111 protein-coding genes and 2 tRNA genes (2 of these 113 running past the window's edge) are annotated in these 112170 nt (G+C 59.5%); 61 read left to right on the top strand and 52 right to left on the bottom strand.

The genetic code is table 11. The features are described 5' to 3' along the window. Positions 1-501 carry the 5' portion of an ABC transporter substrate-binding protein gene (locus tag ACP15U_RS17510; protein ID WP_425046447.1) on the bottom strand. Its footprint begins 693 nt before the window's first position, so 501 of the gene's 1194 nt are visible here — the first part of the coding sequence; its start codon is at positions 499-501; its stop codon lies beyond the left edge, outside the window. Positions 502-660: 159 nt separating this feature from the next. Between ACP15U_RS17510 and ACP15U_RS17505 the strand changes: the two genes are divergently transcribed. Continuing rightward, the gene (locus tag ACP15U_RS17505) at positions 661-1758 is read left to right on the top strand and encodes a PQQ-dependent sugar dehydrogenase (protein ID WP_425046446.1); all 1098 of its coding nucleotides are present in this window, start codon (positions 661-663) and stop codon (positions 1756-1758) included. On the opposite strand, the gene ACP15U_RS17500 is transcribed toward ACP15U_RS17505, so the two are convergent. Then, the gene (locus tag ACP15U_RS17500; protein ID WP_425046445.1) at positions 1734-2258 is read right to left on the bottom strand and encodes a GNAT family N-acetyltransferase; all 525 of its coding nucleotides are present in this window, start codon (positions 2256-2258) and stop codon (positions 1734-1736) included. The genes ACP15U_RS17505 and ACP15U_RS17500 overlap by 25 nt on opposite strands. Next, on the bottom strand, positions 2255-3259 hold the full coding sequence (locus ACP15U_RS17495; RefSeq protein WP_425046444.1) for a GlxA family transcriptional regulator: 1005 nt from the start codon (positions 3257-3259) through the stop codon (positions 2255-2257). Before ACP15U_RS17495 ends, ACP15U_RS17500 begins: the two co-directional genes overlap by 4 nt. 170 nt (positions 3260-3429) lie before the next feature. On the opposite strand from ACP15U_RS17495, the gene ACP15U_RS17490 reads away from it, so the two are divergent. Next, on the top strand, positions 3430-4800 hold the full coding sequence (locus ACP15U_RS17490) for a class II 3-deoxy-7-phosphoheptulonate synthase (RefSeq protein WP_425046443.1): 1371 nt from the start codon (positions 3430-3432) through the stop codon (positions 4798-4800). Positions 4801-4897: 97 nt separating this feature from the next. Here the strand turns inward: ACP15U_RS17490 and ACP15U_RS17485 are convergent, their stop codons facing one another. Further along, positions 4898-5566 carry a PAS domain-containing protein gene (locus ACP15U_RS17485; RefSeq protein WP_425046442.1) on the bottom strand — a complete coding sequence of 223 codons (669 nt, stop codon included), beginning with the start codon at positions 5564-5566 and terminating at the stop codon, positions 4898-4900. A gap of 390 nt (positions 5567-5956) precedes the next feature. Here ACP15U_RS17485 and ACP15U_RS17480 point away from each other — a divergent pair, with 390 nt between their 5' ends. From ACP15U_RS17480 to ACP15U_RS17460, 5 genes are read left to right on the top strand one after another with little or no spacing between them, the layout of a single operon-like run. Then, positions 5957-6847: a YicC/YloC family endoribonuclease gene (locus ACP15U_RS17480; RefSeq protein ID WP_425046441.1), complete on the top strand. Its 891-nt coding sequence runs from the start codon at positions 5957-5959 to the stop codon at positions 6845-6847. A 20-nt stretch (positions 6848-6867) separates the two neighbouring features. After that, positions 6868-7509, top strand: coding sequence for a guanylate kinase (gene gmk / locus ACP15U_RS17475; protein ID WP_425046440.1), 642 nt, complete (start codon positions 6868-6870; stop codon positions 7507-7509). Further along, positions 7506-8027 (top strand): gamma carbonic anhydrase family protein, encoded by a 522-nt coding sequence (locus ACP15U_RS17470; RefSeq protein WP_425046439.1) that lies wholly within the window; start codon positions 7506-7508, stop codon positions 8025-8027. The genes gmk and ACP15U_RS17470 overlap by 4 nt, the downstream gene beginning before the upstream one ends. Positions 8028-8054: 27 nt before the next feature. Next, on the top strand, positions 8055-9242 hold the full coding sequence (locus ACP15U_RS17465) for a trans-sulfuration enzyme family protein (RefSeq protein ID WP_425046438.1): 1188 nt from the start codon (positions 8055-8057) through the stop codon (positions 9240-9242). Between the two features lies 1 nt (position 9243). Further along, positions 9244-10290, top strand: a complete 1047-nt coding sequence (locus ACP15U_RS17460) for an ATP-binding protein (RefSeq protein WP_425046437.1) — start codon at positions 9244-9246, stop codon at positions 10288-10290. A gap of 70 nt (positions 10291-10360) precedes the next feature. On the opposite strand, the gene ACP15U_RS17455 is transcribed toward ACP15U_RS17460, so the two are convergent. Next, the gene (locus ACP15U_RS17455) at positions 10361-11050 is read right to left on the bottom strand and encodes a c-type cytochrome (protein WP_425046436.1); all 690 of its coding nucleotides are present in this window, start codon (positions 11048-11050) and stop codon (positions 10361-10363) included. 345 nt (positions 11051-11395) lie between these two features. Between ACP15U_RS17455 and ACP15U_RS17450 the strand changes: the two genes are divergently transcribed. The 7 genes from ACP15U_RS17450 (at position 11396) to phoB (ending at position 18186) form a co-directional block, all read left to right on the top strand. Next, positions 11396-11722 (top strand): hypothetical protein, encoded by a 327-nt coding sequence (locus tag ACP15U_RS17450; protein WP_425046435.1) that lies wholly within the window; start codon positions 11396-11398, stop codon positions 11720-11722. Between the two features lie 274 nt (positions 11723-11996). Then, positions 11997-13052 (top strand): substrate-binding domain-containing protein, encoded by a 1056-nt coding sequence (locus tag ACP15U_RS17445; RefSeq protein WP_425046434.1) that lies wholly within the window; start codon positions 11997-11999, stop codon positions 13050-13052. An 86-nt stretch (positions 13053-13138) separates the two neighbouring features. Then, a complete protein-coding gene (gene pstC, locus ACP15U_RS17440; protein WP_425046433.1) occupies positions 13139-14611 on the top strand; it encodes a phosphate ABC transporter permease subunit PstC in 1473 nt (490 codons plus the stop codon). Beyond that, entirely contained in the window at positions 14608-15957 is a 1350-nt protein-coding gene (gene pstA, locus ACP15U_RS17435) for a phosphate ABC transporter permease PstA (protein WP_425046432.1), read from the top strand. Before pstC ends, pstA begins: the two co-directional genes overlap by 4 nt. A 13-nt stretch (positions 15958-15970) precedes the next feature. Next, positions 15971-16768: a phosphate ABC transporter ATP-binding protein PstB gene (gene pstB / locus ACP15U_RS17430; protein WP_425046431.1), complete on the top strand. Its 798-nt coding sequence runs from the start codon at positions 15971-15973 to the stop codon at positions 16766-16768. A gap of 2 nt (positions 16769-16770) precedes the next feature. Continuing rightward, on the top strand, positions 16771-17484 hold the full coding sequence (gene phoU, locus ACP15U_RS17425) for a phosphate signaling complex protein PhoU (RefSeq protein WP_425046430.1): 714 nt from the start codon (positions 16771-16773) through the stop codon (positions 17482-17484). A gap of 12 nt (positions 17485-17496) precedes the next feature. Next, a complete protein-coding gene (gene phoB, locus ACP15U_RS17420) occupies positions 17497-18186 on the top strand; it encodes a phosphate regulon transcriptional regulator PhoB (RefSeq protein ID WP_425046429.1) in 690 nt (229 codons plus the stop codon). A 34-nt stretch (positions 18187-18220) separates the two neighbouring features. Here the strand turns inward: phoB and ACP15U_RS17415 are convergent, their stop codons facing one another. Next, the gene (locus ACP15U_RS17415; protein ID WP_425046428.1) at positions 18221-19132 is read right to left on the bottom strand and encodes a LysR family transcriptional regulator; all 912 of its coding nucleotides are present in this window, start codon (positions 19130-19132) and stop codon (positions 18221-18223) included. Between the two features lie 104 nt (positions 19133-19236). Between ACP15U_RS17415 and ACP15U_RS17410 the strand changes: the two genes are divergently transcribed. After that, complete coding sequence (locus tag ACP15U_RS17410) at positions 19237-20466, top strand: acyl-CoA dehydrogenase (protein WP_425046427.1); 1230 nt, start codon at positions 19237-19239, stop codon at positions 20464-20466. Between the two features lie 112 nt (positions 20467-20578). Here the strand turns inward: ACP15U_RS17410 and ACP15U_RS17405 are convergent, their stop codons facing one another. From ACP15U_RS17405 to ACP15U_RS17385, 5 genes are read right to left on the bottom strand one after another with little or no spacing between them, the layout of a single operon-like run. Beyond that, positions 20579-21544, bottom strand: coding sequence for an ABC transporter ATP-binding protein (locus ACP15U_RS17405; protein WP_425046426.1), 966 nt, complete (start codon positions 21542-21544; stop codon positions 20579-20581). After that, positions 21541-22503: an ABC transporter ATP-binding protein gene (locus tag ACP15U_RS17400; protein ID WP_425046425.1), complete on the bottom strand. Its 963-nt coding sequence runs from the start codon at positions 22501-22503 to the stop codon at positions 21541-21543. The genes ACP15U_RS17405 and ACP15U_RS17400 overlap by 4 nt, the downstream gene beginning before the upstream one ends. A 5-nt stretch (positions 22504-22508) precedes the next feature. Continuing rightward, entirely contained in the window at positions 22509-23459 is a 951-nt protein-coding gene (locus ACP15U_RS17395; RefSeq protein WP_425046424.1) for an ABC transporter permease, read from the bottom strand. Beyond that, positions 23456-23911 carry a GFA family protein gene (locus ACP15U_RS17390; protein WP_425046423.1) on the bottom strand — a complete coding sequence of 152 codons (456 nt, stop codon included), beginning with the start codon at positions 23909-23911 and terminating at the stop codon, positions 23456-23458. The genes ACP15U_RS17395 and ACP15U_RS17390 overlap by 4 nt, the downstream gene beginning before the upstream one ends. Next, entirely contained in the window at positions 23908-24885 is a 978-nt protein-coding gene (locus ACP15U_RS17385) for an ABC transporter permease (protein ID WP_425046422.1), read from the bottom strand. Before ACP15U_RS17385 ends, ACP15U_RS17390 begins: the two co-directional genes overlap by 4 nt. 157 nt (positions 24886-25042) lie before the next feature. Here ACP15U_RS17385 and ACP15U_RS17380 point away from each other — a divergent pair, with 157 nt between their 5' ends. Beyond that, complete coding sequence (locus tag ACP15U_RS17380; RefSeq protein WP_425046421.1) at positions 25043-26323, top strand: tetratricopeptide repeat protein; 1281 nt, start codon at positions 25043-25045, stop codon at positions 26321-26323. 107 nt (positions 26324-26430) lie between these two features. On the opposite strand, the gene ACP15U_RS17375 is transcribed toward ACP15U_RS17380, so the two are convergent. The 4 genes from ACP15U_RS17375 to ACP15U_RS17360 form a co-directional block, all read right to left on the bottom strand. Beyond that, positions 26431-28011 (bottom strand): ABC transporter substrate-binding protein, encoded by a 1581-nt coding sequence (locus ACP15U_RS17375; RefSeq protein ID WP_425046420.1) that lies wholly within the window; start codon positions 28009-28011, stop codon positions 26431-26433. 164 nt (positions 28012-28175) lie between these two features. Continuing rightward, positions 28176-29246 carry a lipocalin-like domain-containing protein gene (locus tag ACP15U_RS17370; RefSeq protein ID WP_425046419.1) on the bottom strand — a complete coding sequence of 357 codons (1071 nt, stop codon included), beginning with the start codon at positions 29244-29246 and terminating at the stop codon, positions 28176-28178. After that, on the bottom strand, positions 29239-31650 hold the full coding sequence (locus ACP15U_RS17365; RefSeq protein WP_425046418.1) for an FtsX-like permease family protein: 2412 nt from the start codon (positions 31648-31650) through the stop codon (positions 29239-29241). The genes ACP15U_RS17370 and ACP15U_RS17365 overlap by 8 nt, the downstream gene beginning before the upstream one ends. Continuing rightward, positions 31647-32300, bottom strand: coding sequence for an ABC transporter ATP-binding protein (locus ACP15U_RS17360; RefSeq protein ID WP_425046417.1), 654 nt, complete (start codon positions 32298-32300; stop codon positions 31647-31649). The genes ACP15U_RS17365 and ACP15U_RS17360 overlap by 4 nt, the downstream gene beginning before the upstream one ends. Before the next feature lie 179 nt (positions 32301-32479). Here ACP15U_RS17360 and ACP15U_RS17355 point away from each other — a divergent pair, with 179 nt between their 5' ends. Beyond that, complete coding sequence (locus ACP15U_RS17355; protein WP_425046416.1) at positions 32480-32944, top strand: potassium channel family protein; 465 nt, start codon at positions 32480-32482, stop codon at positions 32942-32944. On the opposite strand, the gene cls is transcribed toward ACP15U_RS17355, so the two are convergent. The 3 genes from cls to ACP15U_RS17340 all read right to left on the bottom strand — a co-directional run bounded on the left by cls (position 32909) and on the right by ACP15U_RS17340 (position 36999). Continuing rightward, positions 32909-34327 (bottom strand): cardiolipin synthase, encoded by a 1419-nt coding sequence (cls, locus tag ACP15U_RS17350; RefSeq protein WP_425046415.1) that lies wholly within the window; start codon positions 34325-34327, stop codon positions 32909-32911. The genes ACP15U_RS17355 and cls overlap by 36 nt on opposite strands. A 51-nt stretch (positions 34328-34378) precedes the next feature. Further along, on the bottom strand, positions 34379-35350 hold the full coding sequence (locus ACP15U_RS17345) for an HAD family hydrolase (RefSeq protein ID WP_425046414.1): 972 nt from the start codon (positions 35348-35350) through the stop codon (positions 34379-34381). Between the two features lie 89 nt (positions 35351-35439). Beyond that, positions 35440-36999, bottom strand: coding sequence for an arylsulfatase (locus ACP15U_RS17340; protein ID WP_425046462.1), 1560 nt, complete (start codon positions 36997-36999; stop codon positions 35440-35442). A gap of 245 nt (positions 37000-37244) precedes the next feature. Between ACP15U_RS17340 and ACP15U_RS17335 the strand changes: the two genes are divergently transcribed. Continuing rightward, the gene (locus ACP15U_RS17335; RefSeq protein ID WP_425046413.1) at positions 37245-37913 is read left to right on the top strand and encodes a Crp/Fnr family transcriptional regulator; all 669 of its coding nucleotides are present in this window, start codon (positions 37245-37247) and stop codon (positions 37911-37913) included. A 35-nt stretch (positions 37914-37948) separates the two neighbouring features. Here ACP15U_RS17335 and ACP15U_RS17330 read toward each other — a convergent pair whose 3' ends face one another. The 9 genes from ACP15U_RS17330 to ACP15U_RS17290 form a co-directional block, all read right to left on the bottom strand. Continuing rightward, entirely contained in the window at positions 37949-39094 is a 1146-nt protein-coding gene (locus ACP15U_RS17330) for a hypothetical protein (RefSeq protein WP_425046412.1), read from the bottom strand. A 95-nt stretch (positions 39095-39189) separates the two neighbouring features. Then, positions 39190-40698, bottom strand: a complete 1509-nt coding sequence (locus tag ACP15U_RS17325; RefSeq protein WP_425046411.1) for a VWA domain-containing protein — start codon at positions 40696-40698, stop codon at positions 39190-39192. Position 40699: 1 nt separating this feature from the next. Continuing rightward, positions 40700-41680 (bottom strand): VWA domain-containing protein, encoded by a 981-nt coding sequence (locus ACP15U_RS17320; RefSeq protein ID WP_425046410.1) that lies wholly within the window; start codon positions 41678-41680, stop codon positions 40700-40702. Further along, positions 41677-42177 carry a DUF4381 domain-containing protein gene (locus ACP15U_RS17315; RefSeq protein WP_425046409.1) on the bottom strand — a complete coding sequence of 167 codons (501 nt, stop codon included), beginning with the start codon at positions 42175-42177 and terminating at the stop codon, positions 41677-41679. Before ACP15U_RS17315 ends, ACP15U_RS17320 begins: the two co-directional genes overlap by 4 nt. Then, the gene (locus ACP15U_RS17310) at positions 42174-43124 is read right to left on the bottom strand and encodes a DUF58 domain-containing protein (RefSeq protein ID WP_425046408.1); all 951 of its coding nucleotides are present in this window, start codon (positions 43122-43124) and stop codon (positions 42174-42176) included. The genes ACP15U_RS17315 and ACP15U_RS17310 overlap by 4 nt, the downstream gene beginning before the upstream one ends. Before the next feature lie 22 nt (positions 43125-43146). Then, positions 43147-44124: an AAA family ATPase gene (locus ACP15U_RS17305; RefSeq protein WP_425046407.1), complete on the bottom strand. Its 978-nt coding sequence runs from the start codon at positions 44122-44124 to the stop codon at positions 43147-43149. Between the two features lie 179 nt (positions 44125-44303). Next, a complete protein-coding gene (locus tag ACP15U_RS17300) occupies positions 44304-44765 on the bottom strand; it encodes a phage holin family protein (RefSeq protein ID WP_425046406.1) in 462 nt (153 codons plus the stop codon). A 30-nt stretch (positions 44766-44795) separates the two neighbouring features. Beyond that, positions 44796-45104: a hypothetical protein gene (locus ACP15U_RS17295; RefSeq protein ID WP_425046405.1), complete on the bottom strand. Its 309-nt coding sequence runs from the start codon at positions 45102-45104 to the stop codon at positions 44796-44798. A 32-nt stretch (positions 45105-45136) separates the two neighbouring features. Next, positions 45137-46252 (bottom strand): AI-2E family transporter, encoded by a 1116-nt coding sequence (locus ACP15U_RS17290; protein WP_425046404.1) that lies wholly within the window; start codon positions 46250-46252, stop codon positions 45137-45139. A 263-nt stretch (positions 46253-46515) separates the two neighbouring features. Between ACP15U_RS17290 and ACP15U_RS17285 the strand changes: the two genes are divergently transcribed. The 4 genes from ACP15U_RS17285 (at position 46516) to ACP15U_RS17270 (ending at position 49876) form a co-directional block, all read left to right on the top strand. Beyond that, positions 46516-46644, top strand: a complete 129-nt coding sequence (locus ACP15U_RS17285; protein WP_425046403.1) for a hypothetical protein — start codon at positions 46516-46518, stop codon at positions 46642-46644. Continuing rightward, positions 46637-47542, top strand: coding sequence for a YihY/virulence factor BrkB family protein (locus tag ACP15U_RS17280; RefSeq protein WP_425046402.1), 906 nt, complete (start codon positions 46637-46639; stop codon positions 47540-47542). Before ACP15U_RS17285 ends, ACP15U_RS17280 begins: the two co-directional genes overlap by 8 nt. Positions 47543-47648: 106 nt before the next feature. Beyond that, positions 47649-49571 carry a multiheme c-type cytochrome gene (locus tag ACP15U_RS17275; protein ID WP_425046401.1) on the top strand — a complete coding sequence of 641 codons (1923 nt, stop codon included), beginning with the start codon at positions 47649-47651 and terminating at the stop codon, positions 49569-49571. 113 nt (positions 49572-49684) lie between these two features. Next, the gene (locus ACP15U_RS17270; protein ID WP_425046400.1) at positions 49685-49876 is read left to right on the top strand and encodes a hypothetical protein; all 192 of its coding nucleotides are present in this window, start codon (positions 49685-49687) and stop codon (positions 49874-49876) included. A gap of 15 nt (positions 49877-49891) precedes the next feature. On the opposite strand, the gene ACP15U_RS17265 is transcribed toward ACP15U_RS17270, so the two are convergent. The 3 genes from ACP15U_RS17265 to ACP15U_RS17255 all read right to left on the bottom strand — a co-directional run bounded on the left by ACP15U_RS17265 (position 49892) and on the right by ACP15U_RS17255 (position 52454). After that, complete coding sequence (locus tag ACP15U_RS17265; RefSeq protein WP_425046399.1) at positions 49892-50593, bottom strand: RlmE family RNA methyltransferase; 702 nt, start codon at positions 50591-50593, stop codon at positions 49892-49894. Positions 50594-50967: 374 nt separating this feature from the next. Then, positions 50968-52080 carry a Ppx/GppA phosphatase family protein gene (locus ACP15U_RS17260; RefSeq protein WP_425046398.1) on the bottom strand — a complete coding sequence of 371 codons (1113 nt, stop codon included), beginning with the start codon at positions 52078-52080 and terminating at the stop codon, positions 50968-50970. Positions 52081-52274: 194 nt separating this feature from the next. Beyond that, positions 52275-52454, bottom strand: a complete 180-nt coding sequence (locus ACP15U_RS17255) for a hypothetical protein (RefSeq protein ID WP_425046397.1) — start codon at positions 52452-52454, stop codon at positions 52275-52277. 236 nt (positions 52455-52690) lie between these two features. Here ACP15U_RS17255 and ACP15U_RS17250 point away from each other — a divergent pair, with 236 nt between their 5' ends. The 3 genes from ACP15U_RS17250 to ACP15U_RS17240 are packed head-to-tail and all read left to right on the top strand — an operon-like array spanning position 52691 to position 55043. Further along, positions 52691-52987 carry a virulence factor gene (locus tag ACP15U_RS17250; protein ID WP_425046396.1) on the top strand — a complete coding sequence of 99 codons (297 nt, stop codon included), beginning with the start codon at positions 52691-52693 and terminating at the stop codon, positions 52985-52987. 26 nt (positions 52988-53013) lie between these two features. After that, positions 53014-53943 carry a methylenetetrahydrofolate reductase gene (locus tag ACP15U_RS17245; RefSeq protein ID WP_425046395.1) on the top strand — a complete coding sequence of 310 codons (930 nt, stop codon included), beginning with the start codon at positions 53014-53016 and terminating at the stop codon, positions 53941-53943. 35 nt (positions 53944-53978) lie between these two features. Next, entirely contained in the window at positions 53979-55043 is a 1065-nt protein-coding gene (locus tag ACP15U_RS17240; protein ID WP_425046394.1) for a methyltetrahydrofolate cobalamin methyltransferase, read from the top strand. 131 nt (positions 55044-55174) lie between these two features. Here ACP15U_RS17240 and ACP15U_RS17235 read toward each other — a convergent pair whose 3' ends face one another. Both ACP15U_RS17235 and ACP15U_RS17230 read right to left on the bottom strand, forming a co-directional pair. Further along, positions 55175-56149: a cation transporter gene (locus ACP15U_RS17235; protein ID WP_425046393.1), complete on the bottom strand. Its 975-nt coding sequence runs from the start codon at positions 56147-56149 to the stop codon at positions 55175-55177. Between the two features lie 21 nt (positions 56150-56170). Further along, on the bottom strand, positions 56171-56995 hold the full coding sequence (locus ACP15U_RS17230; RefSeq protein ID WP_425046392.1) for a VOC family protein: 825 nt from the start codon (positions 56993-56995) through the stop codon (positions 56171-56173). A gap of 171 nt (positions 56996-57166) precedes the next feature. On the opposite strand from ACP15U_RS17230, the gene ACP15U_RS17225 reads away from it, so the two are divergent. Both ACP15U_RS17225 and ACP15U_RS17220 read left to right on the top strand, forming a co-directional pair. Next, positions 57167-58207: a Rieske 2Fe-2S domain-containing protein gene (locus tag ACP15U_RS17225; protein WP_425046391.1), complete on the top strand. Its 1041-nt coding sequence runs from the start codon at positions 57167-57169 to the stop codon at positions 58205-58207. Between the two features lie 50 nt (positions 58208-58257). After that, complete coding sequence (locus tag ACP15U_RS17220) at positions 58258-58947, top strand: GntR family transcriptional regulator (RefSeq protein ID WP_425046390.1); 690 nt, start codon at positions 58258-58260, stop codon at positions 58945-58947. A 62-nt stretch (positions 58948-59009) separates the two neighbouring features. On the opposite strand, the gene ACP15U_RS17215 is transcribed toward ACP15U_RS17220, so the two are convergent. Then, complete coding sequence (locus ACP15U_RS17215) at positions 59010-60383, bottom strand: formimidoylglutamate deiminase (protein ID WP_425046389.1); 1374 nt, start codon at positions 60381-60383, stop codon at positions 59010-59012. 77 nt (positions 60384-60460) lie between these two features. Between ACP15U_RS17215 and hutI the strand changes: the two genes are divergently transcribed. From hutI to hutU, 6 genes are read left to right on the top strand one after another with little or no spacing between them, the layout of a single operon-like run. Continuing rightward, positions 60461-61654: an imidazolonepropionase gene (gene hutI / locus ACP15U_RS17210; protein ID WP_425046388.1), complete on the top strand. Its 1194-nt coding sequence runs from the start codon at positions 60461-60463 to the stop codon at positions 61652-61654. Continuing rightward, positions 61651-63189, top strand: a complete 1539-nt coding sequence (gene hutH / locus ACP15U_RS17205) for a histidine ammonia-lyase (RefSeq protein ID WP_425046387.1) — start codon at positions 61651-61653, stop codon at positions 63187-63189. Before hutI ends, hutH begins: the two co-directional genes overlap by 4 nt. Further along, the gene (gene hutG, locus ACP15U_RS17200; protein WP_425046386.1) at positions 63186-63989 is read left to right on the top strand and encodes an N-formylglutamate deformylase; all 804 of its coding nucleotides are present in this window, start codon (positions 63186-63188) and stop codon (positions 63987-63989) included. Before hutH ends, hutG begins: the two co-directional genes overlap by 4 nt. Then, positions 63986-65185: a CaiB/BaiF CoA transferase family protein gene (locus tag ACP15U_RS17195; protein WP_425046385.1), complete on the top strand. Its 1200-nt coding sequence runs from the start codon at positions 63986-63988 to the stop codon at positions 65183-65185. The genes hutG and ACP15U_RS17195 overlap by 4 nt, the downstream gene beginning before the upstream one ends. Next, the gene (locus ACP15U_RS17190; RefSeq protein WP_425046384.1) at positions 65182-66342 is read left to right on the top strand and encodes an acyl-CoA dehydrogenase family protein; all 1161 of its coding nucleotides are present in this window, start codon (positions 65182-65184) and stop codon (positions 66340-66342) included. Before ACP15U_RS17195 ends, ACP15U_RS17190 begins: the two co-directional genes overlap by 4 nt. Before the next feature lie 23 nt (positions 66343-66365). Beyond that, positions 66366-68039 (top strand): urocanate hydratase, encoded by a 1674-nt coding sequence (hutU, locus tag ACP15U_RS17185; protein ID WP_425046383.1) that lies wholly within the window; start codon positions 66366-66368, stop codon positions 68037-68039. A 182-nt stretch (positions 68040-68221) separates the two neighbouring features. Here the strand turns inward: hutU and ACP15U_RS17180 are convergent. Beyond that, positions 68222-68311: transfer RNA gene (locus ACP15U_RS17180), tRNA-Ser, on the bottom strand. Positions 68312-68436: 125 nt separating this feature from the next. Between ACP15U_RS17180 and ACP15U_RS17175 the strand changes: the two genes are divergently transcribed. The 9 genes from ACP15U_RS17175 to ACP15U_RS17135 all read left to right on the top strand — a co-directional run bounded on the left by ACP15U_RS17175 (position 68437) and on the right by ACP15U_RS17135 (position 76079). Continuing rightward, entirely contained in the window at positions 68437-69294 is an 858-nt protein-coding gene (locus ACP15U_RS17175; protein ID WP_425046382.1) for a DUF2059 domain-containing protein, read from the top strand. Beyond that, positions 69291-70103 carry a DUF2059 domain-containing protein gene (locus ACP15U_RS17170; RefSeq protein WP_425046381.1) on the top strand — a complete coding sequence of 271 codons (813 nt, stop codon included), beginning with the start codon at positions 69291-69293 and terminating at the stop codon, positions 70101-70103. Before ACP15U_RS17175 ends, ACP15U_RS17170 begins: the two co-directional genes overlap by 4 nt. Positions 70104-70422: 319 nt before the next feature. Then, positions 70423-71037 carry a 50S ribosomal protein L21 gene (locus tag ACP15U_RS17165; RefSeq protein WP_425046380.1) on the top strand — a complete coding sequence of 205 codons (615 nt, stop codon included), beginning with the start codon at positions 70423-70425 and terminating at the stop codon, positions 71035-71037. Between the two features lie 11 nt (positions 71038-71048). Further along, positions 71049-71318 carry a 50S ribosomal protein L27 gene (rpmA, locus tag ACP15U_RS17160; RefSeq protein ID WP_010440093.1) on the top strand — a complete coding sequence of 90 codons (270 nt, stop codon included), beginning with the start codon at positions 71049-71051 and terminating at the stop codon, positions 71316-71318. A gap of 122 nt (positions 71319-71440) precedes the next feature. After that, a complete protein-coding gene (locus ACP15U_RS17155) occupies positions 71441-72046 on the top strand; it encodes a LysE family translocator (protein WP_425046379.1) in 606 nt (201 codons plus the stop codon). Further along, positions 72046-72582: a GNAT family N-acetyltransferase gene (locus ACP15U_RS17150; protein ID WP_425046378.1), complete on the top strand. Its 537-nt coding sequence runs from the start codon at positions 72046-72048 to the stop codon at positions 72580-72582. The genes ACP15U_RS17155 and ACP15U_RS17150 overlap by 1 nt, the downstream gene beginning before the upstream one ends. A 38-nt stretch (positions 72583-72620) precedes the next feature. Continuing rightward, a complete protein-coding gene (gene obgE, locus ACP15U_RS17145) occupies positions 72621-73655 on the top strand; it encodes a GTPase ObgE (protein WP_425046377.1) in 1035 nt (344 codons plus the stop codon). After that, positions 73643-74749: a glutamate 5-kinase gene (gene proB, locus ACP15U_RS17140; RefSeq protein ID WP_425046376.1), complete on the top strand. Its 1107-nt coding sequence runs from the start codon at positions 73643-73645 to the stop codon at positions 74747-74749. The genes obgE and proB overlap by 13 nt, the downstream gene beginning before the upstream one ends. Before the next feature lie 34 nt (positions 74750-74783). Further along, complete coding sequence (locus ACP15U_RS17135; RefSeq protein ID WP_425046461.1) at positions 74784-76079, top strand: glutamate-5-semialdehyde dehydrogenase; 1296 nt, start codon at positions 74784-74786, stop codon at positions 76077-76079. Positions 76080-76143: 64 nt separating this feature from the next. On the opposite strand, the gene ACP15U_RS17130 is transcribed toward ACP15U_RS17135, so the two are convergent. Continuing rightward, the gene (locus tag ACP15U_RS17130; protein ID WP_425046375.1) at positions 76144-76740 is read right to left on the bottom strand and encodes a histidine phosphotransferase family protein; all 597 of its coding nucleotides are present in this window, start codon (positions 76738-76740) and stop codon (positions 76144-76146) included. A 53-nt stretch (positions 76741-76793) separates the two neighbouring features. Here ACP15U_RS17130 and ACP15U_RS17125 point away from each other — a divergent pair, with 53 nt between their 5' ends. From ACP15U_RS17125 to ACP15U_RS17115, 3 genes are all read left to right on the top strand, one after another. Beyond that, positions 76794-76976 carry a DUF3553 domain-containing protein gene (locus tag ACP15U_RS17125; protein ID WP_425046374.1) on the top strand — a complete coding sequence of 61 codons (183 nt, stop codon included), beginning with the start codon at positions 76794-76796 and terminating at the stop codon, positions 76974-76976. A 119-nt stretch (positions 76977-77095) separates the two neighbouring features. Further along, positions 77096-77848, top strand: a complete 753-nt coding sequence (locus ACP15U_RS17120) for a GNAT family N-acetyltransferase (RefSeq protein WP_425046373.1) — start codon at positions 77096-77098, stop codon at positions 77846-77848. 10 nt (positions 77849-77858) lie between these two features. Further along, positions 77859-78701 carry a lysophospholipid acyltransferase family protein gene (locus ACP15U_RS17115; RefSeq protein WP_425046372.1) on the top strand — a complete coding sequence of 281 codons (843 nt, stop codon included), beginning with the start codon at positions 77859-77861 and terminating at the stop codon, positions 78699-78701. Between the two features lie 3 nt (positions 78702-78704). Here the strand turns inward: ACP15U_RS17115 and ACP15U_RS17110 are convergent, their stop codons facing one another. Beyond that, positions 78705-79808 (bottom strand): porin, encoded by a 1104-nt coding sequence (locus ACP15U_RS17110; RefSeq protein ID WP_425046371.1) that lies wholly within the window; start codon positions 79806-79808, stop codon positions 78705-78707. Between the two features lie 220 nt (positions 79809-80028). On the opposite strand from ACP15U_RS17110, the gene rpsB reads away from it, so the two are divergent. Together rpsB and tsf are read left to right on the top strand one after the other, a co-directional pair. Then, entirely contained in the window at positions 80029-80820 is a 792-nt protein-coding gene (gene rpsB, locus ACP15U_RS17105; RefSeq protein WP_425046370.1) for a 30S ribosomal protein S2, read from the top strand. 77 nt (positions 80821-80897) lie between these two features. Then, positions 80898-81773: a translation elongation factor Ts gene (gene tsf / locus ACP15U_RS17100; protein WP_425046369.1), complete on the top strand. Its 876-nt coding sequence runs from the start codon at positions 80898-80900 to the stop codon at positions 81771-81773. A gap of 538 nt (positions 81774-82311) precedes the next feature. On the opposite strand, the gene ACP15U_RS17095 is transcribed toward tsf, so the two are convergent. The 3 genes from ACP15U_RS17095 to ACP15U_RS17085 form a co-directional block, all read right to left on the bottom strand. Further along, complete coding sequence (locus tag ACP15U_RS17095) at positions 82312-83067, bottom strand: helix-turn-helix transcriptional regulator (protein ID WP_425046368.1); 756 nt, start codon at positions 83065-83067, stop codon at positions 82312-82314. Further along, positions 83064-83513 (bottom strand): type II 3-dehydroquinate dehydratase, encoded by a 450-nt coding sequence (aroQ, locus tag ACP15U_RS17090; RefSeq protein ID WP_425046367.1) that lies wholly within the window; start codon positions 83511-83513, stop codon positions 83064-83066. Before aroQ ends, ACP15U_RS17095 begins: the two co-directional genes overlap by 4 nt. A gap of 133 nt (positions 83514-83646) precedes the next feature. Then, complete coding sequence (locus ACP15U_RS17085) at positions 83647-84123, bottom strand: MaoC family dehydratase (protein WP_425046366.1); 477 nt, start codon at positions 84121-84123, stop codon at positions 83647-83649. Positions 84124-84348: 225 nt separating this feature from the next. On the opposite strand from ACP15U_RS17085, the gene ACP15U_RS17080 reads away from it, so the two are divergent. After that, on the top strand, positions 84349-85002 hold the full coding sequence (locus ACP15U_RS17080) for a histidine phosphatase family protein (RefSeq protein ID WP_425046365.1): 654 nt from the start codon (positions 84349-84351) through the stop codon (positions 85000-85002). A 49-nt stretch (positions 85003-85051) separates the two neighbouring features. Here ACP15U_RS17080 and ACP15U_RS17075 read toward each other — a convergent pair whose 3' ends face one another. After that, positions 85052-86047: an NADPH:quinone oxidoreductase family protein gene (locus ACP15U_RS17075; RefSeq protein ID WP_425046364.1), complete on the bottom strand. Its 996-nt coding sequence runs from the start codon at positions 86045-86047 to the stop codon at positions 85052-85054. Positions 86048-86182: 135 nt separating this feature from the next. Here ACP15U_RS17075 and ACP15U_RS17070 point away from each other — a divergent pair, with 135 nt between their 5' ends. Genes ACP15U_RS17070 through ACP15U_RS17050 form a run of 5 tightly spaced genes read left to right on the top strand, consistent with a single transcriptional unit; the run spans position 86183 to position 91404 of the window. Then, on the top strand, positions 86183-87349 hold the full coding sequence (locus ACP15U_RS17070) for an acyl-CoA dehydrogenase family protein (protein WP_425046363.1): 1167 nt from the start codon (positions 86183-86185) through the stop codon (positions 87347-87349). 5 nt (positions 87350-87354) lie between these two features. Continuing rightward, positions 87355-88473: an acyl-CoA dehydrogenase family protein gene (locus tag ACP15U_RS17065; protein WP_425046362.1), complete on the top strand. Its 1119-nt coding sequence runs from the start codon at positions 87355-87357 to the stop codon at positions 88471-88473. A gap of 12 nt (positions 88474-88485) precedes the next feature. Next, positions 88486-89307: an SDR family NAD(P)-dependent oxidoreductase gene (locus tag ACP15U_RS17060; protein ID WP_425046361.1), complete on the top strand. Its 822-nt coding sequence runs from the start codon at positions 88486-88488 to the stop codon at positions 89305-89307. A gap of 49 nt (positions 89308-89356) precedes the next feature. Further along, positions 89357-90358 (top strand): NAD(P)H-dependent flavin oxidoreductase, encoded by a 1002-nt coding sequence (locus ACP15U_RS17055; RefSeq protein WP_425046460.1) that lies wholly within the window; start codon positions 89357-89359, stop codon positions 90356-90358. Between the two features lie 17 nt (positions 90359-90375). Beyond that, complete coding sequence (locus ACP15U_RS17050; protein ID WP_425046360.1) at positions 90376-91404, top strand: phosphotransferase family protein; 1029 nt, start codon at positions 90376-90378, stop codon at positions 91402-91404. Between the two features lie 22 nt (positions 91405-91426). Here the strand turns inward: ACP15U_RS17050 and ACP15U_RS17045 are convergent, their stop codons facing one another. Next, positions 91427-92032: a glutathione S-transferase family protein gene (locus tag ACP15U_RS17045; RefSeq protein ID WP_425046359.1), complete on the bottom strand. Its 606-nt coding sequence runs from the start codon at positions 92030-92032 to the stop codon at positions 91427-91429. A 312-nt stretch (positions 92033-92344) separates the two neighbouring features. Here ACP15U_RS17045 and ACP15U_RS17040 point away from each other — a divergent pair, with 312 nt between their 5' ends. Further along, positions 92345-93586: a serine hydrolase domain-containing protein gene (locus ACP15U_RS17040; protein WP_425046358.1), complete on the top strand. Its 1242-nt coding sequence runs from the start codon at positions 92345-92347 to the stop codon at positions 93584-93586. Between the two features lie 27 nt (positions 93587-93613). Here the strand turns inward: ACP15U_RS17040 and ACP15U_RS17035 are convergent, their stop codons facing one another. Next, a complete protein-coding gene (locus ACP15U_RS17035; protein WP_425046357.1) occupies positions 93614-94420 on the bottom strand; it encodes an SDR family oxidoreductase in 807 nt (268 codons plus the stop codon). Positions 94421-94632: 212 nt separating this feature from the next. On the opposite strand from ACP15U_RS17035, the gene ACP15U_RS17030 reads away from it, so the two are divergent. Continuing rightward, positions 94633-95658 carry an IS30 family transposase gene (locus tag ACP15U_RS17030; protein ID WP_425046356.1) on the top strand — a complete coding sequence of 342 codons (1026 nt, stop codon included), beginning with the start codon at positions 94633-94635 and terminating at the stop codon, positions 95656-95658. A gap of 161 nt (positions 95659-95819) precedes the next feature. On the opposite strand, the gene ACP15U_RS17025 is transcribed toward ACP15U_RS17030, so the two are convergent. Further along, positions 95820-97568, bottom strand: a complete 1749-nt coding sequence (locus ACP15U_RS17025; RefSeq protein WP_425046355.1) for a SulP family inorganic anion transporter — start codon at positions 97566-97568, stop codon at positions 95820-95822. 255 nt (positions 97569-97823) lie between these two features. Here ACP15U_RS17025 and ACP15U_RS17020 point away from each other — a divergent pair, with 255 nt between their 5' ends. From ACP15U_RS17020 to ACP15U_RS17010, 3 genes are all read left to right on the top strand, one after another. Further along, positions 97824-99233, top strand: a complete 1410-nt coding sequence (locus ACP15U_RS17020) for a Do family serine endopeptidase (protein WP_425046354.1) — start codon at positions 97824-97826, stop codon at positions 99231-99233. 273 nt (positions 99234-99506) lie between these two features. Next, positions 99507-100187, top strand: a complete 681-nt coding sequence (locus tag ACP15U_RS17015) for a response regulator transcription factor (protein ID WP_425046353.1) — start codon at positions 99507-99509, stop codon at positions 100185-100187. Beyond that, complete coding sequence (locus tag ACP15U_RS17010; RefSeq protein WP_425046352.1) at positions 100180-101553, top strand: ATP-binding protein; 1374 nt, start codon at positions 100180-100182, stop codon at positions 101551-101553. Before ACP15U_RS17015 ends, ACP15U_RS17010 begins: the two co-directional genes overlap by 8 nt. Before the next feature lie 72 nt (positions 101554-101625). Here the strand turns inward: ACP15U_RS17010 and ACP15U_RS17005 are convergent. The 4 genes from ACP15U_RS17005 to ACP15U_RS16990 form a co-directional block, all read right to left on the bottom strand. Next, positions 101626-101711 (bottom strand) — tRNA-Leu (locus tag ACP15U_RS17005). An 84-nt stretch (positions 101712-101795) separates the two neighbouring features. Further along, complete coding sequence (locus tag ACP15U_RS17000; protein WP_425046351.1) at positions 101796-102923, bottom strand: HlyD family secretion protein; 1128 nt, start codon at positions 102921-102923, stop codon at positions 101796-101798. Continuing rightward, positions 102920-103162, bottom strand: coding sequence for a DUF3302 domain-containing protein (locus tag ACP15U_RS16995; protein ID WP_425046350.1), 243 nt, complete (start codon positions 103160-103162; stop codon positions 102920-102922). Before ACP15U_RS16995 ends, ACP15U_RS17000 begins: the two co-directional genes overlap by 4 nt. Before the next feature lie 83 nt (positions 103163-103245). Beyond that, complete coding sequence (locus ACP15U_RS16990) at positions 103246-104865, bottom strand: long-chain-fatty-acid--CoA ligase (protein ID WP_425046349.1); 1620 nt, start codon at positions 104863-104865, stop codon at positions 103246-103248. Positions 104866-105052: 187 nt separating this feature from the next. On the opposite strand from ACP15U_RS16990, the gene ACP15U_RS16985 reads away from it, so the two are divergent. Continuing rightward, positions 105053-105526 carry an acyl-CoA thioesterase gene (locus ACP15U_RS16985; RefSeq protein WP_425046348.1) on the top strand — a complete coding sequence of 158 codons (474 nt, stop codon included), beginning with the start codon at positions 105053-105055 and terminating at the stop codon, positions 105524-105526. Positions 105527-105546: 20 nt separating this feature from the next. Here the strand turns inward: ACP15U_RS16985 and pgi are convergent, their stop codons facing one another. From pgi to zwf, 3 genes are read right to left on the bottom strand one after another with little or no spacing between them, the layout of a single operon-like run. Next, positions 105547-107157 (bottom strand): glucose-6-phosphate isomerase, encoded by a 1611-nt coding sequence (gene pgi, locus ACP15U_RS16980; RefSeq protein WP_425046347.1) that lies wholly within the window; start codon positions 107155-107157, stop codon positions 105547-105549. A 21-nt stretch (positions 107158-107178) separates the two neighbouring features. Beyond that, entirely contained in the window at positions 107179-107850 is a 672-nt protein-coding gene (gene pgl, locus ACP15U_RS16975; RefSeq protein ID WP_425046346.1) for a 6-phosphogluconolactonase, read from the bottom strand. Beyond that, entirely contained in the window at positions 107847-109307 is a 1461-nt protein-coding gene (gene zwf, locus ACP15U_RS16970; RefSeq protein ID WP_425046345.1) for a glucose-6-phosphate dehydrogenase, read from the bottom strand. Before zwf ends, pgl begins: the two co-directional genes overlap by 4 nt. A 221-nt stretch (positions 109308-109528) precedes the next feature. Between zwf and ACP15U_RS16965 the strand changes: the two genes are divergently transcribed. Next, positions 109529-110494, top strand: a complete 966-nt coding sequence (locus ACP15U_RS16965; protein ID WP_425046344.1) for a radical SAM protein — start codon at positions 109529-109531, stop codon at positions 110492-110494. On the opposite strand, the gene ACP15U_RS16960 is transcribed toward ACP15U_RS16965, so the two are convergent. Both ACP15U_RS16960 and ACP15U_RS16955 read right to left on the bottom strand, forming a co-directional pair. Beyond that, entirely contained in the window at positions 110495-111241 is a 747-nt protein-coding gene (locus tag ACP15U_RS16960) for a hypothetical protein (RefSeq protein WP_425046343.1), read from the bottom strand. A gap of 80 nt (positions 111242-111321) precedes the next feature. After that, complete coding sequence (locus tag ACP15U_RS16955) at positions 111322-111591, bottom strand: usg protein (protein WP_425046342.1); 270 nt, start codon at positions 111589-111591, stop codon at positions 111322-111324. Between the two features lie 221 nt (positions 111592-111812). Here ACP15U_RS16955 and gyrA point away from each other — a divergent pair, with 221 nt between their 5' ends. Further along, positions 111813-112170, top strand: partial view of a DNA gyrase subunit A gene (gyrA, locus tag ACP15U_RS16950; RefSeq protein WP_425046459.1) — the 5' portion only. It continues 2378 nt past the right edge of the window; the window shows 358 of its 2736 coding nt (coding positions 1-358); its start codon is at positions 111813-111815; its stop codon lies beyond the right edge, outside the window.

The raw sequence follows: 112170 nt of genomic DNA, 5'->3' as shown, positions 1-112170 counted from the left end.
CTTGATGCCTTCTTCCATCAGCACTTCGGTCATCACGACACCCTGACGGGCATCCGACGGCGCGGTGCGGAAGAACAGGCCGTTGTCTTCGGCGCTCGACAGGCCCGGCGATGTGGCCGAGGGCGAGATCATCACGACGCCATTCGGAACAGCGACGTTTGACAGGATCGCACCGGTCACACCCGAGCAGTCGGCGCCCATGATGCCATCGACCTTGTCCGATGTGACAAGGCGTTCTGCGGCCGCCGTGGCCGCACCGGCGTCAACGCAGGTCGAGTCGGCGCGCACTGGCATCACCTTGGCACCGTCCAGCAGCATACCGCTTTCGGTCACTTCGGCCATTGCCAGTTCGGCGCCAGCGGCCATCGAGGGCGTCAGCGATTCAATCGGGCCAGTGAAGCCCAGAATCACACCGATTTTCACTTCTTTTCCGTGACCGTCCGCAAAGGCGGTTCCCGCCATCAAAGCAGTGGCCGCAGTAGCTGTGAGCAGCTTTTTCATGATTTACTCCCGTGTTGGAACAATTTGTTCGATCCCGACCCTAGGCAAGCTTCTGGAAAAAGAAAAGGCCCATCGATAGGGGTAATTCGGCTTCCGTTCGGGAAAGCTCTCGCCTTGGCCGTTCTCTGCTCTAGAGTGATAAAAAACAGGGGAATTGCCATGCGGAATTTGATGTTCGGCTTGTTTCTGACGCTGTCCGGCGCCGTGGTGTCCGCACAGACCCTCTCCAGCTCGACTGGTCAGGTGCAGGTTCAGGCCATGGTCTCGGGGCTGGATACACCGTGGGCCGTGGACTTCCTGCCGGGTGGAGAATTTCTGGTGACCGAGCGGGAAGGCCGCCTGTTGCTGGTCAGGGGCGGGCAGGCTCAAACCGTAAAGGGGACGCCAAAAGTCCATGCCAAGGGTCAGGGGGGATTGCTTGACGTCATGGTGCCGCGGGATTTCGCCCAAAGCCGTGAGGTGTTCCTGAGCTTTGCAAAGCGCCAGAAAGGGGGCGCCGGCACAGCTTTGGCAGTTGGTCGGCTGTCTCAGGATGGGCAGCGCCTGACAGATGTGCGGATCCTGTTCGAAGCCGTTGCGCCCGGTTCGGGGGGGCGGCATTTCGGGTCTCGTATCGTCGAGGCGCGCGACGGCTCGTTGTTTCTGACTCTGGGCGAGCGGGGGAACCGACCCAGTGCACAGGAGCTGTCCAACCACAATGGCACGATCGTCAGGATCAACCGGGATGGGACGGTGCCGGACGACAATCCCTTTGTCGGGCAATCCGGCATCCGACCAGAGATCTGGTCCTATGGCCACCGAAACCCGCAAGGCGCGGCCTTGGACCGTCAGGGGCGGCTGTGGGCAGTGGAACATGGCGCGAAGGGCGGTGACGAAGTCAACCGGATCAAGAAAGGGGCCAATTACGGCTGGCCGGTAATCTCGTATGGCACGCATTATTCGGGGGCAAAGATTGGTGAGGGCACCGCAAAACCCGGCATGGAACAACCCGCGCATTACTGGGATCCCTCAATCGCGCCGTCAGGGCTGATGATCTATTCCGGCAAGCTGTTTTCTGCGTGGCGAGGAGATCTTTTCATTGGGTCGCTCAAGTTCGACTACATCTCGCGGCTGGATGGAAAAAACCTGCGGGAGGTCGAACAGCTGAAGGGTGGCGAAACCGAGCGGGTGCGCGATGTGGTCGAAGCTCCGGACGGATCGATCTGGTTCATCTCTGTCGGGAAGGGGACGATTTACCGGATATCTCCCGCAAGCTGATCTGGCGCACGTGGCAGCAGGTAATAGGCCGTGTCGCACCATTCGACGCCGCCATAGCAGAAATCCTTTTTGCCAATCCGGTCGAGCCGAAACCCAAGGTTCTCCAGCAACCTGCAAGAGCGTTGGTTGCGCGGATCAGCCTGCGCGGTCAACGCAGCGCATTCCGGGAAAGCGGCAAAAGCACTGGGCAGAATCGCCTCCAATGCCTCGCGCACCAAACCCTGGCCCCAATGCGCGCGGTTCAGGATGAAACCGACCTCGGGCTTGTCCCAGACCCCGGCCTTGCCAACGCATTGCCCGTCCAGATCGAGAATGAACTCATAGCGGGTGGCCGGATCCTCGCGCATGAATGCGGCCAGAAAGGCGCGGGTCCGTTCGATGTCGTCATCGGCGGGGCGGTCCCAGTAGCGCATCGTCTCGGGATCGGAAAAGATCTCGTGCAACGCCTCCAGATCGGCGGCCCGCGCCGGACGCAACAGCAACCGCCGGGTTCGGATCACACCGAAAGCCGCGCCGCCTGCGCACCACGTTCACGGTAAGGCGTGGTGTCATAATGCGCCCGATAGCATTTCGAGAAATGGGACGGTGAGGCAAAACCGCAGGCCAGAGCCACGTTGATCACGCTCATATCGGTCTGCAACAACAGGTTACGGGCCTTTTGCAGGCGCAGTTCCATGTAATAGCGTTTTGGCGAACGGTTCAGGTAGCGGCGGAAAAGCCGCTCCAGCTGACGCGTGGACATGCCGACATCTTTGGCCAGAACCGAGGGGCTGATCGGTTCCTCGATGTTGTTTTCCATCATCTGGATCACTTGGCTGAGTTTTGGGTGCCGCACACCGATCCGGGTCGGAACGCTGAGTCTCTGGCTGTCCTGATCAGTCCGGATCGAGGAATAGATCAACTGGTCCGCGACGGCGTTTGCCAGCGTTTCGCCATGATGCGTGGCGATCAGCTTGAGCATCAGGTCGATCGAAGATGTGCCGCCCGCGGTGGTAACGCGATTGCCATCCATAACAAAGACCGACTTGGTCAGTTCGACGTCTTCGAACTCTTCTGTGAAACTGTCGGAGTTTTCCCAGTGAATTGTCGCCTTCTTGCCATCAAGCAACCCGGCCTTGGCCAGTGTATAGGCGGCTGTGCACAGCCCGCCCAACATCATGCCACGGCGCGCTTCGCGCCGAAGCCAAGACAACATTTTCTTGGTCGTGGCCAGATGCACCTCGATGCCGCCGCAAACCAGCAGGATGTCGTCCCGGTTCAGGTCTCCCAGATCACCATCCAGCTGGAACCTCGTGCCGGCAGAGCAGCTGATGGTATCGCCGCCTTCGCCAACCAGAACCCAGGAATACAGCTCTTTGTCAGCCATCCTGTTGGCAATGCGCAAGCTCTCCATGGCCGAGGCGAAACACAACAGGGTGAAATTTTCCAACAGCGCGAACACGATGCGCCGGGGTCGGTCGGAAGCGTTCTCCACGGCGACAACTTGGCGTTGCTCTTTCATGGGCGGGGATCCTAGAATCAAGCGGTGTTTCCGGCGAAGATGCCGTCAACGATTTCTCACCTTGGCCAGAGCTTTGGCGCTCCGTCAAGAGCAAGGCGAATAGGGTGTGGCGTCGACCCGTGCGCTTTTGTATAGAGAGCCCCTGTAATACCTCAGCGGAGAAGAGAGCAATGAGTGAGTGGCAAAAATCGAACTGGCGCGAGAAACCGCGGGTTCAGATGCCCGACTATACCAACCCCGAGGCCCTGGCCGCGGTTGAGGCACAGCTTTCCAAGTATCCGCCACTTGTGTTTGCCGGCGAGGCGCGTCGTCTGAAACAGCATCTTGGGGCTGCGGGTCGCGGCGAAGCGTTCCTGTTGCAGGGCGGCGACTGCGCCGAGAGCTTTGAACAGTTCAGTGCCGACGGCATTCGGGATACCTTCAAGGTGATGCTGCAGATGGCAATGGTGCTGACCTATGGCGCCAAGGTGCCGGTGGTCAAAGTCGGCCGCATGGCTGGGCAGTTTGCCAAGCCGCGCAGTGCCCCGACCGAGGTGGTGGATGGCGTGGAACTACCAAGCTACCGCGGTGACATCATCAATGAACTGGATTTCACGCCCGAGGCCCGGAGCCCGGACCCGGCCAAGATGTTGCAGGCCTACACACAGGCGGCGGCCACGCTGAACCTGCTGCGGGCCTTCTCGACCGGTGGTTATGCCGACGTGAATCAGGTTCATGCCTGGACGCTTGGCTTCACCGAAAACGAAAAGGCCGAGAAGTATCGCGAACTGGCAACGCGGATTTCCGATACGCTGGACTTCATGAAAGCGGCCGGGGTCAATCAGGATACTGCCCACACCCTGCAATCGGTCGAATTCTACACCAGCCATGAAAGCCTGCTGCTGGAATACGAAGAGGCCCTGACGCGGCTTGATTCGACATCCGGAAACTGGCTGGCCGGCTCGGGGCACATGCTCTGGATCGGCGATCGCACGCGGCAGCCGGATGGCGCACATGTCGAATTCCTGTCCGGTGTGTTGAACCCGATCGGTTTGAAATGCGGCCCGACCACCACCGCCGAAGATCTGAAGGCGCTGATGGCCAAGCTGAACCCTGACAACGAAGAAGGGCGGCTGACACTGATCGCGCGCTTTGGTGCGGGCAAAGTCGGAGAAAACCTGCCGCGCCTGATTCAGACGGTGAAGGAAGAGGGTGCCAATGTGACCTGGGTGTGCGACCCGATGCACGGCAACACGATCAAGTCGGCCACCGGCTACAAGACCCGGCCATTTGATTCCGTGTTGCGCGAAGTGCGCGAGTTCTTTGCAGTGCATCAGGCCGAAGGCACCATTCCCGGCGGTGTGCACTTCGAAATGACCGGTCAGGATGTGACGGAATGCACCGGCGGCGTTCGTGCCGTGACCGAAGAAGATCTCTCGGACCGGTATCACACCGCATGCGATCCGCGCCTGAACGCCTCGCAGTCCTTGGAGCTTGCGTTCCTCGTGGCCGAAGAGTTGTCGGCCTTGCGCGAAGCCCGGGAGAACCGGCAAGCCGGTTGATACCTGATCGGTTCTGATAGACGAATTGTCCCGGCCCCAAGGGCCGGGATTTTTTGTTTATGATGGTAGTGTATCCGACTGACCAGAAAGAAAAACCTCAGTCGTTTGACGCAACAAGACGCAGGTTTGGGCGCCCCTGTTTGGGTGCCGTATCGAACGGTGCCGGTTCCTCGGCCATGCCTTCACTCAAGCTCAGCGATGCCGGTGCCACCGCTGGTTGGTCCGAACTCCGGTAAAGGGGGCGTTGCGGAGCAGCGGGTGAAAAAACCGGCCGCAGGGTAACTTCGTCCACGCGGAACCTCGGCAAAGGTCGGCGCGGTATGCGGTCGGCCGCCATTACCCCCAGCGCGCGGGATATCTCACCCCGTTCACCAGCCAGCGGCAACAGCACCATCCGGGCGTCCACCCCCGGCGTCAGCGCATTTCCAGCGCCATCCAATGAAAGTTCTGCGATCGTTGGCCCATCGAACAGGCTCTCAAGCACGGCGCTGATCTCCGAACGGCCCTCGGAAGAAAAAAGCGCGGAGATCGGCATGCCGCGCAAATCGGTTCCGGCAAGCTCGGTAAGATGTTGCCCGGCCAGACGGAAACGGGCAATCCCCGGTGCAATTCGCTCTAGAATGAAGGTATGGGGTAGGATGTTCTCAAGCCCGCGTGGATCGACCTGAGACCGCCTCGGAACCTCGGATCCTTCCCGAAGCGCGTTCCAATAGGCTTCGGCCTGCCGCAAAGGTGCCAGATTGTGACGGCTCCGGAACCGGTTCATGGCCACGACTTTTCCGGTCTCAGGCCTGTTTCGGAAGAAAAAGCGCATATCCGTTTGTCCCCACTCGTTACACCACCTGTATCGATGCTCCTTGTGCGGCGATGACATTCATGTGTCGCCAGCACCTCCGGCACGAAAGGCTCAAATCAGGTTACCTGTGAGTTAACGTGTCACGGATTAAATCAAAATTGGAGCAAATCGTTAAAGAGTGGTTAACGTCCCGAAACCTGCAAAGGCACCATAAGCGCCTCTGTCCATACCGCCACAGCCCCTTGCCCTGGGGCGTCTCTTGCCGTTAGGTGCCCGGCAAGCGCCCGAGCCATCGGCGCAACAGAGAAAATGGCCAACGACCCGACCGAAGGACCGGCCAAAGCCCAAGGAGCAGTGCACATGATCCGATCCATGACTGGTTTTGCCTCGGCCAAGGGCGGGCAGGGCCCGTTCACCTGGGGCTGGGAACTGCGCAGTGTGAATGGCAAAGGGCAGGATCTGCGTCTGCGCATACCGGACTGGCTCGAGGGGTTGGAAGCGTATCTGCGGACCGAACTCGGCAAGGCTGCGACCCGCGGAAACATCACCCTGAACTTGCGCCTGTCCCGCGGCGAGGAGCAGGCGGACATGGCGCTCAACCCTGCGGTTCTTGCTGCGGCATTGGACGCAGTCAAACAGGTCGAGGCCGAAGCGGCAACGCGCGGGGTTGCTCTGGAACCCACACGGGCAGCCGATTTGCTGGGCCTTCGGGGTGTCTGGGAAACAAGTGCGGCCGAAACTGACGTGGCGCCGCTGGTGGCGCAGTTGAAGCAAGAGTTCTCCGGGCTGGTTGCCGATTTCGTGCAGATGCGCGCCGACGAAGGGGCGGCACTGAACGAGATTCTGAGACGGCAGTTGGTGCAGGTTTCCGAACTTACAACAAAGGCAGCCGGGCTGGCCGAAGCACGCCGCGAAGCAATGGCGGCCACGTTGCAATCAAATCTCGACCGGGTTCTGAAGAATTCCGACGGGGCCGACCCGGACCGGGTGGCACAGGAGCTGGCACTGATCTCGGTCAAGGCAGACGTGACCGAAGAGCTTGATCGACTGGCGGCCCATGTAAACGCGGCCCGGGCGCTGCTGGAAAAGGGCGGTCCCATCGGCCGCAAGTTCGATTTTCTGATGCAGGAATTCAATCGTGAGGCCAACACGCTTTGTTCGAAATCCCAAAACAGCGACCTGACCGCGGTAGGGCTGGAGCTCAAGGCGGTCATTGACCAGATGCGCGAGCAGGTTCAGAACGTCGAATAACAAGAACAAGGAGAACCCAGATGGTGGACCGCCGTGGCCTGTTGATCATCCTTTCATCCCCCTCGGGGGCCGGAAAATCCACCTTGGCGCGCCGGCTGATGGCCTGGGACGAAGGGTTGCAATTCTCGGTGTCAGCCACGACCCGCGCGCCGCGCCCGGGCGAGGTCGACGGGCGAGAGTACTTTTTCTTGTCGGAAGAGGCGTTCAAACAGCAGGTGGCCGAGGGGCAAATGCTCGAACATGCTTTTGTTTTCGGCAATTTCTATGGCTCTCCTGCCGGTCCGGTTAGGGATACCATCAATGCCGGGCGCGATGTTCTTTTCGACGTGGACTGGCAGGGTGAGATCCAGATCAGGAACTCGGATCTGGGCAAGCATGCGCTGTCGATCTTCATTCTGCCGCCGTCGATCCGCGAACTGCGGAGACGGCTGGAAACGCGTGGTCAGGACAGCGAAGACGTCATCGGTAAACGTATGCTCAAGAGCTGGGACGAGATCAGCCATTGGGGCTATTACGACTACGTTCTGGTCAACGATGACCTTGACGAGACCGAGGCGCGGTTGAAAACCATCGTCAGCGCCGAACGCATGCGCCGGATCCAGCAGCCGGCACTTCAGGACCATGTCCGCAAACTGCAAACCGAATTCGAGGAACTGTCATGACACTTTATGCCCTTGGGGATCTCACACCCGACCTGCACGAAGACAGCTGGGCCGCCCCGGATGCAAATGTGATCGGAAAAGTTGTCATGGAAAAGGACAGCAGCGTCTGGTTCGGGTCCACACTGCGCGGCGACAATGAGGAGATCCGGGTCGGCGCCGGCAGCAACGTGCAGGAGAACTGCGTGCTGCACACCGATATGGGATACCCGCTGACAATCGGCACCAACTGCACGATCGGTCACAAGGTCATGCTGCATGGTTGCACCATCGGCGACAACTCTCTGATCGGTATGGGAGCGACCATCCTGAACGGGGCCAAGATCGGCAGGAACTGCCTGATTGGCGCTGGCGCTCTGATCACGGAAAACAAGGAAATACCCGACAACTCGCTGGTGATGGGATCGCCGGGTAAGGTGGTGCGTGAACTGGACGAGGCCGCAGTGAAGAAATTCGCGATCATCGCCTTTGGCTATCAGGAAAACCTGCGCCGTTTTCGGGCCGATCTGAAACCGCTCTGAGCGGGTATTCGTTTGAAAGGGCCCGCCATGAAAAACTCCGAAGGTTCCCTGATCCGGCCGCACCCGCTGCCGGATAGCGCCAGCTGCCCGGTCGTGACACCGCTGAGCCCGTCAGTGGTCTATGCCTCCGAAACCCCTGATGCGTTGGATGACCAATACGAAGGGCGGGTGCACGGGTATACGTATTCGCGGGAAGGGCATCCCAATGCTGACGTGGTCGCCAAACGGCTCGATGCCATGGAAGGCGCGCAGGGTGGTGTTGTTACCGGTTCCGGCATGGGTGCGGTCACCGCAGCGTTGCTGGGCCTTTTGCACAGCGGCGATCATGTGATCGGTGGCAACCAGCTATACGGGCGCAGTCTGCGTATGATGAAGGAGGATCTTCCGCGGCTGGGAATCGCGACATCGCTTGCAGACCCCGGTGATGTCGATGATGTTCGGGCGCAAATCCGCCCCGAAACCCGGATGGTTTTGGTCGAAGTGGTATCGAACCCGACCCTGCGCGTGGCAGACCTAGATGGGTTGGCGGCGCTGTGCCGGGATCGGGGTATCCTGCTTGCGGTGGACAACACCTTTACCACGCCGCGCGCGATCCGGCCCTTTGACCACGGGGCCGATATCGTTCTTCATTCAATCACCAAGCTGCTGGCGGGCCACTCGGACGTCATGCTCGGATATGCGGTGGCCCGTGATCCCGCGCTGACGGAAAAGATGCGGGTGTTTTCCGTGACCACCGGCATGACCCCGAGCCCGTTCGACTGCTGGTTGGCGGAACGCGGCATGCTGTCTTTCGACCTGCGGTTCGACCGCAGCCAGTCCACGGCGGTAGCGCTTGCGGATCATCTGGCCGGGCTGACCGGAGTAAAGCGCGTGATCTATCCCACTCGCGCGGATCATCCGGACCGTGAACTAGCGACACGTCTGTTGGGCGGGCAGGGTTGCAACATGGTCAGTTTCGAACTGGATGGCGGCCGCGCGGCAGCCAATGCCTTTACCCGAGCCGCACAGGGGCTCAGTTTTGCGCCGACACTTGGGGATGTGGGAACCACGCTCTCTCATCCCGCCTCGTCCTCGCATCGTGCGATGACGGCCGACGAACGCGCCGCTCGTGGCATGTCCGAGGGTCTTTTCCGGGTTTCGGTTGGTCTCGAAGATCCGTCGACGTTGAAGGCGGTGTTTTCCGAGGCAGTCGAGGCCGCATCCCGGGCCGAGTGACATGGCAAATGACCTGATCGATCATATGCTCGCCGCCATGCCGTTGCCGGCGGTGATGGTCGATCAGTCCGAACTCATCATTGCGGCCAATGCCGATGCGCTCACATTACTGGGGCCAAATCTGGTTGGGCGGAACTTTGTCACGATCCTGCGCCAACCCCAGATGATAGATACGATCGAACAGGGGCTGAAAGATCGCGCCAGTTGCAAAACCCGCTTCCTGTCCAGCGAAGGCGGTCAGGATACAACCTATGACGTGCACACCCGATATGTCCCTGCGGTCGGGTCCGGTTCGGGTGGCGCGCTGCTTGTCAGTTTCAACGACAGAACGCAATTGGAACAGGCCGGGCAGATGCGGCGCGATTTTGTCGCCAATGTCAGTCACGAGTTACGCACCCCTCTGACCGCGCTGATCGGTTTCATCGAAACCCTTCGGAGTGCTGCCCGCGATGACGAGGCCGCCCGTGACCGGTTTCTCGGCATCATGGGCGATGAAGCCAGTCGGATGAACCGGCTGGTGGGGGACCTGATGTCACTGAATCGGGTCGAAAGCCAGGAACGCGTACGCCCTGAAGAGCAGGTCGACCTGACCGCCTTGATCGGTTCCCTGCTCAACACGCTGGGACCTCTGGCAGAAGGGGCGGGCGTGGTTCTGCAGCCGTTGGTTCCCGAAACGCCCATTGTGGTGCCTGGCGACGCGGACCAGTTGAAACAGGTCTTTTCCAACCTGATCGAAAACGCCGTCAAATATGGCGGCAGCGGCGGACGCGTCCGGGTCGAGCTGTCGAAATCGGACCGTGACCCGGCCATGCGCGGACCGGCGGCGCGTGTGCGCGTGATCGACGAAGGGCCGGGGATCGACCCGATCCACCTGCCACGCCTCACCGAGAGGTTTTATCGGGCAGACAGCCACCGGTCGCGCGAGCTTGGCGGGACCGGTTTGGGGCTGGCTATCGTCAAACACATCGTCAACCGCCATCGCGGACGCCTCAAGGTAGAAAGCGAACTGGGGCAGGGGGCGGCCTTTACCGTCAGCCTGCCGATGTAACGTGGTTTGAGCGGCTCGGCCGGACCGGGTAGGTATCGACCGAGTTTCGGCACCGCCTTGCGGCTTGCGATCAGCTGGGATCAGGCAGCGGCGGCAATTGCCGCAGATACAGAATGACCGCGTCGAGATCGCCTTCGGTCATGGCTGCATAGTGATGATATCCCATCGGCGGCATCATCCGGGAGCCGTTGGGACGGACCCCTGTGGTGATCATCTTTTTCAGATCCGCGTCGGAATATCCGGCTAACCCATGCTCATGCGTCGTCAAGTTCGGCGAAACCGACGTGCCCCACGGGCCATGAAACTCAAAACCGCCCGCTCCGAGATGTGTATCGAACTTGGGTCCGGTTTCACCCATCGGCGTATGACATTCCATGCAATGTGCCACCGGACCAGCAAGGTAGGCCCCGTATTCGACACTGGCCGCGCGAGGAGGTGCAGTGACGCTGTCCACGGGCGGGCCATAGGCCGGCGGTAAGGGTATGTTGTAGGTGGAGGTCGGGGTCGTGTTGGCGCTTGCGGGAACCGTCCTCAGGAAGGCAACCATGGAATACAGGTCGTCGTCCGAAATCCCGCGATAGAGCCCGATCGGCATTGGCGGTCCGATCACCGAGCCATCCGGGCGTATGCCTTCGCGGATAGCACGGGCCAGCTCGTCATCGCTCCAGTTAGCGACACGGCTACCGGGTGTGATATTGACGGCCCACGCCTCGAACGCAGGGTTTTTTTCGACCATGAAACCGCCGAATTCATTCGCCATGTCAGGTCCGTTCGGTGTTTGCGGTGTGTGACAGTTTCCGCATCCAGCCGGCCCCCTGACCAAATATTCTCCACGTTTTACAGATACTTCTGCCGACGCGATGCCGGCAAAAAAAGACGCGACAATTGCTGTTACTAAGAACTTCATTTTCACCTCCCCTTTTTCTGAATCCGTCGAGAATACGCGAAAAACCTGCAAATCTCATAGAGGTTTTGGCCCAGGTGTCAGCTGGACCTTGGCCGGGTGCAGCGTTTGGATTTGCGGATTGCCATCGGGAATGTGACTGGAACGCCATTTTGCGCTGGTCTAGGTTTGAGCGGTATCGACAGGTCAACGGAGTTTTCCATGAAACGTTTTGTCTGCATCATCGCGGCTTGTGCCGGACTTTCCTCAGCCCCGGTTTACGCCCAGGACACCTGCCCGTGGGCAGATGGTATTTATCACTTCAGCAGTCATGGAATTAACGGGGATTTCGGCGTGAACGCCGATTGCACCGAAATGATCTGGAGCCGGTTGAGTGAGCCGGAGACAGCCGCGTTGACGCGCACGGAATTTGGCTGGAAGGGCAGTTTGAAAAACGCGGATGTGGAGCTTTTGAACAACGGGCACAATCTAAGAGTTACAGAACATGGCGGGATGATGCGTCAGTCAAATGCGGAACGAACGAACTAAGCCCGTCCCTGGGCTTTCCTGACCGCTTTCGACTGTTTCCAAACGCTATACCTGCACCGAAATTCAGTTCACCGGCCGGGCCGGGGGAAGATATTCGAGATCCCACCGATGTTCTGGCCTGTCGCCTTCTGACATTGCAAATTAAGCGGCTGCCCCCCTGCTTTGTCATACAGCTGTTACATGGCTGTCACAAAAGCCACATGCACACTCAATAAGAGATAGGTCGAGATCACCCGAAGGTGGTCACCGACTGTTCTTATCAAGGAGACACCGCATGTCTTTTGTGAAACTGACCGCGTCCGTTCTGGCGATTTCTGCCCTTTCGGCCACCAGTGCCTTCGCACGTGACCAGGTTCAGGTTGCCGGCTCGTCAACCGTTCTGCCCTATGCGTCGATCGTCGCCGAGGCATTCGGTGAAAACTTCGACTTCCCGACGCCGGTGATCGAATCCGGCGGATCGTCTGCGGGGCTCAAGCGGTTCTGCGAAGGGGTTGGCGAAAACACCATCGACATCGCGAACTCATCGCGTCGGATCAAGGAAAACGAGTTGAAGGCCTGCGTCGACAAGGGCGTGTCAGAGATCATCGAGGTCCGGATCGGGTATGACGGGATCGTCTTCGCCTCGGATATCGGCGCTGCGTCTTATGCGTTCACACCCGCCGACTGGTTCCTTGCCTTGTCCGACAAGGTGTTGGTGGACGGTCAGTTGGTGGAAAACCCGAATACCACATGGGCGGACGTCAATGCGGAATTCCCGCAGGTCGACATCCAGGCCTTTGTTCCCGGAACCAAGCACGGCACTCGAGAAGTGTTCGAGGACAAGGTTGTTCTTGCCGGATGCGAGGTTACTGGTGCCTATGATGCATTCCTTGCCATAGCCGAGGGCGACACTGACAAGGCCCGCAAAAAGGCCGCCGAAAAGGCCTGTATCGCGCTGCGCACGGATGGCAAATCGGTGGATATTGACGGCGACTATACTGAAACGCTGGCGCGGATTGACAGCAACACGGATGGTATCGGTGTCTTTGGGCTGGCCTTCTACGAGAACAATACCGACAAGTTGCAGGTGGCGACCATGTCAGGCGTGGTTCCCTCGACGGATACGATCGCAAGCGGTGACTACCCGGTGTCGCGCCCGCTGTTCTTTTACGTGAAGAAGGCGCATATCGGCGTGATCCCCGGTCTGAAGGAATTTGCAGAGTTCTTTGTTGCGGACGAGATCGCAGGGGCCGACGGGCCGCTCGCGGAATATGGGCTGGTTGCCGATCCCGAGTTGAGCGACACCCAGTCGGTTGTTTCCGACGAAACCGCCATGGGCGGCAATTCGTGACCCGCTTGCTCACCTGATGAAACCCGGCCGGGGCGGTAACATGCCACCCCGGCCCTTTGTTTGACCCACATTCATCGGAGCCTTTAATGCCAACCTTGTGGCTTGCAATCTGTCTGATGGGACTTGCTGCGGCAGGTTACCACCTTGGGCGGACCCGTGCACTTGCCAGTGCAGGAGGAGATGTCCGGGAACTGCATTCTCTGCCGGTCTACTACGGACTCCATTCCGCAATGAGCGTTCTGGTGCCGGCCCTGTTTGTGCTGGCCGTCTGGCTCTTGGTGCAGCCGGTGCTCATCGACCGTCAGGTTTTCAATGGGCTATCCACGGCGACGGCCCCAGATGTCGCGGGCGGACGCCTCGTGATGACCGAAGTTCGGCGCGTGGCCGACGGGTTGGACCTTGCCGTGTCCCGTGGAGCTCTCAGCTCGCAGGACGCCGAAGCGCTGGACGCCGAAAGGACCGACCTGCGGGCCCTGCTTGGAGGGGTCGGCGTTGCGCTCGGGGCAGATGTGCAGCCAGATGTTTTGAACGCGGCTCAGCGATACCGGGCGCTGACCTCCACTGGAACGCGGGCCATGCAGGCTATCGTGCTCGGCTTGGCCGTTGCGGGGCTGTTCTGGTCACTATCACGAAGTCACAAGGACTTCAGAGCCCGCAATGTGGTTGAAGCCGGTGTGCTGGCCCTGCTGCTGCTTGCCGCCTTACTGGCCATTTTCACGACGATCGGCATTGTCCTGTCAATGTTCTTCGAGACGACCGGTTTCTTTCGCCTGCATGACTGGAAGGACTTCTTCTTTGGCTCGACCTGGGCGCCGAATTTCAGAGGCGATTCAGAGCTTTCGATCCTGCCTTTGTTGTGGGGCACGCTTTACATCTCGTTCGTCGCGCTGCTGGTCGCGGTGCCGGTCGGTCTTTTTGCGGCCATCTATCTGAGTGAATATGCCAGCCGGGCAACAAGAGCCCTTGCAAAGCCGCTTCTGGAGATCCTCGCCGGCATCCCGACCATTGTGTACGGCCTGTTTGCCCTGCTGACGGTCGGGCCGATGCTGGCGAAGGTCTTTGCCAAAGGCGGGTTTCTGGGCGTTGAGTGGATGGCTGGCGCGACATCGGTTCTAACCGCAGGGTTGGTCATGGGGATCATGCTCATCCCGTTTGTGTCATCGCTCAGCGATGACATCATCAACGCGGTTCCCCAATCGATGCGCGATGGCTCGCTGGGGCTGGGCGCGACCCGGTCCGAGACCGTGCGGCAGGTCGTTCTGCCCGCGGCGTTGCCGGGCATTGTGGGCGCCGTGCTTCTGGCCGCCAGCCGGGCCATCGGTGAAACCATGATCGTTGTCATGGGGGCAGGGGCGATTGCCAAATTTTCGCTCAACCCGCTCGACTCGATGACCACCATCACCACCCGTATCGTCAGCCAACTGACAGGCGACACCGATTTTTCCAGCCCCGAAACACTCGTGGCCTTTGCCTTGGGGCTGACGCTCTTCGTGCTGACGCTGGGGTTGAATGTGCTGGCGCTCTACATCGTGCGCACCTACCGGGAGCAGTATGAATGACCGATATCAGCCAGTCGCCGCGCCCTGCACGGCGTTCCGGATCCCTGCTGCAGCAAAGTGACCGGACCCGGCAGCGCAATGCGGCCGAGGCCCGGTTCCGGGTATATGGAATTTGCGCGGTTGCCATCGGCTTGCTGATGCTGCTGGTTCTGATCTGGACGATCGTCAGCAAAGGTGCCGGTGCCTATAGCCAGACTTTTGTGACATTGGATGTCGAATTGCTGGAAACCAAGCTCGACAAGACCGGCAACCGGGATCTCGACGAGATCAAGAAGGTCACGACCTTCGGGTATGCGCCGCTGATCAAAAACGCGTTTGCCAGCAGGATCGACGCGCTTGGGATTGAAAGCGATCTCAAGCCCAAGGAGCAGGCCAAGATCCTGTCCAAAAGCGCGGCGGCCCAGTTGCGCAGCTACGTGATTGAGCATCCCGACCGGATTGGCGAGACGGTCACGTTCCGCTTTCTCGCCAATTCCCGTGTCGATGGATACCTCAAAGGCCGTGTCAGCCGCGAAAGCATCGCCAATGACAAGTCGATCACCCCAGACCAGCTTGATTTCGTGGACCAGTTGGTCTCCGCCGGCGTTGTCAGCAAGAGCTTCAATCCCGATTTCATATTCGGCGCAGATGCCTCGGATCAGCGCCCCGAGGCGGCCGGGATCGGGGTTGCCATGATCGGATCGCTGTTCATGATGCTGGTGGTTCTGGCCCTGGCGCTGCCGATTGGAGTGGCCGCCTCGATCTATCTCGAGGAATTCGCACCAAAAAACTGGATTACGGATGTGATCGAGGTCAATATCGCCAATCTGGCGGCGGTGCCGTCGATTGTGTTCGGCATCCTCGGGCTGGCGGTCTTTATCAACTACATGCACCTGCCGATGTCGGCCCCGCTGGTGGGCGGGTTGGTGCTGACCCTGATGACGCTGCCGACGATCATCATTTCGACCCGTGCGGCGCTCAAGGCAGTACCTCCGTCGATCCGGGATGCGGCGCTTGGTGTGGGTGCCTCCAGAATGCAGTCGGTGTTTCACCACGTCCTGCCGCTCGCCGCGCCCGGCATCCTGACCGGCACGATCATAGGTTTGGCGCAGGCACTAGGAGAAACCGCACCGCTATTGTTGATCGGAATGGTCGGTTTCATCGCGTCGAACGCACCGGACAGCGTGGCCAGCGGCCTGCTGGCACCGAACTCGGCCATGCCGGCGCAAATCTATGAATGGGCCAAGCGGGCCGATCCGGCCTTTTATGAACGCGCTTGGGGCGGGATCATCATCCTGCTTGTTTTTCTGGTAACAATGAACACAGTGGCAGTGCTGTTGCGCCGCCGCTTTGAACGCCGCTGGTGAAAGGGGCAACGCAATGAATGTGATGACTGGGGTGGACAAATTCGTGGAAACACAGACTGCCAAGATCTCGGCCCGAGGGGTTCAGGTTCACTATGGCGACACCCACGCGATCCAGGATGTGAATGTCGAGATCGAGGATCGCACGGTAACCGCCTTCATCGGCCCGTCAGGCTGTGGCAAATCCACCTTTCTGCGGACACTCAACCGGATGAACGACACCATCGCATCCTGCCGGGTCGAGGGCGCGATCCTGCTTGACGGCGAGAACATCTATGACAAGCGCGTCGATCCGGTGCAATTGCGGGCCAAGGTGGGCATGGTGTTCCAGAAACCCAACCCGTTCCCCAAGTCGATCTATGATAACGTTGCCTATGGCCCACGTATTCACGGACTGGCCCGCAACCGGTCCGAGCTTGATGATATTGTCGAGCGGTCTCTGCGCCGCGGTGCTCTCTGGGACGAGGTAAAGGACCGGCTCGACGCACCCGGAACCGGCTTGTCTGGCGGCCAGCAGCAGAGACTGTGCATCGCTCGCGCAGTGGCGACCGAACCCGAAGTTCTGCTGATGGATGAGCCCTGTTCGGCGCTTGATCCGATCGCCACCGCGCAGGTCGAAGAACTGATCGATGAATTGCGGCAGAACTTTTCGGTGGTCATCGTTACCCATTCCATGCAGCAGGCGGCGCGGGTCAGCCGAAAGACAGCGTTTTTCCATCTTGGGAAACTGGTCGAGTTTGGCGAAACCGGCCAGATCTTCACCAATCCCATCGACCCGCGCACCGAAAGCTACATCACAGGACGGATCGGCTGACCATGAACGATATCAGCACCGAAAAGCACATCACCTCCAGCTATGACCGGGATCTGGAGGGGATCCAGGCCCATATCATGAAAATGGGCGGACTGGTTGAGACAGCCATCACGAATGCTGCCAGATCGCTGGAAACCCGGGATCGGGAACTGGCGCAACAGGTGCGCGACGGGGATGCTGCCATCGACGCGCTGGACGAGTTGATCACCGAGGAAACTGCCCGTCTGATCGCCTTGCGTGCGCCCACGGCAGGCGATCTGCGGCTGGTTCTGTCGGTGATGAAGGTTTCGTCCAACCTTGAAAGGATCGGCGATTATGCCAAGAACATCGCCAAGCGAACCACCGTGATAGCAGCATCCAATCCGGTCAACGACAGTGCGGCATCCCTGCGCCGCATGGCCCGTGAAGTGGAGCGGATGCTCAAGGATGCGCTCGATGCCTATGTTCAGCGCGATGCCGAACTTGCCGCCGACGTGATTGAGCGCGACCATGACGTCGACCAGATGTACAATGCGTTGTTCCGCGAGTTCCTGACCTTTATGGCCGAAGATCCCCGGTCGATCACCACCTGCATGCATCTGCATTTCATCGCCAAGAATGTCGAGCGCATGGGAGATCATGTAACGGCCATTGCCGAGCAGGTTGTCTACCTCGTAACCGGCGAACGCCCGACCGAGGAGCGTCCGAAGGCGGACGTCACCTCGACCAGCCTCTGAGGATCCAAGCGCATGTCCGCGGACCAACCGACCATTCTTGTCGTCGAGGATGAGCTGGCCCAGCGCGAGGTTCTGTCCTACAACCTCGAAGCCGAAGGATTGAGGGTTCTAAAGGCCGAGAACGGCGAAGAAGCCCTGCTGCTGGTGGCCGAAGAAGCGCCGGACGTCATCGTACTTGACTGGATGATGCCCAACCTGAGCGGCATAGAGGTCTGCCGCCAGCTCAAGACACGCCCGGAAACCCGAGCCATCCCGATCATCATGCTGTCTGCCCGCTCCGAAGAGGTGGACAGGGTCCGCGGTCTGGAAACCGGGGCCGATGACTACGTGGTGAAACCTTACTCCGTAGCCGAACTCATGGCGCGGGTGCGCAACCAGTTGCGCCGGGTCCGTCCGTCGTCGGTTGGGCAACGGCTCGAGTTCGAAGATATCGTGCTGGATGCTGAGACCTACAGGGTCACACGCGCCGGAACGCCGATAAAGCTCGGCCCGACCGAGTTCCGCCTTCTGTCGACCTTCATGGAAAAACCGGGCCGGGTCTGGAGCCGCGAGCAATTGCTGGATCGGGTCTGGGGCCGCGACATCTATGTCGACACCCGCACTGTTGACGTCCATGTCGGACGCTTGCGCAAAGCACTGACCCGGGACGGCGGCAGCGATCCGTTGCGAACGGTTCGCGGCGCTGGCTATTCTATCGGCTGAATTGGCGCGTCAGCGACCGGCGCAAGCCGGTGTGTCAGCGCGGCAGCGGGTCCTCTGGCTGTGCCTGAGTGGCCAGCCAGTCGCGAAAGGTGTGCAGAGCAGGGTCGCGCGCCTTGTTGATCGGCCACACCAGATAGTAGCTGCCGCCAGTTTCCACCGCCGGTCCACAGGCCGGGACAAGTCGCCCGGTCGCCAGATCCTGCTCGACCAGATAGTCGGGCATCAGCGCAATCCCCAACCCATGCTGTGCGGCGTGGGTAATGGTTGCGAATTGATCATACATCGTGCCTGTCAGAGGGCGTGGCAGTTCAATATCATTTAGCCGGAACCAGTCCTGCCAGGCGGACGGGCGCGTTTCGATATGCAAAAGCGGAAGGTCCAGCAATTCCCGTGGTGAAACAGGCAGGCCATCGGGCAGCAGACCAGGCGCGCAGACTGGCAGAACCTGCTCGTTCCTGAGCAGCATCCGATCCGTTCCCGGCCAGTCTGGATCACCAAAATGCAAAGCAGCATCAAAATGTTCCGAGCCAAAGTTGAACGGGCGAAGTCGAGTCGACATGTTTAGTGTCACGTCCGGATGAAGGCGGGAGAACTCGGGTAGCCGTGGCATGAGCCACCGCATCCCAAAGGCCGGCAGGATCGCAAGGTTGAGTGTGCCGCCGAGTGGCGCGACCTGCAATCGAAGCGAAGCATTGGCGATCTGTCCCAGAGCTTGGCGGATTTCGGCAACATATGCCTGAGCGGCGGGTGTCAGCGACAATTTCTTGCGATCGCGCGAAATCATCTCTACGCCCATCTGCGCCTCCAGCGCCTGCAACTGGCGGCTGACAGCGCCTTGTGTCAAAGACAGTTCCTCGGCCGCGGCCGATGCCGAACCCAAGCGGTCGACCGCTTCGAGCGCGCGCAAGGCGGGAATCGAGGGCAGAAATCGGCGGGGCGTGCTCATGTATGCATAATACTCATGCTTTGATGCGGAAGTCTCGCTGTTTTTGTCGAGCGCAAAGGGATAGGGTGCGCGCAAACATGCACTATGCTCTCAAGGAGACAGACATGAACGCACCCGTCACCAAGCCGACCCTCCGCGCCAAGGATGCCCCTGATCTGGGGAGTTTCGACTGGGCCGATCCCCTGCGTCTGGAAGATCAGTTGACTGAAGACGAACGGATGATCTCGGCCAGCGCGCGTGCTTATGCACAAGAAAAACTGCAGCCGCGCGTCACCGAGGCGTTCCAGACCGAGCATACGGATCCCGGGATTTTTCGCGAAATGGGAGAAATGGGCCTGCTGGGAACCACCATCCCCGAAGAATATGGCGGGCTGGGCAGCGGATATGTTGCCTATGGCCTGGTTGCCCGGGAAGTTGAGCGCGTGGATTCCGGCTATCGCTCGATGATGTCGGTTCAGAGCTCGCTGGTGATGTATCCGATCTATGCCTATGGCAGCGAAGAACAGCGCCGCAAATATCTTCCGAAACTGGCCAGCGGTGAATACATTGGCTGCTTTGGCCTGACCGAGCCCGATGCGGGATCGGACCCGGCCGCCATGAAGACCCGTGCCGAGAAAACCGCTGACGGTTACAGGCTGACTGGCAGCAAGATGTGGATCTCGAACGCGCCGATCGCCGATGTATTCGTGGTTTGGGCCAAGTCAGACGCTCATGACGGTCGGATCCGCGGTTTCGTTCTGGACAAGGGAACCAAGGGCCTTTCGGCTCCCAAGATTGAAAACAAGATGTCGCTGAGGGCTTCGATCACAGGTGAGATCGTGATGGATGGTGTCGAGGTTGGCGAGGACGCGCTGCTGCCGCATGTGCAGGGATTGAAAGGGCCGTTCGGGTGCCTCAATCGTGCGCGATACGGGATCAGCTGGGGCGTGATGGGGGCGGCCGAGGCCTGCTGGCACGGCGCCCGGCAATACGGGCTGGACCGGCACCAGTTCAACCGGCCGCTGGCGCAGACGCAGCTGTTTCAGCGTAAGTTGGCCGACATGCAGACCGAGATCGCTCTTGGCCTGCAGGCCTCATTGCGGGTTGGCCGGCTGATGGACGAAGCCGTGGCAGCGCCCGAGATGATCTCGATCGTCAAACGCAACAACTGTGGCAAGGCGCTGGATATCGCCCGCCTGTCGCGCGACATGCATGGCGGCAATGGCATCAGTCTCGATTTTCAGGTGATCCGCCACATGGTCAACCTTGAAACGGTGAATACCTATGAGGGAACCCATGACGTGCATGCTCTGATTTTGGGGCGGGCCCAGACCGGGTTACAGGCGTTCTTCTGAAGCCATTCGAAAAAAATCGGACCGGCGCGCTGAAATCCGGCGCACCGGTCTTTCTCATTTGCAGCCGCACGCGTCCGAGCCTCGCTTGCCGCGTTCCGGTCAAGGCCAGTCGTCAGCTTTCGACCATGTGACAGGCGGCCCGCGTCGTGCCAAAGCTACGCAGTTCCGGTCTGGTCGTTCTGCACAGATCCGTTGCAAGGGCGCAGCGGGGATTGAACACGCAACCGGGCGGAGGATTGATCGGGTCCGGGATCTCGCCTTGCGGCGGGTCGTCGGCGCGGCCGAACTGGTTGATCCGAGGCGCAGCTTCCAGCAACATCTGGGTGTAGGGGTGGCGCGGGTTTTCGAACAGCGTGTCCGGGTCTGCCTCTTCGACCAACTGGCCAAGGTAAAGAACACCGATCCTGTCTGCCATGTGGCGCACGACGGTCAGGTCGTGGCTGATGAACAGATAAGTCAGGCCGAGATCGTCCTTGAGATCCGACATCAGGTTGAGAACCTGTGCCTGCACCGAAACATCCAGCGCCGACGTGGGTTCGTCGCAGACAATCAACCGGGGGTTCGACGCCAGCGCTCGGGCCACGCAGATCCGCTGCCGCTGACCGCCGGAAAACTGGTGCGGGAACTTGTCGGCATCCTCTGCCGATAGCCCGACCTGTTCGAGCAGTTTTTCGGCAAGCCCATCGGTGTTGCCGCCCTGTGCCTGAACCGGCTCCACGATGATGTCCTTGACCCTCCAGCGTGGGTTTAGCGAGGCATAGGGATCCTGAAAGATCATCTGGATATTCGAACGCAGCTCGGCAAGGACTGTCTTGTCGACTTCGGTCGCCATGTCCACGCCCTCGACCGCGACGGTGCCGTTCGAGGGGTTCAACAGCCCGACAAGGATCTTGCCGATGGTCGACTTGCCCGAACCGGATTCCCCGACAAGGGCATAGACCGTCTTTTCCTCGATCTCGAACGAAACGTCGGATACTGCCGTCAGGGTCTGTTTCGGAAGCCGTTCCAGCAACCGGTTCAACCAGGGCTTGGACACATCGAAAGTGCGGGTCAGGTTCTTGATCGAAACCATGCTCATGAGGCGTCTCCCAACGGAAACCAGCAAGCTGCACCCTGTGAAAGGGTTGGGCGCGGCGCGGCCCGGCATTTGTCTTGTGCCAACGAGCAGCGAGTATTGAACGGGCACCCGTCGGGCAGGTCATTCAGCCGGGGCATCGCGCCAGGGATCTGGCGCAGACGCGGCTGGCCGTGGCTGTTGGCGGGCATCGAGCCCACCAGCCCATCGGTATAGGGGTGACGTGGCCGGGTCAGAACGTCCTGCACCGGGCCGATTTCGACCAGCTGACCAGCATACATCACGGCAACACGGTCGGCGGCCTCGGCAATGACACCCATGTCATGCGTCACCAAAATGACCGAGGTTCCGTGCTCACGGCATAGCCGTTTGAGCAAGGCAATGATCTGGGCCTGAACCGAAACGTCAAGCGCAGTGGTCGGTTCGTCGGCAATGACGAGCGAGGGCTCGGCGCAAAGTGCGAGCGCGATCACAACGCGCTGCCGCATTCCGCCCGAAAACTCGTGCGGGTAACTGTCGAGCCGTTCGGCGGCGGCGGGAATGCCAACCTCTTCCAGAGATGCCAGAGCCCGTTTGCGGGCCTCGGTCCTGGATACGCCCAAATGGGTTTCGATGGTTTCGGACAGTTGTTCGCCGATCGGGATCAGTGGATTGAGCGAGGTCAGCGGGTCCTGAAAAACCATGCCGATTTCCTTGCCGCGCACCTTGCGCATGTCGCGCATGGGAAGGTTGTCGATCCGGCGCCCGTTCAGCAGTATCTCACCGCTGGCGATATGCGCTGGCCGGTCCAGCAGGCCGATCACGGCATTGCCGGTCATGGACTTGCCGGCGCCGGATTCGCCAACGACGCCAAGGATTTCACCCGGTGCAAGCTCATAGCTGACATTGTCCACCGGGCGCAGAATGCCGCGGCGGGTGGGGATCTCGACGACGAGATCTCGGACGGAAAGTACTGATTCCATTGAATTCACCGCAGCTTCGGGTTCAGAGCGTCACGCAGCCAGTCACCGAGCAGGTTGACCGAAAGGGCCAGTGCCAAAAGGGTGACGGCGGGAAAGAACAGGATCCACCATTCGCCGGAAAACAGGTATCCCTGTCCAATGCGGATCAGAGTTCCGAGTGACGGCTGGGTCGGAGGTGCCCCGACACCGAGAAACGACAGCGTGGCTTCGGCAATGATTGCCAGCGCCAGCGAAATCGTCGCGATGACCAGAACCGGTGACAGAATGTTCGGCAGGATGTGACGCATCATGATCGCAGGGCCGGATCGCCCGATCATCCGGGCGGCCTGCACGTATTCGCGGTTCTTTTCCACCAATGCAGCGCCCCGCACAACACGGGCAAACTGCACCCAGTCGGACAGTGCGATTGCAACGATCAGCACCCAGATCGCCATCTCGTTTCGGTATTCTGGCGGCGTGAACCCCTTGGCAACGCCGAAAATCAGCATGGCAACCAGAATTGCGGGAAAGGTCAGCTGAACATCGGCAATCCGCATGATGATGGTTTCGGTCCAGCCGCCGACATAAGCGGCCACAAGACCCAGGATCACACCGATGATCATGGCCAGCATGACCGCAGACACGCCGACGAACAGCGAAATGCGCAAGCCATACAGGATCGTCGAGTATACATCACGCCCCTGATCATCGGTGCCCAGCAGGAACGTGTCCTGCGTAAAGGCGTTGGGCTGACCGGGTGGGGAGAACCCGTTCATCAGATTGAGCGTGGCCGGATTGAACGGGTCATGGGGCGCAATCAACGGCGCGAACAGGGCGGCGAGAACGAGGATCAGAACTACCATGAGCGCAACGATGGCCACTGGCGAGTGCCGGAAGGACCAGACAAAATCACTGTCCCAGAACTCGGCGAGGCGCGAGGGGCTTGTCGCAGGTTGTTTTTGGCTGGTGTCAGTCATGCTGTCATTCCATTCCGGTCATGCCATTCGGCCAGGCTTTCATCAGGGTAGGCGTCAAAGTTCTTGTCCCCCGAATGGATCTGCGGCTCGGCCCAGTTTGCTCGCGAATCAAGCATCATGTGTGTTCGTTCAGGCGGCACCGGCAATTCGGTGTCGATCGCAGAAGCGTGCGGGTGGATCAGGTCGGGCCAGCTTGCGGAATACCCCCACAGCGCGCTGCCACAGATCTTGCAGAAGGTCCGCTCCATGTTTTCGCTCGATTGATAGGTCGAGATGTTCTCGCGCCCTTCAACTTCGAGGGTATCGGTACGGGCACCAAGATTGATGGCGTATCCGCCTGCACCTGCTGTCTTGCGACAAATGGAGCAGTAGCACTGGTTGAACGGAACCGGGCAGGGGGCGTCGACGCTGAAACGTACAGCCTTGCAGTGACAGGAACCACTGAGTTTCATGCTGTCCTCCCGTCGATGCGAAGGCGCGGATCAATGGCGTAATACAGCAGGTCGACGATCAGGTTGATGCCCACGAACATCACCGAGATCAGCATCAGGTAGGCTGCCATTACGGGGATGTCGACGAACTGGACCGCGTTGATGAACAACAGGCCGACACCGGGCCACTGGAACACCGTTTCGGTAATGATGGCAAAAGCGATGATCGATCCGAGCTGCAAGCCTGTTACGGTGATCACCGGCACCAGCGTATTCTTCAGTGCATGTCGGAAATTTACCACCCGGTCGGACAGGCCACGGGCTCGGGCAAAGCGGATATAGTCTGCTCGCAGCACTTCGAGCATCTCGGAGCGAACCAGCCGCATAATCAGCGTCATCTGATAGAGCCCCAGCGTGATTGCAGGCAAAATCAGAGCCTTGAGGCCCGAAGCTGTCAGGAAACCGGTGGACCAGTTACCAATCATAACGGTGTCTCCGCGGCCGAAACTGGGCAGCCAGTCCAGTTCGACCGAAAAGACATAGATCAACAGGATGCCGATCAGGAACGTCGGCAGCGAAACGCCGATCAGACTGAGTGTCATGATCACGTTGGCTGCCATCCCCCTTCGTCGAATTGCCGTAAAAACACCAAGCCCGATACCCACCGTGATGGCGAAGAATCCCGACACCAGTGCAAGCTCGAGCGTTGCCGGCGCGCGTTCAGCGATGATCGTCGAGACAGGTCGGCCTTGCCTGTAAGACACGCCGAAATTGCCCTCGACGGCACCTTGCAGGAATTTGAAATATTGCACCGGAAAAGGCTGATCGAGCCCAAGATCGGTACGCAGCCGTTCGATGTCGGCCTGTGTGCGTTCCTGTCCCAGCATGTTGTCGATCGGATCGCCAACAAAGCGGAACATGGAAAAGGCAACCAGCCCGACCACCAGCAAGACGATGATGGACTGGAAAACCCGCCGGATGATGTAAGCGAGCATTTGTTCTCCCCGGTTATTGCTTTCCTCTTGGCAGGTGGGGCGGGAATGGTCAAGTTGTCGCAGGGGAAGCCGTTGCAAAGGATGGTCCCAAAGTGTCGTCGCCATTGTTTTTCAGACGTGCGCCGGGAAACCGATTTTTGATCGAAAGGATTAGCTCATGGCATTGAAGGATCGTTACGATAACCCGCTGGGAACTTCCGTGGCGTCGGCCAGGGATTCTTATGTAGATGGGGTCGACAAGTTTCTGGCGGCCGAGTTCGGCGCGGTTGAGGATTTTGCAAGAGCCGTTGCAGAGGATCCGGGATTCGCGATCGCCCACGCCGGCCACGCACGGGCCCTGATGATGTCCGCCGACATGCCGGCGGCGCGCGAGGCCATTGCCCGGGCCGAAGCGCTGCAATCAGGCTGTTCTGCTCGTGAACGCAGCCATATTACGGCGTTTTCCCTGCTCTTGGCGGGCAAAGCCGCAGAGTGTCGGGCGCATGTTCTGGCCCATGCGCAGGACTATCCCCGAGATGCCTTGGCGGTTCAGCTGTGCACGAGTGTCTTTGGGCTGATCGGATTTTCCGGCAAGGCCGGGCGCGAGGCGGAATTGCTCGCGTTCACGTCGCGGTTGCTGCCGCATTACGGCGAAGACTGGTGGATGCTGTCCATGCATGCCCTGTCTTTGTGCGAAACCGGCCAGCTCTCTGCTTCAATGACGATGATGGAGCGCGCGCTTGCGCTGAACCCCCGAAATGCCAATGCCGCACATTTCAAGGCGCATGCGCAGTATGAGGCGGGCGAAACAGTGGCCGGGCTGGCCTATCTGAAGGATTGGATGGTTCCCTATGACAACCGGGCTCTGATGCATGGCCATCTGAGCTGGCACACCGCGTTGTGGGCTCTGCACGAAGGCGACATCGCGACTATGTGGGAGTGGGTGGATCGCGGGGTTGCCCCCGGGGCTTCGCTTGGCATGCCGATCAATGTGCTGACCGATACCGCTGCCATCCTTTACCGGGCAGAGCTCGCCGGGGTCGAGGTTGAGGGAGACCGCTGGTCCGCGCTCAGCGACTATGCCGCAAGGTTCTTTCCCAATGCCGGTCAGAGCTTTGCCGACATGCACGCGGCTCTGTCTCACGGCATGGCAGGGAATGGAGAACGGCTGGCAGTGCTGGCTGAAACAGAAACCGGGTTTGCGGGGGATCTTGTCGCGCCGGTGGCCCGGGCCTGGTCAGCAATCGCGCGGAACGACTGGACTGCGGCGCGGGATGATCTGATCCCGGTGCTCGCATCGTCGGAACGGCTTGGCGGCAGTCGGGCGCAGCGGGATTTGCTTGAACTGACCTATGCCAACATATTGATGAAGCTAGGAAATGGTGACGAGGCCCGGCGGGTCCTGTCCATGCGCCGCCCGGTTTTTGATGCCGGTATTCCGGTCATCGGCCTGCAGTAAGATCCGCAGGGCAACCGGCGCGCCAGCGCACGCCGGGAACAAAAAAGGGCGACCTGAAAGGGCCGCCCTAAATTTCCGGGTAGTTTTCACCGGTTTGAGGTCAGGCCTCAGTTCAGGGTGAAATACTTGAACTTGGCGGTATCGTCCGGGGCAACGATGGTGCCCACGTTGGACTTCATGCCCCAGTTCAGCACCTGGTGGTGGATCGGGATATAAAGCTGTTCTTCCTGAACCACCTGCCAGATCTCGTTGATCATCTCGTCACGCTTCGGAAGGTTGGTTTCCGAGGCCAGCGCTTCGATCTTGGCATCGAGATCCGCGTTCGAGAAACGGGTGCCGTTCCACGAGCCGTATTTCTCGCCCTTGGTGTGCGCAAGGAAGTTGAAGATATATTCCGAGTCGTAGGTCGGAACACCCCAGCCCAGCATGTAGAAATCGGTTTCCAGCGTGTTGATCAGCGGGAAATGCTGCGCCTTGGGCTTGGCGTCGAGATTCACGGTCACGCCGATCTGCGCCAGCATGCCAACAGCGGCCTGACAGATCGCTTCGTCGTTGATGTAGCGATCATTCGGGCAATCAAGCTGAATCGAGAAACCATCGCCATAGCCGGCCTCGGCCATCAGCGCCTTGGCACCCTCGACATCGGTTTTGGAGGAACTGTCCATTTCCTCGTTCCAGCCGTTCACGAATGGCGGCGAGATCATGCCGGCCGGGGCCGACTGGCCACGCATCACGACCTGCTTGATGGCGTCACGGTTGATCGCCATCGACATGGCGCGGCGCACACGAACGTCCGCAAGGGGGTTCTTGCCGTCGACATTGTCGTTCTTCAGGTCGGCATCACCTTGGTTCATGCCAAAGAAGATGACCCGGTTTTGCGGGGCGGTGCGAACATCCAGCCCGTCGGCTCCGGCAACTCGGCCCAGATCCTGTACCGGCACGTCCTGAATGAAATCAACTTCACCCGACAGCAGCGCGGCAACACGGGTCGCGGCGTTCTGAATCGGGGTATAGACGATCTCGGTGACCTGCATCGGGAACTCGCCCTTGCCCCAGTAGTTGTCGTTGATTTTCATCACGGTCTTCACGTCGGGCTCGCGGGAAACCAGCATATAGGGGCCGGTACCATTGGCGTTCTTGGCCGCGAAGGTGTCTTCGCCACCTTCATAGTCTTGTACCTTGACGGCGTTGTTCGCTTCGGCCCAGCTTTTGTCCATCATGAACATGTTGGTCAGGTTGTTTGGCATGATCGGGTTCGGGCCGTTGGTCTCGATCTCGACCGTGAATTTGTCGGTCGCGCGAACCTCTTTCACGCTGGCCAGCAGTTCCTTGTAGTCGGAATCCGGGGTCATGGCGCGGTTCAGCGAAAAGACCACATCTTCGCTGTCAAACTCGGCGCCGTCATGGAACGTTACACCTTCGCGCAGCTTGAACACCCAGATATTCGGGTTTGCTTCGGACGGTGACCATTCGGTCGACAGCGCCGGAACCATCGCCCCGGTCATGTCGCGCATCACCAGCGGCTCCATGATCTGGTGCGCCAGCGCCGAGGTAGGGCCTTCGTTCTGAGCATGTGGATCCAGTGTCAGCGCGTCACCGGCGCGGGCCCAGCGGATCGTCTCGGCCGAAGCGCCGGCTGCAGTCATCGCAACGACACTTGCCGCAGCAAGCATATGGTTGATTTTCATGTAGTGTCTCCCAGTTTATCATTGTCCGCGCTGGCCATGTGAATGGGGCGCGGGGGGGCCTGTTGAACTGGCCCTCATGGGGACATATCATCCAAATCCTTTGCCGGGTTGCAATGGGGGTTCTTCACATTCCCATACGTCAATGTGTTTGCGCTATCTCTGCGCTAATTCTCTGATGGGCTGGATTCGCCATATCCCGTCATTTCCAGATAGCCGCGGCCGGTATGGCTGCCGGAAATCCGAACCGGGCCTTCCCAGTAAGAAAATGACGTTCCCATCCATGCGTTTTCATTGGCGGCGGACACGGTCGCATCTACGCCACGGCCGGGCAGGGAGACCTGCCACTTAACCGGGATCTGCCGTCCCTCAACCTCGGCAGTTGCCAGTGGTTCGGCCTGGAATTCCCCCGGTTCCAGCGATGTCACCGTGCCATCAGCACCGATCCACGTTCCCGAGGTGAAGTCACCGCGCGCACCCCGCAGGCGAAAGCCCATCAGGCGATCGCCACTGTCAAAGCCGAGCGAAAACCAGTCCCAGCCGCTTTGGTCCTCGGCCAGCGGTTGCGAAGACCATTCCCGATCGAGCCAGCCCGCGCCGGTAACCGCAATGTCGCGGTTATCCACCTTGAGCTTTCCCGACACCCGGTAGGCCGGCTGCGAGTAGTAGTACGATGCCTGCCCATCCGCAGATTTGACCGAATACCCCCGGTCACCATGCAGGACCAGCGGCGTGTCTGCGCTCAGGGTCAGATCATAAGCAAAATCCGTCCCCCTTGCAGACACGTCCAACGCCGAAAAATCAGATCCCCGCATCTGCCAGTCGTCGATCCACGCGCTGAAGGGCGCTGCGGTGACCCCGGCCTGCCCGATGCCGCCACGGGCCAGCCTTTCGGCGAAATGGTGGGAATTGGGTGTGGTTACCGCCGCATGACCCATCCAGATCTGCGGGCTGGCCCAGCCCTTGGCCAGCGCACCGGGCGCTTCCGGTGCAAGCGCCGACCTGAACAATGTCCACTGAATGCCGTAGTCCCGGCCATACTCACCTTTCAGCGTCGCGGTCAGGTACCACCATTCGATCCGGAATTCAGGATGTGGCCCATGATCTTCGGGAAACGACAAGGTCCGGCCTCGTTCCGGAACGGCGAAGCCTTCGGCGGAGGTTCCCAGACCGGCATAGCCCTGTGCCCAAACCGGCGCGGCAATCAAAAGCCAGAAAAGGAATGCCAGTTTAACCATCGCTTGAAAACACCTTGAGAAGTTGCGCCGGCGGCATCTTGTGCAAACGTAGGGCGGGCAGGGCGGCGGCAAGGGCACCTGCGGCGAGCGCCAACAGAAATAGTCGCAGCCAATCCAGCGGAAACTGATGCATCGGAAGGCGCCAGCCAAAGGCCTCGACATTGATGACCGCCAGCAACACCCAGGCCAGAACCAGACCAAGTGGCAGGGCCAGCAGCGCTGTCAGCGCCGACAGAAGCAGCGCCCGGCAGATCTCGAGCCAGGCCAGTTGCCGCTGGGTGGAGCCGAGTGCCCACACAGGCGCGAGTTGCGGCAGGCGCATCGTCCAGAGCGTCAGCAGACTGGTTAGAATGGCAAAGGCCGCAACACCTAGGGTCAGCACGTTCAGCGCGCCGGTTATCACAAAGGTTTTGTCGAAGATCCGCATGGACTCCGCCTTGACCGCGGCCTGATCGACAAGCGCCGAACCGGGCAGGTCGAAGGTATCCAGAAGCCGGGCACCAAGCTCGGCCACGTGCGCGGGATCGATGCGGATTGCATAGCGTCGCGTAGGCAGCTGTGGCACATGTTCGATCAGGGCGTCAAAGGCGACGATCGCCTGTCCCGTCGGATTGCCATAGTCGGAATAGACCCCGGCAACCGGCAACGTCCAGCCGGGCATGATCGTGATCTCGGAGCCGGGCCAAAGATCCGCGTGCCGCGCAAGCTGTTCGTTGATCAGAATGGCCTGACCCGCAGCCAGCCTGTCCCAGACATCCGTCGAGTCCGCGATCAGCGGCCAGTGTTCGCGATAAGTGGAATGATCGACAATCCCATGGACAAAGAGTGGCCGATCCTGATGGCTTATCTCGACGGCGCTGTTCGGCAGGGCCGTTGCGCCCTGTTCTGACAGCCATTGCGCAATTTGGGCGCCTTCGCGGTCATCGCGGGCTGTCACATACAGCTCTGCGACAAGCCGCTGATCCAGCCAGCCGGTGAAGGTCAGACGAAAGCTCGAAACCATCGTGCCGACCCCGATATTGGTCGCAAGCGCCAGCAACAGGGCCATCAAGGCAAGCGACAGCCCGGGCAGCTGCGCCCGGGTATCGGCCCAAAGCCATTCTGCAATCACGCCGCGTGCCGTTCTCTGGCCGACGCCCAGCAGCACGAAAAGGAACGGAGGCAGCAGCAGTGCCGCACCCAGCATCACCCCGGCCAGCAGGGCGAAACCTGCCAGAAGCCCTCCGACCATTTGCTGGATGGAAAGGCCAATCCCGATGAGCGCCGCCGCAAGGCAGGCCTGCGCCAGATGCGCCCGTGTGCGTTTGCCGGTCCAGGCCGGACTGGCAGAGGGTTGCAGCAACGGCATTCGGGTCAGTCGCCACATGGCCTGCGCACTGGCCAGAAGCGTGCCGGCCAATGCCATTGCAAGCCCACTCGCCAACCAGACCGGCCGCAGGTGCAACCCACCTTCGACCGGGGCTCCGTAGAGGCCCCTGAGGCTGGCTGCCACGTCAGGCAAAAGGGCTGCGGCCACAAGGAAACCAAGCATCAGGCCGAGCGCTCCGGCAAGCAGAGCCAGCGTCAGCAATTCTGCTGTCAGCAACAGCGCCACCCTGCGAAGGGAAAGCCCTAGCGCCCGGAGCGTCCGGATCGTTCCGCGCCGTTGTTCGAAAACCAGCCCCACTGTCCCGTGCACAATGAACAGACCAACCGCAAAGGACAGCAGGCCAAAGGCCGTGAGATTGAGGTGAAAACTGTCGGTCAATCGGGCGGCATCATCGGACCCTTGTGAAGCCCGCATGATGAGCCCCGGTGCCAGCCTTTCCAGCGGCTCCAATCCGGCAGGTTGTTCAGGCAGGACAAGAATACGGCTGATCCGTCCCGGCATGTCGAGCAAGCGTTCGGCCACGCCGATGTCGGTCAGGAGGGTGCCCGGCGGCACCTGTCGTGTGACTTGCATCGGGGGCAGGTCCGGGACCCCATCGAGTTTTCTCGCCAGATCTGGATGCAGGAAGATCCGGCCCGGATCTGTGAGCGTTTCCAGCGGCCCCATCCCGGTGTCCTCCGATTGTGCCAGTGCCGGCAGCGGCGGGTGGCTGAGCAGGTCCACGCCCAGTATTCGCACCGGTTCATTGTTGATCCTCCGGCGCTCGTCCAGAATCGGTGAAACCTGCCATCCTGACCGGCGCAACCCGACATAATCGGACAACGGGATTGCGCCGGATGGCGCGTGGAGTTCGGCCAAGCCGCGAGACCCGAGCTGCGCGCTAGCCGCCGCGTAGCTAGCGCGTGCCTCGCCGTTTATCGCCTGAACCGCCGACCAAAGACCGGTTGCCAGAGCCAACCCGGCAAGCAGCGTCAGAAGCTGGATGGGATGGCGGCGCCAATGAGACAGCAATGCCAGCATCGCGGCCCCGGTCATGTAATCTGCCCACCTTCGAGACGCACCCGACGCGACAGCCGACCGGCAATTGTCTCCGAGTGGGTAACCAGAAATAGTGCGGTCCCGGTTTCGGCGACCAGATCCAGCATCAGCTCAAGCACGGCAGCACTTGCTGTTTCATCCAGATTCCCCGTCGGTTCATCTGCAAGCAACAGTTGCGGTCGCAGGGCAAGCGCCCGGCCAATTGCAACCCGCTGCTGTTGACCACCTGACAGTTGTTCGGGATAGCGTTCGGTCAACTCGGACAGGCCCAGTCGCTGTGTCAGTTTCGATATCCAGTGGGGATCGAGTCGGTCTCCCAGCCGGGCATGAAAGGCAAGATTTTGCGCCACGGTCAGCGACGGGATCAGGTTGAATTGCTGGAACACCAGCGCCACCACGTCGCGGCGCAGGGCGGCCCGCCGGGAATCGCCCAAATTGGACAAGGCCTGACCGGCCAGCAAAATCTCTCCGGCTTCGAACGTGTCCAGCGCGCCAGCGAGGTGCAACAGCGTGCTCTTCCCGCTACCGCTTTCGCCGGTCAGTGCAAGGGTTTCTCCGCGATCGAGCTGCAAATTGACGTCCCGCAGGATCGGCCGGGCCCGCGAGCCGGGATAGGTCTTTTGCAGATGCGAAATGTCGAGCAGCATAAGGGGTCTCTGGCAGGGCCGGTCGGGCCGAAAAGGTCATATCATATCAATTGGCTCTTGCGCTGCCGCTGTCCAGTGTCTGAATGTAATCAGCGCGCTTGCGCTGCGCGTCACGGAGTGTAATGCACGGCCGGCGCGTGCCAGTGCATGTGATCAGAATGAGGTCTGGGAAAGCGTTCATGAACCTGTTGCAACAAATCCTTTGGGGAAGCCTGTTCATGGCCGTTTGCCTTGTGCTCGAAGTTCTACTTTTGGTGATCTGCACCCTTTACCTGCGGCGACGAACAGTGCGCTGGCAGACGCTTCATGCGTCGTTGCGGCACGGAGTTCCGATGCTGGTTGCGATGGGGTTCGTGGTTCTGACCCATACGATTCAGGTCTGGATCTGGGCCGCTGCCTTTATCCATTTTGACGTGCTGACGGATTGGAACACCTCGCTCTACTTCTCGATGGTGACGTATACCACGCTGGGATATGGCGATATTGTCGTTGGAGAGCATATCCGCATTTTTGGCACCTTTGCCTCGGTCGCGGGGCTGTTGGCCTTTGGCCTGTCCACTGCATATCTGGTGGCCCTGATGAGCCGGATTCTCAAGGATGACGAGGTGTTAGAGTACCGGAGAAAACAGCCGCGCAATCGGTGAGCCGAACCGGATATGCGCGGGCTGCAGGGCAAGGGTCTTGGTCAACAGATAGCTGTTGCGAAAGTCCTCGCGCAGCATCTCGTCAACCCGCGCCGCCGCGCGCGGGTCGAAGAACAGCGCCATCGCCTCGAAATTCAGCCGGAACGACCGATTGTCCAGATTGGTGGTGCCGATGGCGGCAAGGCAGTCATCGACGACGAACACTTTCTGATGCATGAAGCCATCGGTGTAGCGATAAACCTTGACCCCCTCGGCGCAGATTTCGTCGAAATAGGCAAAGGCTGCCAGCCACGTGATGCGATGATCGATCACGTCCGGCACCAGGATACGCACATCAACGCCACGCATGGCCGCGTTTTTTAACGCGCTCAGAATGTCGAGATCGGGGACAAAATAGGGGGACGCGATCCAAATCCGTTCCTGAGCGGCCTGAATGGCCGAAAAGAACATCATCGAGCCGGTTTCGGTGCGGTCTCCCGGGCCGGTTGCCACGATCAGGGCGTCCATTCCGGCCTCGTCCGGGGTGACCACCCAGGTCAGTTCGCTGATCAGTTCGTCGCCGGTCGCCCAGTGCCAGTCTTCGACAAAAATCAGCTGCAACTGCTGAACCACCGGTCCGCGCATGCGGATGTGGGTGTCGCGCCAGTGTCCGTATCTTGCATCCTGTCCGAGATATTCCACGCCCACATTGTGTCCGCCAATAAACCCAAGGCGTCCGTCCACGATCAGTGTCTTGCGATGGTTGCGGTAATTCAGCTGGAACCGGTGTCGGGGGCCGTGCCTTTGAGACAGGTTGGCGATGTGAATACCGGCCTCGGCCATCTCCTCGTAATAGCTGTTGGGTAAATGGTAGCTGCCGACGGCATCGGTGATGAACCGCACGATCACCCCTCGGAGCGATGCCGCGATCAATCGGTCCTGAACTGCCTGGCCAAGTGCGTCATCGCGAACAATGTAGAACTGGAACAGGATGTATTCTTCGGCTTCGTCAATGGCCGCGAGGATCGCCTGAAATGTCTGCTCTCCGTCGATCAGAAGATCAGCCCCGTTGCCATGCGCCGCCGGCATATTGGCGATGGCTTCGAACGGCGCGATGTTCATCTGCAGCAGTTTGGGATCCGGCGCATGGGCGGTTGCAAAATTGCGGAGGCTCTCGACCACCTGTTCGGAATCCCGCCGGGCGATGCGATAGCCGTGAAACCGGTGATGCCCGAGAAACAGGTAGAGCGGAACGGCCAGAAACGGTGTCGCGATCAGAAAAACCACCCAGCCCACGGCCCCCTGCGAGGTGCGCGCCGTTTGGGCGGCCCGCACCGCGAAGAAAGTTGCAGTAAGGTAGAGAAAGACGACAAAAACCGTGCTGAGAACAACCCAGAAATACACTGCTCTTTCTCCGTGCCGATATCCGTGCAGATCGTGGCCGTGACCGGGGCCTCAGCGTCCGGTATAGATCCTATCCCAGTCTTGCGCCATGTCCACGATGAGCCATCCCATTCCGGGGCCCTTGTCGAGGCCGTCGACAAGCTGGCCAATATGGCTGTCGCGGTCATAGGAATATTCCCGCGCGGCGTCAGTATGATGCACGATCAGGCCCAGCCGCGGCCCTTCGCCCGCAGTCGACCATTCGATCATTGCAAAATCGCCGTCGGAATTGCCGCCTGCGATGACCGGGCGTTTGCCAATGATCCTGTCGATATTGATCGGCTTGCCCTCCTTGTCGTCGACAAAGCCGATGGCGGGGGCCTTTACGATCTGCGGGCCGTCATCCCCGGTCCGATACTCGGTCGCGGTATAGGTGCCGATGACCTGTTCGGGCGGAATGCCATAGGCCTCTTCGGCAAAGACCCGCATGAAATGGATGCCGCCCCCGGACACGATATAGGTTTTGAAGCCTTCGTCGCGCAGGTAGCGCAGCAATTCCACCATCGGCTGATAGGTCATCTGGTCGTATCGCAGGCCGGTATCGGGATGGGTCGCGGTTGCAAGCCATTCCGCGACACGGGCCTGAAACTCGTCGACGCTCATACCAGAATGAGAGACTTTCATCGCCTCGAGGATGGACTCTTTGCCACCGTCCAGAACCGCCTTGTAGTCGCGGTTGGCCGCTGCTTTGAGGGTGTCGGATGTGAGGATCGACGGATCATCCTGTGCCATCGCGCCAATCACGTCGATGGCAAAGATCAATTGAAAATAGAGCGGCTGTTCTCCCCAGAGTGTGCCGTCGTTGTCAAAGGTGGCGATGCGGTCGCCGGGGGTCACATAACTGTCTGAGGCGGGATCGGTCACGGTTTCGACGAAGTCGATGATCCGCGTCTTGCTATCGGTGTTATTCCACGAGGGAAGCGGATCGGCTAAACTGACGCCGGCCATCAGTGTCAGGGGCAGGGCGAGCGAAAATCGAAACATCTTTACTCTCACGAATGGTCTGAAAATGAACTCGGGCCGCCGATTGGTTCCGACGGCCCGCAAAGTGGTTCGAATGGAGGCCTGCCGGATCAGTCGCCGATTGGAGCCGACATCTTCTCCATAACCTGATCCAGGCTGAAGCTGGCGGCTTTCTGACGCGGCGGGAACTCCTGGAATGTTTCCAGGAAGTTGCTCACGTAAGCCTGTGCGGGCACTAGGAAATAGGCACGGTCCAGAAGCCAGTCATAGTAGGTATTTGACGTCTGGTAAGCGCGCTCATAGGGGTCCCGGCGCAGGTTGAAGATCAGCGGGAGGCGAAGAACCGTGAAGGGTTCGATCCATGCGCGAAGGGTCTTGTATTCCTTCTGCTCCATGAACAGGAACTTCCAGTCCTGATAGCGCAGCGCGGTCAGATCGCCGTCATCCGAGAAATAGAAGATCTCGTTGCGCGGTCCCTTGTCGGTTTCACCAGTCAGATGCGGCAGGAAGTTGTAGCCGTCCAGATGGACCTTATATTCGCGTCCGATCGCCTGAACACCACCCGATTTCAACTGTTCCTTGATATCCGCGTTGCCAGCGGCCGCCAGATAGGTCGGAAGCCAGTCCATGTGGTGCATGATTTCGTTGGACACCGAACCGGGTTCGATCTTGCCGGGCCAGCGCACCATCGACGGAACCCGCCAGCCGCCTTCATAGTTGGTGTTCTTTTCACCAAAGAAGGGGGTCGCGGCAGCATCCGGCCATGTATTGTAATGTGGGCCGTTGTCGGTCGAATAGTGCACGATGGTGTTGTCGGCGATGCCCAACTCGTCCAGCAGATCGAGCAACTGGCCCACATGCAGGTCATGCTCGATCATCCCGGCGGTGTATTCGTCCACCACCTTGCCGGCGATCTCGTTGGCCTGCGTGCGCATGTCGTCCTTCACATGGGTGCGGAAATGCATCCGGGTGCCGTTCCACCAGACATAGAATGGCTTGCCCTGTTCGTTGGCGCGCTTGATGAAGTCGACCGCCGCGGCGACGGTTTCCTCGTCCACGGTTTCCATGCGCTTCTTGGTCAGCGGCCCTGTATCCTCGATGGATCCGTCAGCAGAAGACTTGATGACCCCCCGCGGACCGAACCGCTCGCGGAATTCGGGGTCTTTCGGATAATCCTCGTTTTCCGGTTCTTCTTCGGCGTTCAAGTGGTAGAGATTGCCGAAAAATTCGTCAAATCCGTGGTTTGTGGGGAGGTGTTCATCCTTGTCGCCAAGGTGATTTTTGCCAAACTGGCCGGTCATGTAACCCTCGGCCTTCAGCAATCCCGCAATGGTCGGATCTTCTTCCTGCATGCCAAGCTCGGCGCCCGGCAGCCCCACTTTGGACAGGCCGGTCCGGAAAACCGACTGCCCCATGATGTAGGAGGACCGGCCGGCGGTGCAGGATTGTTCGCCATAATAATCAGTGAAAATCATGCCTTCGTTGGCCACACGGTCGATATTCGGGGTGCGATATCCCATCAGACCCATGGTATAGGCCGAAATGTTGGACTGACCCACATCGTCACCCCAGATCACCAGGATGTTCGGTTTCTCAGACTGCGCCCAGGCCGGAATGGCCAGCGCAACGGCAAAAGATGCTGCCGCGACCCGGCGCAGGGCTATGCCCATCACGCTGGGTGTTCTGCATGTTGAAAACATGTTTTCTCTCCCAAATCCGGTCGCGCACAGAGCGTCCGGTTCTTTGTTGGTAATGCACGGAATGATTGATTCCGCATTTGGCAACGTAGCTGTTTTCACAAGGTATTGAACCCCCAGTACTCATTTGAAACCAGCCACTTGTGTTATACGTCATGGGGTGACGAATTACACCATCAAATGATGGTTTGCAGGACCAATGGGGGAAGGGGAATTTCATGGCTGGGTTGTCAGTTCTGACCTCTCAGGGTTGGTTGTCTGAACGCCCCTTGGCGTTTCAAAAAAAGGTGCTGGACGCCCTTTCCATCCGTGACTTTGAAGTAGGCAAAACCCTGTATCGCTATGGGGATCCGGCGGATGGGCTCTATGGCATCCTTTCAGGTTCGGTGCGTATCGCGACACCCGGTGACGACGAGCAGGAAATGATTGCTCATTACGATCAGGCCGGGTTCTGGGTCGGGGATCTCGCGGTATTGTCAGGTCTGGAAAGGTTGGTCACCGTAGAAGCAACAGAACCCTGCCGGGCCGCTTTTCTGTCACGGACCCATATTCTGGACATGGTTCATCAAGAACCCGACTGGTACCGCGAGTTCTATGCGTTGACCCACGCCAACATGCAGACGCTGTTGCGGATTGTCGCGAACCTGAGCGCATCCGGCAGTGATCGGCGCGTCGCACTCAGGCTTTTGCAACTGGACGATACAAGGCGCGAAACCGGCGGTTGGATTCCTGTGACGCAGGCAAGTCTCTCCGAACTTGTCGGGCTGTCCCTTCCGACCTTGCAACGCAGCCTGCGCCGCCTGGTGTCGTCGGACGTGATCGAAGTCGGCTATGGCAAACTGCGGGTCACCGATCGCGTTGCCCTGCGGTCCGACGCACAGAGTTAATCGCTCCGGCGCAGTACATCAGCGCCCGGTTGCCCTCACGGGTTCAGCGGTGGCAGGCCGGGCTTTGCGGTGTTTTGCGTTCGGGCAGCCTTGCGTAAGTCCGCAAAGGCCCGGGTCGCCTTGCTCCAGCCAGTTGCCGGTCGGTCAGAGGATGATGCGGTATCGGCATAGTTCATTGAGCCAACTGTCAGCAGGGCGGCCATGAACGCGTCTTCCTGCGACCGGTCCGGCATCGGTCCAACGCGATCACGCCAGTTTTCGAAGGTGGAGTAGGTGAGTGACAGATCCTTCCGTGCCAGTGCAGATCGGACCTGACGTGCGGCATGGTGCTCCGAGTTCAACCAGCGCTGCCGGATTGTCAGAAGCAGGCGGGAAATGGGCTCCCGCAGACGCCAGATGAGACCCGCCAAAACCAGAATGACAATTGCCAACACACCGAGCCGGCGCAGAGTTTGTCCGGGATCTTTCTGAACCGGCGGGGCCTGCAGGGTCAGGTTCATTCCTTCAACCTGTGCCGTTTCGACCTCGCCGGTTTCCAGATTGAACCAATCGAAAGAGATTGGAGGCAAGCTGGCAGTGCCGCCGGCCTGCGCCAGATATGTGGCGCTTTCGCTGCGGCTTCCCGACAAGGTGCCCCGGTTTTCGTTTTCGTTGACCTTGGGTTCTTCGGGATAGGCACGCAGCGCATCTCCTTCGGGCGCCGGCAGGAGTGATGGGATCAGGATCGCTGTGGTGCCTTCGATGCGGGCAGTGACGCTGCGGGTAACGGGTTCACCCGCAGCAAGATCTGGCCCGCCTTCGAATTCCTGCGACAGGGAAAACCCACTGGCGACGATCAGGGGCGAGAGTTCTTCGGCCCCCGGCGGAACGGTTGCCGTGAGCCGGATCGGGTCAAAAGGCACCTCCACCGTGACCGGTGCATTGGTGTCCGGATCGGCGTAGGTGATCGTGACCGTCTGGCCCGGGATTTCGAAAGCGCCTGCCGCCAGAGGATAAAGGCGATATCCGCGGCTTGTTCCCGACCATGTCTCTCCGTCCACGGTTTCGCTGACTGGCGAGGTGGCGCGGTTCGGCAGACGCACCAGCAGATTGGGCTGCTCGATGGTGGGATAGACCGGTGGCGCGGGCATGTAGGTGGGAACCAGAACCTTCATCCGAAGAACCAGCGGTTGTCCGACCACGACTTCTCCGTCCGGGAGTTCAATCGAAACGAGCGGTGTCTGGGCCTGCGAACATACCGGAAAAATAAGAATAACAAGGACGAGACATCTGAGCATCATTGATCACGCCCCTGATTTTCCAAGATAAAGCGAGATCTCAGGAAGTCCCCCATATCGGTGTCGATGCTGGTGATCCAGCTTTCGGCATTGAGGGGGGCTGCGTCCTCCTTGGGGGCTTCAATCTGCGTGTCGGCACCGCGCTGCGCTTCGTTGTCAAACACTACGTCATCGGCACCGATGCCAGATTCCTCACCGGTATCGGATTGCTCACGGGCGGTTTCCACATAGTCGAGGATCGCTTTGGACAGCTCTAGATTCTGTTCCGCCTCGGGCCAGCCTGGACGACGTTCCAGCGCGGTTTCAAAGGCGCGGATGGCTGGCCGATACTCCCGATTTCGGATCCGCGCCATCCCTTCGCCAAAGGCGGCCTCGGGGCTTGGAAGCATAGCGAACAGATCGGCCGCCTCGGGATACTGCCCGGCCCGAAGCATCGCGTATGCTCTGAGGTAGGGATCTGCAAACAGGGTTGCGGCCTTGTTGAAATCCTTCCGGTTCATGGCAATCTGTCCCTGTTGGTCAGGGGTCAGAAACCAGTCGTGCCAGCCCTCTGCATGTCCCTTGTCAGGTGCGGCGAACCCCGAGAGCAGGGCCGCGAGAAAGACCCACTGCATTGTCCAGCCGCGCCTGAACCAAAGAAGAATTATCAAAGCCGCAGGCCAAGCAAGAATCCAGCCGCGATCTTCCCAATGCAGTCTTTCGTCACCCTGCAGCGCAGCAACATAAGCTGCTTCGGCTTCGCGCATGATGCGCTCGATGTCGCGGTCGTCGTTGGCAAGGGGGATGACACTCAGACCGGACCCGGCCAGTTGCGGCAGGCTCTGACCATCGGGCAGGGCGGTCAGAATGATGGTCTCGGGCGCGTCTTCTCCGGTCAGGGTCGTCACCGCACCAGGCGGCAGATCGTCCAGCACGAACAGCACCGCGCCCGGTGTTTCCGCATCGTTCAGAATGCCCTGCGCCAATTGCAGCGCCGCACCGGGGACATCGCCCGGTTCGGGCATAACCTCTGGTGTCAGCCCCTCAAGCAATGGGCGCAGAATGTTGGGGTCCTCGGTCAGTGGCGCAACCCTATGGGCTGTGCCGGAATAGGCGATCAGGGCGGTGCGACCGCCTGCGCGGGCTGCGATCAGGTCAAGGATTTTGAACTTGGCGCGGTCCAGCCGCGTTGGCGCCAGATCGCTTTGGCTCATGCTGTCGGTCACCTTCAAGGCGACCACCAGCGGAGCGGTATCTGCCAGCAGCGGGTTCGGGGCGCGGGTCCAAGTCGGGCCGGCAGCGGCAAGGGTCAGAAGCAGACCGGACAGGATGACCCCGTCGATAGGCCGCAGCCGCGCCTGATCGCTGCCGCCAACGGTCATCGCAGCGGCCAGATGCGGGGCAATTCCGCTGACCGGAGCAGAGCCGGTTTGTTCTCGTCTGCGGATCAGCCACCACAAGAGCAGCAGAACCGGAACCGCCAGTAGCCAGAGCGGTTGGATGAAGTGGAATGCTGCGAACTGCTCCATTTCAGACGCTCCTCCGGCTCGCCAATAGCAGCCCGGTCAGCCCGGCAATGGCAAGTGCCAAGGCTGCGGCAAATGCCAGGTGAGAGAGACTTTCCCGTGGACGGTATGAAAGAGTTTCGACAACCCGGGGCGCCTGTGCATCAATCTCGGCATAAATTTCCGTCAGCGCGGATTGGTCATCGGCATAGAAGAATTGCCCGCCTGTGCGGTCGGCAATGTCTTTCAGGGCTTCCAGATCGACCTTGTCCTCTCCCGATGCCTCTGGGTCCCCGACGCCGATCGTGTAGATCGTGACCCCTCTGTCCGCGGCAATGGCGGCGGCGTTTACCGGCGTCATGCGCGACGACGTGTCTGCACCGTCGCTCAGCAGGATCATCAGCTTGTCCTCGACCTCGCTGGCGTCGAATGTGCGCAGGCCAAGCCCGATCGCATCGCCAAGCGCGGTGTTCGGTCCTGCCATGCCCACAACGGTTTGATCCAGAAACCCTTGCAACGAGGCCAGATCTTCGGTGAACGGGGCCTGAACAAAGGCTCGCGTGCCAAAAATGATCAGCGCCATGCGGTCGCCTTCGCGCCCTGCGATGAATTCCGAAAGCACGGATTTCACGGCTTCGAGCCGCTGCACTGGGGATCCGTCGGGCGCCTTGAAGTCCCGTTCGTCCATCGAACCCGATATATCAAGTGACAGCACCACATCCCGGCCGGCCTTTTCCAGTGTCACGGGTTCACCAAGCTGCTCGGGTCTTGCCAGCCCGAAGACCAGAAGCAGCCAGATCAGGATGGCGACAACCATCTGGATCCGGCGGCGCCGCAACACCACCGCACCGGGCGTGGCATCGATCCCGGCGGCTTCTGTAATCCGCCGGAAAAACGGCACCCTGAGAGCGGTGACACGATGCCGGTGCGGCGGGACAACACGCCAGACCAGCAGCGGAAGGGGCAACAGCAGCAGGGCCCATGGGAAGGCAAGCGCCAGATTCATGGCTGCTCCCTTCGATGATTGCGGATCCAGCGCCGGGCAAGCTCGGTCACGGCGGGATCTCTGGAACTGCCCCGATAGGGCGCCGTTGTCAGCGCTTGTGCAGCCTGAGAGGACATGTCGAGACCGGGACAGCTTTTGCCAAGAAAACCGAGCCAGGCCGAACCGGTCAGGCCAGCCACTTGCTCCCGTTGAAACCCGGCCAACGCGGCCCGCCGCAAAACAGCGGCGATCCGGGCAACGTCATCACCAGTCTGTTGCAGTTCGGCAAGGGCGGCCTTGCGATAGGCTTCGCGCCGGGTATGGGCGCGCCAGCGAAGGATCAGCCAGATTGCCAATGCGACGACGAGAACGGCCAGAACCAGCCATCCTGTTGTCTGCGGCACCATTGAGACCGGGGGCGGCGCAGGCATGGGCGCGAGCATGTCGAGCAATTCGACAAGAGATTTGCCCGAGAGGTCATCGGACACAGGGCTGGATGAGGGTGTGGCATCGCTCATGTCCCGCCACCGTTTCGAGTGCCCAAATGGCCGAGAAGACCCATCAGCTGGCCGAGCGCCGGCCCGGCAGTCGTCAGGGGCAAAACCGGAAAGCCATGGCGGCGCGACCAGCGATAGAGCGCGTCCAGCCGACTGGACAACGCCGCCTCGACCTTGTTTCGGACTGTTTCATCCGTGGCATCGAGCGTTGCCTGCAACTCACCGTCCGAGATCGCGACACGCAGGTCATTCGGCAGGCCGGCAGATGTCGGATCGGCGACGTGGAACAGGATTAGATCACCCTTTGCGTTGAGCTGTGCCAACAGGCGTTCGGTTCGCGCGCTCAACCCGTCAAAATCCGAAAACACCGCGATCAGCGCGTTGGTTGGCGTGACCTTGGCCGCCTGCTGCAAGACGTCATCCAAACGAACGGCCGATTGGTCGTGTCCCCCCGGGCCGAGCCGGGAATTGGCCCGTCCAATCGACCCAAGAACCCGGTCCAGCGCCGCCGGTCGGCGTTGTGGGCGGTGTTCGGCGATCATGTCGTCACCAAACACGATGGCGCCAATCCGGTCGCCCTGCGCCAGAATCCGGTGCGCAGCGATGGCGGCGGCTTCGGCGGCCACGACAGACTTCATGTAGACCTGACTGCCAAAGAACATTGTTTGCCGCTGGTCCACCAGCAGCAGCGCCGGTCTGTCCCGTTCTTCGGTGTAGACGCGCACATACGGTTCGCCCGACCGCGCGGTCACTTTCCAGTCGATGCTCCTGATGTCATCGCCGGGCAGGTAGTTGCGCAATTCCTCGAAATCGAGGCCACGTCCGCGTAGTTTCGAGGCATGCCGCCCATTCAGAACCGAGCGCGCCGGCTGTTTCGGAAGCAGGCTCAGCAGCCGGGCCTGCGCCCCCAAGTCGCGCAGATGTTGCGCGTCAACGTGGATGCGGGGGTCTGTTTGTGGGTCCGGCATCATGCCCTCGCGGTTCGGCAGATCAGGGCAACGCGACGAGACGCAGGATCTCGGCGCTTATGTCGTCTGCTGATTTACCATCCCCATGCGCCTCGAAGCTGAGCGTCAGACGATGACGGAAAACATCGGGCGCAACTGCACGCAGATCCTGCGGGTCAACATAGTCACGCCCTTCAAGCCAAGCATGGGTGCGACCGCATTTATCCAGCGCCAGCGAGGCGCGGGGGCTTGCACCGATCTCGATCCAGCGGCCCAGATCGTCTGACAGGTCTTCTGGTGTCCGGGTCGCCTGCACGAGGTCAGCCATATAGCGCTCCATGGCTTCGGACACGTGGATCTGCCCGATCTCAGATCGCGCATCGAATACTGCCTGTTGCGGGATCGGCTGTGGCTTTTGGGGTTTGTCGCTGGCCTGTGCCGCCTGTTCCTCGCCCCTGACCAGTCGAATGACTTCGACCTCGTCTTCGACCGGAGGATAGCTGATCTGAACATGCATCAGGAACCGGTCCATCTGGGCCTCGGGCAGGGGATAGGTCCCCTCCTGCTCGATCGGGTTCTGAGTCGCCATCACGATGAACAGCGGCTCCATCTTGTGAGTGGTGCCCGCAACCGTGACCTGCCGCTCCTCCATCGCCTCCAGCAGCGCGGCCTGAACCTTGGCAGGAGCCCGGTTGATCTCGTCTGCCAGAACGACATTGGCAAAGATCGGGCCCGGCTCAAACCGGAATTCGGCGCCGCTGTCGGTCTGGGCGTAGATCTCGGTCCCGGTGACATCCGAAGGCAGCAGGTCCGGAGTAAACTGAATACGGCTGAAATCCGCGTCGAGATTGTTGGCCATTGCCTTGATCGCACGCGTCTTGGCGAGACCGGGCAAGCCTTCGACCAGAAGGTTTCCGTTGGCAAGAAGACCGATGACCAGACGGTCGATCACATCGGTCTGGCCGATGATGGACTGACCCATACGGGCGCGGAGGTCGTGGATCTGTTCGCGAGCGGTCATGGTTGGTCTCGGCCTTTATGAATTTTCGTGAATGTTAGCAGGTTGGCGGAGCCTGCGAAGTCTGGCAAGAGGCGAATACCGGACCGCCTTCCCAACCTCCGACGGACAACCAAGTTCCGAATGCCTGTCGCCGGTCCCCAGCTGCTCCGCACCGGGGCGGTCGGCAGGAGCAGCCAGTGCTACTTGCGCCCGGATTTCAGCAGGATCGAGATCAGCGGGCCAATCATTGCGGGCAGGGCAGTTCCTAGAGGGTCGCGGGCCATTGCCCTGATGCTTGCGGTCAGATCGCGGGCTTCTTCCAATGCAATCTCGACATCGGCCTCGATATCCGCAAGCGCCATGTCCCGCAATTCGGTCACTGGCTCGAGATCCTTTTCTGCGTTGAGGTTCTTGGCGAGGGCCGCGAATATGGCCGCCAGAGCAAGATTGGCCAGAGCCACGAGACTGGCCGCCCAATGCGGGGCCACGACCTCGCGCAGTCCCAGAAAGGCAGCCAGGTTCAACATGATCACGGCAATGCCGGTTACCAGCCCGGCAAAGGCCATCAACCCGGTTTGCTGACGCAGGACTGACATATGGCGACGGGCGATCAGGCGCTCGGTGCGCAAGACGATTTGAAGGTTCTGGGCGATCCGGGTCATCGGGGTCTCCTCGGGATTGGTAAAGAGGGATCAGGACTTGGTGATCCGCCCGAGGGCGAATCCCAGAGCAAAGGCGGCGATGGCGGTGACAAGGGGTTTGTCGCGGGTCAGGTCTTCGAGCTCATGGCTCAGGCTTGACCAGAGCGTTTCGATCTCGGTGGGGTCTATGCCCTGTTCGCGCAACAGTTCCGTGAACCGGTCTTTTGCTTCTTCGGCAGTGCCTGCACTTGCAGACTCTTCCGAAACACTCGCGGGGTCGGCGGTTGAGGATTCGGGGCGGCTGGCCAGTTGCGCCTTGAGCGCGGCCAGTTCAGCTTCGAGCTGTGCCTTGGTCGCCATGTGATCACTCCTTCAGATTGGGGCCCGTCGTTTCAGGCGGAAGTGTTTGAATTTTCAGTTGCCGCAGGTCCTAGCTTTCCATCCTTCGACATAAGGATGGCCACTGGTCGCAATGCCGGTATCTGGGCAAAAACGATCATGATGCAGACAGTCAGAGGCACACTCAGGAACGCCCCGATGATTCCCCAGACGGCGCTCCAGAAGGTAAGCGCCAGCATCACCATCACGGTGGACAGGTTCAGCGATCTTCCCAGCAATGCCGGATCCAGCAGGTTGCCCATCAGAAACTGTACCGAGCCACATAGAAAGACGATGATCAGGAACGGAGTGATCGTGTCATATTGCAGAAGCGAGACCGTCGCGGGAAAGATGACCGCGATGATAGAACCGATCGAAGGGATGAAGTTGAGCGCGAATGTCAGAACAGCCCATGTTTCAGCAAATTCCAGCCCCAGCCAACGGAAGATGCCATAGCTGACGAGGGCGGTCAGAGTGGACACGAAAGTCTTGACACCCACATAGCTCTGCAGGCTGTGCGACACCGCGGCCATGATACTGGACAGCTCGTGACTGAGCCGGGTGTCCCGGACCGCCAGTTTGAGCTTTTTCCCCATCAACGTGCGTTCCGCCATCATGAAACCGACATATAGGCTGATCAGCAGAAACGTGCTCAGAAACGAGGTTGCCCCGCCAAAGGCGCTGCGGGCGACAAGCGACATGTCGATGCCCACCAGCGTATCGCGCAGAAACCGGGCGACATCGGTGCCAATCAGAGCCACAACCCTGTTGACGGCGCTGTCGAATGCGACCTCGTAGTTTCCGACCTCGCGCGCCAGATGCGTGGCCTGGCTGGCAAGAATGAACATCACGGCGAACAGGCCGGCCAGCACCACCGCAACGCCGATCAAATCCGCGACCCAACGTGGTATCGTGATCGGCATGCGCTCCATTTGCAGGACCCGATCGCTGACGGCGGTGATCAGAACATAGGCAAGGAACGCCAGCACCAGCGGGATCAGAAACCCCGCACCGGCGCTCAGGCCGAGCACTGAAACGGCGATGATGATGCCGATATCCCGACTTGCAGACAGGGTCAGCCGCAGGGCCGCGGGGCGTCCGGGTTGCGGGTTTTCTTCGGGTCCCGTCATGGCCGCTCTCGGATTTTGATCCGGTGCAGGCCGGACATCGGACACCGCCGGAATATGATATGAGAGTAACCTGCCACTCCGGGTCTCGGTGTCATTGTCTTAGGATGGGAATACATGAACTCGACTCCGACAGGTTCGCTGCCCTGTATTGATAGGTGTGTTGTGGCGGATGTTGCATCTTTCCCGATAGTTGTGCAACGTTCGCCTGATTGGTAGGGGGCCCCGCAACTCCCAATGCATTGGCCGGGGCGGGACAGGGATCCATGCAGATGATGAGACGGAACACCGGTTGCAGCTGGATTGGCGCGGGTCGATCGGCCTTGTCGGCGCTCTTTGGATTGTTGCAGGCGTCCGACACCTCGCTGATGCATCCGGAAATCGCGCATGTTTGACCCGCTGCTGCCGGTGCGCGCCTTTGGACTGGCCGCGCAACGTTTCAACACCAAGGGTGGCTGGATCATGAGCTCGCATGTCGCGATGTCGATGATGCTGGCCTTGTTTCCCTTTATCCTTTTCGTCGTGGCGCTGGCAGGCAGCCTGTCCCAGGGAATGCTGACGCAGGACATGATCGACCTCGTGTTCGGGGCGTGGCCCAAGGAGGTGTCCGAGCCGATCCTTGCCGAACTGGAATCCGTTCTGGCAAATTCCTCGACCCGGCTGATGACATTTGGTGGCGTGTTGGCGCTTTATTTCTCGTCCAACGGGGTAGACGCCGTGCGCGAGGCGATGACGCGGGCCTATCATGACGAGGACAACCGACCATTCTGGAAAACGCGGCTGCTCTGCCTTGCGGTGGTAATCGTCAGCGGCGCCATCCTGATTGTCACCGCCACGGTCGAGGTTGTTTTGCCGGTCTATACGTCGCTGGTTTCCGATACGGTGCCGTCCAAGGCATGGAGCTGGTTTTCAGGCGAGCGGCTGGCCTGGATTTTCGCCTTTGTCATACCGGTGGCCGCGATCTTTTCCTGTCATGCGATCTTGCCGGCCCGCCGCCACTCCATGCGGCAATTGCTGCCCGGTGTCCTTCTGACCTTTGCGCTCTGGTTGCTGGCCGGGTGGGGGTTTTCGATCTACCTGTCTCGCTTTGCCAGCTACAGCGCCACTTATGCCGGGCTTGCCGGAGCAATGGCCGCGCTGATCTTTTTGTATCTGAATGCGGCGATCCTGATTTTTGGGGCCGAGTATAATGGAGCGCTGATGGATCTTACCGAAGAAGGGGGCAAGGATCCGGATGAAGATCCGGGCGAAGCGCAGGACAAGCATCGGGGCGATCCATCGGAGCTGCTATGAGATGCAACTTGAACCGATCCTTGATTGCCTCAGGTCAGCAGGTAACGCCAGAGACCGGTGACTGGGCTCGCGTCGATGTAGTTTTTAGTTTGCAAAGGGTTGCGCCTTGAAGATAAATTTTTTTCCGGCTGCATTTCTGATCGGTCTGATCACACAGACTGTGCAGGCGCAGGAGGTGCCGGCATATGTCGGGTCTCAGGTCTGCGCCGATTGCCACGAGGAAGAGACACAAGCCTGGTCCGGGTCGCATCATGCGCTGGCATGGACGATGCCCGGACCCGACACCGTCATCGGGGATTTCGACGGGACGACCTTTGAGCATGACGGAATGTCTGTGGCATTTTCGGTCGCCGACGGTGTTTATTCGGCAGACGTGACGGAAAAGGACGGCGCGCAGCGCAGTTATGACCTGCATTCGGTTGTCGGGATTGCCCCTTTGCAGCAATACCTCTTTGAAACTGAACCGGGACGATTGCAGAGCTTTGATGTGACATGGGACGCAGTCCGTCAGGAATGGTATCACCTCTATCCCGATCAGGACCTGCCACCTTCGGACGGGCTGCACTGGACCGGCCCATACAAGACGTGGAACGCACGCTGCGCTGAATGCCACGCGACAGGTTACGAGCGCCGCTATGATATGCGTAGCCGGACATATGGTTCCGTCGAGGCCGAAATTGGGGTCGGCTGCGAATCCTGCCACGGGCCGGGCGCGGCACATCTGGAATGGGTAGACGGAAAGAAACCCGGCGCCGGACTTGACCAATATGGTTTCACCATGAGCTTTGGGCAGGGCGATACCGAGGCGGACATCCAGCAATGCGCGGGCTGCCATTCCCGGCGCGAGGCGCTGACCGATGGCAATCCGCTGCCGGGCACTCCGTTTCTGGATGCCCATAACCTCGCTCCGCTGAGGCCGGGTCTTTATCATCCTGATGGCCAGATCCTCGACGAGGTGTATGTCTACGGATCATTCCTGCAGTCGAAAATGTATGCCCGCGGTGTGGGGTGCATGAATTGTCATGATCCGCACAAGGCGGAACTGAAGGCCCAGGGAAACGCGGTCTGCACCCAATGTCATTCGCCCGCCGGGAACCCGGATTTTCCGTCTCTGCGACAGGCAGATTATGACACCCCGGATCACCACCATCATCCCGAGGACAGCGAAGGAGCGCAGTGCAAGTCCTGCCACATGATCGAGCGGACCTATATGGGTATCGATGGCCGGCGCGATCATTCCTTCCGGGTTCCGCGACCCGACCTGGGTTCGGAGACCGGCAGCCCGGATGCCTGCACTGATTGCCATTCTGACAAAGATCAGCCTTGGGCGGCGGCCCAGATCGAAGCATGGTATCCCGTGTCCAACCATCGGGGAGCGCATTTCGGGCAGAGTTTTGCGCTGGCCCGAACGTCGCCTCAGGCCGCTGCGGGTGATTTGGAAACGCTGGCACTTGATGCCGAGAAACCCGGAATTGTCCGCGCCACCGCGCTCTACCTGATGCAACCGGTGGCCGACGCTGCGGCGGCGGCTGCGACGGCGCCGCTTCTGGCCGATCCCGATCCGTTGGTGCGCGCCAACGCGGCGCCGCTGCAACGGGCAGCCGGGCCACAACTTCGGGCCGAACGAATTGTGCCGCTTTTGCGCGACCCTGTCCGGTCTGTCCGAATCGCGGCCGCGCGGGAGATGCTCGACCTGAACACGGCTGCGCTTGCCCCGTCCGATCAGGCGCTGCTGCGCGATGGAATGCGGGATTGGCAAACATCGCTTTCCACCAAGCTCGATTTCCCGGAAACCCATCTGGTTTTGGGGGGGATGGCACTGACGCAGCGAAATCTGCAGGCTGCCATGAGAGCCTTCGGAGAAGTGGTGGCTCTCGATCCACAGCGGCCCGAGGCGTGGATGATGATGGTGCGCCTGACCGACGCGACCCGAGGGCGTGGCGCGGCTCGACAGGTACTGCGGGACGGATTGAAGGCCATTCCGGGTGATCCGGCGCTGTTGCAACTTTTGGCGCAATTCGGAGGTTAGGCAACGCAAAACCGAGATCCGAACGCCGGCACGGGATTGCCGCAATCCCGCCGCGAGGCTTGCAAATGAGATTGTTAGGGCAGGGGCATCGAAACTTTGTCCGGACCCGATCCATGTTGTTGACCCAAAGCCGATCTCACGCCCGCCATGCCCGCCTGTTCGAACTGTTGCGGCAGGAAAACCTGTCGGAACAGACGATCAATCGCATTCAGACCCCTGCGTATGCAGGAACTGTGAACGGCCCCACATTGGAATGGCAATACCTGGCTGCGCAATCCCTGACCCGTCCGGCGCCCAAGCGCTAAACAACATCGTAATGCTCAGCCTCGAAAACCCGTCGCCACTACGAATTTCTCGGAACTGTCGGACCGGGAAGAAGGCGGTTTGGCATTAAACACCTTGGTGAATTTCTGCTTGAGCAGCTTTTGCAGTTCACCTTCGGCTCCGCCAGCCAGCACTTTGGCCACAAATGTGCCGCCCTCTTCAAGCACATCAAAAGCAAAATAGGCGGCGGCTTCGCACAGTGAAATGATCCGGAGATGGTCAGTCTGTTTGTGGCCGGACGACGCTGCAGCCATATCCGAAATCACCACATCGGCCTTGCCGTCCAGCCATTCCTTGACCTTGTCATCGGCCCCTTCATCCATGAAGTCGAGCTGATAAATATCGGCGCCGGCTACCGGTTCGACCTCTTGCAGGTCGATGCCCAGAACGGTTCCGATCTTCTTCCCCTGCTTTTCACCAAGCGCGTTGACGCGTTTCACGGCGACCTGACACCACCCGCCCGGGGCGCATCCAAGGTCGACGACACGGGCGCCGGGCACAAGAAACCGGTATTTGTCATCCAGCTCCAGGATCTTGAACGCGGCGCGTCCGCGGTATCCTTCGGTCTGGGCGCGCTTCACGTATGGGTCATTGAGTTGCCGCTGCAGCCAGCGGGTTGAGCTGAGCTTGCGCCCCCGGGCGCTCTTTACCTTGACCTTCAGATCGCGCTGTCCGCGCCCGGATGTGTTCTTGGCCACGTCAAATTCTCCAATCGGCGCCGCGATACCCCGTCTGTGAGGAGGAAACAAGCCGATCGGCCTGCCTTGTCACGCGTTCTGGTCAGGACAGGCGATCAGATCAGACGAAGTGCCTGCGCCTTTCCTAACATCAGCGTTACCAGAATGGCGTTGATAACCCAAACACTGCGGATCTTCAGATGATCGCAAAAGGTCCAGTCACCGCTCCGCAGGATGACAGGCTTGCTGTTGAATGAGACGGCCCAAACAGCGAGAACCTGCAAAACCTTTGCCACTAAACAGCGAAAGAACAAGAAACGCTGCGAAACCTGTCGCTTGGGGACACACGACGCTGGCGCTGGCTGACCATAAGGTTTCCGCAGCAGGCCGGACGCTCAGAAGGGACCGTCCTCCAGCACACCGTCTGCGCTCATCTGGGCATAGAGCAAGCCTTCACGCAGGCCCCGGTCAGCCACCGACAGCCGGTCGGTGGGCCAGCAGCGCAACAGCGCCTGAAGAATGGCCGCACCGGACATGATCAGCGCCTGTCGGTCTTCGCCGATACGGGGGTCACGACGCCGGCCGGCCGGACCCAGCTCCAGATAGTTGCGTATCACCTTGTCGATCTGGTCGCTGGTCATCCTCAGCCCGTCCACCTTGGTCCGGTCATAGCGTTTCAGCCCCAGATGAGAGGCGGCAACTGTGGTAACGGTGCCCGAGGTGCCTACGATCTGAAATCCTTCGCGGGCCTGTTCATCCTTGTAAGGCGCAAAATCAGCCAGGTTTTCTTCGAAGAACCAGCTCATCAGTGCAAAACGCGCAGAGTCATCTTCAACGTCGTTGAACTGATCTCTTAGCGTTGCAACGCCCAGCGGTACCGAGATCCAGTCTACCACCTTGGCGGCTGGAAACGGGCTTTCGGCGGGATGGAACCCGGCGTGAAGCCGCATGATTGATGAAGGCCGGTCGCGACGCGGAACCGAGGAGAGATCGATCCAGACCAGCTCGGTTGACCCGCCGCCGATATCAACGACCAGCAACTGCTCGGTGCGGGTCGACACCAGTGGCGCACATGAGATCACCGCCAACCGGGCTTCTTCTTCGGGCTGGATGATTTCGAGCGTCAGTCCCGTTTCGCGTTTGACTTGTCGGATGAAGTCGCGGGCATTGCGGGCGCGACGGCAGGCTTCGGTCGCCACCAGACGCATTCGCCGGACCTTGTTCCGCTTGAGCTTTTGCTGACAGATCCGCAAGGCTTGGACAGTCCGGGCCATTGACGACCGGGACAATCGACCCGTGCGTTCCAGCCCGGACCCGAGCTGAACCGATTTCGAGAAACTGTCCACCACATGAAAGCCGCTGCCCTTTGGCTGGGCAATCAGCATGCGGCAACTATTTGTGCCAAGATCGAGCGCCGCATATAGCGCATCATGATCCGGCCGGCTGGGCGCGGGGCTTTCGACCGCTTTCGGGAACGCGCCCGCACCACTGGGACGCTTGGGCGCCATGTTCACACGCCCTCCGATTTCGAGTTACCCCGACAATAGGAGTGCGCCTTGGTTCGTGCAAGCTATGCAAACGGGTTTTCGAAGTTATCTTTCAGACGGTCATATTCCGTGTTCAGATAGGCGAGCAGGCTGTCCGGTGCTTTCGATTTCTGGTCATCTGGACAGGGCCTTATCTTTAAAGAGGTTTTTCGGGTCTACCCAATCTCGCGACCCGTCCGCGCATTCAGGTCAAGCGCAAGCTGAGACAGCTCTTCGATCTTGTAGATCCGGTCATAACCCCTGACCCGCTGTCCGATGAACAGCTTGGCCGGAAGCGTGTGGTGTTCGATCACGAATGCGGCGTCGCGGTCGCGCCGATCAAATATCGCTGTCAAACAAAACGGAGGCAACCAAATCACCCTCCGCAGAATTTGTTGAACTGTCGCCAATATGTTCATGAGAATTTTGGGTGTTTGCTGCTGTGGCCTTTCCGACACGTAACCCTTACCTGTCGGGACAGTGCTGGTGCCGGTTCCGAACGTCGCTGCGAAAGGCGCAGGTGTCGAAAACCGACCTTTGCGTTTTGCCAATGACGTCTAGAACCGATTCACCGGATCAGGAGGAATCGGTAATGCCTGACGTCACAATCGTCTACTGGCGGGATATCCCGGCCCAGGTCATCGTCGGAAAAGGCCGGCGGGGCGCGAAGGTGCAGCTCGAAGAACGTTTCGAGCAGGCCATCGATCGCGCCGCGATGAAAGTGAATGCCAAGGATTCCGACGCCTATCTGGCCGAGTGGCGCAAGGCCAAGCCCTATGCTGTCGACGGCGATCCTGCCGAAGTGGCCAAGGCCGAAGCTCTGCGTCTGCAAGCGGAATACGATCAGGATCGCATCAAGACCCTGATCGCCAATGACGGCTGGGCATGACGCCCTCAGCACTATGGGAGGCCATGATGGCTTTGCTGAATTTCAAGAAACGTGATGCGGTCGAACCCGGCCCGGTAAACCCTACCGTCGAGGCGTTTCTCAAGGGTTACTCGATCGAAGTGATGCCGCGCACCGCTGAAAAGATCGAGGATTTTCGTGCGCTGCTGCCGCAGGATACTCGCGTCTACATTGCCCATATCGACGGTACGCCGATCGAAGACATGGTCGCGACCGCCAAGCGGCTCGCGAACGAGGGGTTCCCCGTGATGCCGCATTTCCCGGCGCGGATCATCAAGGATGCCGCAACGCTGGAAAATTGGATTGCCATGTATCAGGGCGAGGCCGGCGTCGATCAGGCGCTGCTGCTGGCCGGGGGTGTCGCCGAGCCTCATGGCGCGTTTCACTGCTCGATGCAGCTGATGGAAACCGAACTGTTCGACAAGGCCGGGTTCAAGCGGCTTCATGTGGCTGGGCACCCCGAAGGAAACCGGGACATCGACCCGGACGGAAGCTCGAAGAACGTGAACGAAGCGCTCCAGTGGAAACAGAAATTTTCCGAGCGTACTGATGCCGAGATGGCCTTGGCTACGCAGTTCGCGTTCGAAGCCAAGCCGATTATCGAATGGGCCGAGGGGCTCAAGCGCGCGGGCATCGACCTTCCCATTCACATCGGGATCGCTGGCCCGGCCAAGCTGCAGACCCTGATCAAGTTCGCCATCGCCTGTGGTGTCGGCCCATCGCTGAAAGTGCTGCAGAAGCGCGCAATGGACGTTACCAAGCTGTTGCTTCCTTATGCGCCCAAAGATGTAATCACCGAACTGGCCTCGCATAAGGCCGCCAATCCCGACTTTAACATCACCAATGTTCATTTCTTCCCGCTGGGCGGGATCAAAACCAACGCAAACTGGGCGATCGAGAACGGTGGCGACAGCACCCGTCCGGTTCGCCCGGCATAAAGACCGCCCGCAAAACTCCGTCTGAAAGGCAGACCATGACGCAGACCATCGTAGAGAGCAAAACCAAGACCGCGATCATCGGCTTCGACCAGCCATTCTGCGTGATCGGAGAACGTATCAATCCGACCGGCCGCAAAAAGCTGGCCGCGGAACTGGAAGCGGGCGATTTCTCGACCGTTGAAAAGGACGCGCTGGCGCAGGTCGCCGCCGGGGCCTCGGTGCTCGATATCAACGCGGGTGTGGTCTATAACTCCAACCCTAACCCGAACGAAACCGAGCCGCCTCTGATGAAACAGATCGTCGAGCTCGTTCAGGGGCTGGTGGACGTGCCACTGTGTATCGACAGTTCGGTTCCCGGTGCGCTCGAAGCAGGTCTGGAAGTCTGCGAGGGGCGTCCGCTGCTCAATTCGGTCACCGGTGAAGAAGAACGGCTGGAGCAGATCCTGCCGCTGGTCAAGAAATACAATGTTCCGGTGGTGGCGATTTCGAACGACGATACAGGCATCTCTGAGGATCCCGACGTTCGTTTTGCGGTGGCCAAGAAGATCGTTGAACGCGCAGCCGATTTCGGTATCCCTGCCCATGACATCGTGGTTGACCCGCTGGTCATGCCGATTGGCGCCATGGCAACCGCTGGCCTGCAGGTCTTTGCCCTTGTGCGGCGTCTGCGCGAGGAGCTGGGGGTCAACACGACCTGCGGCGCTTCCAACATCTCGTTCGGCTTGCCGAACCGTCATGGAATCAACAACGCGTTCCTACCGATGGCGATGACTGCCGGCATGACCTCGGCGATCATGAACCCGGTTGCGCTGCCGGTTGGACCAAAGAAACTCGCCGAGAAAAAGGCCGAGGTCGAAGCGAAGGGCATCATCCTTCCCGCCGACATGGACGACGAAACCTTTTGCCAGATCTTCGGTCTCGGGTCGACCAATCCCCGCGCCGGGTCCGAGATGGAAGCAATCCGCGCCGCAAATCTGCTGACCGACAATGATGCCCATGGTGGCGACTGGATCCGGTTCAACAAACCGCCCGGAGCCGAAGGCGCTGCCGAAGGTGGTCGCGGCCGGCGTGCCGGCGGCCGACGCCGCCGCAGCGCCTGATGGAAACAGACAGCAAGATCAAGAAGGGCCGGGGCGATACCCCGGCCCTTTTTGTAAATCTCGTCGGTTGGCGGACCGGTGTTTCCCCTTGTCCGGGAGAACCGGAGTCGCGGAAAGCAACCGGTCAGGGATTACCGGCTCGGGTCCAGCTCTTCGGGCCAACGCCGGCCATACTGGCTCATGATTAGGATGACATCGGCATTGTTCAAAACGGTTTGAGCCGCCGCGATCAGGCTGAGGTTCAGCCTGTCAATCTGCTCGGCGCTGACTGGGGATGAGGGCGTGAAATAGACAGTCACCAGAAAACTGCGCCCGACCTTGACCACTGAGATGTCCTGCACCGTGCCGTCCTGTTCAGCCAGGACAGGCCGCAATGCTCGTCTGGCCTTAACAAGGGCTTCGGGGCTTGCGGTTGCGCCGGCCAGCTCGCCCAAGCCGGTTATGAAATCCCGGTAGTACTGACCAACCGCCGTCAGACACAGGCCAAGCACAATGATCGAGTCGCCGATCGGTGCGATCGGGGCAAGAAACCCCTCGCGAAAAAAATGAATACCGATAAGCCCGATCCCGGCGGCGAGGGTGATAAACCCGTCAAAAGCAGCAGCTTTAGCCTCCAATCTAAGGATATCACTGACTTTTCCGGTATTTTTCCAGTTTCGGTGATGCACGAACCAAGTGGCAAGGCAAGTCAGGCTGACCACGGCAAAATAGACAAACAGCGGTTCATAGACGAGTTCGGGCGGCGGATCCCCGTTGAGATATCTGGTTATGTTCTGGATCGCTCCAAACACGGCAAAGAGGACCAGACCCAATAGCGACAGCGATCGGAATGTGGAAAAGATGGATTCCTCGGCCGCGTATCCCATCGGGCGGAGCCGATCCGGACCCAGGTCCGCACGCTGACCGATCTGACGCCCGAACCATGCTGCGAAAAAGCCGATCAGTGAAAACAGCCCGTCGACCATAACCGCGTTGGAATTCGACAGCAGCGCGGCAGTGATGCCGGCAGCCCCCATGAACAGGTTCGACACCATGCCAATGACGAGCGAACGGCCTTCACGGGCCTTCAGTTCTGCGGGGGTAAGCGGGGCAGTGCCTTCGGTCATTTGATCCTCGTTGCCGGTCGACTAGTTCGCAGGTCTTTGGGCGACCCCAAACACCGCTCCTGTCGGATCTATCACGATCGCGACGTCTCCTGCCCGGGCGGGAACTGTTGCCCCTAATGCCTGGGCACGGGCAAGTGTTTCGTCAATGTTATCGACGCCAACATAGGCGATCCAACCGGGAGAAGCGGCGCTGCGGGAGATCGGAATCATGCCGCCGCGATCCTTGCCGTTGCTTGAAAAGACCTCGAAACTGGTTGTCCCATCCCGGTTTTCCTTCCGGGTCTCAAAGCCGGCGACATCTCGGTAAAACCGTCTTGCCCGGGACGGATTGCCAGTCAGAAGATCCACCCAGACCCAGCTTCCGACGCGAGGCGGCGTGCCAAGCGGAACACCTTCGACCCCATCATAGATCGTCAGCACGGCGCCGGTCGGGTCGCGCAGAGCCGCAAGCTGTCCGGACCGTGTTTGGACGACCTCGCCTAATGGGTTGGCGCCAGAGCTTACGGCCCGGGCCCGTGCAACTGAGGTATCGCTGACGCTCAGCACCGGTTTCCACTGCGATTCGGGGCGTGCTGTGTCCTGATCGTCGCCTTGCACCAACCCGCCGATCAGTTCTCCACGGTTGGAGATGATCTGCAGATTGTCCGCTGGCCCGTCGGCAAAGCGCCACCCGAACAGGCCGGAATAGAAGCTACGGGCAGCCTCGGGCTGGTCGGTGACAAGATCGAACCAGGCGAAGCTACCGGGCACCGCCTCGGACCGCATGGAGGGCGCACAGGCGGCAAGTGCAAGCACAACCGTCGTCAGGCAGGCAGCGCGGGTGCGCTGCAAGAGTGTCGTGAGCATAGAGGTTTCTCCCGAAACGGTTGCCGTCCGGTCGACGCTACACCAAGGCGCGAGGCGATAGAACGGGAAAATTCATGGAATAACTGCTGATCGGGAAAAACAATTGACGGGAAATAAGTCTGCACATAATCCTGAAGCCGATTGTGAATTCGGTTTGCGCACGAGGTGACAATGTTTCTCAAGAACGCATGGTATGTTGCGGCATGGAGCAGTGAAATCGGTAATGCTTTGCAACAGATCCTGGTGCTGGGTGAAAAGATCTGCATTTTCCGCACATCCGCGGGCGAGGTCATCGCGCTCGAAGATGCCTGTCCGCACCGCAAGCTTCCGCTCAGCAAGGGACGGATCAAGAACGACAATGTCGAGTGTGGCTATCACGGGCTGACCTTTGATTGCGCAGGGCAGTGCGTTTGGGCGCCAGGGCAGGGGCGGATTCCGTCTGCCGCGCGGGTGCGCCCGTATCCGGTTCACGAGAAATATGGGCTGGTCTGGATCTGGATGGGCAATGCTGCGATTGCCGATCCGGAGGAAATCATCGACATCCCCAATTTTGATCATCCTGACTGGGGCCTCAATCGCGGCGCTGCGATGGAGTTGAAATGCAACTATCTCTACATGACGGACAACCTGCTTGATCCCACGCACGTGGCATGGGTGCATGAGGGGTCGTTTGCGCAGGATGCAACCAAGGACACCCCGCTGCGCGTCAGCAAAACCGACGACGGTGTCATCGTGCATCGCTGGATGATGGATGTGGAACCCGCGCCATTCTACAAGAAGGTGATCGAGTTTGACGGAAACTGCGACCGGTTGCAGCATTACGAGGTACGCTATCCATCCCATGCGCTGATCCGGGCGGTGTTCACACCGGCAGGCACCGGTGGTCCTGACGGGCCGTTGCATGACAAGACATTCGTGATGGACAGCTACAACTTCATGACACCCACCACCGAAAAAGAAACCCGGTATTACTGGTTCCAGTTGCGCAATGTCAGGCCGGACGATGCGGATCTTTCTCAGATGATGAGCGAGGATGTGCGCGCTGCGTTCGAGGAAGACCGCGCCGTGCTGGACGCGGTTCAGGTTGGAATGGATGAAAAGACGTCTCCGCATATCGATCTGCCGATTGACGGCGGGCAACTGCGGTTCCGACGCAAGCTGGAGGCGATGATTGCCGAAGAGGCGCTGGTTGACGCCAAGATGGGCAACTGAACAGGCGACAGCCGTTTCCCAAGGTGCCCAAGGAAGGGGACGCAACCGACATGAAGACCGCGTTTCGCAACGTGAAAGAAGATATCCGCAACCGGATTCTGAAAGGCGTCTGGGCGCCGGGCGACTTGTTGCCAAACGAAGTGGATCTGGCCATCGAGTTTGATTGCGCCCGTGCAACGGTGAACCGCGCGATGCGGGAACTCGCCGACGAAGGACTGGTGGAACGCAAGCGCAAGGCAGGCACGCGTGTCCGGCAGGCCCCATTGCGGCAGGCGCGGTTCTCGATCCCGATCGTGAGGCAGGAAATCGAAGCTCGGGGACAGATCTATCGTTATGCTCTGGTTGACCGAAACGTGGTAGAAACACCCGACTGGCTGCGTGCCCGTCTGGGCGGAACGGCAACCGGACAGGTCCTGCACCTCGCCTGCGTTCATTTCGGGGACGCCAACCCTTACCAGTTCGAAGATCGCTGGATCAATCTTGCGGCGCTACCGCAGGCCGCCGATGCCGATTTCAACTCGCTCGGCCCCAATGAATGGCTGGTGGCTACGGTGCCGTTTTCGGATGCCGAAATCAGTTTTTCGGCGACAACAGCTGATGCGAGGACTGCGCGGCATCTGGGTTGCTCAGAGGGCGACGCCCTGTTTCTGGCCGAACGCACCACGTGGTGGGAAGATCAGCCAATCACCCATGTCCGCCTTCTGTTCCAACGTGGTTACCGGATGACCACCCGCTACTAAGCGCGCAGCGGCGAAAGCGGACCTGCTGCTTCACTTATTTGCCCTGCGGTCGGGCTCCGGGCTTACAACCCGTCGCGCAGGGGTGCGACCGCCTTGCGATAGGCGCGGGCGATCTGGTCCCGCCGGATATGACGACCGTTGCGAACCATGTGCCGTCCGGCAGACCAGACATGTTGAACGCAACGGCTGTCCCCGGCAAATACAAAACTGTCGAGGATAGTATCTCCGCGCAATCCGGCAAGGTCCAGATGGTCAAGGTCCAGCGCCAGAAGATCGGCCCATTGCCCCGTTTCGATCCAGCCTGAGCCTCGCCCGGCAGCCTGCGCGCCGCCGACAGACACGGCCTCGAGCAACCGTCGTCCGGTCGATTGCTCCGCCGTGGCAAGCGCGGCACGGCTGTGATCGCGAAGCCGCTGAGAGGTGTCGAGCTGCCTCAGTTCCTCGGCCAGTGATATTCTGATGTTGCTGTCGGATCCGACGGAAATCCGTCCTCCGGATTGCATCCAGTGCACGCCGTCGAAAATCCCGTCGCCCAATGAGGCCTCTGTCAGAGGGCACAACCCGGCGACTGAGCCGGTCCGGGCCAGTGTCTTGGTCTCTTGCGCAGTCATCTGAGTGATGTGAATCAGGCACCAGCGTTGATCCAGCACCAGATTGTCGAGTGCCCATTCAACCGGACGCGCCCCCCAATGTGCCTGGACCTCTTCGACTTCGGGAATCTGTTCGGCGAGATGCAGGTGCACCGGTCCGTCTGGTCGAAGCGCGGCAACTGCTTTCAAACTCTGTTGAGACAGAGCGCGCAGACTATGCGGCGCAACACCGAGAACACGGTCGGGCGGCAGCTGCGAAATTGCAGTTTGGCTGCCTTCCAGCAGGTCGGCATAGCGGTCCGGATCATTGCCGAAACGCCGCTGTCCGGGGCCCAGTGGCCGCTGATCGCAGCCTCCGAACTGGTATTGCACAGGTAGCAGCGTCAACCCGATTCCACTCGTTGCGGCGGCGGCGCAAATGCGTTCGGCCATTTCCGCAGGATTGTCATAGGGCTGCCCGTCGGGTTGATGGTGCAAATAGTGGAATTCGACATTGGTTGCGTAACCGGCCTCGAGCATCTCCATCTGAACCAGCGCGGCGATGGCCTCGACCTGATCGGGGGTCAGCGCATCGAGAAACCGATACATCAGTTGGCGCCATGTCCAGAAACTGTCAGTCGGGCTGTCTCCACGTTTCTCGGTCAATCCGGCCATCGCCCGCTGAAAGGCGTGGCTGTGGCTGTTGGCCGGGGCAGGGACCAGCGCCCCAACCTGGATGGTATCGGGATCCGAGCCGGTGCCTGCGTCCTTGATCGAGCTTATCCTGCCGTCTGGGTTGATGCTGATGAGAACATCATTTTCCCATCCCCGCGCGGTGAGTGCTTGTTTGGCCCTGATGACGGTCATGTCGCTTCCATGCTTGACAGGTCATTATGTGCAGACATAAAGCATAAGCAAGAGATCCAAACAAGGGATTCTTCGTCATGCTCCTGACAAACGCAACGCTTGCGACAATGACCGGATCGGACGCCTATGGGCTGATCGAGGACGGGGCGATCGTACTGGACGCAGACCGCATTGCCTGGGCCGGACCGGCAGCCGAGCTGCCAACGCAACACGCGGGTCGGCCAGTCAGGGATCTTGGGAGGAGACTGGTCACCCCGGCGTTGATCGATTGCCACACCCATATCGTCGCCGGAGGCAATCGCGCCCGGGAATTCGAAATGCGACTGCAGGGTGCTAGCTACGAAGAGATCGCGCGGGCCGGCGGTGGCATCGTCTCGACGGTCAAGGCAACCCGTGCTGCCAGCGAAGAAGACCTGTTGGCGGACGCCCTGCCTCGGGTTGATGCGCTGTTGGCTGAGGGAACAGCCGTGATCGAGGTTAAATCCGGATACGGGCTGGATGTGGAGACCGAATTGAGAATGCTGCGCGCGGCCCGCAGGATCGTTGAAGAACGCCGGGTCAGGGTTCTGACCACGTTTCTGGGGGCGCATGCGGTGCCGCCGGAGTATGCCGGACGGGATGACGCCTATATTGATGAGGTTTGTATACCGGCGCTGCACGCGGCCCACTCCGAGGGGCTGGTGGACTCGGTCGACGCGTTCTGCGAAGGCATCGCATTCCAACCGGCGCAGATTGCCCGTGTGTTTGATGTGGCGCGTGATCTGGGGCTTCCGCTCAAGCTTCATGCCGAACAACTGTCGAACCTTGGCGGCACCAAACTTGCCGCCAGCTATGGCGCCCTGAGCGCCGATCACATCGAGTATCTCGACGAGGAAGGCGTAGTGGCGATGGCCGCGGCGGGAACCACGGCGGTGATCCTGCCCGGAGCCTTCTACACTATGCGGGAATCGCAGGTGCCGCCTTTGGAGAACCTGCGAAAATACGGGGTTCCAATGGCATTGGCCACCGATGCCAATCCCGGCTCATCTCCGCTGACGTCGCTCCTGCTGACGATGAACATGGGCTGCACCTTGTTTCGCATGACACCCGAAGAGGCACTTGCGGGCGTGACCCGAAACGCCGCGCGTGCACTCGGTCTTTCGGATTGCGGGACAATTAAAGCGGGAAAACGGGCCGATCTGGCCATCTGGAATGTCGGGCATCCGGCGGAACTGGCCTATCGCATTGGTTTCAATCCGCTGCACGAACGCATCTTCGGAGGTCAGCCATGAGCGTTTTGCAGGTAACGCCCGGCGAGGTGACACTGCGCCAGCTGGCACGAATCTACCGGGAGGATTTTGCGATCGCGCTCGATCCGGTTTGCAAGCCAGCCGTTGATCGCGCAGCGGAACGGATCGCACAGGCCGCATCGGGCGACGCTGCGGTCTATGGGGTCAATACCGGCTTTGGTAAACTCGCCTCGATGAAAATCGCGCCGGGTGATACCGCCACATTGCAGCGCAATCTGATCCTGTCCCATTGCTGCGGCGTTGGCGATCCAATTCCGCGGCGGATGGCACGTCTGGTGATGGCGCTTAAGTTGTTGAGCTTCGGGCGCGGGGCCTCGGGTGTGCGCTGGGACCATGTCGAATTGATTCAGCAGATGCTGAGGCTGGGGGTGACCCCGGTCATTCCCGCGCAGGGATCGGTCGGCGCCTCCGGTGATCTTGCGCCGCTGGCCCATATGACCGCCGTGGTCATCGGCGAAGGCGAAGCCGAATACAAAGGCGCGGTGATGCCGGGCGCCGAAGCCTTGAGACAGGCCGGTCTGGCCCCGATTTCACTTGGGCCAAAGGAAGGGCTGGCCTTTATCAACGGCACCCAGTTTTCCACCGCCTTTGCCTTGGCCGGGTTGTTTGATGGCTGGCATGCAGCGCAAAACGCGCTGGTGATCTCCGCCATGTCGACTGATGCGATCATGGGGTCGACAGCCCCGCTGCAGCCGGAAATACACACCCTTCGGGGGCAGCGCGGCCAGATTGAGGCCGCCGCCGCGATGCGGGCCATTCTTGACGGAAGTGAAATTCGCGAAAGCCACCGCGAGGGTGATACCCGCGTTCAGGATCCATATTGTATCCGCTGTCAGCCTCAGGTGACCGGTGCAGCGATGGACGTGATGCGGCAGGCGGCCGTGACGCTCGAGATAGAGGCCAATGCGGCGACAGACAATCCATTGGTCCTGAGTCACGCCGGCCTGATCGTTTCCGGCGGAAATTTCCATGCCGAGCCTGTGGGGTTTGCTGCCGATATGATCGCGCTGGCCATGTCAGAAATCGGCGCTATCGCCCAGCGCCGTATCGCGCTCATGGTGGATCCCACGCTCAGCTTTGATCTGCCGCCTTTCCTGACCCCGGATCCCGGGCTGAATTCCGGTTTGATGATTGCCGAGGTGACGACGGCGGCATTGATGAGCGAGAATAAGCATCTGGCGAATCCCTGTGTGACCGACAGCACCCCAACCAGCGCCAATCAGGAAGATCACGTTTCAATGGCCGCCCACGGTGCCCGCAGACTGGGGCAGATGGCTGGAAATCTGGAGCGGATCCTCGGTGTCGAACTGCTTTGCGCGGCTCAGGGTGTCGAATTCCGGTCTCCGCTGGCCACCTCTGCGTCGCTGCAAAGGGTGGTAGCTGCCCTGCGCGAGCGCGTCGAAACCCTTGGTGCCGACAGATATCTTGCCCCGGATCTGGAACAGGCCGCACGGCTGGTGCGTGACGGGCAATTGACTGCGGCCTGCGGCCTCGATCTGCCGGAGCTGGGCGCATGAACGTGGTTTCCGTCACCCGCCGGGATGGTCCGATCGTGCTCGGGCGGCCGCATGGCGGAACGTGGCTGCCGGATGAGTTGCTGGACCGATTGACGCCAAGGGGTCAGGGGCTGGCCGATACGGACTGGCATATCAACCGGCTGTATGACGGGCTGCTTGAGGGGGCCACTGTCGTTCAATCCAACGTGCACCGCTATGCCATAGACGCCAATCGCGACCCTGCGGGCGTATCGCTTTATCCGGGGCAGAATACGACGACGCTCTGTCCGCTGACCGATTTCGACGGCGTTCCGATCTGGAAAGAGGGGCAGACCCCGTCGGAGGATGAGATCCTGTCCCGTCGCGACGCCTATCATGTGCCATATCACGCTGCTTTGGGCGCCGAGCTTGAACGGGTCCGGGCGCTACATGGCGTGGCAATCCTCTTTGACTGCCATTCGATCCGGTCCGAGATCCCGTTTCTGTTCGAAGGCCGGCTTCCGGTGTTCAGCATCGGCACCAATGGCGGCGAAACCTGCGCCCCTGCGATCGAGACCATCACGGCCGATCTGTGTCGCAGCGCAAAGGGGTATGACTGCGTGCTCAACGGTCGCTTCAAGGGCGGCTGGACAACCCGGCACTATGGGCGGCCTCAAGATGGGATACACGCGATCCAAATGGAGCTGGCGCAACGGGCGTATCTTTCTTCGGAAGCGCCACCATGGGCATTCGACGATCGAAAGGCCACCAGGCTGCGCGCGCATCTGGGCGCTATTCTTGCGGCTCTGTCATCCGGCGACATGCTGGAGAGTCTGAGATGAAACCATTGGCAGGCATCAAGGTGCTCGATCTGACCCGCGTATTGGCCGGGCCTTATTGCACGGCTCTGCTGGCGGATCTGGGCGCGGAGATTATCAAGCTTGAACCACCGCAGGGCGATGACTATCGCCACATTGGTCCCTTCAGGGATGGCGAAAGCGCGCTTTTCACGCTCACCAATCGTGGCAAACGCAGCATCGCGCTGAACCTCAAGCATCCAGGTGGCTTGGGAGCAGCGCAGAAACTTGCCGATGGCTGCGACGTCGTGGTCGAGAATTTTCGCCCCGGTGTCGCCGACAAGATCGGTCTTGGGGCGGCAGCGCTGCGGACGCGCAACCCATCCCTGATCTACTGTTCGATCTCGGGTTTTGGCCAGCAGGGGCCGTTTCGTGACATGCCAGCCTACGATCTGGTGGTGCAGGCCATGTCGGGGCTGATGGCCGCCACCGGGGAAGAGGGCGGCGACCCGCTGAAAACCGGGGAAAGCGTGGCCGATCTGAATGCCGGTCTTTTTGCCAGCTGGGCGATCATGGCGGCGCTGGTCGGACGCAGTAGTTCGGGGCAGGGCGCGACACTGGATGTGGCGATGTACGACGTTCTGTTTTCGATGCTTGTGACCAGCCACGCGCAGTATTTCTACGACGGAAAAATCCCCGATCGCGTCGGCAACCGGCATCCCCTGTCGACCCCTTTCGGCTGTTTTCGCTGTCGTGACGGGCAGGTTGTAATCGCCGTGTTGACATCGGTTCAGTTCGAGCGCCTTGCCGGCTTGATCGGCCGTCCGGATCTGATCGGAGACCCTGCTTATGCCAGCGATGACGCCCGAACTGAAAACGAACCCGCCCTCAGACGCATGATCGAGGCTTGGAGCGCAGACCTGAGTGTCGAAACAGCTGTGGAACAACTTGCCAGCGCGCATCTGCCTGCAGCGCCGATCTGGGATATCGCGCAGGCCGCGTCTTCGGAACAAGCCGGCATTCGAGGGCTGGTGAAGCACCTGCCGCATCCCGTTCTCGGGGCTGCGCCCACGGTGGGACAACCGGTCTTGTTTGATGGGGCCAAGCCCATCAGCGATGGCACAGCCCCTGGATTGAACGCCGATGGGGCCGACATTCTTGCCGAGCTTTGCGGTTTGAGTGACGAAGACATTGCGCAGATGCGCCATGAGGGAACGCTTGTCGGGGGAAATCCGCCATGACCACTGCACGGACCGATAACCTCTATCACATGCTCAGTGACGAAGAGCGGATGTTCTGCGATGTGCTCGAGCGGCTGGTAACCGAGCGGATTGCGCCAAGGGCGGCTGAGGTCGATGAGACCGCCTCCTTTGTGCATGAACAGCTGGCCATTCTTGCCGAAGCCGGGATGATGGGGGCAAATTTGCCAGAGCAGTTTGGTGGCTCGGGTATTTCGGCCTCCGCCCTGTTGCGCAGTGTCGAGATCGTCGCGGCAGGCTGCGGGTCGACTGCCTCGGCCTTGACCGCCCATTTCCTCGCTACGGATTCGATCCTGATGGGCGGCACGGACGAACAGAAGGCGCGCTGGTTGCCCAAAGCTGCCACGGGCGAGGCCTTAGGCGCCTTTGCGCTGACCGAACCAACCGCCGGCAGCGATCCGGCAGACATGAAAACGCGTGCAACGAGGGAAGGGCAGCGCTGGCACCTGAAGGGCAGCAAATGCTTCATTTCGAATGGCGGCGTTGCCGATTTTCTCGTGGTCTTTGCTGTAACCGATCCCGGGGCCGGTCACCGTGGGATCTCGGCTTTCATATTGCCCAATGACACCGAGGGCTTCCAATCTGGACCGCCCGAACGAACCATGGGCCTGAAGGGCGGGCACGTCTTTTCCCTTTCTCTGGATTGCCACCTGCCGGTCGATGCATTGCTGGGGAACGAAGGAACCGGCTTTCGGACCGCGATGCAAGTGCTCGACAATGGCCGTGTCGAAGTCGCCGCACAGTGTATTGGCATGGCTTCTGCGGCTCTGGGCGCCGCGCAGTCTTATGCGCGGGACAGAATCGTCGGAGGCGAAGCACTGGCTGCCAAACAGGGGATACGCTGGATGCTTGCCGACATGGCCTTGGAATTGCGTGCGGCCCGGTTGATGGCGCTCGAGGCCGCCCGGCAGCGCGATTTGGGCGAACGGTTCAGCGAAGCCGCCGCCATGGCAAAGCTCAAGGCCAGCGAGGTTGCCGACATGGTCGCCGATACTGCCCTGCAGATCCACGGGGGGTATGGCTATACCCGGGATTTCCCGATCGAACGCCTGACCCGCGATCTGCGGATCATGCGAATTTACGAAGGATCATCCGAAATTCAACGCAACATCATCGCCGGGCATCTGCTTGCCCGGTGACGACATGTGAGGAAGTGACAGAAATGACCGACCCCCGACACAACATCCGCGACGTTTTTCCGCCCACCGGTCCAGAATTGAATGCCAAGAGCTGGCAGACCGAGGCACCGCTGAGAATGATGATGAATAACCTGCATCCGGACGTGGCCGAAAACCCGCATGAACTGGTCGTCTACGGCGGGATCGGTCGGGCGGCGCGAACGTGGAAGGATTTCGACTTGATCGTCGACACGCTCAAGGGGCTGGAGTCGGATGAAACGTTGGTCGTGCAATCGGGCAAACCCGTTGCCGTCGTGAAAACCCACGCCGACGCCCCGCGCGTTCTGATCGCCAACTCGAACCTCGTGCCGCACTGGGCCAACTGGGACCATTTCAACGAGCTCGATAAGAAGGGCCTGATGATGTATGGCCAGATGACGGCCGGGTCCTGGATTTATATCGGCTCGCAGGGCATCGTTCAGGGCACTTATGAGACCTTTGCCGAGGCGGGGCGACAGCATTATGGCGGAGATCTGAAAGGCAAATGGATCCTCACCGGCGGTCTTGGCGGCATGGGCGGGGCGCAACCGCTGGCCGCAGTGATGGCCGGGGCCTGCTGCCTGGCCGTGGAATGCGACGAAACCCGCGCCGATTTCCGACTGCGCACGCGTTATGTGGACGAGAAAACCCATAGCCTCGACGAGGCGCTGGAGATGATCGACCGTTGGACCGAGGCGGGTGAGGCCAAATCCGTCGCGCTGATCGGCAATGCCGCAGATCTCTTCCCCGAGATTCACAAGCGCGGCGTCCGCCCCGATATCGTGACCGACCAGACCAGCGCCCACGACCCTGTGCACGGCTACCTGCCGCAGGGCTGGACCGTGGCCGACTGGCGTTCGCTGCAGGAAACCGACCCCAAGAAGGTGGAACGCGAAGCCCGCGCCTCGATGAAGGTTCAGGTGGCCGCGATGGTGGCTTTCCACGAGGATGGCGTGCCAACGGTCGATTACGGCAACAACATTCGCCAGATGGCCTTCGAGGAAGGGTTGGACAACGCCTTTGCCTTCCCCGGCTTTGTGCCCGCCTATATTCGTCCGCTGTTCTGCCGGGGTGTCGGCCCCTTCCGCTGGGCGGCGCTGTCCGGGGATCCGGAGGATATCTTGAAAACCGACGCGGCGATAAAGGAGCTGTTTCCCGACAACACCCACCTTCACAACTGGCTGGACATGGCGCAGGAGCGGATCGCCTTTCAGGGGCTGCCCGCCCGGATCTGCTGGATCGGGTTGGGCGATCGGCACCGCGCAGGATTGAAATTCAACGAAATGGTTGCCAGCGGAGAGCTGAAGGCACCGATCGTGATTGGCCGCGACCATCTGGATTCCGGCTCTGTCGCCTCGCCGAACCGCGAGACCGAGGCAATGCGCGACGGTTCGGACGCGGTCAGCGACTGGCCGTTGCTGAACGCTTTGGTCAACACCGCCAGCGGCGCGACATGGGTCAGCCTGCATCACGGTGGCGGGGTTGGCATGGGCTTTTCCCAGCATGCCGGTGTGGTGATCTGTGCCGATGGCACGCCCGAAGCCGCCAAGCGGCTGGAACGGGTGTTGTGGAATGACCCGGCCTCGGGCGTGTGGCGTCATGCGGATGCCGGATATCAGGACGCCATCGATTGCGCTAAGGCCAATGGCCTGCGCCTGCCCGGGATCCTTGGCAACTGACAACCCAAAAAGAGCTGTCAGCAGAGAAACAGCCGTGGGTCATCCGTGGTCGGCTTGTTGGTGTCGAAATTTCGGCAGACTGCGAGATCAGGCGACATGGATCTCTGATGATATCCTGGGAGAGCCAATCTCCAAAGCCCCGCTTTAGCAGGCTGTTCAGGGGGGGGCTTTCGGGAATTGTATGGCGGAGAGACAGGGATTCGAACCCTGGGTGGGCTTGCACCCACAACGGTTTTCGAGACCGCCCCGTTCGACCACTCCGGCACCTCTCCGCGGGGGTCTGTGAGGGGTGCGTTTAATGGCGATTCCGGCCGGGTGCAAGGCCCGATTACGCCGAATTCACGCTTTGGATGATTTTCCGTTGCCCGCTCGGGGTTTTCGCCTACGATCATACCCCATGATACAGGCTGTTTTTCCTACCCTGCCGGGGCGCTTCCCACGCTTGATCCTTGTGGTCATGGCCGTCATTGCAATCTGCTGCTCACCTCTGCGGGCGGCCGAGCGCGACAAAATTCAGGCATTTCTCAAAGTTACCGGATTTGACGTAGCACTTGACTCCATCGCCTTTAGCGCTGCGTCAGCACCGGATATGCTGGGCATAGATCCCGGTGTGTTCGGGTCCGAATGGACGCGGCTGACAGGCGAGGTGTTCGACCCCGAAGCGATGCGCAATCTGGCGCTCGATATCCTTGAAAACACCCTCAGCGATGAGGCTCTGGGCCATGCCGCCGGGTTTTATGCCTCTGATCTCGGTCAGCGTTTGGTCGAGGCCGAAAATGCCTCGCACATGATGGAAGACGATGCGCTGAAGGACCGCGAGGGCATGGCACTGCTGGAGCAGATGCGCGAGGATGGCAGTGATCGGGCTGCTCTGCTGCAAAGGATGAACGCGGCCATTGACAGTTCGGGCTTTGGCTTGCGGGCGTTGCAGGAAATCCAGATCCGGTTTCTGACTGCCGCGAGTGCCGTGGGGGTGATCGAATTGCGGATTGACCCTGACGAGTTGCGGGCCACCATCCGCGAAAATGAGGATGAGCTGAGGGCCGCGCTGGAATTTTCTGCCCTGACCGGAGCGGCCTACACCTATCAGGATTTCCCCGACAGTGATGTGCTGGCGTATACGGAGGCTCTGGAAGACCCCTTGATGCAGGAAGTTTACGAACTGCTCAATGCCGTTCAATACGAGATCATGGGCAACCGGTTCGAGCAACTTGCCCGGCGCATGAGCGAACTGCAGCCCGGAACCGATCTGTGATCCGGCAACTCGCGGCTGTTGTTCTGGCCGTTTTTTGCGCGGCCCCACTATGGGCCGATCAGACTTTGGACCGGCTGGTCAAGGTCCTTCGGCTCACGGACATCATCGAAGTCATGCACGAAGAAGGGCTGGAATACGGCGACGAGCTGGACGAGCTCATGCTGGGCGGGCAGGGCGGTCCGTTCTGGGCCGGCGAAGTTCGGCGCCTGCATGATCGCGACCGGATTCTGGCGCGCGTTCGAAAGACCCTGAAGAGTACCCTCTCGAATTCCGAGATGACCGACAGCATCCGGTTCTTTGACAACGACAGGGGCCAGCGGCTTCTGGCATTGGAAATTGCGGCGCGACAGGCGATGTCCGACCCCGCGGTCGAAGAGGCCGCGTGGGAACAATTCGAACTTCTGGAGGCATCAGGCAGCGACCGTCATGTTGCGATCCTTCGCTTTGTGGAAGTTAATGACCTACTGGAGCGCAATGTCGATGGCGGATTGCGGTCGCAGTTCATGTTTTCGCTTGGCCTTGCCAAGGGTGGTCAATCGGATTGGAGCCGCGGCGAAATCGCTGCCGAAACGCGTTTGCAGGAAGCGTCGATCCGCGAAACAACCCATAGCTGGCTCATGGGGTTTCTGACACTGGCCTACGGGCCGGTTCCGCAGGATGATCTGAACGCCTATGTCAGGTTTTCCGAAACCCCGGCTGGACAGGCGCTCAACGATTCCCTCTTTGAAGGCTTCAACGGGGTTTATCAGGACCTATCCTTTGGGTTGGGGCTGGCCGCCGGGGGGATCATCGCCTCGGATGACCTTTAGATCGGGTCATTTTGTCGGGATTCTTTTCGGTCGGTCGCGGGGGTATTGCACAGGCTCCGATTGGGGTTGACAGAATTGCCGCTGCGTTCCATAAGCCCGCATCCCGGCCCGGATTCCCGTGCGCCGGGTTTCGTTATCGAACGGTCCCGATCCTGCATCCGCAACGATCCGGGCCTTAATACTGTCCCAAAAGGGGCGCGCTGTCCGAGGTGGCCACAACCCGACAAGGGGGCCGCAACATCTGCAAGGGTCAATGAGCCGAAAGGTTTCAGGACCGGAAACAGGGGCCGCAGGACGCGGGAATGAAAAGGAAAGACGCATGTTCGCGGTTCTGAAAACCGGCGGCAAGCAGTACAAGGTAGAGGCGGGCGACATGCTCCGCGTCGAAAAACTGGCTGCTGATGCTGGCGAAAAAGTTCAATTCAACGACGTTCTGATGCTGGGTGGCGATGCGCCTGTCGTTGGCGCTCCGTTCATCGAAGGCGCTGCTGTGCAGGCCGAGGTGGTCGAGCAGGTCAAGGGCGACAAGGTCATCAACTTCGTCAAGCGCCGCCGCAAGCACAGCTCGAAGCGCACTGTTGGTCACCGTCAGAAACTGACACTGGTCAAGATCACCGAAATTCTCGCCTCGGGCGCGGACAAGTCGGGTGTGAAGGCCGCGACCGGTTCGGCTCCGGCCGGGTCCGCTGCTCCGGCAGCCAAGCCCGCCAAGAAAGCCGCTGCCAAGCCCGCGGCTCCGGCTGCCGAAGCTGCTGCGGACGATCTGACCAAGCTCAACGGTGTCGGCCCTGCCGCTGCCGCAAAGCTGGCCGATGCCGGTGTGACTTCGTTCGCACAGCTGGCCGCCTTGTCGGACGAGCAGATTGCTGCTATCGAAACGGTCAAAGTGAAGCCCGAATGGGTTGAACAGGCCAAAGAGCTGGCCAAAGGCTAAGGAGAGAGAGAATGGCACATAAAAAAGCTGGCGGTTCCTCCCGTAACGGTCGCGACTCAGCTGGTCGCCGCCTTGGCGTGAAACTGTATGGTGGCCAGGCTGCCATCGCAGGCAATATCATCGTGCGTCAGCGCGGCACCAAATTTTGGCCGGGCGAAGGCGTTGGCATGGGCAAAGATCACACCATCTTTGCAACCGTCGACGGTGCGGTGAAGTTCCACAAGGGACTCAAAAACCGAACCTTCATTTCGGTCCTGCCAGTGGCGGAGGCCGCTGAATAAGCCGTAAACCCAAAAGGTTTGAACAAAATCGGGGGATCGGCGAAACGCCGGTCCCCTTTCTCGTTCTCGCCACGGATTACCATCGTCACAATAACGTTCCCCAAAAGTGAACCTTGAACCCAATGGCCATCGCAACCGCCAGTTTCCTGATCTTCGCCGCCAGCCAGGTCGGCACGCCGGGCCCGGCCAACATGGCCTTGCTGGCAACAGGTGCGCGCTATGGGTTTCGGGCAGCTTTGCCGTTCGTGTGTGGCGTGGTTCTGGGCAAGCAACTGGTGATCTGGCCGGTAGGTTATGGGCTTATGGAGGGGGCAGCGCGGGTTCCGTGGCTGTTCGAAGTCCTGAAATATGCTTCGGCGGCATATATCTGCTGGCTTGCGTGGAAGGTCGCACATCTTCGTCTGGCGCCGGGCCAGAGGGCCGAAGATGCGCCGGGGTTTCTGGCCGGTCTGGTGGTGCATCCGCTGAACCCAAAGGCATGGGCAATGATCGTGGCCGGATTTACCGGCTTTGTCGCCACAGGAACGCCCACATTCGAAGCTACTTTGGCGATCGCTCTCTGTCTTTTGATCTGCCAGCTGGTCCTGCACCCGATCTGGACCTTTGCCGGAGACAGGATCGCCCATGCGGTTGCAGGGCGGCCCGGTGAAAAATATTTGATGTGGACGCTGGCTGGTCTCACCGTCGCGTCCGTTCTGTTTGTGTTGTTCGGAGGAGGAACGCACTGATGAAAATTGAACAAATAACAAATCAGCCGGTCATCGAAACCGAGCGGTTCGACCTGCGCCCGCTGCGCAGGTCCGATTTGGGGTTGATCGAACATTATGCTGGGGACGAGCGGGTTGCCCGAATGACAACCTCGATCCCGCACCCGATTCCGCCGGGCATGACCGACGCCTTTGTGTCCCGTGCCATGGCGACCAACCGGGACGAGGATATCTGGGCGATGGACGGCACCAAGGACGGCGGACCTGAACTCAAGGGATTGATCTCGCTTAAAAAAATGGACCGCAACCAATCCGAAGTCGGTTATTGGGTGGCGCCATTGTTCTGGAATTCCGGAATCGCCTCGATGGCTGTCGAAGCGTTGGTCGATGCAAATCCGCTGGGCGATGCCACCATGTTCGCCAGCGTGTTTCAGGACAACCCCGCGTCGGCGCGGGTACTGACCCATTGCGGTTTCGAGTATCTCGGCGACGCAGAAAGCTTTTCGGTGGCCCGCAACGCGGCAGTGCCCACCTGGACCTATAGCCGCAAACTCTGAGCTTGAGCCCGACGGGGCCTTTGCAGTAGGGAGCAGACATGAAATTTCTCGATCTTGCAAAGGTCTACATCCGCTCTGGTGCGGGGGGTAGCGGCTGCGTCAGTTTCCGACGTGAAAAATACATTGAATATGGCGGCCCCGACGGCGGTGACGGCGGCAAGGGCGGTTCTGTATGGGTCGAGGCGGTTGAGGGTCTCAATACCCTCATTGATTTCCGGTACCAGCAGCATTTCTTTGCCAAAAACGGTCAGCCCGGCAAGGGCCAGCAGCGCACCGGCAAGGACGGCGACGATATCGTTTTGCGTGTGCCTGTCGGAACCGAGGTTCTGGACGAAGACGAGGAAACGGTACTTGCAGACCTGACCGAAGTTGGGGAACGCGTTGCGCTTGCCAAGGGTGGCAATGGCGGGTTTGGAAACCTGCATTTCAAAACGTCGACCAACCAGGCGCCGCGCCGGGCCAATCCGGGTCAGGAGGGCGTGGAGAGGACGATCTGGCTGCGATTGAAACTGATCGCGGATGCCGGGCTTCTTGGGTTGCCCAATGCCGGGAAGTCCACGTTTCTCGCGGCGACCTCGAACGCCCGCCCGAAAATTGCCGATTATCCCTTTACGACGCTTCATCCCAATTTGGGTGTTGTTGGCGTCGACAACGCCGAATTCGTGATCGCTGATATTCCCGGCCTGATCGCCGGTGCTCACGAAGGGCGCGGGATCGGGGATCGGTTCCTTGGCCATGTGGAACGCTGTTCGGTGCTGCTGCATCTGGTGGATGGAACGTCGGAAACCGTCGCCGAGGACTACCGCACGATCATTGCCGAGCTGGAAGCCTATGGCGGCCATCTTGCCGACAAGCCCCGGATCACCGCGCTCAACAAGATTGATGCACTGGACGACGAAGAACGTGCAGAGGCCCGCGCAATCCTCGAAGCAGAGGTCGGTGGCCCGGTTCTTTTGATGTCCGGGGTGTCTCGCGAAGGGCTGACCGAGGTTCTGCGTGCCGTTCGCGCCGAGATCGACGAAGACCGCCTGCGCCTGAAACCCGCCGAGGAGGCCGAGCCGTGGCAACCCTGACCGGTGCAAAACGCATCGTCGTCAAGATTGGCTCGGCGCTTCTGGTTGAGCGGGACAGCGGACAACTCAGGGCCGAGTGGCTGCATTCGCTGGCGGCTGATGTCGCATGGCTCAAGGGGCAGGGCGCGGATGTGATCCTTGTGTCTTCGGGCTCGATCGCCCTTGGGCGCGGGGTTTTGGACCTTGCGAACACCACATTGCCGTTAGAGCAGTCGCAGGCCGCCGCAGCGGTCGGGCAGATCCGCCTCGCGCGCGCCTACGAAGAAGCGCTGGCGCCACATGGGATCAACACCGCACAGGTTCTTGTGACACTGGAAGACAGCTCGGACCGCAGGCGATACCTCAATTCTCGCGCCACGCTGGAAACTCTGCTTGGGTTGGGCGTCGTGCCTATCGTGAACGAAAACGACACGGTGGCAACGGACGAAATCCGCTATGGTGACAATGACCGGCTGGCCGCCCAGATTGCTGTGACGGTCGGGGCCGATCAATTGATCCTGCTTTCGGATGTCGACGGCTTCTATAGCGCCAATCCGAACGAAGATGCCAACGCCCGTCGGTATGATGTCATCAACGAGATCACACCCGAGATTGAAGCCATGGCCGGCGATGCCGGGTCGGGCCTGTCCAAAGGCGGAATGAAGACAAAGTTGATGGCTGCAAAGATGGCGGCTTCCGGTGGCTGCGCAATGGCAATCACTGAAGGGTCGCCGCTCAACCCTTTGAAAAACCTCGAACAAGGTGCCAATTGCACATGGTTCACCGCAACGCTTGATCCGCAAGCCGCGCGTAAACGCTGGATCTCGGCCATGAAACCTCGGGGCGAGATTGTCGTCGACAATGGCGCGGCAAGGGCTTTGACAAATGGCAAGAGCCTGCTGCCTGCCGGGGTTACGGGTGTCGCCGGAGAGTTCGGCCGCGGAGACCCGGTGGCCATCGTAACGCCAGACGGCCGAAAACTGGGGCAGGGGCTTAGTCGCTATACGGCGTACGAGGCCGATGCCATCAAGGGACGGAACTCTTCGGAGATTGAGCCGACACTCGGCTACCCGGGCCGCGCTGCCCTCATCCATCGCGATGATATGGCGCTTTGATGCCTGACCTTGCTAAAGTCACGATACGTTCGCACTGACAAAACCCGCCGATCCAGGAACAACGATTATGAAAGACGTCGACAACATTCCCGCCCTCATGACTGAACTTGGCCAACAGGCCAAATCCGCCGCGCAGGAGCTGGCCTTTGCCAGTGCCGAACGCAAGCACGCCGCGCTGATAGCAGCGGCCGAGGCGGTCTGGGTCAACCGGGACGCCATTATCGAGGCCAATGCCAAGGATCTCGAATTCGGTCGGAACAAGGGGTTGAGCCCGGCGATGATGGACCGGCTCATGCTGGATGAAAGCCGGATTCAGGGCATGGTTGACGGGTTGCGGACGGTTGCGGATCAGGCCGACCCGGTCGGCGAGGTTCTGGCTGAATGGGATATGCCTTCGGGGCTGAACATTCAGCGCGTGCGAACGCCTCTCGGGGTGATCGGCGTTATCTACGAAAGTCGCCCCAATGTAACCGCCGATGCCGGTGCGCTCTGCCTGAAGTCGGGCAATGCGGTGATCCTGCGCGGTGGCTCGGAAAGCTTCCATTCGTCCGGCGCGATCCATGCCTGTCTGGTCAAGGGGCTGGAGGCGGCGAACCTGCCCGAACATGCCATCCAGCTTGTGCCCACCCGCGATCGCGCTGCGGTACAGGAGCTGCTGACCATGACGGATACGGTCGACGTGATCGTGCCGCGTGGCGGCAAGGGTCTGGTGGGGCTGGTTCAGCGAGAGGCCCGGGTGCCGGTCTTTGCCCATCTTGAAGGCATCGTTCATATCTATGTGGACAAGGGCGCAGATCTGCAAAAAGCGCTCGACGTGGTGCTCAATGCAAAAACACGGCGCACAGGTATTTGCGGCGCAGCCGAATGTCTGCTTGTGCATAAGGATGTCGCAGAAACGCTCGGCAAGGCGCTTGTCGAGGCTTTGCTGGCCGCGGGCGTCGAAGTGCATGCCGAGGGTGCTCTGGCCATTGACGGCACTGTTCCCGCCTCAACTGAAGATTGGGGCAAGGAATTCCTCGACAGCATCATCGCAGCAAAGCCGGTGACCGGTATCGACGAAGCGATCGCGCATATCCGCAAATACGGGTCCAGTCATACCGACTGCATTCTGACGGAGGACGTTTCGGCGGCCGCAAGCTTTTTTGAGCGCCTCGACAGTGCGATCCTGATGCATAACGCATCGACCCAGTTTGCCGACGGCGGTGAGTTCGGGATGGGTGCCGAAATCGGTATTGCGACCGGCAAAATGCATGCCCGTGGCCCAGTCGGGGCGGCTCAGCTGACCAGTTTCAAATATCTCGTGCGCGGTGACGGCACGGTTCGAAGCTGAGCGCGGTCAGGGCTGGTTTCGTTCCGTCTAAGGATCTGACCCGCGCAGACCGTGCGTAACCGGATTAGAACCGGATACAAAGCCGCTCGGTGCTGCAATCCGTGGCCACCACCCGCCCGCTTTGGGATGCAGCTTCGGGAAGAAGTGCAAACTGAACCTGAGACGGTGTAATCTGATCGGGTGATCGTCCTTGGGCTAAAGGGTCCCACAGGGCTGGATCCATTGCCAGCTTTGGGCCGGTGCCCTGTATCGTCCAGATCCCGGCTTGTCGGGCGACCGTCAGCTCTCCGCCCATAGGCAAGGCGTTTTCGCAACAAAGCAGGGCAAGAAACGCAATGCGGACATCCGAGCGCATAGCGTCTTCGTCGAGTTGCCACAGCATCTGGACACGTCCACCGCGCGTGAGGTCGTCAAGAACCGAAACCACGTCCGCCCGGCTGAGTTCCTGTTCGCTGGCAGCACCGAAAGCTATTCGAAAGAAACGGATACGCGCACCTGCATTGCCAACGCTATCGGCGATCAGGTTCATTTCGGGACCTTGCAGCAAACCGGAGAGGTCGAGCAATTCGAGACCGTTTGTGATCGCCCCGATCGGGCTGATCAGGTCGTGACAGATTCGTGACCCGATCAATGCGGCTAGGTTGACGTGGCTTTCGCCCATGGGCTACCTCCCTCAATGGGCCGGATCCACGGCTTGATCACAAGGGAAAGCCAATGTCCGACCTCAATGCCATTCTTGCACCGGGCATGTTGGTGCGTCATCCCGGCCATCCGGACTGGGGCCTTGGACAAGTCCAGTCAAACATCGATGGCAAGATCACCGTGAATTTCCGCGAAGCGGGCAAAGTGGTGATTGACGGCGCCAGAATTGCGCTGGTGCCTGTCTTTGATCCGTGAAAGGGGTTTACGAAAGGTTAACACCGGTGCCTGCGGAGCCGGTTGCGGTTGCCATTGTTGCCAAATTCGCGGTATTTGCCGCCGACCGCTGACTCCTCCTCCATCTGACCGGGGCTGAAATGCCAGACACGGGACCGTCCTTTACCATCAAGATCGCCGAAACCGAGGCCGAATTGCGGGCTGCGCAGCGGCTTCGCTATGAGGTTTTTGTTCGTGAACTGGGCGGCGGCGGTGAACTGGTCGATCACGACGCAGAGTTGGAACGGGACCGGTTCGACCCCCATTTCGATCACATGCTGGCCATCGACAACACCACCAGCGAAGTTGTCGGCGTCTATCGTTTGCTGCGGGGCGACAAGGCAGCTGCGCTGGGTCAGTTTTATTCCGAAGATGAATACGACCTCGGCATCCTGAAAGCTTCGGGCCGCAATCTGCTGGAACTTGGCCGATCCTGCCTGCATGCGGACTACCGCGGCGGCACCGCCATGTTTCATCTGTGGAACGGGCTTGCCAGCTATGTAGCCGAACATGAAATTGAAATCCTATTTGGCGTCGCCAGTTTCCACGGAACGGACGTTCAGGCACTGGCCCAGCCGCTGTCAATGCTTCACCACAACCATCTCGCGCCACCGGATCTGAGGGTGCGGGCGCAGGACGCGGTCTTCCAGAGCATGAACCTGTTGCCCGCCGAAGCGTTGGATCGACGGGCTGCCATGCTCGCGGTTCCGGCCCTGATCAAGGCCTATCTGCGCCTTGGCGGTTTCGTGGGCGAAGGCGCCTATATTGATCACGCCTTTAACACCACCGACGTTTGCCTGATCCTTGACACGGCACGAATGAACGAGCGCCAAAGGCGGCTATATACGAAATAAAGGCGACGAAATGAATGCGACTTGGGAAAGCGATGAACCTGCCGCGCCGCTGAAACTGGGGCCGTCGGGATGGCTGCGGGTGATCCTGCGCGGCCTGCCACTGGCCCTGTTGGTTTTTGGCGGCCTTCTGGTTTTGCTGTTGGTGCGCATCGTCGAGCGGCCATTGTTTGGTCTGCGGCGACCGATGACGCCTTACATCACCCAGTTTGTCTGCCGCAACGCCTTCCGGATTCTCGGCATCCCGTTCAGTTCCTCGGGCGAGTTGATGAAGGCGCAGGGGGCGGTAGTGGCCAATCACAGCTCGTGGCTGGACATCTTTGCGCTCAATGCCCGGAAGCGCGTCTATTTCGTGTCCAAGTCAGAGGTTGCGAATTGGCCGGGAATCGGATGGCTGGCCCGCGCCACCGGGACCGTGTTCATCGACCGCGATCCAAGACAGGCAAAAGAACAAACCCGGATGTTTCAGGATCGTTTGCATGCCGGTCACAAATTGCTGTTCTTTCCCGAAGGGACGTCGACGGACGGGCTGAGGGTTCTGCCGTTCAAACCGACTCTTTTTGCCGCTTTCTTTGCCGACGAGCTTCGGGCGGACATGCATATTCAGCCGGTTACGGTGATCTATCATGCGCCCGAAGGGGAAGAAGCGCGGTTCTATGGCTGGTGGGGCGACATGGATTTTGGCCCGCACCTGCTCAAGACGCTTGGCGCACGCAGGCAGGGGCGTGTCGAACTGATTTATCACCCGCCTGTCCGGGTTGCGCATTATGCCGGCCGCAAACAACTGGCCGCTGACATGGAAAAAACAGTTCGTGCCGGGCTCGAGCCGGTTCTGAGCGCGCCCGAGAAACCCTGACGATCAGTATCGCCAGCGCGCACCGATCTGCCAGGCGCCAATATCCTGATACTGGGCGGCACGGTCTGAATAGGTGAAAAATCGATACCCGGCATAGGCCTCGAGGTTCTGTTGTTCAAATTCCTGCAACAGGGCCAGCCCCCACATTTGGGATCGGGAGCCGCGGCGCAGGTGATCGTCTCCCCAATACCCTTCGGCAATCAGCTTGGTCGGCCCAACTGACCAGAAATCGGCGTTCCAGCCCCCCTTGAGATAGACATAGTCCGCGCCCGTGTCGTGCTGCTTCCCGGCTGCCAGCGACAGGTTCAAACCGGTCGGGGAATGGAGCAGGGAAACTGATCCCACCGTCCCGCGGGCGGTGGGCAGGGACGGCGCGTTGACCCAGTGCATCCCGAGGGCGGCCTTGAACCGATATGCGCCGGTTTCCGCGTCATAGCGAAGCGCAAAGTCATAGAACCTATCGTTAACACCGGATTTCAGCACTTCCTTGCCATAGGCCACGGCAACCGAAAGTCCGTTGAACCGAGGAGTGTCGTAGCGGACGCGCAACCGCCGACCGCCATCAAAGTTGGAGAACACGGCGCCGATGTTCACCGCCGTCAGAACCCCGGCGGCATCGCGGAAAAAGAACCCTCCGTGGCTTTCCGGGATTGTCGACTTGGCGACCACGACAGTGCTTCCAAGATCGCTTTCGGCCGCACCATCCGTGGCCATGCTACCCTGTCCCAACCGGAACGTGCCGTAACCGTCATCAAAGATCATCTGCACTTGCCGCAGGAATGTCCTGTCCCAGTTCCAGAAATCAGGCGTGTTGGTCTGACTGGTCTTTTGGGATTGCCGGAACCCCAGCGCGCTTTCGAACTGAAAGGAGAGGGGGCTTTCACCTTCGATAAAGAACCCGAATCTCGTGTTGGCGTTGGTCACGTCCACGATGTTCGATGTGGTTTCCACACCGTCATCGACCGACTGATTGGCGAAATGGAACCACCCGTAGTAGCGAAACGTGGTTTCGCCGGCGATCGGATACTTCGTTTCGCTGGCCAACGCCCCGCCGGGGATTGCCAAGCACAGGCATAGATGGGCAAACGGCTTGGCAACGGTCTTCATTCGCAGGCAATCCTCTGAACAATGAAACAACAAGAGCTTTCCGAAACCAATTGCGCAACCCCCTTGCGTTCCCTCTCGACCTGCCATATACGCGCGCCATTAAACCCGCAGGCAGGGTGTTTGGCCTGTTCGGGGGAGACATCCCCGATCAGACCGCCGGTTGGAGCATATGCTTCTGATGATCCCCTGCCGAGGCGAAAACCGGAAAGGAAACGAAAGCATGGCTCTTCCTGAGTTCTCCATGCGCCAGCTGCTTGAAGCAGGCGTTCATTTTGGCCACCAGACCCAGCGCTGGAACCCGCGCATGGGTCCGTATATCTACGGCTCGCGCAACGGCATCCACATTCTCGACCTGACCCAGACAGTTCCGCTGCTCGATCAGGCGCTGAACGTGATTCGTGAAACCGTCGCAAAAGGCGGCCGCGTTCTGTTCGTCGGCACCAAGCGTCAGGCATCGACCCCGATTGCCGATGCTGCCGAGAAATCGGCGCAGTACTACATGAACCATCGCTGGCTCGGCGGCACCCTGACCAACTGGAAAACTGTTTCCCAGTCGATCAACCGCCTCAAGCAGATCGATGAGGCTATGGAATCGGGCGCGGAAGGCCTGACCAAGAAAGAACGTCTTGGCATGGAACGCGATCAGGGCAAACTGCAGGCCTCGCTGGGCGGCATCCGCGAGATGGGCGGCACCCCGGACCTGCTTTTCGTCATCGACGTCAAGAAAGAAGCGCTGGCGATTGCCGAAGCCAACAAGCTGGGCATCCCGGTCGTGGCCGTTGTGGACACGAACTGCTCGCCCGATGGTGTCGATTACATCATCCCCGGCAATGACGACGCTGCCCGCGCCATCGCGCTCTATTGCGATCTGGCCGCTCGTGCTGCACTCGACGGCATGTCGGATCAGCTGGGCGCTGCCGGTGTGGATCTCGGCGAGCTGGAAGAAGCACCGGTTGAAGAAGCCGTTGCCGCCGAAGGCGAAGCTGCGGCAGAAACTCCGGCCGAAGCCTGATCGGTCCTGAACGGAAACGACAGCGGGGCAGGTCGCATCTGCCCCGTCTACGCATTTGAATTGAGGAGAGCCGAAAGATGGCAATCACCGCTGCACTCGTGAAGCAACTGCGCGACTCCACCGGCGCAGGTATGATGGACGCCAAAAAGGCGCTGACCGAAACCGACGGCGACATGGATGCCGCCGTTGACTGGTTGCGTACCAAGGGTCTGGCCAAAGCCGCCAAGAAATCCGGCCGCACCGCCGCCGAAGGTCTTGTGGCCGTCGTCGTCGATGGTGGCAAGGGCGTCGCCGTTGAAGTGAACTCGGAAACCGACTTTGTTGCCAAGAACGCCGATTTCCAGGAAATGGTTGGCGGCATCGCCAAGGCTGCCCTGAACGTTGCTGATGTCGACGGTCTGCTGGCAGCCAATCTTGGCGGCAAGTCCATTGCCGACACGCTGACCGACAAGATCGCCACCATCGGTGAGAACATGTCGGTGCGCCGCATGGCCGCGATCGAGGGCGATACCGTTGTGACCTATGTGCACAACGCCGCCACGTCCGGCATGGGCAAGATCGGCGTCCTGGTGGCTCTGAAAGGCGGCGACGAAGCTCTGGGCAAGCAGGTTGCGATGCACATTGCGGCTGTGAACCCAGCTGCTCTGTCCGAAGCAGATCTGGATCCGGCAGTCGTCGAGAAGGAAAAGCAGGTTCAGATGGACATCGCCCGCGAATCCGGCAAGCCGGAGCAGGTGATCGAAAAGATGATCGTCGGCCGCATGAAGAAGTTCATCGCTGAGTCCACTCTGCTGAGCCAGCCTTTCGTCGTGAACCCCGACGTGACTGTTGGTCAGGCCGCCAAGGACGCAGGCGCCGAGATCACTGGTTTCATCCGTCTGGAAGTTGGTGAAGGCATTGAGGTGGAAAAGGAAGACTTTGCCGCCGAGGTTGCCAAAGCCGCGCAAGGCTGATCTGAAATACTCTCAGGTCCAAATAATTGAAAAGAAAGGCGTCGGGTGTGTTCCCGGCGCCTTTTTCTATGGGCTTCGGCGAATTCCAGCATTCGGAACCGCGCAACGAGGCGGGTTCACCTGTTCTCGGGATATTGATTTCCTTAACCCGGGCACATCGCAAGCGCGAAAAAGGCACTCTGGAAACGCGAGTCAATCAATATGCTCAGGACTCATAAACGCGGGGCCGTGACGGACACGACCCCGCTTTCTTGATCAGCGGCCCCATTTTGATGGGGATGGATGAGACCGCTCAATCTTCCGGCCTGAGTTCGGAACAATACGTACCCAAACCGGACGGTTCAGAGAGCCTTGAAATTACAAGGTTCTTTCCCCGATGTCCCCTGGCCAAAGCCACCACTCACGGAACATGTCCATATTGCGTGTTTGTCCGAAAATGGGAAGTCATGTATTCCTTACCTAAGGTCAACACTGGAAACAGAATGCACACCGAAGCCCGATTAGTGCCCGGTCATAAGCCGTTTTCCGGTTCGGAGGCTCAGGCCTCCATCACGAACATCTGGTTGTGCAGCGATGCCTTGAGAACGGCCTGAGCCGTGGTTTCAACCGACAAGGCTTCGCGGGCCAGCCGCAGGTGTTTTTCGACAGTAGCAGAGGTCAGCCCCATCAGCAGGGCGATATCCTGTGTTGTCTTGCCGTCACCGACCCATTCCAACGCTTCGCGTTGACGTTTGGTCAGAACGCGGTTCGGAGCGGTGTAGGGCAGGCTCAGGATCTTCAGATGTGCGATGTTGTTCATCAGCAGCAGATCTTGCCCATGCTCGTCCCAGATCGCGTCGATTTCGTCCTGGGTCTGTCCACTGCTGGCGCAGAGCGAGATCGCCCCCTTGGAACGCTCAGAAACCGAAGTGAAACTGACGGTGAATCCAACTGTCACACCCAGACGGGCATTGAATTCATAAACCCGGCGTTCTTCTGCCGACAACGTTTCGTTTTGCATCATCTGACCGATCAGACGCCAGCTTGCCGCCCCTTCGTGATGCAGAGCCCATTTCAGCATCGGAGCATGAAAATAGAGTCCATTGCGCAGAAAACCATCGACATAGTCCTGCGAATGGTTGGTCAGGATCACGAAATCCTCAGGGTCGCCCAAAGATGTGGCTGTCCGGAACCGGGTGCACCCGTAGATCAGTTTGTCAAATCCAAAATTCGCCATCTGCTCGGTATGCGCTGACCAGAGTTCTTCGAGCGATTTGGCATATGACAGGAAGTGCAGATAATCCTTGAATTTCATTCCGCGCCGGACTCCGACAGGTGCACCTTAAGGGCATCCAAAGCCATCAAGTAACCTTGCGCTCCGAAGCCGGCGATCTGCCCCAACGCAACAGGCGCGATATAGGAACGGTGGCGGAAAGCCTCACGCGCATGAATGTTAGACAGGTGAACCTCGACCACCGGCAACTCGGCCGAAGCAATTGCATCCATCAGGGCAATCGAGGTGTGGGTGTATGCCCCCGCATTCAGGACGATTCCCGCGTGAGTTGTTCGGGCTTCATGGATCGCATCAACCAGTGCGCCTTCATGGTTGCTCTGATGGCATGTGACCGAAAGACCGAGCTTTTCACCATGGGCGATGCAGTTGGCTTCGACCATCGCAAGAGTGGTCGAGCCATAGACCTCGGGCTGACGTGTGCCCAACAGGTTCAGGTTTGGTCCATTTAGGACCAGTATTTTACTCATATGCACAATCCCCATACAGACGTTTTTGTAGCCACGAAACGATGTGGCTGTCCAGATAGGCTTATTGTCGTGTTGATATTTCTCGAAACATGTTTTAGGGATGCGCAATTCTGACGCAGGGTGGCAACTATGCTCAGCCCGCGTCGGTGAATACAACCATTCCGAGCCACTCAGCGATTAACGCGGGAGTATTCTGTCCCGCGATTTCGATGGTAAGCCGCATTTCCCGCAGCAGTTTCCCTGACGGTTTGGGTTTGATGCCGGTCAGCTCGAAGCGTCCTCGCAGACGTGAACCGGCTGGTACCGGAGCCAGAAAACGCAATTTGTTGAATCCATAATTGATCCCCATTGCCTGACCGGGAAGATCAACCTGACAGTCGTAAAAGAACCGGCTGGCAAGAGAGAGGGTCAGGAAACCATGGGCAATGGTTCCGCCAAACGGGGAATCGGTTGCTGCGCGAGCCGGATCAACATGGATCCACTGCATGTCACGGGTGGTGCGGGCGAAATCGTCGATCATCTGCTGATCAACGGTGATCCAGTCTGATACACCAAGTTCACCTCCAACCTGCGGGGTTAGAAATTCAATCGCCTGTTCCAGTGCGCTCATTCCGGGTCTCACCTTGCCGATTGTCATGTCATCATGGGCTTACCCCTTCGCCGGCTGTCTCACAATGGCAGGCAGCACAAACGTAACCTGTTCCAACGCAAAGTTCCTGATGGCTAAGTTGAGGCGGCTTTCCATTGATCGATGGGCTTAGGTGTATTCCGGGCTTGTCATCGTGGTGGTCTGACCGATAGCTCTGAGCCGCCGGAATGAAAAAGGAAGATCACGATGACTCACGAGTATCGCCAGTCGGTTTACGCGCCACCACAGGGCGCTGTGGACTTGTTGCTGATCCGGCACGGCGAAAGCGCCGCCGTTCAGCCGGGCGTCAGCTTCCCGATGCAGGATGGTCAGGGCAATCCCGAACTTCACCCCAATGGCCGGGCACAGGCTCGCGCTGTTGCGGAACGGTTGGGGCATGAACGTTTCGATGCACTCTACGTTACACCGCTGCAGAGAACCCACCAGACCGCTGCGCCGTTGGCCGAGCGGCTTGGAATGGAACCTTTCATCGAGGCCGATCTGCGCGAGGTCCATCTGGGAGAGTGGGACAACGGAGAGTACCGCATCCGCGTTGCCGAGGGGGATCCTGCCCTTAAGCGCGCGCGGGATCGGCAGGAATGGGGCGAGATCCCCGGCGCGGAAACCACCGCAGCGCTACATGAACGGGTGCGGAGCGGGCTTTTGCGCATCGCCGCGGCGCATCCGGACCAGCGGGTGGCTGCATTTGTGCATCAAGGCGTGATCGGTGCGGCCATGGCGATGGCCTGCGGGGCCGAACCCTTTGCCTTCAACCGAGCCGCAAACGGGTCGATCAGCCGCCTGGTGATCAAACAGGATCGGATGACCGTGCTGGGCTTCAACGATTGTTCTCATCTGTGATGACGTCTGACTCCGCCCTGAGCAGCGCCCTGAGCATCGCCCTGTGGGTTCAACTCATGGTGACGACGATTTTGCCCATAACCATTCGGTCTTGCATCATTTCAAGTGCTGCGGGCGCGTCTTCCAGATTGTAACGGGCATGAATGCGCGGTCGGATCTTTCCCTGAGCGTAAAGGGCCATGAGATCTGCCATGTTCTCGGCATGTCCCTTTGGCTCGCGAAACACCGACGCGCCCCAGAACACCCCGACGATCTGGGTGCCTTTGAGAAGGGTCAGATTCAGCGGAATGGACGGGATACCGGCGGGAAATCCGACCACCAGGTAACGACCCTTCCACGCCATCGCCCTAAGTGCGGGCTCGGCATAGGCACCGCCAACCGCATCATACACCACATCCACGCCTTCGGCCTTGGACAGTGACTTTATCTCGGTGGAGAGCGCCTTTTGCGCGGCCTTGTCCAGTTCACGCGGATACACCAGGGTTTCATCGGCACCCAGTTCCTTGCAAAAAGCGGCTTTTTCTTCGGTTGATACGGCTGCGATCACGCGTGCGCCCGCGGCTTTGCCCAGTTCGATCGCCGCAGCGCCGACGCCACCGGCCGCCCCGAGAACCAGCAGGCTTTCGCCCGGCTTGATCTGCGCGCGATCCTTGAGCGCATGATACGAGGTGCCGTAGGTAAAGATGAAACAGGCGGCCTCTTCATAAGGCATGGCATCCGATATCGGAATTGCCATGTTGGCGGGCAGGGTCAAATGCGTGACGAACCCGCCATGTCCCGTCAGCGCCAGAACGCGATCTCCGGGCGTAAAACCGGTAACCCCTTCGCCGACGGCCAGTACTTCGCCCGCAACTTCACCTCCGGGAGCGAAAGGACGGGGCGGTTTCATCTGATAAAGATCGCGAATGATCAATGTATCGGGAAAGTTCACACCCGCGGCGTGAACCCGGATCAGCAACTGTCCCTTTGCCGGCTCGGGGTCGGGTAGTTCGGTGAGTTCAAGCGTTTCCGGCCCGCCCGGGGCGGCGCTGAGCATAGCTTTCATCGGAGGGTCTCCCTGATCATTCCGGGACGGGTTCCTATCGGCCCGCGTTTTGTGACGTAGTGTTCCGAGGCGCGTTCGTCGTTGTCAACGCTATTTCGGAATGCAATCCTGCCTCTCGACACGGGAGGAACATCAATGGATCTTGACGCCTTTCGCGCCGAGCTGCGCGCGTGGCTGGATGAGAATTGCCCGGCAGAGATGCGTGATGGCGGCAATTCCGAGAACGCGATCTGCTGGGGCGGACAACGCTGGACGTTCACTTCGGAAGCGCAACGCGTCTGGATGGAACGTTGCGTCGCCAAGGGTTACACCGTTCCGACATGGCCACGTGCGTATGGCGGGGCGGGGCTGAATCGTGATCAGGAAAAGATCTTTCATCAGGAAATCCGGCGCATTAATGCCCGATATCCGCTGCAGAGCTTTGGCATCTGGATGCTAGGGCCTGCGCTTCTTCATTTCGGCACCGAAGAGCAGAATCGTCACTTTCTGCCACCTATCGCTCGCGGCGAAATTCGCTGGGCGCAGGGGTATTCCGAGCCGGGCGCCGGATCGGATCTTGCCAGTCTGCAGACCCGCTGCGAAGACAAGGGAGATCACTGGAGCGTCAAAGGTCAGAAAGTCTGGACCTCTTATGCCGATCAGGCCGACTGGATCTTCGCTCTGGTGCGCAGTGACAAGGATGCCGCCAAGCACAAGGGGATATCGTTTCTGCTGGTCGACATGAGCGCGCCGGGCGTAAGCACCAGCCCGATCCGGCTAATCTCGGGCGCCTCGCCTTTTTGTGAAACTTTTTTCGACGATGTTTCGGTGCCCAAGGAACATGCACCGGGCGTTTCGTCGGTCGTGGGTGAGATCAATCGCGGTTGGGATGTGGCCAAGTATCTGCTGACTCATGAGCGCGAAATGATTGCAGCGGCAGGCGGTTCCATGGGCAGCGGCCGGGCACTTGGTGCGGTTTTGGGTGACAGCGAAACCGGGCTCAGCGACCCGGTTCTGCGCGCTGATGCGATGCGGGCCGAAGTTGATACGCTGGCGTTGGAATTAACGCTGGAGCGTTACAAGGATCAGGCCGAAGCTGGGCAGGGTGTCGGCGATGCTTCGGCCATGTTGAAATACATGGGGACCGAGCTGAACAAGCGGCGTCTGGAGCTGGTGATGGATGCAGGCGGGTCCGACGCTCTGGACTGGGACGACACACGCGCCCCGAACTGGCTCAGAAGCAGGGCGAATTCGATTGAGGGGGGGACATCCGAGGTGATGCTCTCGATCATTGCCAAACGTGTTCTGGGGCTTCCGGGGTAAGGGCGATGAGCAAAAAACTGTTTTTCACCGACGAAGAACGGATGCTGGCCGATGCTGCATCCACTTTTCTGGCCGAGGCCGCACCGGTTGCGCATTTGCGAAAATTGCGGGATGAGGGGCGCAACGCGGACCCTGATTTGTGGAAAGCCATGGCCGATCTCGGCTGGACCGGGATTCTGGTGCCGGAATCTGCCGGTGGTTCCGATATGGGTCATGCAGCTGCGGGTATTTTGGCAAGTGAAATGGGCAAGACACTGGTGACCAGCCCGTTCCTGTCCACGGCAGTGATGGCGGCCACGGCGTTGCGACAGGCCTCGGATGACCGGGCGCAGGACGCGCTTGCCGGCATAGCCAGCGGAGAAACCACCTATGCTCTGGCGTTGGACGAAGGCGCCAAGTTCGATCCACAGGCGACGAGCCTGCAAGCCCGCGCCGAGGGGAACACGTTCCGACTGAACGGCAGAAAGCGGTTTGTTGGGGATGGAGGGCATGCGGATCGGCTGCTAGTACTTGCGCGGACAGATGGCGGGCTGACGTTGTTTGATCTGCTGGCGTCCAGCGACGGCGTATCGCGACACGCCCGCCCGATGATCGACAGCCGCGATGCCGCTGATATTGAGTTTGATGCAGTCGAAGCCACCGGAGAGCACGTGGTGGGGCAGGTCGATGACGCCATGACCGTCCTTCGCCCGGCAATCGAGGCGGGTCAAGCTGCTCTGGCGGGAGAGATGGCAGGGCTGGCCGCTGGCGCATTCGCCATGACAACTGAGTATCTCAGGGACAGAAAACAATTCGGGGTTCCGATCGGCGCGTTTCAGGCGCTGCAGCACCGGGCGGCGCATCTGTGGTGCGAGCTGGAACTGACAACAACCGCCATTCTCAACGCTGGCCGAAAACTGGACAACGACCCGGAAAACGCCACGTTGGCCGTTTCCCTGGCCAAGGCTCGGGCCACGGATACCGCTCAGCTTGCAGTTCGGGAAGGTGTCCAAATGCATGGAGGTATCGGAATGACTGATGCCTTTGACATGGGGTTTTACATGAAGCGCGCCCGGGTGGCGGCGGAATGGCTCGGAGATTATGGCCATCACGCCGGTGTCGTCGCTGGTTTGCGTGGATTTTGAGGGAGAAATGGCATGACACCACAGGATTTGTTTTCACTGGAGGGCAAGACCGCCCTTGTCACCGGGGGCGCCACCGGCATTGGACGAATGGCAGCCGAAGGGCTGGTCCGGGCCGGCGCGCGTGTGCTGATTGCATCCCGCAAGGGAGAGGCGTGCGAAACGGTCGCCGCCGAGCTGAATGCGCTTGATGCACCGGGAACAGCTGAAGGGTTTGCCGGAGATGTGGGCTCGGCTGCGGGCATTGATGCACTGGTTTCCGAGGTCAAGTCCCGGACGCAACAACTTGATATTCTTATGAACAATGCGGGTGTTTCATGGGGTGAGCCGATGCAGAGCTTTCCCTATGAGGCATGGGAAAAGGTGATGAATGTCAACGTGACCGGCCTGTTCGATCTGACCCGACAGCTATTGCCGCTGCTTGCCGGCTCTGCCAACGCCGAGGATCCGGCGCGAGTGGTCAACGTGGGGTCGGTTATGGGAGAGATCCCGATGGGCGACGGCGCCTATAGCTATGCGGCGTCCAAGGCAGCAGTGCTGCACCTGACCAAGATCCTCGCCAAAGAGCTTGCGCACCGCCACATCACGGTAAACGCACTGGCGCCAGGCCCGTTTGTTTCCAAGATGACTGCCTTTGCCACCGCCGACGAGAAGATGCGCGCCAAGGTCGGGGCAGGGGTGCCTCTGGGCCGAGTGGGCCTGCCCGAAGATATCGCCGGATGCATGGGGTTTCTCTGTGGTCGGGGCGGCGCCTATGTCACCGGCGCCGTGATCCCGGTGTCGGGCGGCATTAACGTTTCTTCGGGGCACAATCTGTTTGCGGCCGCCTTTGAATGAGCCGCGAAATTCACATAACTCCCACGGATAAGTTGTTGAAATGAAAGATATGACCTGGTCCCGAGACGAGAGCCGCCTGCCACCGGCCCTGCGCGGATTGCGGCTGCCTCTGATTGGTTCGCCGCTATTCATCATCTCGGTTCCCGAACTGGTCATTGCCCAGTGCAAGGCCGGGATCATCGGCTCGTTTCCTGCGCTCAATGCCCGCGAGGCCGAGGGCGAGCCGCCACGTCTTGAGGCGTGGCTGAAACAGATCACGGAGGAGCTTGACCGGCACAATCAGGACAACCCGGATCAACCGGCGGCACCGTTTGCAGTCAACCAGATTGTCCATCGGTCGAATGCGCGGCTGGAACGGGATCTGGAGATCTGCACCCGCTGGAAGGTTCCCGTCTGGATTACATCGCTCGGCGCACGGGTCGAAGTGAACGAAGCGGCTCACTCCTGCGGGGGTATCGTGCTGCACGACGTGATTAACAACAGCTTTGCGAAAAAAGCGATCGACAAGGGAGCGGACGGGTTGATCGCCGTTGCTGCCGGGGCAGGAGGGCACGCAGGTCAGCAATCGCCCTTTGCGCTTATGCGCGAGATCCGAAGTTGGTTTGACGGACCGGTTGCGCTTTCGGGCGCGATTGCCAGTGGCGAAGCCCTGCTTGCCGCACGTGCCCTTGGGGCAGATTTCGGCTATGCCGGATCCCCGTTCATTGCTACGCATGAGGCGAACGCCCAGCAGGAATACAAGCAGATGATCGTTGACAGCAAGGCCGATGATATTGTGTATTCCTCTTTGTTTACAGGCGTATGGGGGAACTACCTCAAGAAATCCGTGACCCGGGTCGGGCTTGATCCCGAAAACCTGCCTACAGCGGATGCGACGTCGATGAATTTTTCCAGCGGTTCGTCGAAACCGAAAGCCTGGAAAGAGATCTGGGGATCAGGGCAAGGCATCGGTGATGTTCACGAGATCTGTTCCGCAGGCGAGCTCGTGGACCGGATCGACCGGGAATACAAAGCTGCGGGCGCGCATCTGGCATCCGAGTTCAAAAGCTGATCAGGCGGGAGGACACAATGAGCGACGATACCCAGACCCTCGATCTAGACGCAGTCGAAACCTATCTGACCGCGAACCTTCCGGGATATCAGGGGCCCCTTGAGGTTCGGAAATTCGAAACCGGTCAGTCCAATCCGACTTTTCTGCTCATGACACCCGAAAAAAAATACGTTCTGCGCCGCAAGCCACCGGGAATATTGCTTAAATCAGCCCATGCCGTGGATCGTGAGTTTCGCGTTCAAAGGGCGTTGGCCCACACGGATGTGCCGGTTGCCAGAATGTACCTGCTATGCGAGGACGACACGGTCATCGGTTCGGCCTTTTACGTGATGGAGCATCTCGACGGCCGGAATTTTTTCGAACCAACAATGACGGGCGAAAGCAATGAAACCCGAAGCGCCGTGATTGACGAGATGAACCGGGTTTTAGCCGCCTTGCACATGGTCGATATCGATGCGGTGGGCCTGTCCGACTACGGTCCGCCCGGTAACTACTTTGAACGGCAGGTCGGGCGCTGGTCAAAACAGTACCGGGCCAGCGAAACCCAAACGATTGAGGCGATGGATACGTTGATGCAGGCGCTGGTTGACCGGATGCCGGAGGACGATGGACAACGCACCCTCGTGCACGGGGATTACCGCATCGACAACATGATGTTCGCCCGTGAGGGAACCAGTTGTTTGGGCGTGCTCGACTGGGAACTGTCCACCATCGGTCACCCCTATGCCGACCTCGCAGCGGTGATCATGCAATGGCAATTGCCTGCGGGACCTGTCGGGCGAGGTCTTGCCGGCGTGGACCGAAGCGCATTGGGCCTGCCATCGGATGAGGAATTCATTCACCATTACTGTGAGCGGCGCGGCCTGCCCGGTGTCGACAATTTCGGCTATTATCTTTCGTTCACCTTCTTCCGCATGGCCGCCATTATCCAAGGCGTGCTCAAACGGGGATTGGATGGCAACGCGTCCAATCCTGAAAAGGCTTTGAAATTAGGGACTTATGTTCCGATGTTCGCCCAGCATGGCCTGAGTGCCTTGGATAGATAGCGGCCCGTCGCGGCACCCAGCTTCAGAGCGACCAGGCTTTCTGCAGGGCAGGCCGGGCCATCAGCCTGTCCGCATAGCTCTGCAGGTTCGGCTTGTCGTCCATGTCGGCGCCCAGCCGGCCCGACATGATGACCGAGTGGCCAGTCATGACATCGGCGCCCGAAAACTCGCCTGCCAGAAACTCACGGCCTTCCATATGGCGTTCGACGGCAATCAGCATCTGGTTGAGGAGTTTGGTAGCACGTTTCACATTCACCTCGTTGCGCCGCTCAGGCGGCAACAGGATTGTTTCGACCACGATCGAATTGATTGGCGGCATGATCATGCCTTCGCAGTAATGTAGCCATTGCAGGTAGTTGGCATACTCCTGCGTCCCGACCTTGGGCTGCAAGCGACCGTGCCCATACAAAGCCAGTATATATTGCACGATGGCCCCGGATTCGAAGACCGTGACGTCGCCGTCTTGCAGGGCAGGCACACGACCCATGGGGTGAATGGCAAGGTAATCGGGTTCACGCATTCCGCGGCTGCCAAGCTCGAATTTCTCAAATTCGTAATCCAGCCCGAGTTCTTCCAGAAGCCATGCCACGCGCACCGCCCGACTGTTCTGTGCATAGTAGAGTTTCATGGTCCGCGCGCTCCTGTCCTGGCATTTCTGCTAGCTGCCCGGTCACGGTAGGGTCCGGTTTCGCGTTGCGTCAATTGCAAGACCGGCACGACGCAGCGGCATCTCAGGAAAACAACAGACGGCCGGGATTGTCAGGGCAGGGGCCGTATTGCCGTTCCCTGTTCGCAAATGGCCAGCATTGGGTTACGTGCAAATGCGTATGTCTGCGAAAATCCGCCGCCAAACGCTCGACAAATCACGATGCAGCCCGGCAAATTGAAATCTGTGGTGACGACGAGGCCGACCGGACGAGCGCATGGGAGAAGCAGTCTGATGGAAATTGCAAACGCATGCGAGGCAGGGTTTGACAACAATCGTCTGGACCGGATCCGACACTGGATGGATCGCTATGTCGCCGAGCGAAAATATGCAGGGTCGTCGGCCCTTGTCGCACGCGGTGGGCAGGAAGTGTTTTTTCATGCCACGGGCAACCGCAGCATCGAAGCCGAGCTGCCGTTTCAACGCGATACGGTTGCGCGCATCTATTCCATGACGAAACCGGTAACCTCGGTTGCAATAATGATGTTGGTCGAGCGCGGGCTGTTTCATCTGGACGCGCCGGTTTCCAATTTCATTCCTGCGTTTTCTGAAATGCTGGCGCTGACGTCCGGCGCCAAGAGGCTCGACCAGACTGAACCGTCCCGAGCACCGACACTCCATCAGCTGCTCACACATTGCTCCGGCCTGAGTTATCCTTTTAACCCCGGTGTGTTACCTGCTCAAATGGATGCGCAGGACCTCATGTTTCGCCCCAATCACGGCCCGCTCGAGAATATGGTTGATACCTTGGCCGCGCTGCCGTTGGCCTTTCAGCCCGGCAGTCGCTGGGAATACTCGGTGGGCATAGATGTACTTGGCCGCGTCATCGAGGTGGTTTCCGGAAAATCTCTGGACCGTTTCTTTCGCGACGAAATTCTTGGGCCGCTGGGTATGACCCAGACTGGTTTCTCTGTGCCAAAGGGCGCCGGAGACCGCTTCGCCTCTCTCTATACGCCGCTGGAAGGCGATGCGATGGCTTTGAACGCGGCGCGCACAGGCAGTGAAACGCTTCGGTTGACGGACATGGCGGGGTCTTCGCCGTTCGAATCCACCAGCATGTTTTCAGGTGGTGGTGGTCTGGTTGGTACCATCGACGACTATCTGCGTTTTGCAGAGATGCTGCGGAGGGGAGGGGAGTTGGACGGAGTTCGCCTGCTTTCACCGCGTACGATTGACTTCATGATGCGCAATCATCTGCCCGGTGATATCGCCTCAATGGGACCACAGAGCTTCGCTGAGCAACCAATGGAGGGAATGGGCTTTGGCCTCGGCGGCGCCGTGCTGCTCGATCCGGCCCGAATGCGCACTCCGGGATCCGTCGGCGATTTCAGCTGGGGTGGTATGGCCTCGACCTTTTTCTGGGTTGATCGGGAACTGGATCTGAGCGTGGTGTTTTTCACACAGCTTTCGCCATCCAGTTCTTATCCCTCCAGGTCCGAACTCAAGGCTCTCATACATGGTGCAATAATCGAGTAAAAGCATTTAATATTAGCAGGAAACGCCCTACTTCTCATCTAATTCCACCGGTTTCTTCACACCAAATGGTTCATCACCAAAAGCTCGGTTGAGTTTTCGCATTCCGCCCAACCAACGGTCATAGTCATCCGCTTTGAGCTTGATGTAGTCAGCCACTTGAGGATGAGGAAGAACCAGAAAACGCTGTGACCGGATCGCCTCGACACAGGCGTCCGCGACAGGTTCTGGTTCCAGCATTCCGTCCAAAGAAGCGACTGAGTCCTCAAAGCCTCGCGTCATCTCGGATCGCACGGCCTGTGGGCACAGGACGGATACTCCGATACCCTGATCGCCATAGGTCATCGCCAACCATTCAGCTAAACCGACTGCCGCGTGTTTCGTAACACCATACGGAGCGGCTCCGACCTGATTCAAAAGTCCCGCAGCAGACGCAGTATTGAGCAGATAGCCGCCGCCACGCGCAATCATTCGCGGAACAACATGCCGGGCTGCCCAAACGTGGGCCATGACGTTGATGTCCCAGATGCGCTGCCAATCATCATTTTCAACTTCAATACCGCCAAGTGTCAGAATCCCCGCATTGGAACAGAACAGATCGATGCCGCCAACCTCATCCTCAACACTGGCCACGAGCTCTGCGATGTCGTGTTCCTTGCTGACATCGACTTGATATGCGGCGCCACCAACTTCATCTGCAACCTTGCGTGCACCATCAAGATCCAGATCGGCGCAAACAACGCTGCGAGCGCCTTCACGTGCAAATCTCTGTGCCAGCGCCTTGCCAATCCCACTGGCAGCGCCGGTGACAACAACCACTCGGTTTTTCAATTCCATATCAGACCTCTGCGCGCCGGTGTTGATAACAATTCCTGTTGCAGGATAATAGGCCGGTTGAGATCATCCAAGTGCGTGTTGGCAAACGCTGCGTCAGTATCATTATTTACATAATACTGATTATAGGCGTTATGGCATATGAACGGTGCGCGCTACTTCCAAGCGCGACTCCTATTAGAAACCAAAGGGTTATCTAATGAGAGGATCATGGCATGGGCGCCGTATACACGCAACTGAGCATCGAAGAACGCCGTAGAATTGAACGCTGGAGACATGCAAAGGTCCCAGTTCGTGAGATGGCGCGTGTACTGAAGCGCTCAAAAGCCACCATTCACCGAGAGATCAAACGAAACTTTTTCTCGGATCCCTGCCTGCCGAAATGCGATGGTTACTATGGTGCGGCCGCGCAACTGATGACGGCAGATCGGCGCGCCCGGCAACGAAAACTGATCCGCCATCCAGAGTTACGCAAGAGTGTTGTTGAACGGCTGAAGAATGGCTGGACGCCAGAGCAGATCGGCAATCGTATGATCTATGAGGGTGCAAGACAGCGTGTCTGCCAGGAAACGATCTATCGCTACATCTACTCCAAAGAAGGCATGGCCGATGAGCTCTGGTGGTATCTGCCTGAGCACAAAAAGTACCGTCGACCGCGCCGCGCCAGAAAGCGCCAGGCTCCCAAGTTCGACCGTGATGTCAGCATCCTGTTTCGTCCGGATGATGTCGCACACAGACGTCAGTTCGGCCATTGGGAAGCTGATCTAATGCTGTTCAAGCAGGCTCTTGGCCAGTCAAATGTCACGTCTCTGGTCGAACGCGTCAGCCGGTTCACGGTCCTGTTGAAGAACCCGAACAAGCGCACGAAACCTGTGATGGGCAAGATCATGAAGGCGGTGCACGACCTGCCCCACCTGGCCCGGAAATCCATCACTTTCGACAGAGGCTCGGAATTCGTCAGCTGGCCCCATCTGCAAGCCGAGATCGGAACACAGACATGGTTTTGCGATCCCTCCTCACCCTGGCAGAAAGGCACGGTCGAGAACACCAATCGCCGGGTTCGGAGATGGCTTCCCCGGAAGCGCGACATTACGGCAATCTCAGATCATGAACTGAAAATGATCTGTGACCGCCTCAACGCGACGCCCCGAAAATGCTTGGGATGGAAGACTCCAGCTGAGGTGTTCCGCGAAAAGATGATGGAGGAAGCGAGCCGGTCCCCCTACCCTAAACGCCAATAGGAGTAGCGGTTCAGGTATCGCTCACACACCGAGAACCGGTTGCCCCTCCGACAGCCGTGTCAGGTTAGTTGCGAACCTGTGTCACAGCCATGACGAAAGCCTCCAGGCAGAACCGGCCCCTGCGCAGTTGTCGAAGACATAGATGTCACCACCCAGTTCAGTTACTCGGCTGCGCGGTCCTGTCGGTTTCGCAGAACTGCGAACGCGTCATTCTGAGACAGGAAAACCTCTCCGGTCAATTCTTCCAAAAAGTGACTGCGCTTCAGTCTGTCCATCACCGGCCCCTTCACCTCAGACAAGTGTAAGGAGATTCCCATATCCTGCAATCGTGCGTTCACCGCTTCGAGGGATTCCAATGCACTCATGTCCACTTCGTTTACGGCGGAGAACATCAGAATAACATGTTTAAGCTCGTCTTGCGAAGCGTGCGCCCTGTTGACTATCAGGTCTTCCATGCGCCGCGCGTTTGCGAAATACAGGCTTTCGTCCACGCGAAGGGTCAACACTCTGGGATCGGTGATCACCTCATGACGGTGAATGTTTCGGAAATGCTCCGAGCCCGGAACCTGCCCGACCTCGGCAACATGCGGTCGCGACGTTTTCCAGACAAACAGCAACAGCGACAGGATCACACCACTGGCCACGCCCACCTCGACCCCGATGAGCAATGTCAGCAAGATCGTTGCCATAACCGCCAGGAAATCCGCGCGGGAATATGCCCAACTGCGCGTCAGGATCGAAAGATCAACCAGCGACAGCACAGCCACGATAATCGTGGCGGCGAGTGTTGCTTTGGGCAAAAAGTACAACAGCGGCGTCAGAAACAGAGCCGCCAGCATCAGCCCAACGGCCGTGTAGGCCCCGGCGGCAGGTGTTTCTGCACCTGCATCATAGTTCACCACAGAACGTGCAAATCCGCCTGTAACGGGATAACCGCCCGAAATACCAGAGGAAATATTCGCGGCCCCAAGTGCAATCAGTTCCTGGTTCGGCTCGATTCTTTGCCTGCGTTTCGCGGCCAGTGTCTGCGCCACTGACACGCTTTCGACATAGCCAATAACTGAAATCAGGATTGCCGGAACCGCCATCGCCTTGATCAGAGATAGATCAAAAGGTGGCACTCCGATTGGCGGCAAACCTGTCGGCACTTCACCGACAACCGACACGCCGGATTGTGGTAGGTCGAACAGCCATGCCACAAGCGTGGTCGCAATAACCGCAAAAACCGGCCCTACCCTTGCAACCGTTCCCGCAGTTGCGGCGCTCAATCGGAATCGGCCTTGCAGCCAGTTTGCCATACCCTTGCGCACCCAGACTAGAAATCCGAGGGTCGCTGCGCCGAGCATCAATGTGATTGGACTGAATTCGGCAAAATTGCTCCATAACCCGTGCAGGATTTCAGGAAGATTGTGCCCGGATGCTTCGATCCCAAGAATGTGCTTCATCTGCCCGGCTGCGATCAGCAGCCCCGATGCGGTTATGAAGCCCGCGATCACAGGATGCGACAGGAAATTCGCAATGACCCCAAGGCTCAACATTCCCATCGCCAACAAGAATATGCCGGACAAAAGTGCCAAAACAGCTGCCGCCGCTACATATTCACTCAAGGTGCCAAGCCCCAAAGGCTCCAGCGCCGATGCTGTCATCAACGACACAACCGCTACTGGCCCTACGGCAAGTGCTTTGCTGGTTCCAAACAACGCATAGGCGAACAGCGGCAGGATCGACGCATATAGCCCGACCTCGGCTGGCAGCCCTGCCAGCAACGCATAGGCCAGAGATTGCGGAATGAGCATGATCGTAACGATCACTGCGGCTGTAATATCCCCCGACAACTCGGTGCGGCCATAATGGCGGCCCCATGACAAAATCGGCATGTAACGCTTTGCAACGACAAGTGGTTTTTGCATGGTCGGTCCAACAACTATACTAGGTTGGCAATACATATACAGTTTTTTGAATGGATGTGAAGTCAGATCGGACAAGACCTTGCGGAACAGGCAGAACCCGATGTTAAGGAGCGCCAGTCGCCGTCTGCCTGGTGTCGGCGCGCCGAAACGCGCAGATGAAGAAAGATTAATCCAACACTAAGGAAACGGACAGGTTGCCTGATTACTCCTTGATGCAACCCCGGTTCACGGGGGAGCAGTCTTAGGAGAATGCCCATGTCCATGAAATCCACCTTGGCCGCATCCGGCCTGACAGCCCTGATGTTCGGCACCGCGGCGATGCCTGCCCTTGCTGATGCGGCTCTTGCCGATCTGGTCGAAGAGGTCGCGCCCTCTGTCGTCACCATTCTGGCTACACAGGACAAGCCCGAACCTGTTTCGAACAAGTTCGACGAGTTCGAAGGCCACCCCTTTGGCGAGTTGTTCCGTCGTTTCGGGGCACCCGATGGAATGCCGGCACCGTTCCGTGACGGCGGCCCGCGCCAGGGCCTCGGGTCAGGCTTTGTCATAGATCAGGCAGGTTGGATCGTCACCAATCACCACGTTGTCGACGGTGCCGATACGATCACTGTCCGTCTGGGTGATGATCGCGAATACACCGCCAAGATAGTCGGAACGGATCAGATGACGGATCTCGCCCTGCTCAAGATCGATGCGGAAACGGCCCTGCCCGCCGTGGAGCTAGGTGACAGCGATGCCATTCGCGTTGGCGAAGACGTGGTGGCAGTTGGCAACCCGTTCGGCCTGAGTTCAACAGTGACCACCGGCATTGTCTCGGCCAAAGGCCGCAACATTTCAGAGGGCCCGTATGCAGAGTTCCTCCAGACTGACGCCGCCATCAACAAAGGCAATTCGGGCGGCCCCCTGTTCAACATGGAGGGTGAAGTCGTGGGCGTGAATTCCGCGATCTATTCGCCGACTGGCGGATCCGTTGGGCTGGGTTTTGCCGTAACCTCCAATATCGTCGAGGACATCGTTGAAGACCTGCGCGAGGACGGGATGGTTGATCGCGGCTGGCTCGGCGTATCAATTCAGGGCGTTACTCCGGACATCGCCTCGGCAATGGGTCTTGATTCCGCAAAAGGCGCGCTGGTTTCCGACGTGGTCGACAGCAGCCCGGCAGCGGGCCAGCTACACACCGGGGACGTGATCGTGGCCTATGACGGGACGGCGGTGAAATCCTCGGCTGACCTTCCAAGGCTGGTAGGCGCGTCACAGGCTGGCGACGATGCCCGGATCACCGTCATGCGTGATGGCGAGGAAACGGACGTGACTGTCACCATAGGTGCGTTTGCTGATGAAACCAATCAGGAAGCCAAGGCGATCCCCGCCAGCGCCAAGGGCAAGCAGCTGGGAGTGACCGTGGCGCCCCTGACCGACACGGCGCGAGCCGAGACCGGAGTCGGAGCGGGAACAGAGGGTGTCGTCATCACGTCTCTGGCTCAATCCGGTCCGGCGGTCGATGCCGGGCTCATGGTCGGCGATGTGATCGTCCGCCTTGGCAGCGAGAATACGCCGACACCACAGGCGCTCAAGGCAGCCTTGCAGAGCGAAAAGACGGACCCTGCCCTGCTGCTGATCAACCGGAGCGGAAACCAGATATTCGTGACCGTTGAAATCACCTGATCCTGACACGGTTTCGCAGGCTTGGCCTATCAGACTGTCCCCTGATCCACTCACGGATGGCTGGCCATGCGAAACCGCGTTGACCCGGATCGGAACGGTCAGAGCAGGCCGTTCCGGCCGGGTTGGGTGGCAAGTCGCTCGGCCGCCCGGGGCTGCCGGACATCCGCTTGGCGGGGCCGGCAGCCTTTCCCTACCCCGTTTCCCTTGCTAGCCTCATGCGCTATACCCCCTTTGACAAAGGGAAATCCCCTAAAATCGATCCGGAACACCAAAATGAGCCGTCGCCTGCTGATCATCGAAGACGATGCCGAGACCCGAGATTTTGTCTGCAAGGGGTTCTCCGAGGAAGGCTTCTCGGTCGACACGGCCCCTGACGGTCGGGACGGCCTCTATCTTGCAACCGATGGCGGCTATGACGCGATCGTGCTGGACCGGATGCTGCCGGGTCTCGACGGGCTGTCGGTGGTTCGGTCCATTCGCGCGGCCGGGCTGCGAACGCCCGTGCTGATGCTGACTGCAATGAGCGCCGTGGATGAACGGGTCAAGGGGTTGCGCGCCGGCGCAGACGACTACCTCGTCAAACCGTTTTCGTTTCAGGAGCTGCACGCGCGCATTGATGCACTCCTGCGCCGCCCGCAGGAAACCGAAGACGACACCAGCCTGTCTTGCGGCCCGCTGGAGATGGACCTGCTGACCCGGCAGGTCACGCGGTCCGGCGAACAGGTCACGCTGACCCCGCGCGAATTCCAGATCCTCGAATTCTTTTTGCGCCGGAAGAACCGGGTAATCAGCAGAACCATGCTGCTTGAAGGGGTGTGGGATTATCATTTCGATCCGAACACCAACATCGTGGATGTTCATATTTCGAAACTGCGGCGCCAGATCGGAGACACTCCTGACAATCCCCTGATCCGTACCGTTCGCGGCGCGGGCTACATGATGTCCGATGGCTGAGGGGGCCGCAAAGGGGGTGATCCTGCGCAACGCCCGCACCCGGTTGGTTCTTGCCGCGATGGCGTTGAGCACCGTTCTGACCAGTCTGGTTCTGGCGCTGGTCTACGTCACCGCAACGACCACTATCGAGGACGAAACCCGCAGCGTGGTCAACGCCGAGATCGCCGGTCTCGCCGATGACTACGAACGCCTTGGTATTCTCGGCCTTGCCCGTGCCATCGAGCGGCGATCGGAGGAAGCTTATCAGCGCAACGCCATCTATCTGCTGACAGATGCCCGTGGTGCCGTCATCGCCGGAAATCTCACCGCCTGGCCGCCAACCGTCGAAGCCGGATCGGGATGGGTCGAGCTGGATTTGATCCGCGCCGGCGAAGACCGTCCAGTGCCGGTTGCCGCTGCATCGATCCGTCTGCCGGGCGGCGAACGCGTTCTTGTGGGTCGGGATGCATCGGCCCGCTTGCGGTTCGACCGCGCCCTGGCCCGATCTGTGGGCCTTGCCGCCCTGACGGCTCTGGTTCTTTCGCTGTTTACGGCGTGGCTTCTGACGCGTCTGGTGTTCAGCCGGGTTAAGGAGATTTCTCAAACCGCGGATGACATCATGTCTGGCGAACTTGGGCAGCGTATTCCTGTGCGGGGCAGCGGTGACGAATTCGACCGGCTGGCGTTGACTCTCAACTCGATGCTGGATCGGATCGAAGAGTTGGTCGGAAACCTTCGCATGACGACAGACAGCCTGTCCCATGATCTGCGCAGCCCGCTGACCAGACTACGTGGTCAGGTCAGCATGCTTGTTTCGAACCAATCGCAGGAAGATCGTGAACAGGCCGCAGACCGCGCCGTTGCCGAAGTCGACCACCTGCTGCGCGTGTTCTCTCGCCTGACCGAGATTTCTCGGGCCGAAGCGGGGATGGGTCGCGCGCAGTTCGAACCGGTAGATCTGAACAACCTCGCCAGAAACGCGGTTGAACTGTATGAACCGGTGGCCGAGGATCGTGAAGTCACGCTTTCGGTCATCGGCGACGCACCTGCCCTGCCCGGTCACAAGGCTCTGCTGGCTCAGGCTCTGTCGAACCTGCTGGAAAACGCCCTTCGCTATGCTCCGGACGGGTCGGATATAGAGCTGTGTCTTGAGAGTCGCCCGGATGCAGCCAGCCTGTCGGTCCGGGATCGCGGCCCCGGCGTTCCCGAGGCCGCGCTGGAAACCCTTGCCAGGCCTTTTGTGACCCTTGACGAAGCACGTGCCGATCAGAATTCCGGCCTCGGTCTGGCACTGGTTGCGGCCATCGCCCGCTTGCACGGCGGAACGTTGACCTTCCGCAACTTGTCCCCGGGCTTCGAAGCCCGCCTTGAGATTCGCAATCACTGATCCTGCTAGCGGTCCACTAACCTATCCGAAACGAGAACGGCGGCCGAGATCAAACCAAAGATCAGACTGCGTTGGTACGGGTGACGGGACTCGAACCCGTAAGCCTAAAAGGCGAGGGATTTTAAGTCCCTTGCGTCTACCAATTCCGCCACACCCGCGTATCAGACCAGCGCCTGAAACCTCTCTATTTCAGACAATTCCAGTCTCGACAATAGCCGGTTGGATGTTCTCATGGTTATCGGTCACAGAACCGGATTCAGATAGTTGAGGATCGCCTCCATCCGGATCATGATCTTGCGGATGATATGCGTCGTCGCCACGCTCTCGGTGTAGATCGCAACACTGCCGACCGACCCTGCCGGCGTTTTTGTGAAATCCAGCGGTTCGTCCGTCTGGATGCGAACAAAGAACGGCTCAGAGCCTATGCTCCCGCCCATTGCCAGCGTTCCGGTAACCAATGCCTGCCCTTGCGAAGCAAGGTCAATTCTGTTCTCAACCGTTCCGGTGAACACCTTGCCGGGCCACATCTTGAGCGTGATTTCGACCAATTGACCGGGTTTTACATGCCGCAGATAAATTTGCTGGATTTCGGCAAGCAGAATTTCTTCGGATGTGTCGACAAATATCCCGGAAGGCGCCAGTGGCAAGCTGGTAACCCGTTGCCCGACAGTCAGGGCCAGATTTGTGGCAAACCCGTCTGACGGTGCCAATACTTCGGTCTGCTCAAGGTTCCAAACCGCCTGGTCAAGCTGTGCCTGGGCCTCTGCCACCTTGGCAACGACCCCGTCCTCGGTCACTGCGCCAAGCTCAATTTGCGCCTTCGAGACCGAAGACCGGGCGGACTCCGTCGCCGCCTGAGCCGCTTCCAGTTCGGTTTCGCGCCGTTCCAGACGGTTTTGGGAGATCACTTCCTTTTCGAACAGCTGCAAGTCGTCTTCATACCGCGCTTGCGCCAGCACTTCGTTGGCTTCCGCCTTCCTTAGATTAGCAATGGCGTCATCCAGCGTGTCCTGATCCTGTTCCGCCTGCGCCTTGACCCGCACCAATGTGGCCTTTGCAAGGTCAACGGCGATCTGGAACGGTTCAGGATCAATCCGGAACAGCAGGTCGCCTGCTTTCATCGGAACGTTGGGTTCGGCCGCAATTTCAACAACCTGTCCGCTGACATTGGGAACGATCTGAACCGCCCGCGTCATCAACCGGGCCGACCCAGAAGGAGCGCCCCACTGCATTGGTATGAAAAGGAACAAAAACAGTCCGACCATCCAGACGATTGTGCTGAGCCATGTGGCTGGCTTGTTCGGCAGCACCTTGATCTTGATGAGAACAAACAGCAGCGCAACGTAGATCAGGGTCAGAAAAATAATCATCGCACAATCACCTTCCGACGGCGTGCCGGCCGGGTCATCGACCAGATCAACGCCAGCGGCCAAAGAACACCTCCCATCAACGCCCCGCACCAGCCGGCAACCATGATGGCCTCGGCCTGCGGATGCCCGCGTTTGGCGGCAATTTTACCGGGCAGCATGGCGAGAATGATGAACCCCGCCACGGCGACGATCACCAGTGTTATAAGAATTATCCACGCGAAATAATCGAGGCCGGTCACGAGAAACCTCCCAGGCAACACATGTTGAGCTATCCGGCATCCTCACCCCCAAGCTCTTTGCGGTCAACAGTGTTGATCGCGATTTATCCCGTCAAAACCGTCGCATACCTGTCTCGCAAATCCCGCTTGAGTACCTTGCCGGTTGCATTCCGAGGCAGTTCATCAGCATACACCACTCTGTCGGGGATTTGCCAATGTGCAATCTTGTCTTCGAAAAAGGCAAGAAGATCCGCTTCGCCGGGGCTTTGCCCCGGTGCCGGAACCGCAACAAGAATTGGGCGTTCATCCCATTTCGGATGCGCAACGCCGACAACGGCAGCGTCCGCAAGCGCAGGATGCGCAAGAGCTATGTTTTCGAGTTCCACCGAACTGATCCATTCGCCGCCAGACTTGATGATGTCCTTGGACCGATCACGAATTGTCAGATACCCATCCGGGTCAATGGTGGCGACGTCCCCGGTTGCAAACCAGCCATCACGCAGCAGGTCTTCGTCCTGACGATGGAAATAGCTGTCCAGCACCCAATAGCCCTTGACCATAAGATCACCCTGGCTCTCTCCATCCCACGGCAGGCTCTGGCCGTTGTCGTCCACCACCTGCATGTCGACACCAAAGGGCGGCCGCCCCTGGTTTTCGCGCAGCTTGTGCTGATCTTCTTCCGGCAGCGTCCCGTGCTTGGCGAGCGGCACGTTGGTCGTGCCCAGCGGGCTCATCTCGGTCATACCCCAGGCATGCACCGTTTCAACGCCATAGCGGTCCCGGAACTCGGCCATCATGGATGGCGGACAGGCCGAACCACCGATCACCGTGCGTTCAAGGCTCGACAGTTTAGTGTCAGAACTGCGCGCAAAGGCAAGCAGCCCCGCCCAGATCGTCGGAACCCCAAGCGCCACCGTGACGTCATGCGCGTCGATCAGGCCCACCAGCGCTTCGCCCTGCAAATCCGGCCCTGGCAGAACCAGCCGCGACCCGGACATGGCGCAGGCATAAACCGACCCCCATGCGTTGACATGAAACATCGGCACCACCGGCAGAACAACATCCGTGGCAGAAAAGCCGATGCAATCCCGTGTATTGGAGCCGTACGCATGCAGAACGGTTGATCTGTGCGAGTAAAGAACGCCCTTAGGGTGCCCGGTCGTTCCGGATGTATAACAAAGGCTTGAGGCCGTACCCTCATCCAGATCAGGCCATTGGTAGTCAGTCGACCCACCTGCGATGACTTCGTCGTAAAACTTCAGTTCCGGAAAGGCGGAACCCGCATCTTCGTCTCTTGGTCCGAGCAACACGAAATGCTCGACCGTTTCCAGCTGCTCCCGGATTCCAGCAACCAGCGGCAGGAACGTATGATCGAAAAACAGCACCCGATCTTCGGCGTGGTTCATGATATAGACCAGCTGTTCGGGGAACAGACGCGGGTTGATCGTGTGGCAGACATGCCCGCCACCTGAAACACCGTAATAGATCTCGAGATGGCGCCGGTTGTTCCACGCAAGCGTTGCACAGCGGGTTTGCGGCGCCAGCCCCAACCTATCCAGCGCCGAAGCCAGCAGGCGGGCATTTCGCGCGATCCCCGCCCAAGAGGTCAACTCCAACCCGTCCATCGTGCTGACCGATGCGATCTCGGTCTCACCGTGATAGCGTTCCGCGTGGTCGATCAGAGCCGATACCACAAGCTGTTTCGACATCATTTGGCCCAGCATCCGGGCACCTCCCCTTAATAGTCCGGCCTGATTATTGTTACGGCCGTTGTTGTAAGTGGGGCGGGATGTCCCGTCGTCCAGTCCGCGTCCCCAAACCCTCCGATGGCAGAGCCTGCCAACTCCCCCAACGAAACGCAATATCGAGCTTGCACAGGACGCGGCGTCCCGGCTAGCTGCGGTCATGGACATGCCGTTTCACACCCCGCTCAGCCCTGAACAGCAACGTGCGCTCGGGATCACCTCGCCGCAACCTCTGGCCATGGCCGACCGGGTTAGGTTTGCCGAGCTGGATCCGCTCAACCACGTGAACAACAAGGCATACATGGAGTGGTTCGAAACTTCGCGTGTCATCTATTGGGACAGTTTTTGCGCCGGTTTCTTCGAAAACGACCAGCCTCCGCGTGTCGTTTTGCGCAATGCTTCGGTCCATTACATCCGTGAAATGGTTCTGGGTGAAAGCTACATCACCACCGCGCGGGTTTCCGCGATGCGAAAGACGTCCTATTCGATGGAACAACAACTCTGGTCCGGGGGTATCCTGCGTTGCCGCATGGAGTGTGTCATGGTCATGCTGACCCCCGATGGAACGGAGCGAATGGCCCTGCCCGACGGATTGCGCGCCCAATTTGAAACGATCGACGGCGCAGTATCAGAGGCCTGACCCCGTTCGCCAGAAGCCTCCTAGCGGTGCCTGTGAAGGAACCCCAATAGCGCAGCTGTCGACCCTCTGCTGCCCCTTGCGCTTTCCAGGCCTTCGACTGCCGGCTGTAATGCCACGGCCAGTTCCTTGCCGAGTTCCACGCCCCACTGGTCAAACGAATTGATGCCAAGGATCACGCCTTCGACAAAAACGCGATGTTCGTAGAGCGCGATGATCTGACCCAGAACGAACGGGCTCAGTTTTGGATAGACCAGTGTGATCGACGGGCGATTACCCGGAAAAACGCGGTGTGGCGCCAGACGGGCGGCCTCTGCCACATCGATGCCCTTGTCTTCCAGTTGGTTTCGCGACTCTTCCAAGGTCCGTCCACGCATCAAGGCTTCGGATTGGGCAAGGCAATTGGCTGCCAGCAGATCGTGATGGTTGCCCAGTTCCGGCTCATGACCTTGCGCTGCAAGCATGAACTCACAGGGGATCACGTCGCTTCCCTGATGGAGCAATTGATAAAAGGCATGCTGGCCATTGGTCCCCGGCGCGCCCCAGACAACGGGACCGGAGGGCTGGCCCAGAGGCATGCCACCCGTCGCTACTGATTTCCCATTCGACTCCATCTCGAGCTGCTGGAGATACGCGGGCAAGTGTTCCAGCCGTTGTTCATAAGGCAGCACGGCACGAGTCGCAAAACCGCAGACCTGCCGATGCCAGATGCCAACCAACGCCAGCATAACAGGCAGGTTGTCAGTCCAGTCGGCTGTTCGGAAATGACGATCCATCGCCTGCCCGCCTCGCAGGAAATCGTCGAAATTTTGCGGGCCGATCGCAATCATCAGGGGCAGCCCGACCGGTCCCCAAACCGAATACCGCCCGCCGACCCAATTGGCGAACCCAAAAACCTGATCTTCGGGTATTCCGAATTCGATGGTCTTGTCCAAGGCCGTCGATACGGCTGCAAACTGACCGGACGGATCGCCCCCGCCCTCAGCCATCCAACGCCGCGCGGTGCTGGCATTGGTCATGGTTTCGACAGTGGTGAACGACTTCGAAGCCACGATCACCAGAGTTCGCGCCGGATTCAAGCCACGCAAAGTATCGGCGATCTGCGCCCCATCCACATTTGACACAAAATGGCAGCGTGGACCGTCGTGATAGGGTGAGAGGGCCCGGGTCGTCATGGCCGGTCCGAGATCGGATCCGCCGATACCAATATTGACGACGTCGGTGATGGATCCCCCTGCCCCACAAATCTGGCCGGACCGGACCGCCTGTGCAAAGCCGCGCATTCTGCCACGCGTTTCCTGCACCCCGGGCATGACATCGACCCCATCCACCCTGACTGTCCCGCCATCAAGATTGCGCAGCGCAGTGTGAAGAACCGCACGCCCTTCAGTGACATTGATCCTTTGCCCTGCGAACATATCCTCGCGACGATCTGCCAGCGCAGCCGTATCGCACAAATCGACAAGCGCTTTCCTCACCTCGGCGTCGATCAGTGTTTTGGAATAGTCCAGCCGCATGTCATCGGCCTCGGCCATGAAACGATCCGCGCGCAAGGCATCTTGGTCAAACAGATCCGTGATCCGGCGGTCTGCGCGCCCGGCCTTCAGGGATTTCAGGTCTTCAAACAAACTCAAAACAAGGAACTTCCGGTGATTTCATTCGGCCCAGTGGACAGTGATTTCGGACAGAACCGCAGCAATCGGAGCCTCTTCGGGCGGCAGGCTCATGGCACGGTCCAATGCATCCCGTTTTGCCAACCCGTAAAGCACCAGATGCTTGTCAAGCGCGCCATCCAGAACCCGCGCGTTCAGCGTAATCCGGGGTTCGGGCTGTGTTTCCGGCTGTTGGACTGACAGGATCGGGGCATCGTTCGACAATGCGGCCTCGAGACCCGGCGCACCAGGAAACAAGGAAGCCGTATGCAAATCCTCGCCCATACCAAGAAGTAAGACGGAAAGAGGTAGTCTTGGAGACAGCATTGCCTCGACTTCTGCAAGACAATCCTCGGGTGCGTCCGAAGGCAGGTAGAGCGGCAGGAAGGTGGCCGCTGCCGCGCGATGCACCATCAATCGCTCATTGATCAGCCGGGCGTTGGACCTTTCATGGTCCTGTGGAACACAGCGTTCGTCAGTGGGAAGAACATAAACCCTGTCCCAATCCAGATCCGCCGCGCAGAGACTATCGAAAATCAATCCCGGCGTGGTACCACCGGGCACCGCCAGGGATACGGTTTCATGGTTAAACAGCGCTTTCTCGAGATCGCCCGCAAGCTGGTTGGCCACGTCGATCGCCAGCATTTCACGATCGGGATAGTCAATGATCTTCATGGGTTTATCCCTTGCCACCGGCGGTCGTCTCGTCTCATCAGCAGATCCGCGTCGCCGGGGCCGGTGCTGCCGCTGTCATAGGGCTTGGGAACATCACCGCGCGACTCCCAGCCGGCGATGATGGGATCGGTCCACGCCCACGCGGCCTCAACCTCGTCGCCCCGCATGAACAGGGTCTGGTTGCCACGGATGACATCCATGATCAAGCGTTCATAGGCATCTGGCGGATCGCCCCCCTCGGGGCCGAGCGCCTCGGCAAAGCTCATGTCAAGAGGCACGTCAACCAACCGCATGCCCCCGGGTCCGGGCTCTTTGATGGTGACGTGAAGGGTAATGCCTTCGTTTGGCTGCAGGCGGATCGACAAGAGGTTGGCGTGGCGTCCGGCCTCTTCTCCAAATATCGAATGCGGCGCATCCTTGAACATCACATTGATCACCGAAGATCGCGCCACAAGCCGTTTTCCGGTACGCAGGTAGAACGGCGTTCCCGCCCATCGCCAGTTGCTGATATGGGCCTTGAGGGCAATATAGCTCTCGGTCGACGACCGGGGCTGGTCAACTGCTGTGCGGTAATCTGGCTCCGGATCGCCTGCGGCAGCAAAATACTGCCCCCGCACGATATGATGAGGGGCAACCGGATCCAGCGCACGGATCACCTTGAGCTTTTCGTCCCGCACCGCGTCGGGATCGAACTTGGCCGGCGGTTCCATCGCGATCAGGCACAAAAGCTGCATCAGATGGTTCTGCATCATGTCGCGCATGGCGCCTGCGCGATCATAATAGGCTCCTCGCCCACCAACCCCGACCGTTTCGGCCACGGTGATCTGGATATGATCGACATACTGGCTGTTCCACAACGGCTCGAACAGCATGTTACCAAAGCGAACCGCCATCAGGTTCTGCACGGTCTCCTTGCCCAGATAATGATCGATCCGATAAATCTGACGCTCCTTGAAATAGGCCGCCAACGTTGCATTCAGCTGCTCTGCACTCTGCAGGTCGTTGCCAAACGGTTTCTCGACCACGATCCGCGTCAATGGCGAGGCAAGGCCATATTCGTGAATGCGCCGCGCAAGATCTCCAAACAGTCTTGGTCCGACCGAGAAATAGAACGCCCGGACACGGGGCTCGGTCAGCAGTCCGGAGAGGGCTTCCCACCCTTTGTTGCCGGAGGCATCCACCGACACATATTTCACCCGCGCTAGAAACGCTGTCAGAGAGGACGGATCGGCTGCCCGCCGCGGCGCGTGTTCTTTCAACGCGTCCGACAGGCGTTCGCGAAAGGCCACATTCCCTATGTTGCTGCGCGCAGCACCGATAAGGCGAGCTTCGTCAGGTATCTGACCGGCACAGAATCTCCTGAACAGCGCAGGAAAGATTTTTCGCTGTGCCAGATCCCCGGTCGCGCCGAAGACGACCAGATCATAGGGATCCATCGGTGTGTTGCGCGAAATCATCCTTCGTTCCCAGCTTCTGGTCACCACATCATCAGGACAATGCACTGACCGACAAACCCCATGCTTTGATTTCGCCTTTGAAATCAGTTGGGTTCACCCTTGACCTCTCGGCAAAACTACGGCTGTTCTTCACAACCATGTCATGCGCTTTGAGGCGACTTTAACTGTTGCGCCGACTTAGGCTAGACCAAATCGAACCGGAAACCACGCAGGCCAACGCGATGAACGACCTCTCACCGCAAAAGAGCGCACAGCGCGCCAATCTTGGAAAGTTTCAGGACCAACTGTTGACAGCAGACGGGCAACCCCGGGCCTCGGTTCCATTCAGCAACCCTAAAACGTTGTGGTTCAACACAGGAACCCTGTGCAACATAGAATGCGCAAACTGCTACATCCTGAGCAGCCCGACAAATGACTCGCTGGTTTATCTCAACACCAACGAAGTCAATTCGTACCTCGATCAGATTGAGACGCGAAACTGGCCAGTGCGCGAAATCGGCTTTACCGGCGGCGAGCCCTTCATGAATCCCGAGATGATCGACATGGCCCGTGCAGCGCTGAAACGCGGTTACGAGGTGCTCGTTCTCACAAATGCGATGCGACCGATGATGCGCAAATCCATGCGGGCCGGTCTCTTGGCGCTCCGGAAGGAGTTTGGCGACAAGCTGACGCTGCGGATCTCGGTCGACCATGTGCGCCCGGATCTGCATGACAAGGAGCGCGGCGAAGGGAGCTTTGACAAAACGCTCGCAGGAATGATCTGGCTACGGGACAACGGCTTTCGGATGACCGTGGCCGGACGCGCGCTCTGGCATGAAAGCGATGCCGAGGCCCGCGCCGGATATGCTGCGTTCTATGCCGATCACAACTTTGATATCGACGCCGCGGATCCGGCTCGGACCGTGCTGTTTCCCGAGATGGATGAGGCAGAGGAAGTTCCTGAAATCACAACAGCTTGCTGGGCGATCCTAAACAAGGCTCCAAAGGATGTGATGTGCGCGGAATCCCGGATGGTGGTCAAACGCAAGGGCGCCAAGGCACCGTCTGTTATCGCCTGCACCCTATTGCCCTACGATGACGGATTTGAATTGGGTCAAACCCTCGAAGAGGCCGAGGGCGATGTGTACCTCAACCATCCCCATTGCGCCAAGTTCTGCGTGTTGGGCGGGGCCAGCTGCTCGGCCTGACTAGTTCAGCTGCGGTGCTGGCCAGTATTTCGTTCCAGTCGCGCTGGCGGCAACCCGCCAGCCGGTTTTCGACAGCACAAAGATCGAACGCCCATTGACGAAGCGAAACCCTTCGTTGGTTTTGTCGTCCCCATACAACGCCCCCGCCTCTGCGGTTGCGTCATAGCCATAGGTTACGAAACTGTCGAAATCGGCCTGGGTTTCAAAAAGGATAACGAATTGCGTGGCAAACCCGCCAATTCCAAACGCAGCCCCGGCGCCGCCGGAGGTCATGTTCATGTAAATCCGGGATCCATCGTTATGCGACACGGCCACTCCGCGCCCATAGCCGGCGGTCACCGGAAAAACCGTCAGAGACCGTGTGTCAAAGGCAGCGTGGCCCGCGCTGAAATCCAACATCTCGCCGGCCTGAGGGTTCTCGGCCCGCAGCCGTTCGACAATTTTCCGTTCCGCGGCATCAAGCTCGGCCCGCGTCGCTTCGGGCGTCTCCTCATTGGTCACAAGATCCGTCGTTGAATCTACGGTTTTGCCAACGTAATCAGCACCTTTCCCGACCGTGTCGCCGATATATCCGGCGCCCTTGCCAACCGCTTCTCCAACAGAAGACGCACCGCCCTGAACCGCTTCGCCGGTTTTTTTGGCCCCTTTTCGGATGTTGTCCAACAACCCTTCGGCGCCTACGGCCCCCGATGTGAAAATCGCCGCCACCGCGGCGGCCATGACGCCTGATCTGAACCCGATCTGCATATCCCTGCCCTCTCGATTTCCGGCATTTTCAGCACGAACCGCGGCAAAATGAAAGACGTTGACGGGTGCAGGTTGCCGTATCAGTGAATGTGGAATTCCCCGACCACGCTACGCCATTCTCCAGCCGAGATCAGCTTGCGATGGGTGAAACGCACGGAATGCAGCGGCCCTTCTATCTCACGCTGCCAGAAATCTATGAATTTGAACAATCTGGGATGATCCGGCAGCAGATCATATTCCTGCCAGATGAATGTATTCAGGACATGGGTGTAGTCCGGCATGTGATAAAAAAATTCTGCCGTGGTCAGCCCATACCCCTTGAGCATCAATTCTGTTTCGCTCTGCTCCATTGTGACCTCCAGTTTCTGGTTCGGTCTCTTCATGGTAACACAGAACAACTAATCTTTATCGAAAACAATGTGTTAACAATTCGTGAACAGGAAATATGTGTTATTCCTGCAGCTTGCTTGCACCCTATATGCCCAGTCTGATAAGATGCGGCCACAAGATATAGATCCCCCAAGAAGATCGGGCAGCAGACGTGAACGACACGCCAGAAACTCCTGAAAACATGGATGAAACCCCGCCGGAACGCCCCGTCTATGACGGCCCGACCGTGTCCATCGAATCCGAGATGCGCAATTCGTATCTGGATTACGCGATGTCGGTCATTGTCTCCCGTGCGATTCCCGATCTGCGTGACGGGCTGAAACCGGTGCATCGCCGGATTCTCTATGCCATGCACGAGACCGGTAACACCCACGACAAGGCCTATCGGAAATCCGCACGGCCCGTGGGCGACGTTATGGGTAAGTATCACCCGCACGGCGACTCGGCGATTTATGATGCGCTTGTCCGCATGGCACAGGATTTCTCGATGTCGCTGCCGCTGCTGGACGGCCAGGGCAATTTCGGGTCGATGGATGGCG

The organism is Primorskyibacter sp. S87 (assembly GCF_049801055.1).
Classification (GTDB): Bacteria; Pseudomonadota; Alphaproteobacteria; order Rhodobacterales; family Rhodobacteraceae; genus JBNAGF01.
The sequence above is the reverse complement of the archived record's forward strand: the minus strand, read 5'-3'. Positions and strand labels throughout refer to the sequence as shown.

Excerpts from the sequence above, each read along its gene's own strand:
- ACP15U_RS17505 (WP_425046446.1), top strand. The coding sequence starts at position 661 with ATGCGGAATTTGATGTTCGGCTTGTTTCTGACGCTGTCCGGCGCCGTG.
- ACP15U_RS17495 (WP_425046444.1), bottom strand. The coding sequence starts at position 3,259 with ATGAAAGAGCAACGCCAAGTTGTCGCCGTGGAGAACGCTTCCGACCGA.
- ACP15U_RS17490 (WP_425046443.1), top strand. The coding sequence starts at position 3,430 with ATGAGTGAGTGGCAAAAATCGAACTGGCGCGAGAAACCGCGGGTTCAG.
- ACP15U_RS17485 (WP_425046442.1), bottom strand. The coding sequence starts at position 5,566 with ATGAACCGGTTCCGGAGCCGTCACAATCTGGCACCTTTGCGGCAGGCC.
- ACP15U_RS17480 (WP_425046441.1), top strand. The coding sequence starts at position 5,957 with ATGATCCGATCCATGACTGGTTTTGCCTCGGCCAAGGGCGGGCAGGGC.
- gmk (WP_425046440.1), top strand. The coding sequence starts at position 6,868 with ATGGTGGACCGCCGTGGCCTGTTGATCATCCTTTCATCCCCCTCGGGG.
- ACP15U_RS17470 (WP_425046439.1), top strand. The coding sequence starts at position 7,506 with ATGACACTTTATGCCCTTGGGGATCTCACACCCGACCTGCACGAAGAC.
- ACP15U_RS17465 (WP_425046438.1), top strand. The coding sequence starts at position 8,055 with ATGAAAAACTCCGAAGGTTCCCTGATCCGGCCGCACCCGCTGCCGGAT.
- ACP15U_RS17460 (WP_425046437.1), top strand. The coding sequence starts at position 9,244 with ATGGCAAATGACCTGATCGATCATATGCTCGCCGCCATGCCGTTGCCG.
- ACP15U_RS17455 (WP_425046436.1), bottom strand. The coding sequence starts at position 11,050 with ATGGCGAATGAATTCGGCGGTTTCATGGTCGAAAAAAACCCTGCGTTC.
- ACP15U_RS17450 (WP_425046435.1), top strand. The coding sequence starts at position 11,396 with ATGAAACGTTTTGTCTGCATCATCGCGGCTTGTGCCGGACTTTCCTCA.
- ACP15U_RS17445 (WP_425046434.1), top strand. The coding sequence starts at position 11,997 with ATGTCTTTTGTGAAACTGACCGCGTCCGTTCTGGCGATTTCTGCCCTT.
- pstC (WP_425046433.1), top strand. The coding sequence starts at position 13,139 with ATGCCAACCTTGTGGCTTGCAATCTGTCTGATGGGACTTGCTGCGGCA.
- pstA (WP_425046432.1), top strand. The coding sequence starts at position 14,608 with ATGACCGATATCAGCCAGTCGCCGCGCCCTGCACGGCGTTCCGGATCC.
- pstB (WP_425046431.1), top strand. The coding sequence starts at position 15,971 with ATGAATGTGATGACTGGGGTGGACAAATTCGTGGAAACACAGACTGCC.
- phoU (WP_425046430.1), top strand. The coding sequence starts at position 16,771 with ATGAACGATATCAGCACCGAAAAGCACATCACCTCCAGCTATGACCGG.
- phoB (WP_425046429.1), top strand. The coding sequence starts at position 17,497 with ATGTCCGCGGACCAACCGACCATTCTTGTCGTCGAGGATGAGCTGGCC.
- ACP15U_RS17415 (WP_425046428.1), bottom strand. The coding sequence starts at position 19,132 with ATGAGCACGCCCCGCCGATTTCTGCCCTCGATTCCCGCCTTGCGCGCG.
- ACP15U_RS17410 (WP_425046427.1), top strand. The coding sequence starts at position 19,237 with ATGAACGCACCCGTCACCAAGCCGACCCTCCGCGCCAAGGATGCCCCT.
- ACP15U_RS17405 (WP_425046426.1), bottom strand. The coding sequence starts at position 21,544 with ATGAGCATGGTTTCGATCAAGAACCTGACCCGCACTTTCGATGTGTCC.
- ACP15U_RS17400 (WP_425046425.1), bottom strand. The coding sequence starts at position 22,503 with ATGGAATCAGTACTTTCCGTCCGAGATCTCGTCGTCGAGATCCCCACC.
- ACP15U_RS17395 (WP_425046424.1), bottom strand. The coding sequence starts at position 23,459 with ATGACTGACACCAGCCAAAAACAACCTGCGACAAGCCCCTCGCGCCTC.
- ACP15U_RS17390 (WP_425046423.1), bottom strand. The coding sequence starts at position 23,911 with ATGAAACTCAGTGGTTCCTGTCACTGCAAGGCTGTACGTTTCAGCGTC.
- ACP15U_RS17385 (WP_425046422.1), bottom strand. The coding sequence starts at position 24,885 with ATGCTCGCTTACATCATCCGGCGGGTTTTCCAGTCCATCATCGTCTTG.
- ACP15U_RS17380 (WP_425046421.1), top strand. The coding sequence starts at position 25,043 with ATGGCATTGAAGGATCGTTACGATAACCCGCTGGGAACTTCCGTGGCG.
- ACP15U_RS17375 (WP_425046420.1), bottom strand. The coding sequence starts at position 28,011 with ATGAAAATCAACCATATGCTTGCTGCGGCAAGTGTCGTTGCGATGACT.
- ACP15U_RS17370 (WP_425046419.1), bottom strand. The coding sequence starts at position 29,246 with ATGGTTAAACTGGCATTCCTTTTCTGGCTTTTGATTGCCGCGCCGGTT.
- ACP15U_RS17365 (WP_425046418.1), bottom strand. The coding sequence starts at position 31,650 with ATGACCGGGGCCGCGATGCTGGCATTGCTGTCTCATTGGCGCCGCCAT.
- ACP15U_RS17360 (WP_425046417.1), bottom strand. The coding sequence starts at position 32,300 with ATGCTGCTCGACATTTCGCATCTGCAAAAGACCTATCCCGGCTCGCGG.
- ACP15U_RS17355 (WP_425046416.1), top strand. The coding sequence starts at position 32,480 with ATGAACCTGTTGCAACAAATCCTTTGGGGAAGCCTGTTCATGGCCGTT.
- ACP15U_RS17345 (WP_425046414.1), bottom strand. The coding sequence starts at position 35,350 with ATGTTTCGATTTTCGCTCGCCCTGCCCCTGACACTGATGGCCGGCGTC.
- ACP15U_RS17340 (WP_425046462.1), bottom strand. The coding sequence starts at position 36,999 with ATGGGCATAGCCCTGCGCCGGGTCGCGGCAGCATCTTTTGCCGTTGCG.
- ACP15U_RS17335 (WP_425046413.1), top strand. The coding sequence starts at position 37,245 with ATGGCTGGGTTGTCAGTTCTGACCTCTCAGGGTTGGTTGTCTGAACGC.
- ACP15U_RS17325 (WP_425046411.1), bottom strand. The coding sequence starts at position 40,698 with ATGGAGCAGTTCGCAGCATTCCACTTCATCCAACCGCTCTGGCTACTG.
- ACP15U_RS17320 (WP_425046410.1), bottom strand. The coding sequence starts at position 41,680 with ATGAATCTGGCGCTTGCCTTCCCATGGGCCCTGCTGCTGTTGCCCCTT.
- ACP15U_RS17315 (WP_425046409.1), bottom strand. The coding sequence starts at position 42,177 with ATGAGCGATGCCACACCCTCATCCAGCCCTGTGTCCGATGACCTCTCG.
- ACP15U_RS17310 (WP_425046408.1), bottom strand. The coding sequence starts at position 43,124 with ATGCCGGACCCACAAACAGACCCCCGCATCCACGTTGACGCGCAACAT.
- ACP15U_RS17305 (WP_425046407.1), bottom strand. The coding sequence starts at position 44,124 with ATGACCGCTCGCGAACAGATCCACGACCTCCGCGCCCGTATGGGTCAG.
- ACP15U_RS17300 (WP_425046406.1), bottom strand. The coding sequence starts at position 44,765 with ATGACCCGGATCGCCCAGAACCTTCAAATCGTCTTGCGCACCGAGCGC.
- ACP15U_RS17295 (WP_425046405.1), bottom strand. The coding sequence starts at position 45,104 with ATGGCGACCAAGGCACAGCTCGAAGCTGAACTGGCCGCGCTCAAGGCG.
- ACP15U_RS17290 (WP_425046404.1), bottom strand. The coding sequence starts at position 46,252 with ATGACGGGACCCGAAGAAAACCCGCAACCCGGACGCCCCGCGGCCCTG.
- ACP15U_RS17285 (WP_425046403.1), top strand. The coding sequence starts at position 46,516 with ATGCAGATGATGAGACGGAACACCGGTTGCAGCTGGATTGGCGCGGGT.
- ACP15U_RS17280 (WP_425046402.1), top strand. The coding sequence starts at position 46,637 with ATGTTTGACCCGCTGCTGCCGGTGCGCGCCTTTGGACTGGCCGCGCAA.
- ACP15U_RS17270 (WP_425046400.1), top strand. The coding sequence starts at position 49,685 with ATGTTGTTGACCCAAAGCCGATCTCACGCCCGCCATGCCCGCCTGTTC.
- ACP15U_RS17260 (WP_425046398.1), bottom strand. The coding sequence starts at position 52,080 with ATGGCGCCCAAGCGTCCCAGTGGTGCGGGCGCGTTCCCGAAAGCGGTC.
- ACP15U_RS17250 (WP_425046396.1), top strand. The coding sequence starts at position 52,691 with ATGCCTGACGTCACAATCGTCTACTGGCGGGATATCCCGGCCCAGGTC.
- ACP15U_RS17245 (WP_425046395.1), top strand. The coding sequence starts at position 53,014 with ATGGCTTTGCTGAATTTCAAGAAACGTGATGCGGTCGAACCCGGCCCG.
- ACP15U_RS17240 (WP_425046394.1), top strand. The coding sequence starts at position 53,979 with ATGACGCAGACCATCGTAGAGAGCAAAACCAAGACCGCGATCATCGGC.
- ACP15U_RS17235 (WP_425046393.1), bottom strand. The coding sequence starts at position 56,149 with ATGACCGAAGGCACTGCCCCGCTTACCCCCGCAGAACTGAAGGCCCGT.
- ACP15U_RS17230 (WP_425046392.1), bottom strand. The coding sequence starts at position 56,995 with ATGCTCACGACACTCTTGCAGCGCACCCGCGCTGCCTGCCTGACGACG.
- ACP15U_RS17225 (WP_425046391.1), top strand. The coding sequence starts at position 57,167 with ATGTTTCTCAAGAACGCATGGTATGTTGCGGCATGGAGCAGTGAAATC.
- ACP15U_RS17220 (WP_425046390.1), top strand. The coding sequence starts at position 58,258 with ATGAAGACCGCGTTTCGCAACGTGAAAGAAGATATCCGCAACCGGATT.
- ACP15U_RS17215 (WP_425046389.1), bottom strand. The coding sequence starts at position 60,383 with ATGACCGTCATCAGGGCCAAACAAGCACTCACCGCGCGGGGATGGGAA.
- hutI (WP_425046388.1), top strand. The coding sequence starts at position 60,461 with ATGCTCCTGACAAACGCAACGCTTGCGACAATGACCGGATCGGACGCC.
- hutH (WP_425046387.1), top strand. The coding sequence starts at position 61,651 with ATGAGCGTTTTGCAGGTAACGCCCGGCGAGGTGACACTGCGCCAGCTG.
- hutG (WP_425046386.1), top strand. The coding sequence starts at position 63,186 with ATGAACGTGGTTTCCGTCACCCGCCGGGATGGTCCGATCGTGCTCGGG.
- ACP15U_RS17195 (WP_425046385.1), top strand. The coding sequence starts at position 63,986 with ATGAAACCATTGGCAGGCATCAAGGTGCTCGATCTGACCCGCGTATTG.
- ACP15U_RS17190 (WP_425046384.1), top strand. The coding sequence starts at position 65,182 with ATGACCACTGCACGGACCGATAACCTCTATCACATGCTCAGTGACGAA.
- hutU (WP_425046383.1), top strand. The coding sequence starts at position 66,366 with ATGACCGACCCCCGACACAACATCCGCGACGTTTTTCCGCCCACCGGT.
- ACP15U_RS17175 (WP_425046382.1), top strand. The coding sequence starts at position 68,437 with ATGATACAGGCTGTTTTTCCTACCCTGCCGGGGCGCTTCCCACGCTTG.
- ACP15U_RS17165 (WP_425046380.1), top strand. The coding sequence starts at position 70,423 with ATGTTCGCGGTTCTGAAAACCGGCGGCAAGCAGTACAAGGTAGAGGCG.
- rpmA (WP_010440093.1), top strand. The coding sequence starts at position 71,049 with ATGGCACATAAAAAAGCTGGCGGTTCCTCCCGTAACGGTCGCGACTCA.
- ACP15U_RS17155 (WP_425046379.1), top strand. The coding sequence starts at position 71,441 with ATGGCCATCGCAACCGCCAGTTTCCTGATCTTCGCCGCCAGCCAGGTC.
- ACP15U_RS17150 (WP_425046378.1), top strand. The coding sequence starts at position 72,046 with ATGAAAATTGAACAAATAACAAATCAGCCGGTCATCGAAACCGAGCGG.
- obgE (WP_425046377.1), top strand. The coding sequence starts at position 72,621 with ATGAAATTTCTCGATCTTGCAAAGGTCTACATCCGCTCTGGTGCGGGG.
- ACP15U_RS17130 (WP_425046375.1), bottom strand. The coding sequence starts at position 76,740 with ATGGGCGAAAGCCACGTCAACCTAGCCGCATTGATCGGGTCACGAATC.
- ACP15U_RS17125 (WP_425046374.1), top strand. The coding sequence starts at position 76,794 with ATGTCCGACCTCAATGCCATTCTTGCACCGGGCATGTTGGTGCGTCAT.
- ACP15U_RS17120 (WP_425046373.1), top strand. The coding sequence starts at position 77,096 with ATGCCAGACACGGGACCGTCCTTTACCATCAAGATCGCCGAAACCGAG.
- ACP15U_RS17115 (WP_425046372.1), top strand. The coding sequence starts at position 77,859 with ATGAATGCGACTTGGGAAAGCGATGAACCTGCCGCGCCGCTGAAACTG.
- ACP15U_RS17110 (WP_425046371.1), bottom strand. The coding sequence starts at position 79,808 with ATGAAGACCGTTGCCAAGCCGTTTGCCCATCTATGCCTGTGCTTGGCA.
- rpsB (WP_425046370.1), top strand. The coding sequence starts at position 80,029 with ATGGCTCTTCCTGAGTTCTCCATGCGCCAGCTGCTTGAAGCAGGCGTT.
- tsf (WP_425046369.1), top strand. The coding sequence starts at position 80,898 with ATGGCAATCACCGCTGCACTCGTGAAGCAACTGCGCGACTCCACCGGC.
- ACP15U_RS17095 (WP_425046368.1), bottom strand. The coding sequence starts at position 83,067 with ATGAAATTCAAGGATTATCTGCACTTCCTGTCATATGCCAAATCGCTC.
- aroQ (WP_425046367.1), bottom strand. The coding sequence starts at position 83,513 with ATGAGTAAAATACTGGTCCTAAATGGACCAAACCTGAACCTGTTGGGC.
- ACP15U_RS17085 (WP_425046366.1), bottom strand. The coding sequence starts at position 84,123 with ATGAGCGCACTGGAACAGGCGATTGAATTTCTAACCCCGCAGGTTGGA.
- ACP15U_RS17080 (WP_425046365.1), top strand. The coding sequence starts at position 84,349 with ATGACTCACGAGTATCGCCAGTCGGTTTACGCGCCACCACAGGGCGCT.
- ACP15U_RS17075 (WP_425046364.1), bottom strand. The coding sequence starts at position 86,047 with ATGAAAGCTATGCTCAGCGCCGCCCCGGGCGGGCCGGAAACGCTTGAA.
- ACP15U_RS17070 (WP_425046363.1), top strand. The coding sequence starts at position 86,183 with ATGGATCTTGACGCCTTTCGCGCCGAGCTGCGCGCGTGGCTGGATGAG.
- ACP15U_RS17065 (WP_425046362.1), top strand. The coding sequence starts at position 87,355 with ATGAGCAAAAAACTGTTTTTCACCGACGAAGAACGGATGCTGGCCGAT.
- ACP15U_RS17060 (WP_425046361.1), top strand. The coding sequence starts at position 88,486 with ATGACACCACAGGATTTGTTTTCACTGGAGGGCAAGACCGCCCTTGTC.
- ACP15U_RS17055 (WP_425046460.1), top strand. The coding sequence starts at position 89,357 with ATGACCTGGTCCCGAGACGAGAGCCGCCTGCCACCGGCCCTGCGCGGA.
- ACP15U_RS17050 (WP_425046360.1), top strand. The coding sequence starts at position 90,376 with ATGAGCGACGATACCCAGACCCTCGATCTAGACGCAGTCGAAACCTAT.
- ACP15U_RS17045 (WP_425046359.1), bottom strand. The coding sequence starts at position 92,032 with ATGAAACTCTACTATGCACAGAACAGTCGGGCGGTGCGCGTGGCATGG.
- ACP15U_RS17040 (WP_425046358.1), top strand. The coding sequence starts at position 92,345 with ATGGAAATTGCAAACGCATGCGAGGCAGGGTTTGACAACAATCGTCTG.
- ACP15U_RS17035 (WP_425046357.1), bottom strand. The coding sequence starts at position 94,420 with ATGGAATTGAAAAACCGAGTGGTTGTTGTCACCGGCGCTGCCAGTGGG.
- ACP15U_RS17030 (WP_425046356.1), top strand. The coding sequence starts at position 94,633 with ATGGGCGCCGTATACACGCAACTGAGCATCGAAGAACGCCGTAGAATT.
- ACP15U_RS17025 (WP_425046355.1), bottom strand. The coding sequence starts at position 97,568 with ATGCAAAAACCACTTGTCGTTGCAAAGCGTTACATGCCGATTTTGTCA.
- ACP15U_RS17020 (WP_425046354.1), top strand. The coding sequence starts at position 97,824 with ATGTCCATGAAATCCACCTTGGCCGCATCCGGCCTGACAGCCCTGATG.
- ACP15U_RS17015 (WP_425046353.1), top strand. The coding sequence starts at position 99,507 with ATGAGCCGTCGCCTGCTGATCATCGAAGACGATGCCGAGACCCGAGAT.
- ACP15U_RS17010 (WP_425046352.1), top strand. The coding sequence starts at position 100,180 with ATGGCTGAGGGGGCCGCAAAGGGGGTGATCCTGCGCAACGCCCGCACC.
- ACP15U_RS17000 (WP_425046351.1), bottom strand. The coding sequence starts at position 102,923 with ATGATTATTTTTCTGACCCTGATCTACGTTGCGCTGCTGTTTGTTCTC.
- ACP15U_RS16990 (WP_425046349.1), bottom strand. The coding sequence starts at position 104,865 with ATGCTGGGCCAAATGATGTCGAAACAGCTTGTGGTATCGGCTCTGATC.
- ACP15U_RS16985 (WP_425046348.1), top strand. The coding sequence starts at position 105,053 with ATGCCGTTTCACACCCCGCTCAGCCCTGAACAGCAACGTGCGCTCGGG.
- pgl (WP_425046346.1), bottom strand. The coding sequence starts at position 107,850 with ATGAAGATCATTGACTATCCCGATCGTGAAATGCTGGCGATCGACGTG.
- zwf (WP_425046345.1), bottom strand. The coding sequence starts at position 109,307 with ATGATTTCGCGCAACACACCGATGGATCCCTATGATCTGGTCGTCTTC.
- ACP15U_RS16965 (WP_425046344.1), top strand. The coding sequence starts at position 109,529 with ATGAACGACCTCTCACCGCAAAAGAGCGCACAGCGCGCCAATCTTGGA.
- ACP15U_RS16960 (WP_425046343.1), bottom strand. The coding sequence starts at position 111,241 with ATGCAGATCGGGTTCAGATCAGGCGTCATGGCCGCCGCGGTGGCGGCG.
- ACP15U_RS16955 (WP_425046342.1), bottom strand. The coding sequence starts at position 111,591 with ATGGAGCAGAGCGAAACAGAATTGATGCTCAAGGGGTATGGGCTGACC.